Source organism: Pseudomonas sp. MOIL14HWK12:I2, from assembly GCF_000510745.1.
Lineage (GTDB): Bacteria > Pseudomonadota > Gammaproteobacteria > Pseudomonadales > Pseudomonadaceae > Chryseomonas > Chryseomonas oryzihabitans.
The window spans coordinates 109,913-220,647 of sequence record NZ_AZOA01000013.1 but is presented as its reverse complement, the minus strand read 5'-3'; the positions used below and the strand labels follow the sequence as shown (position 1 = coordinate 220,647).

The 110,735-nt window shown below is 66.0% G+C and carries 107 protein-coding genes and 2 pseudogenes (2 of these 109 running past the window's edge); 64 read left to right on the top strand and 45 right to left on the bottom strand.

The window, feature by feature from the left end; all coding sequences use genetic code 11:
• Positions 1–326 carry the start of a tryptophan synthase subunit alpha gene (gene trpA, locus PSK12I2_RS0113065; protein WP_007160173.1) on the bottom strand. The gene continues 481 nt to the left of window position 1, outside the view, so only the first 326 of its 807 coding nucleotides appear in the window; its start codon is at positions 324–326; the stop codon falls past the left edge of the window.
• Entirely contained in the window at positions 323–1,531 is a 1,209-nt protein-coding gene (gene trpB / locus PSK12I2_RS0113060; RefSeq protein WP_027598755.1) for a tryptophan synthase subunit beta, read from the bottom strand. Before trpB ends, trpA begins: the two co-directional genes overlap by 4 nt.
• A gap of 92 nt (positions 1,532–1,623) precedes the next feature.
• On the opposite strand from trpB, the gene PSK12I2_RS0113055 reads away from it, so the two are divergent.
• Complete coding sequence (locus PSK12I2_RS0113055; RefSeq protein ID WP_027598754.1) at positions 1,624–2,520, top strand: LysR family transcriptional regulator; 897 nt, start codon at positions 1,624–1,626, stop codon at positions 2,518–2,520.
• Between the two features lie 40 nt (positions 2,521–2,560).
• On the opposite strand, the gene PSK12I2_RS0113050 is transcribed toward PSK12I2_RS0113055, so the two are convergent.
• The gene (locus PSK12I2_RS0113050) at positions 2,561–2,884 is read right to left on the bottom strand and encodes a YqjD family protein (RefSeq protein WP_007160170.1); all 324 of its coding nucleotides are present in this window, start codon (positions 2,882–2,884) and stop codon (positions 2,561–2,563) included.
• Positions 2,885–3,102: 218 nt separating this feature from the next.
• Here PSK12I2_RS0113050 and PSK12I2_RS0113045 point away from each other — a divergent pair, with 218 nt between their 5' ends.
• Together PSK12I2_RS0113045 and PSK12I2_RS0113040 are read left to right on the top strand one after the other, a co-directional pair.
• The gene (locus PSK12I2_RS0113045) at positions 3,103–3,318 is read left to right on the top strand and encodes a dodecin (RefSeq protein WP_007160169.1); all 216 of its coding nucleotides are present in this window, start codon (positions 3,103–3,105) and stop codon (positions 3,316–3,318) included.
• Positions 3,319–3,361: 43 nt separating this feature from the next.
• Positions 3,362–3,589, top strand: a complete 228-nt coding sequence (locus tag PSK12I2_RS0113040) for a DUF1161 domain-containing protein (RefSeq protein WP_027598753.1) — start codon at positions 3,362–3,364, stop codon at positions 3,587–3,589.
• 88 nt (positions 3,590–3,677) lie between these two features.
• Here the strand turns inward: PSK12I2_RS0113040 and hmpA are convergent, their stop codons facing one another.
• Positions 3,678–4,847: an NO-inducible flavohemoprotein gene (gene hmpA / locus PSK12I2_RS0113035; RefSeq protein WP_027598752.1), complete on the bottom strand. Its 1,170-nt coding sequence runs from the start codon at positions 4,845–4,847 to the stop codon at positions 3,678–3,680.
• A 131-nt stretch (positions 4,848–4,978) separates the two neighbouring features.
• Between hmpA and norR the strand changes: the two genes are divergently transcribed.
• A complete protein-coding gene (gene norR, locus PSK12I2_RS0113030; RefSeq protein ID WP_027598751.1) occupies positions 4,979–6,517 on the top strand; it encodes a nitric oxide reductase transcriptional regulator NorR in 1,539 nt (512 codons plus the stop codon).
• A gap of 17 nt (positions 6,518–6,534) precedes the next feature.
• Here norR and PSK12I2_RS0113025 read toward each other — a convergent pair whose 3' ends face one another.
• The gene (locus tag PSK12I2_RS0113025; RefSeq protein ID WP_007160165.1) at positions 6,535–7,452 is read right to left on the bottom strand and encodes a choline ABC transporter substrate-binding protein; all 918 of its coding nucleotides are present in this window, start codon (positions 7,450–7,452) and stop codon (positions 6,535–6,537) included.
• Between the two features lie 21 nt (positions 7,453–7,473).
• Positions 7,474–8,973 carry a choline-sulfatase gene (gene betC, locus PSK12I2_RS0113020; RefSeq protein WP_027598750.1) on the bottom strand — a complete coding sequence of 500 codons (1,500 nt, stop codon included), beginning with the start codon at positions 8,971–8,973 and terminating at the stop codon, positions 7,474–7,476.
• Between the two features lie 117 nt (positions 8,974–9,090).
• On the opposite strand from betC, the gene PSK12I2_RS0113015 reads away from it, so the two are divergent.
• Positions 9,091–10,074: a LysR substrate-binding domain-containing protein gene (locus tag PSK12I2_RS0113015; RefSeq protein ID WP_051398723.1), complete on the top strand. Its 984-nt coding sequence runs from the start codon at positions 9,091–9,093 to the stop codon at positions 10,072–10,074.
• Positions 10,075–10,082: 8 nt separating this feature from the next.
• Here the strand turns inward: PSK12I2_RS0113015 and PSK12I2_RS0113010 are convergent, their stop codons facing one another.
• From PSK12I2_RS0113010 to prlC, 5 genes are all read right to left on the bottom strand, one after another.
• On the bottom strand, positions 10,083–10,472 hold the full coding sequence (locus PSK12I2_RS0113010) for a VOC family protein (RefSeq protein ID WP_027598748.1): 390 nt from the start codon (positions 10,470–10,472) through the stop codon (positions 10,083–10,085).
• Positions 10,472–11,638 carry a lactonase family protein gene (locus PSK12I2_RS0113005; protein ID WP_027598747.1) on the bottom strand — a complete coding sequence of 389 codons (1,167 nt, stop codon included), beginning with the start codon at positions 11,636–11,638 and terminating at the stop codon, positions 10,472–10,474. Before PSK12I2_RS0113005 ends, PSK12I2_RS0113010 begins: the two co-directional genes overlap by 1 nt.
• 262 nt (positions 11,639–11,900) lie before the next feature.
• Positions 11,901–12,359 (bottom strand): anti-virulence regulator CigR family protein, encoded by a 459-nt coding sequence (locus PSK12I2_RS0113000; RefSeq protein ID WP_027598746.1) that lies wholly within the window; start codon positions 12,357–12,359, stop codon positions 11,901–11,903.
• A gap of 367 nt (positions 12,360–12,726) precedes the next feature.
• Positions 12,727–12,999: a YheV family putative zinc ribbon protein gene (locus PSK12I2_RS0112995; protein ID WP_027598745.1), complete on the bottom strand. Its 273-nt coding sequence runs from the start codon at positions 12,997–12,999 to the stop codon at positions 12,727–12,729.
• Positions 12,996–15,092, bottom strand: coding sequence for an oligopeptidase A (gene prlC / locus PSK12I2_RS0112990; protein ID WP_156930145.1), 2,097 nt, complete (start codon positions 15,090–15,092; stop codon positions 12,996–12,998). The genes PSK12I2_RS0112995 and prlC overlap by 4 nt, the downstream gene beginning before the upstream one ends.
• A gap of 44 nt (positions 15,093–15,136) precedes the next feature.
• On the opposite strand from prlC, the gene PSK12I2_RS0112985 reads away from it, so the two are divergent.
• A complete protein-coding gene (locus PSK12I2_RS0112985) occupies positions 15,137–15,688 on the top strand; it encodes a gamma carbonic anhydrase family protein (protein WP_027598743.1) in 552 nt (183 codons plus the stop codon).
• A gap of 565 nt (positions 15,689–16,253) precedes the next feature.
• On the opposite strand, the gene PSK12I2_RS0112980 is transcribed toward PSK12I2_RS0112985, so the two are convergent.
• The gene (locus tag PSK12I2_RS0112980; RefSeq protein ID WP_027598742.1) at positions 16,254–16,604 is read right to left on the bottom strand and encodes a MerR family transcriptional regulator; all 351 of its coding nucleotides are present in this window, start codon (positions 16,602–16,604) and stop codon (positions 16,254–16,256) included.
• A 71-nt stretch (positions 16,605–16,675) separates the two neighbouring features.
• On the opposite strand from PSK12I2_RS0112980, the gene PSK12I2_RS0112975 reads away from it, so the two are divergent.
• Entirely contained in the window at positions 16,676–17,101 is a 426-nt protein-coding gene (locus PSK12I2_RS0112975) for a hypothetical protein (protein WP_027598741.1), read from the top strand.
• Positions 17,102–17,344: 243 nt separating this feature from the next.
• Here the strand turns inward: PSK12I2_RS0112975 and aroE are convergent, their stop codons facing one another.
• Positions 17,345–18,160: a shikimate dehydrogenase gene (aroE, locus tag PSK12I2_RS0112970; RefSeq protein WP_027598740.1), complete on the bottom strand. Its 816-nt coding sequence runs from the start codon at positions 18,158–18,160 to the stop codon at positions 17,345–17,347.
• 4 nt (positions 18,161–18,164) lie between these two features.
• Complete coding sequence (gene hemF, locus PSK12I2_RS0112965) at positions 18,165–19,094, bottom strand: oxygen-dependent coproporphyrinogen oxidase (protein WP_027598739.1); 930 nt, start codon at positions 19,092–19,094, stop codon at positions 18,165–18,167.
• A 143-nt stretch (positions 19,095–19,237) separates the two neighbouring features.
• On the opposite strand from hemF, the gene PSK12I2_RS0112960 reads away from it, so the two are divergent.
• The 4 genes and pseudogenes from PSK12I2_RS0112960 (at position 19,238) to PSK12I2_RS25510 (ending at position 23,756) form a co-directional block, all read left to right on the top strand.
• Entirely contained in the window at positions 19,238–20,215 is a 978-nt protein-coding gene (locus PSK12I2_RS0112960) for an NADPH:quinone reductase (protein ID WP_027598738.1), read from the top strand.
• Between the two features lie 157 nt (positions 20,216–20,372).
• Positions 20,373–22,856: pseudogene (locus tag PSK12I2_RS0112955) on the top strand (PAS domain S-box protein); the annotation flags it as partial.
• Positions 22,857–23,054: 198 nt separating this feature from the next.
• A pseudogene (locus tag PSK12I2_RS25515) lies at positions 23,055–23,297 on the top strand (ATP-binding protein); the annotation flags it as partial.
• The gene (locus PSK12I2_RS25510) at positions 23,298–23,756 is read left to right on the top strand and encodes a response regulator (RefSeq protein ID WP_371099477.1); all 459 of its coding nucleotides are present in this window, start codon (positions 23,298–23,300) and stop codon (positions 23,754–23,756) included.
• Between the two features lies 1 nt (position 23,757).
• Here PSK12I2_RS25510 and PSK12I2_RS0112950 read toward each other — a convergent pair whose 3' ends face one another.
• The 3 genes from PSK12I2_RS0112950 to PSK12I2_RS0112940 form a co-directional block, all read right to left on the bottom strand.
• Entirely contained in the window at positions 23,758–24,312 is a 555-nt protein-coding gene (locus PSK12I2_RS0112950) for an L-threonylcarbamoyladenylate synthase (RefSeq protein ID WP_027598736.1), read from the bottom strand.
• A gap of 64 nt (positions 24,313–24,376) precedes the next feature.
• Positions 24,377–25,462: a DNA-processing protein DprA gene (gene dprA, locus PSK12I2_RS0112945; protein WP_027598735.1), complete on the bottom strand. Its 1,086-nt coding sequence runs from the start codon at positions 25,460–25,462 to the stop codon at positions 24,377–24,379.
• Positions 25,463–25,513: 51 nt separating this feature from the next.
• Entirely contained in the window at positions 25,514–26,545 is a 1,032-nt protein-coding gene (locus PSK12I2_RS0112940; protein WP_027598734.1) for a LysM peptidoglycan-binding domain-containing protein, read from the bottom strand.
• A 231-nt stretch (positions 26,546–26,776) separates the two neighbouring features.
• Here PSK12I2_RS0112940 and def point away from each other — a divergent pair, with 231 nt between their 5' ends.
• Genes def through PSK12I2_RS0112920 form a run of 4 tightly spaced genes read left to right on the top strand, consistent with a single transcriptional unit; the run spans position 26,777 to position 29,913 of the window.
• Positions 26,777–27,283 carry a peptide deformylase gene (def, locus tag PSK12I2_RS0112935; RefSeq protein ID WP_007160149.1) on the top strand — a complete coding sequence of 169 codons (507 nt, stop codon included), beginning with the start codon at positions 26,777–26,779 and terminating at the stop codon, positions 27,281–27,283.
• A gap of 58 nt (positions 27,284–27,341) precedes the next feature.
• Positions 27,342–28,286, top strand: coding sequence for a methionyl-tRNA formyltransferase (fmt, locus tag PSK12I2_RS0112930; RefSeq protein ID WP_027598733.1), 945 nt, complete (start codon positions 27,342–27,344; stop codon positions 28,284–28,286).
• Positions 28,283–29,584, top strand: a complete 1,302-nt coding sequence (gene rsmB, locus PSK12I2_RS0112925) for a 16S rRNA (cytosine(967)-C(5))-methyltransferase RsmB (protein ID WP_027598732.1) — start codon at positions 28,283–28,285, stop codon at positions 29,582–29,584. The genes fmt and rsmB overlap by 4 nt, the downstream gene beginning before the upstream one ends.
• 11 nt (positions 29,585–29,595) lie before the next feature.
• Entirely contained in the window at positions 29,596–29,913 is a 318-nt protein-coding gene (locus PSK12I2_RS0112920) for a tetratricopeptide repeat protein (RefSeq protein ID WP_027598731.1), read from the top strand.
• On the opposite strand, the gene PSK12I2_RS0112915 is transcribed toward PSK12I2_RS0112920, so the two are convergent.
• The 3 genes from PSK12I2_RS0112915 to PSK12I2_RS0112905 form a co-directional block, all read right to left on the bottom strand.
• Positions 29,904–30,176 carry a PilZ domain-containing protein gene (locus PSK12I2_RS0112915; RefSeq protein WP_007160145.1) on the bottom strand — a complete coding sequence of 91 codons (273 nt, stop codon included), beginning with the start codon at positions 30,174–30,176 and terminating at the stop codon, positions 29,904–29,906. The genes PSK12I2_RS0112920 and PSK12I2_RS0112915 overlap by 10 nt on opposite strands.
• 168 nt (positions 30,177–30,344) lie before the next feature.
• A complete protein-coding gene (locus tag PSK12I2_RS0112910; RefSeq protein ID WP_027598730.1) occupies positions 30,345–31,232 on the bottom strand; it encodes a lysophospholipid acyltransferase in 888 nt (295 codons plus the stop codon).
• 90 nt (positions 31,233–31,322) lie between these two features.
• Entirely contained in the window at positions 31,323–31,907 is a 585-nt protein-coding gene (locus tag PSK12I2_RS0112905) for a DNA-3-methyladenine glycosylase I (protein WP_027598729.1), read from the bottom strand.
• Between the two features lie 343 nt (positions 31,908–32,250).
• Between PSK12I2_RS0112905 and glyQ the strand changes: the two genes are divergently transcribed.
• From glyQ to PSK12I2_RS0112885, 4 genes are read left to right on the top strand one after another with little or no spacing between them, the layout of a single operon-like run.
• Positions 32,251–33,216 (top strand): glycine--tRNA ligase subunit alpha, encoded by a 966-nt coding sequence (gene glyQ, locus PSK12I2_RS0112900; RefSeq protein WP_027598728.1) that lies wholly within the window; start codon positions 32,251–32,253, stop codon positions 33,214–33,216.
• Positions 33,216–35,273 (top strand): glycine--tRNA ligase subunit beta, encoded by a 2,058-nt coding sequence (glyS, locus tag PSK12I2_RS0112895; RefSeq protein ID WP_027598727.1) that lies wholly within the window; start codon positions 33,216–33,218, stop codon positions 35,271–35,273. Before glyQ ends, glyS begins: the two co-directional genes overlap by 1 nt.
• A 3-nt stretch (positions 35,274–35,276) precedes the next feature.
• Positions 35,277–35,819: a D-glycero-beta-D-manno-heptose 1,7-bisphosphate 7-phosphatase gene (gene gmhB, locus PSK12I2_RS0112890; protein ID WP_027598726.1), complete on the top strand. Its 543-nt coding sequence runs from the start codon at positions 35,277–35,279 to the stop codon at positions 35,817–35,819.
• Complete coding sequence (locus PSK12I2_RS0112885; protein WP_027598725.1) at positions 35,819–36,562, top strand: 1-acyl-sn-glycerol-3-phosphate acyltransferase; 744 nt, start codon at positions 35,819–35,821, stop codon at positions 36,560–36,562. Before gmhB ends, PSK12I2_RS0112885 begins: the two co-directional genes overlap by 1 nt.
• 389 nt (positions 36,563–36,951) lie before the next feature.
• Here the strand turns inward: PSK12I2_RS0112885 and gyrB are convergent, their stop codons facing one another.
• The 4 genes from gyrB to dnaA are packed head-to-tail and all read right to left on the bottom strand — an operon-like array spanning position 36,952 to position 43,090.
• Positions 36,952–39,372, bottom strand: coding sequence for a DNA topoisomerase (ATP-hydrolyzing) subunit B (gyrB, locus tag PSK12I2_RS0112880; protein ID WP_027598724.1), 2,421 nt, complete (start codon positions 39,370–39,372; stop codon positions 36,952–36,954).
• Entirely contained in the window at positions 39,369–40,478 is a 1,110-nt protein-coding gene (gene recF, locus PSK12I2_RS0112875; RefSeq protein ID WP_007160137.1) for a DNA replication/repair protein RecF, read from the bottom strand. The genes gyrB and recF overlap by 4 nt, the downstream gene beginning before the upstream one ends.
• Before the next feature lie 10 nt (positions 40,479–40,488).
• Entirely contained in the window at positions 40,489–41,592 is a 1,104-nt protein-coding gene (gene dnaN / locus PSK12I2_RS0112870; protein ID WP_007160136.1) for a DNA polymerase III subunit beta, read from the bottom strand.
• 28 nt (positions 41,593–41,620) lie between these two features.
• Positions 41,621–43,090, bottom strand: coding sequence for a chromosomal replication initiator protein DnaA (dnaA, locus tag PSK12I2_RS0112865; RefSeq protein ID WP_007160135.1), 1,470 nt, complete (start codon positions 43,088–43,090; stop codon positions 41,621–41,623).
• A 526-nt stretch (positions 43,091–43,616) separates the two neighbouring features.
• Here dnaA and rpmH point away from each other — a divergent pair.
• From rpmH to glmS, 21 genes are all read left to right on the top strand, one after another.
• Entirely contained in the window at positions 43,617–43,751 is a 135-nt protein-coding gene (gene rpmH, locus PSK12I2_RS0112860; RefSeq protein WP_007160134.1) for a 50S ribosomal protein L34, read from the top strand.
• A 12-nt stretch (positions 43,752–43,763) separates the two neighbouring features.
• On the top strand, positions 43,764–44,165 hold the full coding sequence (gene rnpA / locus PSK12I2_RS0112855; RefSeq protein ID WP_007160133.1) for a ribonuclease P protein component: 402 nt from the start codon (positions 43,764–43,766) through the stop codon (positions 44,163–44,165).
• Positions 44,158–44,406, top strand: a complete 249-nt coding sequence (gene yidD / locus PSK12I2_RS24605) for a membrane protein insertion efficiency factor YidD (protein ID WP_007160132.1) — start codon at positions 44,158–44,160, stop codon at positions 44,404–44,406. Before rnpA ends, yidD begins: the two co-directional genes overlap by 8 nt.
• Positions 44,407–44,408: 2 nt before the next feature.
• Positions 44,409–46,124 (top strand): membrane protein insertase YidC, encoded by a 1,716-nt coding sequence (gene yidC / locus PSK12I2_RS0112850; protein ID WP_027598723.1) that lies wholly within the window; start codon positions 44,409–44,411, stop codon positions 46,122–46,124.
• A 63-nt stretch (positions 46,125–46,187) separates the two neighbouring features.
• A complete protein-coding gene (gene mnmE, locus PSK12I2_RS0112845) occupies positions 46,188–47,549 on the top strand; it encodes a tRNA uridine-5-carboxymethylaminomethyl(34) synthesis GTPase MnmE (protein ID WP_027598722.1) in 1,362 nt (453 codons plus the stop codon).
• Positions 47,550–47,994: 445 nt separating this feature from the next.
• Positions 47,995–49,887 (top strand): tRNA uridine-5-carboxymethylaminomethyl(34) synthesis enzyme MnmG, encoded by a 1,893-nt coding sequence (gene mnmG, locus PSK12I2_RS0112840; protein ID WP_027598721.1) that lies wholly within the window; start codon positions 47,995–47,997, stop codon positions 49,885–49,887.
• Positions 49,887–50,531 (top strand): 16S rRNA (guanine(527)-N(7))-methyltransferase RsmG, encoded by a 645-nt coding sequence (gene rsmG, locus PSK12I2_RS0112835; protein WP_027598720.1) that lies wholly within the window; start codon positions 49,887–49,889, stop codon positions 50,529–50,531. Before mnmG ends, rsmG begins: the two co-directional genes overlap by 1 nt.
• An 8-nt stretch (positions 50,532–50,539) precedes the next feature.
• Complete coding sequence (locus PSK12I2_RS0112830) at positions 50,540–51,334, top strand: ParA family protein (RefSeq protein WP_007160127.1); 795 nt, start codon at positions 50,540–50,542, stop codon at positions 51,332–51,334.
• 9 nt (positions 51,335–51,343) lie between these two features.
• On the top strand, positions 51,344–52,216 hold the full coding sequence (locus tag PSK12I2_RS0112825; protein WP_027598719.1) for a ParB/RepB/Spo0J family partition protein: 873 nt from the start codon (positions 51,344–51,346) through the stop codon (positions 52,214–52,216).
• 146 nt (positions 52,217–52,362) lie between these two features.
• Positions 52,363–52,767, top strand: coding sequence for a F0F1 ATP synthase subunit I (locus PSK12I2_RS0112820; RefSeq protein ID WP_037006585.1), 405 nt, complete (start codon positions 52,363–52,365; stop codon positions 52,765–52,767).
• Between the two features lie 16 nt (positions 52,768–52,783).
• Complete coding sequence (atpB, locus tag PSK12I2_RS0112815) at positions 52,784–53,647, top strand: F0F1 ATP synthase subunit A (RefSeq protein ID WP_007160124.1); 864 nt, start codon at positions 52,784–52,786, stop codon at positions 53,645–53,647.
• 139 nt (positions 53,648–53,786) lie between these two features.
• Positions 53,787–54,044: a F0F1 ATP synthase subunit C gene (atpE, locus tag PSK12I2_RS0112810; protein ID WP_003097235.1), complete on the top strand. Its 258-nt coding sequence runs from the start codon at positions 53,787–53,789 to the stop codon at positions 54,042–54,044.
• Positions 54,045–54,099: 55 nt separating this feature from the next.
• Positions 54,100–54,570 (top strand): F0F1 ATP synthase subunit B, encoded by a 471-nt coding sequence (locus PSK12I2_RS0112805; protein WP_007160122.1) that lies wholly within the window; start codon positions 54,100–54,102, stop codon positions 54,568–54,570.
• A 12-nt stretch (positions 54,571–54,582) separates the two neighbouring features.
• Positions 54,583–55,119, top strand: coding sequence for a F0F1 ATP synthase subunit delta (locus PSK12I2_RS0112800; protein ID WP_027598717.1), 537 nt, complete (start codon positions 54,583–54,585; stop codon positions 55,117–55,119).
• An 18-nt stretch (positions 55,120–55,137) separates the two neighbouring features.
• On the top strand, positions 55,138–56,682 hold the full coding sequence (gene atpA, locus PSK12I2_RS0112795) for a F0F1 ATP synthase subunit alpha (RefSeq protein WP_007160120.1): 1,545 nt from the start codon (positions 55,138–55,140) through the stop codon (positions 56,680–56,682).
• 48 nt (positions 56,683–56,730) lie between these two features.
• Positions 56,731–57,594, top strand: coding sequence for a F0F1 ATP synthase subunit gamma (atpG, locus tag PSK12I2_RS0112790; protein WP_007160119.1), 864 nt, complete (start codon positions 56,731–56,733; stop codon positions 57,592–57,594).
• Positions 57,595–57,624: 30 nt separating this feature from the next.
• Positions 57,625–59,001 (top strand): F0F1 ATP synthase subunit beta, encoded by a 1,377-nt coding sequence (gene atpD / locus PSK12I2_RS0112785; RefSeq protein ID WP_007160118.1) that lies wholly within the window; start codon positions 57,625–57,627, stop codon positions 58,999–59,001.
• A 38-nt stretch (positions 59,002–59,039) separates the two neighbouring features.
• Entirely contained in the window at positions 59,040–59,465 is a 426-nt protein-coding gene (locus tag PSK12I2_RS0112780) for a F0F1 ATP synthase subunit epsilon (protein WP_007160117.1), read from the top strand.
• A gap of 154 nt (positions 59,466–59,619) precedes the next feature.
• Positions 59,620–60,987 (top strand): bifunctional UDP-N-acetylglucosamine diphosphorylase/glucosamine-1-phosphate N-acetyltransferase GlmU, encoded by a 1,368-nt coding sequence (glmU, locus tag PSK12I2_RS0112775; RefSeq protein ID WP_027598716.1) that lies wholly within the window; start codon positions 59,620–59,622, stop codon positions 60,985–60,987.
• 54 nt (positions 60,988–61,041) lie between these two features.
• Entirely contained in the window at positions 61,042–61,812 is a 771-nt protein-coding gene (locus tag PSK12I2_RS0112770; RefSeq protein ID WP_027598715.1) for a DeoR/GlpR family DNA-binding transcription regulator, read from the top strand.
• A gap of 67 nt (positions 61,813–61,879) precedes the next feature.
• Positions 61,880–63,715, top strand: coding sequence for a glutamine--fructose-6-phosphate transaminase (isomerizing) (gene glmS, locus PSK12I2_RS0112765; RefSeq protein WP_027598714.1), 1,836 nt, complete (start codon positions 61,880–61,882; stop codon positions 63,713–63,715).
• An 18-nt stretch (positions 63,716–63,733) separates the two neighbouring features.
• Here glmS and PSK12I2_RS0112760 read toward each other — a convergent pair whose 3' ends face one another.
• Complete coding sequence (locus tag PSK12I2_RS0112760) at positions 63,734–64,069, bottom strand: NADH:ubiquinone oxidoreductase (protein WP_223855391.1); 336 nt, start codon at positions 64,067–64,069, stop codon at positions 63,734–63,736.
• Positions 64,070–64,136: 67 nt separating this feature from the next.
• On the opposite strand from PSK12I2_RS0112760, the gene PSK12I2_RS0112755 reads away from it, so the two are divergent.
• Positions 64,137–65,093 (top strand): CobW-like GTP-binding protein, encoded by a 957-nt coding sequence (locus PSK12I2_RS0112755; protein WP_027598712.1) that lies wholly within the window; start codon positions 64,137–64,139, stop codon positions 65,091–65,093.
• A 176-nt stretch (positions 65,094–65,269) separates the two neighbouring features.
• Complete coding sequence (locus PSK12I2_RS0112750; RefSeq protein WP_027598711.1) at positions 65,270–66,187, top strand: energy transducer TonB; 918 nt, start codon at positions 65,270–65,272, stop codon at positions 66,185–66,187.
• A gap of 4 nt (positions 66,188–66,191) precedes the next feature.
• Here PSK12I2_RS0112750 and ybaL read toward each other — a convergent pair whose 3' ends face one another.
• From ybaL to PSK12I2_RS0112725, 5 genes are all read right to left on the bottom strand, one after another.
• Positions 66,192–67,910 (bottom strand): YbaL family putative K(+) efflux transporter, encoded by a 1,719-nt coding sequence (gene ybaL / locus PSK12I2_RS23955; protein ID WP_037007706.1) that lies wholly within the window; start codon positions 67,908–67,910, stop codon positions 66,192–66,194.
• A 74-nt stretch (positions 67,911–67,984) separates the two neighbouring features.
• Positions 67,985–68,467, bottom strand: coding sequence for an acyl-CoA thioesterase (locus tag PSK12I2_RS0112740; RefSeq protein ID WP_007160109.1), 483 nt, complete (start codon positions 68,465–68,467; stop codon positions 67,985–67,987).
• Positions 68,468–68,527: 60 nt separating this feature from the next.
• The gene (locus tag PSK12I2_RS0112735) at positions 68,528–69,286 is read right to left on the bottom strand and encodes an SDR family NAD(P)-dependent oxidoreductase (RefSeq protein WP_027598710.1); all 759 of its coding nucleotides are present in this window, start codon (positions 69,284–69,286) and stop codon (positions 68,528–68,530) included.
• A 69-nt stretch (positions 69,287–69,355) separates the two neighbouring features.
• Positions 69,356–69,757: an SMI1/KNR4 family protein gene (locus PSK12I2_RS0112730; protein ID WP_007160107.1), complete on the bottom strand. Its 402-nt coding sequence runs from the start codon at positions 69,755–69,757 to the stop codon at positions 69,356–69,358.
• 180 nt (positions 69,758–69,937) lie between these two features.
• Positions 69,938–70,795 carry a Tim44 domain-containing protein gene (locus PSK12I2_RS0112725; RefSeq protein WP_027598709.1) on the bottom strand — a complete coding sequence of 286 codons (858 nt, stop codon included), beginning with the start codon at positions 70,793–70,795 and terminating at the stop codon, positions 69,938–69,940.
• Positions 70,796–71,066: 271 nt separating this feature from the next.
• Between PSK12I2_RS0112725 and PSK12I2_RS0112720 the strand changes: the two genes are divergently transcribed.
• On the top strand, positions 71,067–72,827 hold the full coding sequence (locus PSK12I2_RS0112720) for a cation:proton antiporter (RefSeq protein WP_027598708.1): 1,761 nt from the start codon (positions 71,067–71,069) through the stop codon (positions 72,825–72,827).
• 180 nt (positions 72,828–73,007) lie between these two features.
• On the opposite strand, the gene PSK12I2_RS0112715 is transcribed toward PSK12I2_RS0112720, so the two are convergent.
• From PSK12I2_RS0112715 to PSK12I2_RS0112705, 3 genes are all read right to left on the bottom strand, one after another.
• Positions 73,008–73,436, bottom strand: a complete 429-nt coding sequence (locus PSK12I2_RS0112715) for an EamA family transporter (protein WP_027598707.1) — start codon at positions 73,434–73,436, stop codon at positions 73,008–73,010.
• Between the two features lie 2 nt (positions 73,437–73,438).
• A complete protein-coding gene (uvrD, locus tag PSK12I2_RS0112710) occupies positions 73,439–75,607 on the bottom strand; it encodes a DNA helicase II (protein ID WP_027598706.1) in 2,169 nt (722 codons plus the stop codon).
• A gap of 132 nt (positions 75,608–75,739) precedes the next feature.
• Complete coding sequence (locus PSK12I2_RS0112705; protein WP_017639168.1) at positions 75,740–76,258, bottom strand: Hcp family type VI secretion system effector; 519 nt, start codon at positions 76,256–76,258, stop codon at positions 75,740–75,742.
• A gap of 340 nt (positions 76,259–76,598) precedes the next feature.
• Between PSK12I2_RS0112705 and hexR the strand changes: the two genes are divergently transcribed.
• Together hexR and PSK12I2_RS24600 are read left to right on the top strand one after the other, a co-directional pair.
• The gene (gene hexR, locus PSK12I2_RS0112700; RefSeq protein ID WP_007160102.1) at positions 76,599–77,468 is read left to right on the top strand and encodes a transcriptional regulator HexR; all 870 of its coding nucleotides are present in this window, start codon (positions 76,599–76,601) and stop codon (positions 77,466–77,468) included.
• A gap of 74 nt (positions 77,469–77,542) precedes the next feature.
• Positions 77,543–77,764 carry a PA3496 family putative envelope integrity protein gene (locus tag PSK12I2_RS24600; protein WP_074583361.1) on the top strand — a complete coding sequence of 74 codons (222 nt, stop codon included), beginning with the start codon at positions 77,543–77,545 and terminating at the stop codon, positions 77,762–77,764.
• On the opposite strand, the gene PSK12I2_RS0112695 is transcribed toward PSK12I2_RS24600, so the two are convergent.
• Complete coding sequence (locus tag PSK12I2_RS0112695; RefSeq protein ID WP_027598705.1) at positions 77,694–78,668, bottom strand: LysR family transcriptional regulator; 975 nt, start codon at positions 78,666–78,668, stop codon at positions 77,694–77,696. The two genes, PSK12I2_RS24600 and PSK12I2_RS0112695, sit on opposite strands and share 71 nt — an antisense overlap.
• 138 nt (positions 78,669–78,806) lie before the next feature.
• On the opposite strand from PSK12I2_RS0112695, the gene PSK12I2_RS0112690 reads away from it, so the two are divergent.
• Both PSK12I2_RS0112690 and oadA read left to right on the top strand, forming a co-directional pair.
• A complete protein-coding gene (locus PSK12I2_RS0112690) occupies positions 78,807–80,222 on the top strand; it encodes an acetyl-CoA carboxylase biotin carboxylase subunit (protein ID WP_027598704.1) in 1,416 nt (471 codons plus the stop codon).
• 13 nt (positions 80,223–80,235) lie between these two features.
• The gene (oadA, locus tag PSK12I2_RS0112685) at positions 80,236–82,041 is read left to right on the top strand and encodes a sodium-extruding oxaloacetate decarboxylase subunit alpha (RefSeq protein ID WP_027598703.1); all 1,806 of its coding nucleotides are present in this window, start codon (positions 80,236–80,238) and stop codon (positions 82,039–82,041) included.
• A 56-nt stretch (positions 82,042–82,097) separates the two neighbouring features.
• Here the strand turns inward: oadA and PSK12I2_RS0112680 are convergent, their stop codons facing one another.
• Both PSK12I2_RS0112680 and PSK12I2_RS23950 read right to left on the bottom strand, forming a co-directional pair.
• Positions 82,098–82,964, bottom strand: coding sequence for an SDR family oxidoreductase (locus PSK12I2_RS0112680; RefSeq protein ID WP_027598702.1), 867 nt, complete (start codon positions 82,962–82,964; stop codon positions 82,098–82,100).
• Between the two features lie 12 nt (positions 82,965–82,976).
• Positions 82,977–84,365, bottom strand: coding sequence for an NAD(P)/FAD-dependent oxidoreductase (locus PSK12I2_RS23950; protein ID WP_051398722.1), 1,389 nt, complete (start codon positions 84,363–84,365; stop codon positions 82,977–82,979).
• A gap of 171 nt (positions 84,366–84,536) precedes the next feature.
• Here PSK12I2_RS23950 and PSK12I2_RS0112670 point away from each other — a divergent pair, with 171 nt between their 5' ends.
• The 8 genes from PSK12I2_RS0112670 to PSK12I2_RS0112635 all read left to right on the top strand — a co-directional run bounded on the left by PSK12I2_RS0112670 (position 84,537) and on the right by PSK12I2_RS0112635 (position 91,933).
• Positions 84,537–85,586: an AraC family transcriptional regulator gene (locus PSK12I2_RS0112670; protein ID WP_027598701.1), complete on the top strand. Its 1,050-nt coding sequence runs from the start codon at positions 84,537–84,539 to the stop codon at positions 85,584–85,586.
• A gap of 145 nt (positions 85,587–85,731) precedes the next feature.
• Positions 85,732–85,863: a hypothetical protein gene (locus PSK12I2_RS25245; RefSeq protein ID WP_256203978.1), complete on the top strand. Its 132-nt coding sequence runs from the start codon at positions 85,732–85,734 to the stop codon at positions 85,861–85,863.
• A gap of 195 nt (positions 85,864–86,058) precedes the next feature.
• Positions 86,059–86,952: a metal ABC transporter substrate-binding protein gene (locus tag PSK12I2_RS0112660; RefSeq protein ID WP_027598700.1), complete on the top strand. Its 894-nt coding sequence runs from the start codon at positions 86,059–86,061 to the stop codon at positions 86,950–86,952.
• A complete protein-coding gene (locus tag PSK12I2_RS0112655; RefSeq protein ID WP_027598699.1) occupies positions 86,949–87,710 on the top strand; it encodes a metal ABC transporter ATP-binding protein in 762 nt (253 codons plus the stop codon). Before PSK12I2_RS0112660 ends, PSK12I2_RS0112655 begins: the two co-directional genes overlap by 4 nt.
• Positions 87,710–88,564 carry a metal ABC transporter permease gene (locus PSK12I2_RS0112650; protein WP_037007704.1) on the top strand — a complete coding sequence of 285 codons (855 nt, stop codon included), beginning with the start codon at positions 87,710–87,712 and terminating at the stop codon, positions 88,562–88,564. The genes PSK12I2_RS0112655 and PSK12I2_RS0112650 overlap by 1 nt, the downstream gene beginning before the upstream one ends.
• Positions 88,564–89,409: a metal ABC transporter permease gene (locus tag PSK12I2_RS0112645; RefSeq protein WP_037007702.1), complete on the top strand. Its 846-nt coding sequence runs from the start codon at positions 88,564–88,566 to the stop codon at positions 89,407–89,409. The genes PSK12I2_RS0112650 and PSK12I2_RS0112645 overlap by 1 nt, the downstream gene beginning before the upstream one ends.
• A 66-nt stretch (positions 89,410–89,475) precedes the next feature.
• Positions 89,476–89,910, top strand: a complete 435-nt coding sequence (locus PSK12I2_RS0112640; protein WP_027598696.1) for a CBS domain-containing protein — start codon at positions 89,476–89,478, stop codon at positions 89,908–89,910.
• Positions 89,911–89,989: 79 nt separating this feature from the next.
• On the top strand, positions 89,990–91,933 hold the full coding sequence (locus PSK12I2_RS0112635; protein WP_027598695.1) for a TonB-dependent receptor domain-containing protein: 1,944 nt from the start codon (positions 89,990–89,992) through the stop codon (positions 91,931–91,933).
• 266 nt (positions 91,934–92,199) lie between these two features.
• On the opposite strand, the gene PSK12I2_RS0112630 is transcribed toward PSK12I2_RS0112635, so the two are convergent.
• The 5 genes from PSK12I2_RS0112630 to PSK12I2_RS0112610 all read right to left on the bottom strand — a co-directional run bounded on the left by PSK12I2_RS0112630 (position 92,200) and on the right by PSK12I2_RS0112610 (position 96,107).
• Positions 92,200–93,555, bottom strand: coding sequence for a HAMP domain-containing sensor histidine kinase (locus PSK12I2_RS0112630; RefSeq protein WP_027598694.1), 1,356 nt, complete (start codon positions 93,553–93,555; stop codon positions 92,200–92,202).
• Entirely contained in the window at positions 93,552–94,280 is a 729-nt protein-coding gene (locus PSK12I2_RS0112625; RefSeq protein WP_027598693.1) for a response regulator transcription factor, read from the bottom strand. The genes PSK12I2_RS0112630 and PSK12I2_RS0112625 overlap by 4 nt, the downstream gene beginning before the upstream one ends.
• Before the next feature lie 68 nt (positions 94,281–94,348).
• A complete protein-coding gene (locus tag PSK12I2_RS0112620; protein ID WP_027598692.1) occupies positions 94,349–95,014 on the bottom strand; it encodes a GNAT family N-acetyltransferase in 666 nt (221 codons plus the stop codon).
• Positions 95,011–95,460 carry a GNAT family N-acetyltransferase gene (locus PSK12I2_RS0112615; RefSeq protein ID WP_027598691.1) on the bottom strand — a complete coding sequence of 150 codons (450 nt, stop codon included), beginning with the start codon at positions 95,458–95,460 and terminating at the stop codon, positions 95,011–95,013. Before PSK12I2_RS0112615 ends, PSK12I2_RS0112620 begins: the two co-directional genes overlap by 4 nt.
• Before the next feature lie 14 nt (positions 95,461–95,474).
• On the bottom strand, positions 95,475–96,107 hold the full coding sequence (locus tag PSK12I2_RS0112610; RefSeq protein ID WP_027598690.1) for an FMN-binding negative transcriptional regulator: 633 nt from the start codon (positions 96,105–96,107) through the stop codon (positions 95,475–95,477).
• 90 nt (positions 96,108–96,197) lie between these two features.
• On the opposite strand from PSK12I2_RS0112610, the gene PSK12I2_RS0112605 reads away from it, so the two are divergent.
• From PSK12I2_RS0112605 to PSK12I2_RS0112590, 4 genes are all read left to right on the top strand, one after another.
• Positions 96,198–97,616, top strand: coding sequence for a PLP-dependent aminotransferase family protein (locus PSK12I2_RS0112605; RefSeq protein ID WP_027598689.1), 1,419 nt, complete (start codon positions 96,198–96,200; stop codon positions 97,614–97,616).
• A 231-nt stretch (positions 97,617–97,847) separates the two neighbouring features.
• Positions 97,848–99,317, top strand: a complete 1,470-nt coding sequence (locus PSK12I2_RS0112600) for an OmpA family protein (RefSeq protein WP_051398721.1) — start codon at positions 97,848–97,850, stop codon at positions 99,315–99,317.
• Between the two features lie 15 nt (positions 99,318–99,332).
• Positions 99,333–101,063, top strand: coding sequence for a hypothetical protein (locus PSK12I2_RS24875; RefSeq protein WP_027598687.1), 1,731 nt, complete (start codon positions 99,333–99,335; stop codon positions 101,061–101,063).
• Between the two features lies 1 nt (position 101,064).
• Entirely contained in the window at positions 101,065–101,898 is an 834-nt protein-coding gene (locus PSK12I2_RS0112590) for a hypothetical protein (RefSeq protein ID WP_027598686.1), read from the top strand.
• Between the two features lie 156 nt (positions 101,899–102,054).
• Here PSK12I2_RS0112590 and PSK12I2_RS24870 read toward each other — a convergent pair whose 3' ends face one another.
• From PSK12I2_RS24870 to PSK12I2_RS0112580, 3 genes are all read right to left on the bottom strand, one after another.
• Positions 102,055–102,330: a hypothetical protein gene (locus tag PSK12I2_RS24870; protein WP_144945470.1), complete on the bottom strand. Its 276-nt coding sequence runs from the start codon at positions 102,328–102,330 to the stop codon at positions 102,055–102,057.
• A 123-nt stretch (positions 102,331–102,453) separates the two neighbouring features.
• Entirely contained in the window at positions 102,454–103,260 is an 807-nt protein-coding gene (locus tag PSK12I2_RS0112585) for an amino acid ABC transporter permease (protein WP_027598685.1), read from the bottom strand.
• Positions 103,257–104,078, bottom strand: coding sequence for a transporter substrate-binding domain-containing protein (locus PSK12I2_RS0112580; protein WP_027598684.1), 822 nt, complete (start codon positions 104,076–104,078; stop codon positions 103,257–103,259). Before PSK12I2_RS0112580 ends, PSK12I2_RS0112585 begins: the two co-directional genes overlap by 4 nt.
• Positions 104,079–104,178: 100 nt before the next feature.
• Here PSK12I2_RS0112580 and PSK12I2_RS0112575 point away from each other — a divergent pair, with 100 nt between their 5' ends.
• Positions 104,179–105,081 (top strand): homocysteine S-methyltransferase family protein, encoded by a 903-nt coding sequence (locus PSK12I2_RS0112575; RefSeq protein WP_027598683.1) that lies wholly within the window; start codon positions 104,179–104,181, stop codon positions 105,079–105,081.
• Positions 105,082–105,157: 76 nt separating this feature from the next.
• Here the strand turns inward: PSK12I2_RS0112575 and PSK12I2_RS0112570 are convergent, their stop codons facing one another.
• Positions 105,158–105,910, bottom strand: a complete 753-nt coding sequence (locus PSK12I2_RS0112570) for an SDR family NAD(P)-dependent oxidoreductase (protein WP_027598682.1) — start codon at positions 105,908–105,910, stop codon at positions 105,158–105,160.
• Between the two features lie 99 nt (positions 105,911–106,009).
• On the opposite strand from PSK12I2_RS0112570, the gene PSK12I2_RS0112565 reads away from it, so the two are divergent.
• The 4 genes from PSK12I2_RS0112565 to PSK12I2_RS0112545 all read left to right on the top strand — a co-directional run.
• The gene (locus PSK12I2_RS0112565) at positions 106,010–106,951 is read left to right on the top strand and encodes a LysR family transcriptional regulator (protein WP_037007700.1); all 942 of its coding nucleotides are present in this window, start codon (positions 106,010–106,012) and stop codon (positions 106,949–106,951) included.
• Between the two features lie 241 nt (positions 106,952–107,192).
• A complete protein-coding gene (locus PSK12I2_RS0112555) occupies positions 107,193–108,527 on the top strand; it encodes a CitMHS family transporter (RefSeq protein WP_027598679.1) in 1,335 nt (444 codons plus the stop codon).
• 116 nt (positions 108,528–108,643) lie between these two features.
• A complete protein-coding gene (locus PSK12I2_RS0112550; protein ID WP_027598678.1) occupies positions 108,644–109,396 on the top strand; it encodes a TerC family protein in 753 nt (250 codons plus the stop codon).
• Between the two features lie 164 nt (positions 109,397–109,560).
• Positions 109,561–110,735, top strand: the 5' portion of a protein-coding gene (locus tag PSK12I2_RS0112545) for a Na/Pi cotransporter family protein (RefSeq protein ID WP_007160079.1). 496 nt of this gene lie beyond the right edge of the window; only the first 1,175 of its 1,671 coding nucleotides appear in the window; it begins with the start codon at positions 109,561–109,563; its stop codon lies beyond the right edge, outside the window.

The following is a 110,735-nucleotide window of genomic DNA, read 5'->3' as shown; positions in this document are numbered from 1 at the left end:
TAGCGATGGATGGGGTTGTAGTAGCCCATCAGCACCAGCGGCGTCTCGCCTTCCCCACGCCGGAAGTCGCGCACCATCTCCAGGGTCTTGGCCAGATTCTGACCCGCCTGCAGGGCGCGCAGGGCAGCGGCCTGGATGGCCGGGCCGTCGGCCATGGGATCGGTGAAGGGCATGCCCAGCTCGATGACGTCGGCACCGGCCGCCGGCAGGCCCTTGAGGATGGCCAGGGCGGTGTCATAGTCCGGATCGCCGGCGGTGGTGTAGGTGACCAGGGCCGCACGGCCCTCGGCCTTCAGCGCGGCGAAGCGGGTTTCCAGGCGGCTCATAGCTTGTCTCCCAGGTGACTCATCACGGTCTGCATGTCCTTGTCGCCGCGGCCCGAGAGGCAGATGACCATCAGGTGGTCCTTGGGCAGGTGCGGCGCGCGCTTGAAGGCCTCGGCCAAGGCGTGAGCCGTTTCCAGCGCCGGAATGATGCCTTCCAGGCGGCAGGTCTGGTGGAAGGCCTTGAGCGCCTCCTCGTCGTTGATCGGCACGTATTCCACGCGCTTCACGTCGTGCAGGTGGGCGTGCTCCGGGCCGATGCCGGGGTAGTCCAGGCCGGCGGAAATCGAGTGGGCGTCGATGATCTGGCCATCGTCGTCCTGCAGCAGGAAGGTGCGGTTGCCGTGCAGCACCCCGGGCATCCCGCCGTTGAGGCTGGAGGCGTGCTTGCTGGTGTCGACGCCGTGGCCGCCGGCTTCGACGCCGATGATGGCGACGTCAGTGTCATCGAGGAATTCGTGGAACAGGCCCATGGCGTTGGAGCCACCACCGACGCAGGCGATCAGGCTGTCGGGCAGGCGTCCTTCCTTCTCCAGGATCTGGACGCGGGTCTCGCGACCGATCACGGCCTGGAAATCGCGGACCATGGCCGGATAGGGATGCGGACCGGCCACGGTACCGATCAGGTAGAAGGTGTCGGCGACATTGGTCACCCAGTCGCGCAGCGCCTCGTTCATGGCGTCCTTGAGGGTGCCGGTACCGGAGGTGACCGGAATCACCTCGGCACCCAAGAGCTTCATGCGGAAAACGTTGGCCTGCTGGCGGTCGATGTCGGTGCTGCCCATGTAGATGACGCAGGGCAGGCCGAAACGCGCGGCCACGGTGGCGGTGGCCACGCCGTGCATGCCGGCGCCGGTCTCGGCGATGATGCGGGTCTTGCCCATGCGCTTGGCCAGCAGGATCTGGCCGATGCAGTTGTTGATCTTGTGCGCGCCGGTGTGATTCAGCTCTTCGCGCTTGAGATAGATCTTGGCGCCGCCGAAGTGCTCGGTCAGGCGCTCGGCGAAGTACAGCGGATTGGGCCGACCGACGTAGTCGCGCTGGAAGTAGGCCAGCTGCTCGAGAAACGCCGGATCCTCCATGGCGGTCTCGTATTCGCGCTGCAGATCGAGGATCAGCGGCATCAGGGTTTCGGCGACATAGCGGCCACCGAACTGGCCGAACATGCCTTGAGCGTCGGGGCCCTGGCGATAAGCGGTCTGGGTCATGGGATTCTCCTGCGAAGATGGATCTACCTTACCTGCTTGAGTGCCGCTGATAAATCGATAAGATCGCGATGACCCGTCAGGAAATCTCACAGATGAGCGATCCCCGCGACCTGCCTCCCCTGAATGCCCTGCGCGCCTTCGAAGCCACTGCTCGTCTGGGTGGCATGAGCCGTGCCGGGGACGAGCTGCACGTGACCCATGGCGCCGTAAGTCGCCAGATCCGTGCGCTGGAGGAACAACTGGGGGTGGCGCTGTTTCGCCGCGAAGGCCGTGGTCTGGCGTTGACCGAAGCCGGTCTGCGGCTGCGCGAGGTGAGTGGCGAGGTCTTCGAGCGCTTGCGTGAGGTGTGCGCCGAACTCAAGGCCGGCAGTCGCCAGGGGCCCTTCGTGCTGGGCTGCCCGGGCAGTCTGGTGGCGCGCTGGTTCATTCCGCGGCTGGATCGCCTCAATCGCGATCTGCCGGAGTTGCGCCTGCACCTTTCGACCCGTACCGACGACACCCCGCTGGCCGCCGCCGGCCTGGATGCCAGCCTGCTGTTCACCGAGACGGCGCCGCCACAGGACGTGATGCCCTATCACCTGGCGCCTGAGCGCATCGGTCCGGTGCTGAGCCCCTATTGCCCGGCCTATCTGAGATTGCGGGACGGCGACCTGCAGGCCTTGCTGGCGGAACGCCTGCTGCACACCCTGTCACGGCCCCAGGCCTGGCCACAGTGGTTCGCCACCCAGGGCCTGGAGGCACCGGAGCTGGAGTACGGGCAGGGCTTCGAGCACCTCTATTACCTGCTGGAGGCGGCGCTGTCGGGATTGGGCGTGGCGATCGCGCCGGAGCCACTGGTGGCGGCGGATCTGAAGGCGGGCCGGCTGGTGGCGCCCTGGGGTTTTGCGGCGACCGGTGCGGAGTTGGCGCTGTGGGCGCCGGGTCGGCTGGCGGATGAACGGGTGGAGCGATTGGCGGCCTGGCTCAGAACCGAGCTGGCCGAGCGCTAGCGCCCGAGGCACCCCTTGAGGATGCCTCGAACCGCCACGATCAGTGGTCGCCGCGCAGCAGCGCCCAGCCGACCAGGACGGTCACGCCGGCGGCGATGCCGACGGTGGCCCAGGGATGTTCGCGCGCCACGCCGCTGGCGGCGCGACCGTACTGACGGGTCAGGCGACGCACGTCGTCATAGACCTCTTCCAGCGAATCGCCCGAATGGTGCAGGGCTTCGCGAGCGGTGCTCTTGAAGGAATTCAGACTGCTGCGGGATTCGCGTGCAGCGTTCTTCTTCAGCGATGCCAGCGAGTCGAGCAGGCTGTTGATTTCGTTCTCGATGCTGGCGATGGACGCCTGGTAATCGGTGTTACGGGCCATGACAACCTCCTGGGATGGACGGATTCAGGAAATGTGACTACCGAGCCGTTGGAAAGTGCTGCAAAGCCGTGGGCGAGAGCCTGGGCAGTGAACTTATCGGGGCCTTTCGCGGCCTCAAATGGCAGAGGCACCCTTCCCGGCGAGTCGACCGCGACACCGGTCAACGCGTTGCCGGCTAACCGCTGCAGCGCCCGTCATTGCTGACCCAGGAGAGTTTCATGTCCGATCATCACACCTACAAGAAGCTGGAAATCGTTGGCTCTTCCACCACCAGTGTCGAGGACGCCATCAACAACGCCCTCGCCGAGACCGCCAAGTCGGTCAAGAACCTGGAATGGTTCGAGGTGGGTGAAATCCGCGGTCATATCCAGGACGCCAAGGTGGCCCATTATCAGGTCACCCTGAAGATCGGCTTCCGTATCGAAGCCAGCTGAGCATAGCTCCAGACCTCCCTCCCCCCGCAAAAGGACAGGCAAGATGCGTAGAGTCGTGATCACCCTCGGTTTGTTGGCCCTGAGCGGCGGCGCCTTTGCCGCCGGCACCTCGTGCGACACGGTCAAGGCCGATATCGATGCCAAGCTGCAGGCCAAGCAGGTGGCGAACTACAGCCTCGAGGTGGTGGACAAGGGCAGTGCCAGCGCCTCCGCCAAGGTGGTGGGCAGCTGCGAAGGCGGTAGCAAGGACATCGTCTACCAGCGTCGCTAGGTCCAGGACCGCAGGGCGCTACCCACAGGTGGCGCCTGGGTTCTCGCGAAGAGACGCCCACTGCCCAACGGCAGTGGGCGTCTTTTTTTCAGAGGTCCGTGGCAGGTCCGAAGAACTCGTGGCGGATCTGCTTTTCCGGCACGCCCAGCTCCAGCAGATCACGGCGCACCTGGGCCATGAACGGCTGCGGGCCGAGAAGATAGACGTCCAGGTCGCGATCCTTGGGCAGCCAACGCTGCAGGCGTACCCGATCAAGGCGCGAGGCATAGGCCTCTTCCGCCACCGGCTCGCTGTAGCAGAAATACAGCTGCAGTTGCGGATGGTGGGCGGCCTGCTCTTCCAGCCAGTGCCCGAAGGCCTGGACCCCGACATGGCGGGTGCAGTGGATCAGCTGGATCGGCCGCCCGCTCGGCAGCGCCGCCGACACCATGGGCAGCAGCGGCGTGATGCCGACGCCACCGGCGATCAGCAGCAGCGGCTTGGTCGATTCCTGCAGGACGAATTCGCCGGCCGGCGCGAAGACCTGCAGCACGGTGCCCTCATGGGCGTCGGTATGCAGGTAGCGCGAGACCACCCCACCCGGCTGATGCTTGACGCTGATGCGATAGCCACGGCCTTCGCTGGCGGCCGAGATCGAGTAGTTGCGGCGGTATTCGACCCCGTCCAGCGTCAGGCTCAGCCCCAGGTACTGGCCGGGCTGGGCGATGCTGGTTGGCAGACCGTCCACCGGCTCCAGGTAGAAGGAGCTGATCTCTTCGCTTTCCGGCTCGATCCGCGCGATGCGGAACGCCCGCCCGCCACGCCAGCCACCGGGCGCCCCGGCCTGGGCGGCGTAACGCTGCTCCTCGGCACCGATCAGCAGATTGGCCAGCTGGCCATAGGCGGCGGCCCAGGCGTCGATCACCGCATCGGTGGCCACCTCGGCGCCCAGCACCTCGCGGATGCTCTGCAGCAGGGCGATGCCCACCAGCGGATAGTGGTCCGGCTGCACCTGCAGCGAGACGTGCTTGTTGACGATCTGTTCCACCAGCGGCCCCAGGGTATCCAGGCGATCAATGTAGCGGGCGTACATCAGCACCGCGCGCGCCAGCGCCCGGGCCTGGGCTCCGCTGGCCTGGTGGGCACCGTTGAACAGCGGGCGGATCTCGGGGTTGTCGCCGAGCAATCTGTCGTAGAAATGCCGGGTCAGGATTTCCCCGCCGGTTTCCAGCAGGGGGATGGTGGCTTTGATGATGGCCTTTTGGTCTGATGACAGCATGGCAGGGATCTCCAAACAGGACTGCCCTGGCCGTATCACGAGTCGTGCCAACCAAAAAACTGCGCCAGATCAGGCTTTTATCTAGGGAGCTTGTCATAATGACCAGGTCCCTATGACTCGCCGAGGTCAAATTGACCCGTACCACCCTGCTCGAAGCCATGGTGCCCCTGGTGGCGGATCTGGCCCGCGACCTGCCCGATCAGCAGCGCTACGCCAGCCTGCTCGATGCCCTGCGCAAGGTCCTGCCCTTCGATGCGGTGGCCCTGTTGCGCCTGGATGGCGATGTCCTGGTGCCCCTGGCGGTAAGGGGTCTCGCGGCCGACACCCTGGGCCGCCGCTTCAAGGTCGGCGAGCACCCGCGCCTGGCGCTGCTGCTGGCGAGTCGCGCGCCGACCCGCTTCGCCGTCGATTGCGACCTGCCCGATCCCTACGATGGCCTGGTAGAGGGCGTGCAGGGGCATCTGGAGGTCCACGACTGCCTGGGCTGTCCGCTCTATGTGCAGGACCAGCTCTGGGGCCTGCTGACCCTGGATTCGCTGCAGGCGCAGAATGCCCAGCCTGAGGATCTCACCATCCTCGCCGCCTTCGCCGGGCTGGCGGCCGCCACCGTGGCCGCCGCCGAGCGCATCGGTCAGCTCTCCGCGCGCATCGTCAGCGAGCACGAGCTGACCGTGGCCTATCAGCAGTCGGTGGGGCACCAGCGACCCCGTGAACTCATCGGCCAGAGTCCGGCCAGCCTGCGCCTGCGGCAGGAGATCGAGACCGTGGCGGCCAGCGACCTGACGGTGCTCATCACCGGCGAGACCGGCGTCGGCAAGGAGCTGGTGGCCGAAGCCGTGCACGCGCGCTCCCTGCGCCAGCAGCGGCCGCTGATCAGCCTCAACTGCGCGGCCCTGCCCGAGGCCCTGGTGGAAAGCGAACTCTTCGGCCATGTGCGCGGGGCCTTTTCCGGCGCGGTGAGCGACCGCCGCGGGCGCTTCGAGCTGGCCGACGGAGGCACCCTGTTTCTCGACGAGGTCGGCGAATTGCCGCTGACGGTGCAGGCCAAGCTGCTGCGGGTGCTGCAGAGTGGCCAGTTGCAGCGGCTGGGCTCGGATCGCGATCTCAAGGTGGACGTGCGCATCATCGCCGCCACCAATCGCGACCTGGCCGAGTGCGTGCGCGCCGGGCGCTTTCGCGCCGACCTCTACCATCGCCTGAGCGTCTATCCGCTGGCCGTGCCGGCCATGCGTGAGCGCGGCCGCGACGTCCTGCTGCTGGCCGGTTTCTACCTGGAGCAGAATCGTGCCCGCCTGGGCCTGCGTGGCCTCCGGCTGACGCCTGCGGCGCAGCGCACCCTGCTGGCCTACGACTGGCCGGGCAATGTGCGCGAACTCTCCCACCTCATCAGCCGGGCGGCGCTCAAGGCCCATGCCGGCAGCGAGGAGCGCGGCGGCATCCTGACCCTGGACAGCGATCAGCTCGGCCTGCCACTGGGACCCGCGCCCGTGCCCGAGGAGGATGCCGCCCTGCCCCCCACCTCCCTGCGCGAGGCTGCCGATGCCTTCCAGCGCCAGACCATCACCCTGGCGCTGGAACAGCACGGTCAGAACTGGACCCTGGCCGCCGCCGCCCTCGATCTGGATCGCGCCAACCTCGCCCGCCTGGCGCGGCGGCTCGGTCTCAGGTAGCCCTCAGGCCATAGCGCTCACAGGGCTTTCTGTACCGCCGGCAGGCCCGGCTGGCCATCGCGGGTGGTGACGCCCTGCAGCCAGGGCTCCAGCACCTGGGGATGGGCCTTGAGCCAGGCCTTGGCGGCGGTGTCGTAGCTGCCGCCCTTGTCCCGCGCGGCGCTCATGACGGCGTTTTCCATGTCCAGGGTGAATTTCATGTTGCTCAGCAGGCGGGCCGGATTGGGGCACTGCTCGGCGTAGCCCTTGCGCGTCAGGGTGTTGACCGTGCCGGCGGTGCCGAAGTACTTGTCGCCGCCGGTCAGGTACTTGATGGGGTAGTCGACGTTCATGGGGTGCGGGGTCCAGCCGAGAAAGACCACCCACTTGTCGCGCTTCACCGCGCGCCCGACCTGGGACAGCATGGCCTGCTCGCTGGACTCCACCAGTTGCCAGCCACCCAGACCGAACTCGTTGTCCTGGATGATCTTCTGCAGCGACTGGTTGGCCGGCGCGCCGGCGCCGATGCCGTAGATCTTCTTGCCGAACTGGTCGGCATGCTTGGCCAGATCGTCGAAGCTCTTCACCCCGCCTTCCCAGACATAGGTGGGCACCGCCAGGGTGAATTCGGTCCCGACCAGATTCTGCGCCAGCTCGGTGACCTGCCCGGTCTTCACGAACTGGTCATAGTGCGCCTGCTGCGCCGGCATCCAGTTGCCGAGGAAGGCATCCACCTGCCCGTTGCGCATGCCGCCGTAGATGATTGGCACCGCCAGGGTCTCGACCTTGCCGGTGTAGCCCAGTGCACCCAGGATCGCGCCGGTGAGGGCGTTGGTGGCGGCGATGTCGCTCCAGCCCGGATCGGCCAGGCGAACCGTTGCGCAGGCCTGGTCCTCGGCCTGGGCCGACAGGCTGACCAGGGCCAGCGTGAAGGTAGCGATGATTCCGTGTTTCATGGCCGTGCTCCTGTTAGCGGTTCAGGGTTGAGGGTAGCGGGCGCGACGCTCCAGGTCGTCGAGGTCGATGTGATTGCGCATGTACTGCTGGCTGGCATCGACGAAGGGCTGGTGATCCCAGCTGGTCCGCTCGCCCTGCTCCAGGGCCGCCGCGACGAAGCGCCGCCGCCGCTGGCTGGCCAGCACCTCGGCGTGCAGGCGCGGCAGGTCCCAGCGCTGGCGGACCTCGGCCTGGAAGCTGGCGAGCAACTCGGCGTAGTCGGCGCTGGCGGCCAGATTCTCGCGCTCCAGCGGATCGTTCTGCAGATCGAACAGCAGCGGCGGATCCAGTTCGCAGTGGATGTACTTGTAGGCGCCGCGGCGGATCATCAGCAGCGGGCTGACGGTACCCTCGGCCAGGTATTCGCCGATCACCTCGTCGTGCCCGGCCCGGCCTTCCAGGTGCGGCAGCAGCGAGCGGCCATCCAGCGGCAGCTCGTCCGGCAGCTGACCGCCGGCCAGCTCGACGAAGGTCGGCAGCAGGTCCAGGGTCGACACCGAGGCCTGCACCCGCGCCGGGGCGAAGCGACCGGGCGCATGGATCAGCAGCGGTACCCGCGCGGCCATCTCGAACCAGTGCATCTTGTACCAGAGTCCGCGCTCACCGAGCATGTCGCCGTGGTCGCCGGAAAATACGATCACGGTGTCGTCGGCCAGACCGCATTCCTCCAGCGTCTTGAGCAGGTGGCCGACCTGGGCGTCGACGTAGCTGCAAGCACCGTAGTAGGCCTGGCGGGCGTCGCGGATCTTGGCCTCGGGCAGCGGCTTGTCCCAGAGGTCGATCACCTTGAGCAGGCGCTGGCTGTGGGGATCCTGCTCGGCCTGGGGGATGGCGCCTTGCGGCAGCGGGATGTCGACCTCGTCGTACAGGTCCCAGAACTCGCGGGGGATGGTGTAGGGATCGTGCGGATGGGTCAGGGACACGGTCAGGCAGAACGGCTGGTCATCGCCGCGACGCACGTGATCGTAGAGGTACTGGCGCGCCTTGAAGACCACCTCTTCGTCGAAATCCAGCTGGTTGGTGCGCACGCAGGGCCCGGCCTGCAGCACCGAGGACATGTTGTGGTACCAGCTCGGGCGCACGTCCGCCGCGTCCCAGTTCACCGCCCAGCCATAGTCGGCGGGATAGATGTCGCTGGTCAGGCGCTCTTCGTAGCCGTGCAGCTGATCCGGTCCGCAGAAATGCATCTTGCCCGACAGCGCCGTGCGATAGCCGAGGCGGCGCAGGTGGTGGGCATAGGTGGGAATGTCGGCGGCGAAATCGGCGGCGTTGTCGTAGGCGCCGATCTTCGACGGCAGCTGGCCGCTCACCAGGGTGAAGCGCGAGGGCGCGCACAGCGGGCTGTTGCAGTAGGCCGAGTCGAACACCACGGCCTGTTCGGCCAGGCGTTGCAGGTTCGGCAGCTTGATCGGCGAGGCGGCGTCGTACAGCGGCAGGATGGGCGCCGCCATCTGGTCGGCCATGAGAAAGAGGATGTTCATCGGCTTGGACAAGAGCGCCTCCGCTAGGATCAGGGTTGCTTATGGGTGACCCATCATCCAATGCTGAAAAATCTGCGTGAAGGCCACTGGGGATGATGTTTCGGATAAGCTGGGCTTATGACCAATCGCCATGGAAACATACTCTTGGACGCCGCCCCTGCCGACCGCCCTGCCCTGGCGCTGGACAGCCTGCGCACCTTCGAGGTGGTGGCGCGCCGCCTGAGCTTTACCGCGGCGGCGGGCGAACTGGGGACCACGCAGCCGGCCATCAGCCAGCAGATCAAGCGCCTGGAAGCCCAGTTGCAGGTGCGGCTGTTCGATCGCGTCCATCGCGGCATCCTGCTCACCGAAGCCGGACGGCTGCTGCAGGAATACGTCGAGGCCGGTCTCGCCACCCTGGACGAGGGGGTGCGGCTGGTTACCGCCCGCCCCGCCCACGAGGTGCTGCAGGTGGCCACCGATTTCGCCTTTGCCGCCTACTGGCTGTTGCCGCGTCTGCCACGTTTCCATGCCCGCCATCCGGAGCTGGACGTCAGCCTGGTGACCAGCGACAGGGTGCCCCTGCCCGGTCCGGAGATCGACATCACCCTGGGCTTTGGCGACGGCCGCTTCAAGCATGGCGAAGCCTGGCCACTGTTTCGCGAAGAGGTCTTTCCGGTGTGCAGTCCGCGGCTGCTCCAGGGTCGGCAGCCGCCGCTACCCGTCCTGGAGCTGGGTCAGTGGCCGTTGCTGCACCTCAAGGCGGCGCCCAACAGCCGCTGGTATGACTGGAAGACGCTGTTGCCGGCGCTGGACCTGGCACCCCTGCCCGCGGCGCCGTCCGGTGCGGTGCTGAGCTTCGACAACTACACCCTGGTGATCCAGGCGGCCATCGCCGGCCAGGGCCTGGCGATCGGCTGGCGCCACCTGGTGGACGATCTGCTGCAGCAGGAGCTGCTCTGTCGCCCCTTCGCCGGGCTGGCCACCTCGCGCTATGGCTATTACGCCATCCTGCCCGAGCGCAAGCGGCGCCAGCGACTGGTGCAGCGCTTTCTCGACTGGCTGCTGGAAGAACTGGAACTGCCGCGCGAGTCCCTGGCCGGCGCGCGGCTGGAGACCTGAGCGGCGCGCTAGCGCTCGTAGACTTCCAGCGGCAGATCGTCCGGATCGGCAAAGAAGGTGAATCTCTTGCCGGTCAGCTCGTCGGTGCGGATCGGCTCGGTGACCACGCCATGGCCCTGCAAGTGGGCGACGGTGGCATCCAGGTCGGCCACGGCAAAGGCCAGGTGGCGCAGGCCCTGGGCTTCCGGGCGCGAGGGCCGCGGCGGGGCATCAGGAAAGGAAAACAGCTCCAGCTGGGCATGCGCGCCCACCGCCAGATCGAGCTTCCAAGAGCGCCGGGCCTCGCGATAGGTTTCGGCGATCACCGGCAGCCCGAGGATCTCGGTGTAGAAGTGCCGGGAGCGTTGGTAGTCGGCGCAGATCAGCGCCACGTGGTGCAGACGATCGAAGTGGGTCATCAGGGTACCGCGACGAATTTGAGGTCGGCTGGCGCGCCAACGTCCAGGCTCTGGAGTTCGTCGCCGAGCTTGCCGCTGTCGGGATCCCGGGCGAAGACCTTGAGCTGATTGGATTTCTGGTTGGCCACCAGCAGGAAGCGTCCGGACGGATCGATGGCGAATTCCCGTGGCGACAGGCCGTTGACCGGATGGCGCTCGACAAAGGTCAGGGTGCCGTCGGGATTCACCGCGAATACCGCCAGCTGGTTGTCGGTGCCGCGACTGGCGACATAGAGGAAGCGCCCGTCGCCGGACAGGTGCAGGGCGCCGGCATCCCGCTCGCCGGTGAATTCCTGGGGCGTCAGGCTGTAACTCTGCAATTGCCGCAGCATGCCGTCCTGGTGGGCGAAGGCCATCACCTGGCCGGCCAGTTCCAGGGTTAGGTAGGCGTAGCGGCCATCGGCGCTGAACACCAGGTGGCGCGGCCCGCTGCCTTCCGGCACCGGCACGAAGGGTGTCTCGGCGGCCACCAGCGGCCGCTCCGGTTGCTGCGGCAGATAGCGATAGACGAAGACCTTGTCGGCGCCCAGATCCGGGGCGAAGACGAAGCGGCCGTCCGGGGTGGTCACCGCCGCATGCACATGGCTCGACTGCTGGCGCGGGTGCTGTTCGCTGGGCTGGTGGAATTCGATCTGCGCCACCGGACTGAGCACGCCGCCGTCCTGGATCGGCAGCACCGCCAGGGAGCCTTCCGGCAGGCTGGAGTAGTTGGCGACGAAGAGGAACTTGCCGTCGGTGCTGAGGCTGGAATGGGTCGGCTCGTCGCCCAGGCTCTTGACCTGGCTGACCTGCTGCAGACGGCCATTGCCCGGTTCGAAGCGATAGGAGGTGACCCGGCCAATGGTATCGCCGCTCGAACCCCGACCGTTCTCGTTGACGGCGAACAGGGTCCGGCCATCGCGAGACAGGGTCAGAAACGAGGGATTGGACGCCTTGACGATGCGCAGCGGGCCATCGATCTGACCATTGCGACTGTTGAAGCGATAGACATACAACCCCTGGCTGCTGCCCGCGGTGTAGCTGCCGACCAGCAGATTGAATAGACCGGGTTCGGCGCGGGCCGGGGCGTTGTGCCCCACGAGCAGGGCGAACAGGGCCAGCGGCAGCAGACGGGGCAGAGCTCTCATGGGAAATCCTTGGCGAGCGATGGGCGTTGAGACCGATGCGAAGCGGCCCGGTTTCCCTACCGTCTGGAGGCGGAAGGCGGCCGCGCGCGGCGGCTATTCTACTGAAATCCGGGCTGGCACTGTGCCAGAGGGATTTCGCCATTTATCGCCTGCGCCGGCGCGCCGGCGGGCCACGCCCGAGCGGCCGGCCCCGGGAGCCCGTGCCAGAGCCTGTGGTGAACTCGGCGGTGCCCGCGGGCTGCCGGCAAAAGAATTGCCCGGGCTAGTCCAGCACGCCCTGCAGGATGGCGTAGACGAGTCCGGTGCCCACGGCGACCAGCACCATGTCGGTACCCAGGCGTCGCCATTCGTAGCCGGGATAGTCAGGCAACTGGCGGGCGATGCCCGGGGGCAGGGGGCGGCCGTAGCCGGGTGGCAGAGGACGCCCACGCTCCAGACGCAGACCTGGCGGCAGATCACCCCCACGGCCGATCTGCCCTCGCAGCGCCTTGATGCGCTCCCGCGCCGGTCCCAGATCGGGCGGCCCGCCGGCGGCCGGTCCGGCACCCGGACGACCCTGGCCATGCGCCCTGGGACCGGGTCCCTGGCCCTTGGGATCACCCTGTTCCTGCCAGCCCGGCCCGTGCGGCCCCTTGGGCCCGCCAGGTTCGTGATCCGGCGGCGCGGCCAGGGCCAGGTTACCGGTCAGACAGAAGGCTGCAGCAGCGAGGAGGGTACGCATGGAGGGCTTTCCTCATGGGGGACGAGGGTATCGGTTATCCCCTTGGAGTCCGATCGCGGAAAAAGACTCCCGGGTCATTCACGGACGCGCAGCCTGTGGATAAATCGGGGATAAAATCGGTATAACTTCCTGAGAAATCCCTAATCTCAGCCAGGGTCCAAATAAAAAGCCTTTAGTATCAATGGATTAAAAAGATGATCGGCTGGCTATCGAATCCGCTTTTTGTGGATAAAGCTTGAGACCCCCTGCGCTGATGCCTGTTTTCATCGCTACAGAAGCCCTATACGGATCGATTTCACTCAACCCAAAAACAACAAGACCGCGCCCGGGTGATCCCGGGCGCGGTCTTGTCGAAGGTCACCGCTGCCTAATCCGGCTTCTTCAGCTTGGGATTGGGAAAGAACTGCACGGCCTGCACCTTGGGATCGGGCTTCTTGGGCTTGAGCGCACTGATATTGACTCGCGTCGGCAATTCCTTGGGGACCGAATTGCCGCGCTCGTCCAGGGTGTCGCTGTAGCCGCAGGAGACACACTCGCGATGAGGCGTGCCCTCCTGGGTCCACATCTTCAGGGTGTCCTGCGCCTGGCACGCCGGGCAGACCGCCCCGGCGATGAACCTCTTGCGGATCGGCTCGCTCACGCCGCCTCCTCGCTCAGCCCGGAATGGCGGAGCAGGGCGTCGATGCTGGGCTCGCGACCGCGGAAGTCGACGAACAGCACCATGGGGGCCTGGGAGCCGCCGCGGGCCAGGATGGCTTCGCGGAAGGCCCGCCCGGTTTCGGGGTTGAAGACGCCTTCTTCCTCGAACTTGGCGAAGGCATCGGCGGACAGCACCTCGGCCCACTTGTAGCTGTAGTAACCCGCCGCATAACCACCGGCAAAGATGTGCGCGAAGCTGTTGGGGAAGCGGTTGTAGGCCGGCGGACGCACCACCGAGATCTCGTCGCGGATGCCTTCCAGCACCTCGCGCACGCTGCGACCGTCGCCGTGGCTGGCGTGCAGCTCGAAGTCGAACAGCGAGAATTCCAGCTGGCGCAGCATCATCAGGCCGGACTGGAAGTTCTTGGCCGCCAGCATCTTGTCCAGCAGCTCCTGGGGCAGCGGCTCGCCGGTCTCGTAGTGACCGGAGATCAGCGCCAGGCCTTCGGGCTCCCAGCACCAGTTCTCCATGAACTGGCTGGGCAGCTCCACCGCATCCCAGGCCACGCCGTTGATGCCGGAGACGCTGGCATGCTCGACGCGGGTCAGCAGGTGGTGCAGGCCATGGCCGAATTCGTGGAAGAGGGTGGTCACCTCGTCATGGGTCAGCAGCGCCGGCTTGCCGGGGCTGGCCGGAGTGAAGTTGCAGACCAGGTAGGCCACCGGATCGATCAGCCGACCCTGGGCGTCGCGGCGCTTGTCACGGGCGCCGTCCATCCAGGCGCCGCCACGCTTGTTGGCGCGGGCATAGAGATCGAAATAGAAGCGACCGATGGAGGTGCCGTTTTCCTTGATCTCGAACAGGCGCACGTCCGGATGCCACTTCTCGAAGTCGCGCAACTCGGCGATCTCGATGCCATAGAGCTTCTGCACCGTGGCGAACAGGCCGGACAACACCTTGTCCACCGGGAACCAGGCACGGACCTCTTCCTGGGACAGGGAATAGCGCTGCTGGCGCAGCTTTTCGGCGAAGTAGCCGGTGTCCCAGCTCTGCAGATCCTGCACGCCCTGTTCGGCGGCGAAGGCGCGCAGTTCTTCCAGGTCGCGCTGGGCGAAGGGCTTGGAGCGCACGGCGAGGTCGCGCAGGAAACCCAGCACCTGGTCGCTGCTCTCGGCCATCTTGGTGGCCAGCGACAGCTCGGCGTAGTTGGCGTAGCCCAGCAGGCGCGCCAGTTCCTGGCGCAGGTCGAGCAATTCCTCCATCACCGGGCCGTTGTCGAACTGGCCGGCGTTGGGACCCTGTTCGGAGGCGCGGGTGGCATAGGCGGCGTAGACCTCTTCACGCAGGGCGCGGTCGTCGGCGTAGGTCATCACCGCGTAGTAGCTGGGGAATTCCAGGGTCACCAGCCAGCCGTCCAGCTCCTTGGCCTGGGCGGCGGCCTGCAGCTGAGCCTTGGCCGACTCGGGCAGGCCGGCGAGGGCGGCTTCGTCGGTGAGGTGCTTGGTCCAGGCCTGCGTCGCGTCGAGCAGCTGGTTGGAGAACTTGCTGCCCAGCTCGGACTTGCGCGCCTGGATGGCGGCATAGCGCTGCTGCTCGGCTGGCGGCAGGTCGATGCCGGACAGGCGGAAGTCGCGCAGGGCGTGTTCCAGGGTGGTCTTCTGACCGACGTCGAAGCCCTTGGCTTCCTCGCTCTCGGCCAGGCGGCTATAGGCCTGGAAGAGGTCCTTGTTCTGACCGATCTCGGTGGAATAGGCCGACAGCTTGGGCAGGCAGGCCTCGTAGGCGGCGCGCAGCTCGGTGCTGTTGCACACGGCGTTGAGGTGGCCAATGGGGCTCCAGGCCTGGCCCAGGCGATCGTTCAGCTCGTCCATCGCCAGCACCAGGCCAGCCCAGGTGGGGTGTTCCTTCTGGGTCTCCAGCAGCTTGGCCAGGGCGGCACGGTTCTCGGCCAGGATGGTATCGATGGCCGGCTCGACGTGCTCGGGCTTGATGGCGGAAAAGGGCGGCAGGTCATGGGACTGAAGCAGCGGATTGCTGGCGCTCACGGCGTTCCCCTCGGGGCGATGGCTTTGACAGTTATATATGGAGCCCATCCTAATAGGTCTCAAGACCCTTCCGACGAGAAAAGGTATCTATCGTGACCATAAGGACCTTCCAGGGTAAGACTCCGCAACTGGGCGAACGCGCCTTCGTCGACGCCACCGCGGTGGTGATCGGCGACGTGACCCTCGGTGCAGACAGCTCGATATGGCCGTTGACGGTGATCCGTGGCGACATGCACCTCATCCGCATCGGCGCCCGCACCAGTATCCAGGACGGCAGCGTGCTGCACATCACCCACGCCGGCCCCTTCAACCCGGACGGCTATCCCCTGCTGATCGGCAACGACGTCACCGTCGGCCATCAGGTGACCCTGCACGGCTGCACGATCGGCGACCGGGTGCTGGTGGGCATGGGCAGCATCGTCATGGACGGCGCGGTGGTGGAGGATGACGTGGTGATCGGTGCCGGCAGCCTGGTCCCGCCGGGCAAGCGGCTGGAAGGCGGCCATCTCTACGTCGGTCGCCCGGTCAAGCAGGTGCGACCGCTGGAGGAAAAGGAACGCGCCTTCTTCACCTACAGCGCCGGCAACTACGTGAAGCTCAAGGACCAGCACCTGGCCGAGGGGTATGGGGAGGAGGGGGCGTAAGCGTTGCGATAACTGGTCGGGTTGGGTTGAGTGCAGCACCGTAGCGTGAAAAACGGCGCAGCCTTTTCCACGGGTGCCTTCGTGGCGTACAGCGCGCCCTCACCCCAACCCTCTCCCAAGGGGAGAGGGGGCTATCAGAGCAGGCGGCCATCTCCAGCATCTCCGGCCCGATTACGATCAGCCGTTATACCCAGCCCGTAGGAACGGCACCTGGCGCAATAGCACCGTAGCGTGGAAAACGGCGCAGCCTTTTCCACGGGTGACTTCATTGCGCGGGTACGCCCTCACCCAACCCTTTCCCAAGGGGAGAGGGGGCTATCAGAGCAGGCGGCCATCTTCAGCATCGCCGGCCCGATTACGATCAGCCGTTATACCCAGCTCGTTGGAACGGCACCTGGCGCAATAGCACCGTAGCGTGAAAAACGGCGCAGCCTTTTCCACGGGTGACTTCATTGCGCGGGTACGCCCTCACCCAACCCTTTCCCAAGGGGAGAAGGGGCTGTCAGAGCAGGCGGCCATCTCCAGTTGGTAGGTTGGCTTGAGCGCAGCGAAGCCCAACGCTCGGCTACCCCCGCAGCGGACAGGCTTCACCCAAGCGCGAATACAGCACCCCACGCAACGCCTGCAATTCGTCGATGCGCGCCTCTATGACCCTGAGCTTGTCGCGCAGCAGTTCTTGCAGATAGGCATCCGGATCGGCGGCGCGCTCGACGTCCTTCAGGTTGGCGGCGATTTCCTGCAGGCTGAAACCCAGTCGCTGGGCGGTGCGGATATAGCCCAGCCATTCCACGGCTTCGGGCGGATAGTCGCGATAGCCGTTGGCCCGCCGCCGCGCCTGGAGCAGTCCCTGGCGCTCGTAGAATCTCAGGGTGTCGCGACTCAGGCCGGTGGCCTGGGCGAGGGTGCCGATACGCATCCGTTCTCCTTGACCCTGGACCTTGCTCCAGGGTCGACACTGGACTTCCTCTCGTTCAAGGAAGTCCGTCCATGTGGAAGCTTGCGCCCTATCTGCGACTGGTCCGTGCCAGCGCCCTCTATGATCTGCTGGTCACCGCGCCCTTCGCCACCCCCTGGAGTCTCGCCTGGCTGCTACGACAGCTCGACGAGCTCGGCCAGGCACTGGGCCTGGCGCCCCTGGCGGCATTCCCGCCGGAAGCCCTTTTGCTGGGCAATCTGCTCGGCTCCCTGGTGTGCGTCTGGGCGGTGCTGCGCCTGGCCAAGCCTTCGCTGCTGCTGGGACGCTACGATGCCGTCGCCAGGGGCCTGTTCGCCCTCTGGCAGGCCTGGGCGCTGTACCAAGGCGCCAGTCCCTTGCTGGCGGTGTTTCTGCTGGTCGAAATCGGCTTCGGTATAGCCCAAGCTTGGCCGGTGTCTCCTTTATCCCGCGGCGTTCAACCTCAGGTGTTGGGCTGACGCCTGTCCGTCGGGCTTCGCCATACCCCACACAGCAAGACTCTCAATCGCGGCCATGGCTGTCCGCCGATACGGCTGCTCCTAACTGCGTGCGCTGCTGTGCTGTCTCATCGCGGCCATGGGCCGCTCCTACAGCGGTTATATATCCCGTAGGAGCGGCCCATGGCCGCGATTTGAGCCCCTAGCAACGGCGGCCTTGGCATGTCCAGTATGGCCCTCGCCCAACAAGCCACGCCTTGCCCCTCACCCCAGCTGCCGCCTTAACTCCGCCAGCACCGGCGCGCTGTCGGGGCGCACGCCGCGCCAGAGTTCGAAGGCCTCGGCGGCCTGTTCCACCAGCATCCCCAGGCCGTCCAGGGTGTGGAAGGCACCCTCGTCCAGGGCCCAGCGGTTGAAGGGGGTGAGGTCCTTGCCGTACATCATGTCGTAGGTCACCGTCTGTGGACCGATCACCGCTTCCGACAGCGGTGGGCGACCGCCCCCGAGACTGGCCGAGGTGCCGTTGATGATGACGTCGAAGGGCGCTCTCAGGGTGGAGAAGGCCGCCACCTCGATCATCCCCAGTTCGGCGAATTCGCGCGCCAGTTGCACCGCCTTGAGTTCGGTGCGATTGGCCAGCACCAGTTGCCCGGGATTGCAGGCCAGCAAGGGCTCCAGCACGCCGCGCACGGCGCCGCCGGCGCCCAGCACCAGGACGCGCTGACCGGCCAGCTGCAGACCGGCGTTGACCGTGAGATCCCGCACCAGGCCGGCGCCGTCGGTGTTGTCGCCGAGCAGGCGACCGTTGGCCTGGCGCTTGAGGGTGTTCACCGCCCCGGCGCGGCGCGCACGGGGGGTGAGTTCATCGCACAGCTGGTAGGCCTCTTCCTTGAAGGGCACCGTGACATTGGCGCCCAGGCCGCTCTGGAAGAAGCTGCGGGCGCTTTCGCTGAAGCCGTCCAGCGGCGCCAGCAGCGTCCCGTAGTGCAGGCGCTGGCCGGTCTGGTCGGCGAACAGGCTGTGGATCAGCGGCGACTTGCTGTGGGCGATGGGATTGCCGAAGACGGCGTAGCGATCCATGGGTCTATCCTGCGGGCGTCGGGGCGAGCGCGAGCCAGTCGCGGTCGGTGAGAAAAAAGTCGGTCAGGCGCGCTTCCGGCGAGCCAGGCACGGGTTTCCAGTCATAGCCCCAGCGCACCTCGGGCGGCAGCGACATGAGGATGGACTCGGTGCGCCCGCCGGATTGCAGGCCGAACAGGGTACCGCGGTCATAGACCAGGTTGAATTCCACGTAGCGGCCACGGCGATAGGCCTGGAATTCCCGCTCGGCCTCGCTGTACGGCTGGTGGCGGCGACGCTGGACGATGGGCAGGTAGGCGTCGACGAAGGCATCGCCGATGGCACGCTGGAAGGCGAAGCAGGTCTCGAAGTCCCAGTCGTTCAGGTCATCGAAGAACAGGCCGCCGATGCCGCGCGGCTCGCCACGGTGCTTGAGGTGGAAATAGCGGTCGCACCAGGCCTTGTAGCGCGGATAGACGTCGGCGCCGAAGGGCGCGCAGGCGTCATGGCAGACCTGGTGCCAGTGCACGCAATCGGCCTCGTTGCCGTAGTAGGGGGTGAGGTCGAGACCGCCGCCGAACCACCAGACCGGCGCCTCGCCGGGCTTTTCGGCCAGGAAGAAGCGCACATTGGCATGGGCGGTGGGGATATGGGGATTGCGCGGGTGCATCACCAGGGAGACGCCCATGGCCTCGAAGCTGCGCCCGGCCAGTTCCGGGCGATGGGCGCTGGCCGAGGGCGGCAGGCTGTCGCCATGCACATGGGAGAAATTCACGCCGCCCTTTTCCAGCAGGGCGCCCTCGGCGATCACCCGGGTGCGGCCACCACCGCCGGTCGGCCGGGTCCAGGCGTCTTCGACGAAAGCGGCGGCGCCATCCTCGGCTTCCAGTGCGGCGCAGATGCGCTCCTGCAGATCGAGCAGATAGGCCTTGACGGCCTCCAGGGAGGGATTCATCGCAAGGATTTCCACAACAGGCGGGGAGGGCGGAGAGCATAACACCCGTATCCGACCGGTTGACGCGGCCCGCGGTTGCGGCTTGGATGAAGGCTCACCCCAAGAGAGCCCGGCCAAGGGCTCCAACCAGGAGATACTCAAGCATGGCCCAGCGCATCCAGTTCAGCCGCACCGGTGGTCCCGAAGTACTCGAACTTGTGGATTTCGAACCCGCCGCGCCCGGCCCCGACGAGGTGCAGGTGCGCAACCATGCCATCGGCCTCAACTTCATCGAGACCTACTACCGCAGCGGCCTCTATCCGCCGCCGTCGCTGCCCTCCGGCCTGGGCACCGAGGGCGCCGGGGTGGTGGAAGCGGTCGGCAGTGCGGTCACCCGCTTCAAGGCCGGCGACCGCGTGGCCTATGCCACCGGCCCGCTGGGCGCCTATGCCGAGGTCCATGTGCTGCCCGAGCGGCATCTGGTGCACCTGCCGGAAGCGGTGTCCTTCGAGCAGGGCGCCGCGGTCATGCTCAAGGGGCTGACGGTGCAGTACCTGCTGCGCCAGACCTATCCGCTGCAGGCCGGCGACACCGTGCTGTTCCATGCCGCGGCCGGCGGCGTCGGCTCCCTGGCCTGCCAGTGGGCCAAGGCCCTGGGCGTGCGCCTGATCGGTACCGCCGGCTCGCCGGAAAAGCTGGAAAAGGCCAAGGCGCTGGGCGCCTGGGCGGTGATCGACTATCGCCAAGAAGACGTCCCGGCACGGGTCCGCGAATTGACCGACGGGGCCAAGGTGCCGGTGGTCTACGACGGCGTCGGCAAGGACACCTGGGAGATGTCGCTGGACTGTCTGGCGCCCCGCGGCCTGATGGTCAGCTTCGGCAACGCCTCCGGCGCGGTCACCGGGGTCAACCTGGGGATCCTCTCGCAGAAAGGCTCGCTCTATGTCACCCGGCCGACCCTGGCCACCTACGCCGCCTCGCCCGAGGCCCTGCAGGACATGGCCGATCAGCTGTTCGAGCTGATCACCGATGGCCGTATCCAGGTGGACATCGGTCGGCGCTATCCACTGGCCGAGGTGCAGGAGGCGCATCGGGCGCTGTCGGGTCGCGAGACCAGCGGCTCGACCATCCTGCTGCCCTGAGGCAAAACGCCCGCACGCCTGGCCGGGAAATCGTGACGGCCATTAAGTTTCCCGCAGCCAGGCGGCACGACGGGGGTAAACGCCGGTCTATGTCGGACAGTCAGGTCGTCACGGCCTTGACGTTCTTTCAAGAATCGGCCGGATCGCTGCCCTTGTCATGCCTATCTCCAGCCCCCTCGCCAGCCTGCTCGACACCGCCACGGACACGGCGCTGATCACCCTGACCGCCGACGGGCGGATCGGGCAGTGGTGCCCGGCCGTCGCCCGGCTGCTGGGCTGGACGGCGCAGGACTGGCTCGGTGAATCCATCGTCGGCCTGCTGCTCCCCGAGCCGCCGGCCGACGGCTGGCTGACTGCCCTCGAACGCTGCCAGACCCAGGGCCTGCGCCACCGCGACGGTCACCTGGTACGCCTCGACCTGCACCTGGTGCCGCTGCGCCGGGCGGATGTCCCCGTGGGCTGGCTGCTGCACGTCTGGCAGGCCCCGGCGAGCCGGGCCCGGTTCGCCGCCCGGCGCAGCGCCGAGCGCGACCTGCCGCAACGCCTGCAGGCGCTCGGCGAATGGTCACGGCGTCTCAGCGGCACCACGGATCTCGCCGCCCTGCGGCTGTGCGCCACCCAGGCCCTGCGCGACCTGACCGACGATCCCCAGGCGCGGCTGCTGTCCGTGGCCGAGGCCGGCAGTCCGCCGGCGGGTCAGTTGCTCATCCCATTCGGCCCGGCCACTCAGCCCCTGGGCTATCTGCAGCTGGGCAGCGCCGTCGAGGCGGACACCCGGCTGCTGCTGGATCAGTTGGCCCTGCTGCTGGGTGCCCTGCTGGTGCGGCAGCAGACCCAGGATCAGGCCCGACACCTCGAACGGCGCCTGTCGCTGGAACAGGGCCTGTTGGCCAGCGTGCTGCAGCAGGCACCCCTGGGCATCTCCATCACCGAGGCCGGCAGCGAAGAAGCGGTGATGCTCAACGACCGGGTCGACATCCTCCTCGGCAAGCGTCCGGCCGGCGAGACGCTGGACGAGCGCTATGGCGCCATTGGCGCCCTGCACGCCAATGGCCAGCCCTATGCGGTGGACGACTATCCCACGGTACGGGTGCTGCGCAGCGGCCAGGCGGTGGCGCCCGAGTTGATGCGCTATCGGCGACCCGACGGCAGCATCCGGCTGCTGGAAGTATCCAGCGCACCGGTCCGCTCGGCCACCGGCGAGGTGATCGCCTCGGTCACCCTGTTCGATGACGTCCAGCAGCGAGTCGATGCGGAAACCGCCCTGCGCGAACACAGCGCGCGCCTGGCCAGCCTGATCAACCAGGCGGCGGTCGGCATCTGCCAGACCGACGCCCGCGGGCGCATCCTGCTCGTCAATCGACGCTATTGCGAATTGCTCGATCGCAACGAGGTGGGGGTGCTGGAGCAGACCCTGCAGGCCCAGACCCATCCCGAGGATCGGGCCGTCCTGGAGCGCCATCTCGACACCCTGCGCGAGCGCGGCGACAGCTTCAAGCTGGACCAGCGCTTCCTGCGCCCCGACGGTTCGGTGGTCTGGGTCAGTCTGCATGGCTCGCCGCTGCAATCGGAAATCGGCCAGGAACTGTCGGTAAGCCTGGTGGTGGTCGATCTCACCCAGCGCAAGCAGGCCGAAGCCGCGCTGCACCTGTCCAACCAGCGCTTCCGCAATGCCGTGGAGGCGGTGCAGGGGGTGGTCTGGACCACCAATGCCCAGGGCCATCTGCTCGGCGAACAACTCGCCTGGAGCACCCTGACCGGGCAGAGCTATGCCCAGTATCAGCAGGACGGCTGGGCCGATGCCCTGCATCCCGAAGACTCATCCCGCACCCTGCGTCGATGGCGCCTGGCGGTGCAGCAGCAGGTGGACTTCCACGACGAACACCGCCTGCGCTGTCGCGACGGCCAGTGGCGCACCTTCAGCGTGCGCGCCCTGCCGGTGCGGGAGAACGGCGTGGTCTGCGAATGGGTGGGCGTGCACACCGACGTCAGCGAGATCCGCATGGCCGAGCACCGCCTGCGGCGCCTGGCCGAATTGCTGGAACAGCGAGTCCACGAGCGCACCGTCGAGCGTGACCGCATGTGGCGCGTGGCCGACGACCTGCTCGGCGTCATCCAGGGACAACGCTGGCTCAGCCGCAATCCCGCCTGGGGCCGCACCCTGGGCTGGGACGACGAGGAATTGCGCCACCAGCCGCCGACCTCGCTGGAGCATCCGGACGATCCGCCGGTGTTTCCGCGCCTGGCCGCCCTGCGCCACGGCGAGGTGCTCAGCGATCTGCCCGGGCGCCTGCGCACCCGCGACGGCGCCTGGCGCCACATGATGTGGAAGGCCACCGCCGATCACGACGGACGCATCTATGTCTTCGGCCGCGACGTCACCGTCGAGCACGATGCCGCCCTGGCCCTGCAGAATGCCGAAGCGGCCCTGCGCCAGGCGCAGAAGATGGAAGCCATCGGCCATCTCACCGGTGGCATCGCCCACGACTTCAACAACCTGCTCACCGGTATCAGCGGTTCCCTGGAGTTGCTGCGCCGGCGTCTCGACCAGGGTCGTCACGACAACCTGCAACGCTACCTGGACACCGCCGAGCAATCCGCCACCCGCGCCGCGGCCCTGACCCATCGCCTGCTGGCCTTCGCGCGCCGGCAGACCCTCGACCCGCGGCCGGTGGACGTCAACGACCTGATCCTGTCCCTGGAAGAACTCTTCCAGCGCACCCTGGGCGAGCGCATCAGCCTGCGCAGCAGCCTCGCGCTGCAACTACCGCCGGCGCGTACCGACACCAACCAGCTGGAAAACGCCCTGCTGAATCTGGTGATCAACGCCCGCGACGCCATGCCCGAGGGCGGCCAGCTGACCCTGGAAACCGCCCTCGATCACCTCACCGACCTGGCCGCCGAACACGACCTGCCGCCGGGCGACTATGTGCGTCTGACCATCGCCGACACCGGCAGCGGCATGCCCGCCGAGGTGGTGGACCGCGCCTTCGATCCCTTCTTCACCACCAAGCCCATCGGCCAGGGCACCGGCCTGGGCCTGTCGATGCTCTATGGCTTCATCAAGCAGTCCGGTGGCCACGTGACCCTGGAGAGCGAATTGGGCAGTGGCACCCGGGTCAGTCTCTGGCTGCCCTGTGCCCAGCCCGAGCGGCCGGCGGCGAGCGCGACGCCCCAGGCGGCCATCGCCCAGAGTCGGGGCGAACGCCTGCTGCTGGTGGAAGACGATGTCTCGGTGCGGCTGCTGCTGCGCGAGATGCTCACCGAGCTGGGCTATCGCGTGCGCACCGCGGCCAGTGCCTCGGCGGCGCTCACCCTGGTCGACGGCGACCTGCCCTGTGACCTGCTGATCACCGATCTCGGCCTGCCGGATCTCGATGGCGCCGAGCTGGCAGGGCGCCTGCGCGAGCGCTGGCCGGAGCTGCCGGTGCTGTTCGTCAGCGGTCACGCCGAGCGCCCGACGCCGAACGGCGAGCCCTCGCTGGCCAAGCCGTTCCAGATCGATGCCCTGGCGCGGTTGCTGCGCCAGCTGCTGGACTGACCTAGGGTCGGAAGACCTTGCCGGTCACCAGGTCGCGAATCACGCTGGGATTTTTGCGCCCGCCCAGTTCACCCGTGAGGATGCCGTCGAGGCCCTTGGGAAAGTATTGCTGAACCCGCAACCGCGTGCGGGCGGCCGGGCGACCGGCGGGATTGGCCGAGGTGGAGATCAGCGGCCCGGTCAGGGCGCAGAGTTCGCCCACCAGGGGATGCTCGGAGACTCGCAATGCCACGGTGGCGTGGGCGCCGGTCACCCAGCCGGGCAGGCGATTGTGGTGCGGCACCAGCCAGGTGTTGGGCCCCGGCCAGGTGCTGGCCAGCTTGGCCAGGGACTCTTCCGGCAGATCGTGCAGCAGGAAGTCGAACTGGCGGATGTTGTCGGCCACCAGGATCAGACCCTTTTCCATGGGCCTCCGCTTGAGCATCAGCAGGCGATAGACCGCGGCCTGATCCCAGGGATCGCAGCCCAGGCCCCAGACGGCCTCGGTGGGGTAGGCCAGGACGCCCCCCTCGCGCACGATTCGCGCCGCCTGCCGCACTCGCCAGCTGTTGTGCATCGCCTTGCCTCCGCCAAATCCCTGAAGTCTACCCGAGCGCGCCGCCGATGCCAGTCATCCCCCGCTAGCCGAGGCGACACCAGCTGCCCTGCTGCGCCACGATCCGGCCTTCCAGCTCCAGCTCGGTCAGCTGGACCAGCACCTCCGGCAGCGACAGCTCGCAGAGCCGCGCCAGTTCTTCGCTGTTGAGCGGTCCGGCGGCCAGCTGGCGCAACAGGGGATGCTCCTCGACCGCCGCGGTGGTAGCGAGCGGGGCCAGGCTGCGCCAGCCCTGCAGGGCTTCGAGGATGTGTTCCACGCCTTCCACCAGCTGCGCGCCCTCGCGGATCAGCTGGTGACAGCCGCGAGCCCCGGGATGATGGATGGAGCCGGGCAGGGCGAACACCTCGCGGCCCTGCTCGGCGGCCAGGCGCGCGGTGATCAGCGAACCGCTGGAAGGACTGGCCTCCACCACCAGGGTACCCAGGCTGAGACCGCTGATGATCCGGTTGCGCCGTGGAAAGTTGGCGGCCTGGGGCGTGCAGTCCAGTGGCAACTCCGAGACCAGCACGCCGCCCTCGGCCAGCAGGCGCCGGGCGAGCCCCAGGTGCCGGCGCGGATAGAGCTGCCGCAGGCCGGTGCCGAGCACGGCGACCGTGCCGCCGCCGGCCTCCAGGGCGCCCTGGTGCGCCGCGCCATCGATGCCAAGCGCCAGGCCACTGGTGATGCAGAAGCCGGCCGCGGCCAGGCTGTGGGCGAAACGCCGGGCATTGTCCAGCCCCTGGGCGCTGGCCTGACGACTGCCGACCAGGGCCAGTTGCGGTCGTTCGAGCAACCCGACCCGTCCTTCGACGAACAGCAGCGGGGGTGGATCGGCGATCTCGGCGAGCAGCGCCGGATAGCGCTCGTCGCCCAGGCAGAGCAGGTGGCGTTCGGGGCCGTCCAGCCAGGCAAGGGCCTGGTCGACCCGTTCGCGGGTGGCGGGACTGCGGCGGGCCTCTGCGGCCACCGCCGGCAGGCGCAGGGCGCGCCAGGCGGAGGCCGGGGCACTGAGGGCGGCGCTGGCGCTGCCGAAGGCGTCCAGCAGCAGGCGCTGGCGCACGGCGCCGAGTTCGGGGAGTGCGTGCAGGCGCAGCCGAGCGTCCAGCTCGGCAGGGGAGAAGCTGGCCATGGTGTCGTCCTTGAGGGTGGCCGGTCGCCGTCCTGGCGACCCGGGAGGGGATTAGGGGTTGCGCACCTTGTCCATGATCGCCAGCTGGCGGGTGGCGGTCAGGATCAGGCCGTAGCTGATCTTGTCGTAGGTGCGAAAGACCATCAGCAGGCCGGCGCGCTCGTCGGGGATCTTCACCAGCTCGCCGGTGATGCGATCACGCACCGTCTCGCCGGTCTTGTAGACCGCCAGCACGTTGCCCTCGGCCAGGCCGTCACGAGCGCCCTTGTTGAGGGTCACCACATCGAACTGGCCGACCTGGGTGACGCCACGCGGCACATCGAGGATCAGGCCATTGATGTCACGGGCCGGGGCGCTGGGCATGAAGGTGGAGTTCACCAGCCGCTCCTCGGTGGGGAACAGCCGGTCGCCCAGGCGCACTTCCTGGGTGGTGCGCGTCAGGCGCAGGGTGGCGATGTCGCCCTCCTGGGCGACCAGATCGGCGCTGCCGATGAAGTCGCCATTGATGCCGAGGAAGGCGCCGGTCTTGGGATCGACATAGGTCTTGCCCTGGCGGTAGATGCCGTAGGCCGAGACCCCCGGCTGCAGCTTGCCGCGCACATAGATGCGATCGCCGGCGCCGCTCACCACCCGTTCGGCGTTGCCGGCCACCACATAGGGCGCCGCCTGGAACTGTTCGGCCGAATCGATGGCGCGATTCTGCAGGAGGAAGCTGTTGACCGCTTCCAGCGGAATGGCCGGGATGGCTTCGGCGATGGGGGTGCTGCGCACCGTGGGCGACAGCTTGACCGTGCCGCGCGAGGCGCCGCGGTTGAGCTGCAGGCGCGGCTGACCGTCGACATAGCTCAGCACCAGGGTGTCGCCGGGATAGATGAGATGGGGATTCTTGATCTGCGGATTGGCCTGCCAGATCTCCGGCCATTCCCAGGGTTTGCTGAGGAATCTGGCGGAGATGTCCCAGAGGGTATCGCCGCGAACCACGGTGTAGCTTTCCGGGTGATCCTGACGCAGGGTGACCGCTGCGTACGCCGACTGCAGGGCGCCCCCTGCAACCAGCAGCAGGGCGAACAAAGATTTCCTCATGCGTCGAATCCCTTTACACTCTTGGCCTTGAAGAACCGTCTTCACGCAAACGTCGGGGAATCGCCCCAGTCGTGCCCTGATCGCCACTTTTGTCGGCACCGGGCAGCGCAGGCGCTCATCCCCGTCGACCGACGTCATCCACCACTCGGGACCAGCCCGAGCCGGGTGGAAACAACGCTGCGGCATCTTAGCAGCGCCCCTTGACTGTATTCCACAAGTGCCCTCAACGCCATGGCGATCCTAGACATCCTCGAATTCCCCGATCCCCGCCTGCGCACCGTCGCCAAGCCCATCGACACGGTGGACGACGCCCTGCGCCAGACCATCGACGACATGTTCGAGACCATGTACGAAGCGCCCGGCATCGGTCTGGCCGCCACCCAGGTCAACGTGCATCGCCGCCTGGTGGTGATCGACGTCAGCGAAGACAAGAGCGAGCCGCTGGTCTTCATCAATCCCGAGGCCGAGCCGCTCACCCAGGAACTGGGCGAGTATCAGGAAGGCTGCCTGTCGATTCCCGGCTTCTACGAAAAGGTCTGCCGCCCCGAGCGCGTCCGGGTCAAGGCCCTGGATCGCGACGGCAAGCCCTTCGAGCTGGAATGCGACGGCCTGCTGGCGGTGTGCATCCAGCACGAGATCGATCACCTCGACGGCAAGCTGTTCGTCGACTACCTGTCGCCGCTCAAGCGCGATCGCATCAAGAAAAAGCTCGAAAAGCAGCAGCGCCACAAGGCCTGATCGCCCTGGCGGACGGCGTCTTCGGCGTCCGCCGCTCGCCCTTTCCGCCAGGTCCGCCATGTCCAGATCCCTTCGCCTCGTCTTCGCCGGAACCCCGGAATTCGCCGCCGTGCACCTGCAGGCGCTGATCGATGCCGGTTATCCCATCGCCGCTGTCTATACCCAGCCGGATCGCCCCGCCGGGCGTGGCCAGAAACTGGCCATGAGTCCGGTCAAGCAGCTGGCGCTGAGCCACGGCATTCCCGTGCAGCAGCCGCCGACCCTGCGCGATCCCGCGGCCCAGGCCACCCTGGCGGCGCTGGAACCCGATCTGCTGGTGGTGGTGGCCTACGGCCTGATCCTGCCCCAGGCGGTGCTCGACATCCCGCGCCTGGGCTGCATCAACAGCCATGCCTCGCTGCTGCCGCGCTGGCGCGGCGCGGCGCCCATCCAGCGCGCCCTGGAGGCCGGCGATGCCGAATCCGGGGTCACCGTGATGCGCATGGAAGCCGGTCTGGATACCGGTCCCATGCTGAGCAAGGTGAGCACACCGCTGACCGCCGACGATACCGGCGGCAGCCTGCACGATCGCCTGGCCAGCCTGGGCGCCGCCGCCGTGGTCCAGGCGCTGCCGGGTCTGGCCGACGGCAGCCTGGCGGGCGAGGTGCAGGACGATGACCTGGCCACCTATGCGCACAAGCTCAACAAGGACGAGGCCCGGCTGGACTGGGGCCGTCCGGCGGTGGAACTGGAGCGCCGTATCCGCGCCTTCGATCCCTGGCCGCTGTGCCACACCGCCCTGGCCGGCGAACCCCTCAAGGTCTGGGCCGCGGAGCTGGCCGCAGGCCAGGGCGTTCCCGGCATGGTGCTGGATGCCGATCGCTCCGGCCTGCTGGTCGCCTGCGGCGAAGGCGCCCTGCGCCTGACCCGGCTGCAGCTGCCCGGGGGCAAGCCGCTGGGCTTCGCCGATCTCTACAACGCCCGTCGCGAGCGCTTCGCCCCCGGTCAGGTGCTGGGTCTATGAATCCGCGGCTGGCAGCTACCCGCGCCCTGGCGGCGGTCCTCGCTGGCCGCGCCTCCCTCGGCAGCAGCCTGCCCGAGCAACTGGCCAAGGTCGATCCGCGTGACCGCGCCCTGGCCCAGGATCTGGCCTTCGGCACCGCCCGCTGGCAGCCGCGCCTGTCGCTGCTGGCGGAAAAGCTCATGGATAAACCCTTCAAGGCCGGCGACCGCGATCTAGAAGCCCTGCTGCTGATCGGGCTCTACCAGCTGTTCCACACGCGCATCCCCGCCCACGCCGCCATCGGCGAGACGGTGGGCTGCGTCGACAAGCTGAAGAAATCCTCGGCCAAGGGCCTGCTCAACGCCGTGCTGCGCCGCGCCCAGCGTGAATACGACAGCCTGCTGCCGGCCCTGGAGCATGACCCGGCGGCGCGCCTGGCCCATCCGCGCTGGTTGCAGAAAGCCCTCAAGGCGCGCTGGCCCGAGCACTGGGAGGCCATCGCCACGGCCAACAACCTGCACCCGCCGCTGATCCTCAGGGTCAATCGCCGCCAGGGCAGTCGCGATGCCTATCTGGCCGAGCTGGCCGCCGCCGGTATCAACGCCGTGCCCTGCGCCTTCAGCGCCGACGGCATCCGCCTGCTGCAGCCCCAGGACGTCACCGCCCTACCGGGCTTCGCCGCGGGTCGTTTGAGCGTGCAGGACGAAGCCGCGCAGCTGGCGGCCGAATTGCTGGAACTGGCGCCCGGCCAGCGGGTGCTGGACGCCTGCGCCGCGCCCGGGGGCAAGACCTGCCATCTGCTGGAACGTGAGCCGGGGCTGGCCGAGGTGGTGGCGCTGGACGCCGATGCCGGCCGCCTGCAGCGGGTCGAGCAGAATCTGGCGCGTCTGGGCCTCACCGCGCGCACCCTGGCTGCCGATGGCCGTGCCGTGGCCGACTGGTGGGACGGCACGCCCTTCCAGCGCATCCTGCTGGACGCCCCCTGCAGCGCCACCGGGGTGATCCGCCGCCATCCGGACATCAAGCTGACCCGCCAGGCCAGCGACATAGCGCCCCTGGTGCAGCTGCAGGGCGAATTGCTGGACGCCCTCTGGCCGACGCTGGAGGTGGGCGGCATCCTGGTCTATGCCACCTGTTCGGTGCTACCGGAAGAAAACAGCAGCAACCTCGCCGCCTTTCTCGCCCGCACCCCCGGCGCCCGCGAACTGGACATCCCCGCTACCTGGGGCCTTGCCCAGCCCCATGGTCGCCAGCTCCTGCCGCAGCCCGACGGCCATGACGGCTTCTATTACTGCAAGCTGATCAAGATAGCCAAGTAGGAGACCTCGCCATGCTCGAATCCCTGGAAAAGATGCTCGCCCGCGGCCAGGACAACGCCCTGCTCAGATTCGGTCTGGGCAAGGGCTATCTGGATGCCGGAGAGCCGGCGCGGGCGATCGAGCACCTGGCGCGCTGCGTCGAATTCGATCCGACCTATTCGGCGGCCTGGAAGCTGCTAGGCAAGGCCCATGAGGGGAGTGCCGACCTGGCCAGCGCCGAGGCGGCCTGGACCCAGGGCCTGCAGGCGGCGCAGGCCAGGGGCGACAAGCAGGCGGAAAAGGAGATGACGGTGTTTCTCAAGCGCCTGGCGCGCCGCGCTCAGTCCTGATCGCGCAGGAATCTGAGGCCCGCGCCGTCACCGTCGGTGCGCATGACTTCCATGGTCACCTTGGGCGCTTCGATCGGCAGATCGAGCACCTGGCCGACCACGCGGGTGCCCTGCGGCAGCCGGGTCAGCTCGGGGTGCACCACATAGACGCCGCCATCGGACAGGTCGCGGGTCTCGCCGACGATCTCGCCATCCGGATAGGCGATCCATAGCCGGCACTTGAGCGGGGTACGGGTATGCTGGCGCTGATCGCGCGAATTCATCGCCTGACTCCCTGGCTTAGGCGCTCCCTTGAGGTCCTGGCAGCTTCCGGCAAAGCCCGGCGCCTGTCAGCCGCGCACCGACCGAACGGTGCTGGCGAAGCGCCGAGCGATAGGTCATAGGACCACCGCCTGCCCCTCAGCGCCCGGGCAGGACCCGGGCGCTAGACCTCAGTACCACTTCTCCTCGCCATCCGGGCGATTCTTGAACCTCTTCATGCTCCACATGTACTGGGTCGGATAGCGCCGCACGTAGCCGGCCAGCACCTCGCTCATGGCGGCCACCGAGACCTCCGGATCCGGGTCGTACATGGCCGGCGGCGCCGCTTCCAGGATCACCTTGTAGCCGCTGCCGTCCGCCAGGCGCACGGCATGGAAGAACACCCCACGGGCCTTGCCGCGCGCCAGCAGCGAGGGCACGAACTTGCTGGTCAGGGCGGTGGTGCCGAGGAAGGGCACGAAGAGGCCGGCGCTGCGACTCGGCTCGGGATCCGCCGGAATGCCCACGGCGCCGCCGCGCCGGACTTCCTTGATCACGCTGATGATGCCTTCCGGGGTGGAGGGCGCCACCCGATTGCCCAGCTGTACCCGCTGGCGCTTGAGCAGCTCGTCCACCGCCTTGAGCTTCGGCGGCCGGTAGAAGATGATCGGCTTGGCGTGGGAGCAGTAGAAGTGGTTGAGCAACTCCCAGTTGCCCAGGTGGCTGGTGATGCCCACCACGCCATCGCCGGAGGCCAGGGCTTCCTGCAGGACGTCCATCCCTTCCACCTCGCGCACCAGGCGCAAGGAACGCTTCGGCGACCAGATCCAGGCGCAGGCGCTTTCGGTCAGGGTCTTGCCGATGCCGCGCAGGCACTCGCGCGACAGTCGCTCCAGACCGGCGGCATCGAGTTCGGGAAAACAGTGGGCGAGGTTGATGCGGGTGACCTTGCTGGCGCGGGTCGGCAGCTTCCACATGCACCAGCCGATGAATCCACCCAGGCGCTGCACCAGCGGCCAGGGCAGCAGGGCGAAAAGGCGCAGGAAGGCGATCATCAGCGCGCCTTTGAATCTTTCCAAAAGAGGGGCTCCTGTCTGAATGCCCCGACAGTTTACCGTCTACAGACCCCGGAAACGTTAAGAAAGCGTAAGGTTCGCGCCAACTGGCAGCTATACATTCGACTTTTCCTGCAGCTCTGCCGACGCAGACGCCAATTCGCCATGGCGGTCGCAGTCGAGGGTATGGTCCATGACCAGGCCCATGGCCTGCATGAAGGCATAGCAGATGGTCGGCCCGACAAAGGTGAAACCGGCCCGCTTGAGCGCCTTGCTCATGGCCTCGGCTTCCGGGGTGATCGCCGGCACCTCGCTACGATCACGGAAACGATTGATGCGCGGAGTACCGCCGACAAAGGACCACAGCCAGCCGGCAGGGTCTTCGAGGCGCAACCAGGCCTGGGCATTCTGACGAGCGGCGCGCAGCTTGGCGCCATTGCGGATGATGCCCGGGTCCTGCATCAGCACCGCGATCTCGGCATCGCTCAGTTGCGCCAGGCGCCTGGGATCGAAGCCATGCAGCACCTGACGATAGCGCTCGCGCTTCTTCAGCACGGTGATCCACGACAGTCCGGCCTGGAAGCCCTCCAGCAGGAGGAATTCGAAGAGCACCGCCGGATCGCGCTGGGGCACGCCCCACTCGTGGTCGTGATACTCGATGTACAACGGATCGGCGGTGCACCAGAAGCAACGCGGCATGGCGAAGACTCGGTCGAGGAGGGAAGGCCTCACCTTAGCGCAATTGCCCGACAGCGGAGGCGAGTCATAACCGCCTCTGGAATGGGTAGCATGGCGAATGCTCTGAACGCACGTTTCTAACAGGCCGCAGGCGCTGCTACCGTAGGAGCAGCTACCTTTATCGCGGCCATGGGCCGCTCCTACAGGCCAACCCGTATCTGTAGGAGCGGCCCATGGCCGCGATAAAGCGCGCAGCCGGCCATCCCCGCCAAATACCGCCGGGCAGCCCTACGAGCCCATGCGGTCCCTCCCGGCTTTCGGCTATACTCCCCGGCTTTTCGTCGCAGCCGAACGGGTATTTTTCGTGAGCCAGTCCAAGCCCACCGTGCGCACCTTCCAAGACTTGATCCTGGCCTTGCAGCAATACTGGGCCGAGCAGGGCTGCGTGGTACTCCAGCCCTATGACATGGAAGTCGGCGCCGGTACCTTCCACACCGCCACCTTCCTGCGCGCCATCGGTCCCGAGACCTGGAACGCCGCCTATGTGCAGCCCAGCCGCCGCCCCACCGACGGCCGCTACGGCGAGAACCCCAATCGCCTGCAGCACTACTACCAGTTCCAGGTGGTCTTGAAGCCCAATCCGGACAACTTCCAGGAGCTCTACCTCGGCTCCCTGGCCGCCATCGGCCTGGATCCGCTGGTGCACGACGTGCGCTTCGTCGAGGACAACTGGGAATCGCCCACCCTGGGCGCCTGGGGTCTGGGCTGGGAAGTCTGGCTCAACGGCATGGAAGTCACCCAGTTCACCTACTTCCAGCAGGCCGGCGGTCTCGAGTGCTATCCGGTGACCGGCGAGATCACCTATGGCCTGGAGCGCCTGGCCATGTACCTGCAGGGCGTGGATTCGGTCTATGACCTGATCTGGGCCGACGGCCCCTTCGGCACCGTGACCTACGGCGACGTCTTCCACCAGAACGAGGTGGAGCAGAGCACCTACAACTTCGAGCACGCCAATGTGCCCAAGCTGTTCGAACTGTTCGACTTCTACGAGTCCGAGGCCAATCGCCTGATCGCCCTGGACCTGCCGCTGCCCACCTACGAGATGGTGCTCAAGGCCTCCCACACCTTCAACCTGCTGGACGCCCGCCGGGCCATCTCGGTGACCGAGCGCCAGCGCTACATCCTGCGCGTGCGCACCCTGGCGCGCAGCGTCGCCCAGGGCTACTTCAAGGCCCGGGCCCGGCTGGGCTTCCCGCTGGCCAGCCCCGCGCTGCGTGACGAGGTCCTGGGTCGCGACGATGTCCAGGCGCTGCTCAAGGAGGGCGAATGATGAGCACCACTCTGGATTTCCTGGTCGAACTGGGTACCGAAGAACTGCCACCCAAGGCGCTCAAGACCCTTGGCGACAGCTTTCTCGCCGGCATCGAGAAGGGCCTCAAGCAGGCCGGTCTCGGCTATGCCGGCGCCCGCGCCTATGCCGCGCCGCGCCGTCTGGCGGTGCTGGTCGAAGCCCTGCAGACCCAGCAGCCCGAGCGTAGCGTCAACCTGGACGGCCCGCCGCTCCAGGCCGCCTTTGGCGCCGATGGCCAGCCGACCCAGGCGGCCCTGGGCTTCGCCCGCAAGTGTGGCGTCGACATCAGCGCCATCGACCGCAGCGGTCCCAAGCTGAGATTCTCCCAGAGCATTCCCGGTCAACCGGCGGCCAGCCTGCTGCCCGGCATCGTCGAAGCCTCCCTGGCCGAGCTGCCGATTCCCAAGCGCATGCGCTGGGCCGCCCGCCGCGAGGAATTCGTGCGTCCCACCCAGTGGCTGGTGATGCTGCTGGGTGACGAGGTCATCGACTGCGAGATCCTGACCCGCCGGGCCGGCCGTGAGTCCCGTGGCCATCGCTTCCACCATCCCGACGCCGTGCGCATCAGCGCGCCGGCCCACTATGCAGCCGACCTGCGCGCCGCCCATGTGCTGGCCGACTTCGCCGAGCGCCGCCAGCTGATCGAATCCCGCGTGGCCGAACTGGCCGCGGCGGAGCAGGGCAGTGCCGTGGTGCCGCCCGCGCTGCTGGACGAGGTGACCGCCCTGGTGGAATGGCCGGTGCCGCTGGTCTGCGCCTTCGAGGAACGCTTCCTCGAGGTCCCCCAGGAAGCCCTGATCACCACCATGCAGGACAACCAGAAGTACTTCTGCCTGCTGGACGCCCAGGGCAAGCTCCTGCCGCGCTTCATCACCGTGGCCAATCTGGAGAGCAAGGATCCGGCGCAGATCGTCAGCGGCAACGAGAAGGTGGTCCGCCCCCGTCTCACCGATGCCGAATTCTTCTTCAAGCAGGACCAGAAGCAGCCGCTGGAAAGCTTCAACGAGCGCCTCAAGAACGTGGTCTTCCAGGCCCAGCTCGGCACCGTCTACGACAAGGCCCAGCGCGTCGCCGCCCTGGCCGCCTTTATCGCCGAACGCATCGGCGGTGATGCCGAGCGCGCCCACCGCGCCGGTGTGCTCGCCAAGTGCGACCTGGCCACCGAGATGGTCGGCGAATTCCCGGAGATGCAGGGCATCGCCGGCTACTACTACGCCAAGAAGGGCGGCGAGGCCGACGATGTGGCCCTGGCGCTCAACGAGCAGTACATGCCGCGCGGCGCCGGCGCCGAATTGCCGCAGACCCTGACCGGTGCCGCCGTGGCCCTGGCCGACAAGCTCGACACCCTGGTCGGCATCTTTGGCATCGGCATGCTGCCCACCGGCAGCAAGGACCCCTTCGCCCTGCGGCGCCAGGCCCTGGGGGTGCTGCGCATCCTTATCGAGAAGGGCCTGGAGCTGGATCTGCCGGCCGCCGTCGCCTTCGCCATCGCCGGTTACGGCGAGCGGGTCAAGGCCGCGGGGCTGCAGGAGCAGGTGCTGGACTTCGTCTTCGACCGGCTGCGTGCCCGCTACGAGGACGAAGGCGTCGACACCGCCGCCTACCTGGCCGTGCGGGCCCTGCGCCCGGCTTCGGCGCTGGACTTCGATCAGCGCGTCCAGGCCGTGCAGGCCTTCCGCCGCCTGCCCGAGGCCGAAGCCCTGGCCGCCGCCAACAAGCGCGTCTCCAACCTGCTCGGCAAGTTCGAGGGCACGGTCGCCACCCAGGCCGATGCCGCCCTGTTCGAGACCGACGCCGAGCGCACCCTGGCCGCGGCCATCGCCGATGCCGAGCGGGAAGCCGCGCCCCTGGCCGAAGCCCGCCGTTATCGCGAAGCCCTGGAGCGCCTGGCCAGCCTGCGCGCTCCGGTGGATGCCTTCTTCGACGAGGTGCTGGTCAACGCCGAGGACGAGCGCGTCCGCGCCAATCGCTATGCGCTGCTCGCCCACCTGCGTGGCCTGTTCCTGGGCATCGCCGACATCTCGGTGCTGGGCTAGGGCATGAAGCTGATCGTGCTGGACCGCGATGGCGTCATCAATGTCGATTCCGATGACTACGTGCGCAGCGCCGAGCAGTGGCAACCGCTGCCCGGCAGCCTCGCCGCCATCGCTCGCCTGAACCGGGCCGGTTGGCAGGTGGCCGTGGCCACCAACCAGTCCGGCCTGGCCCGCGGCTACTTCACGGAAGACGACCTGACGGCCATGCACGAGAAACTGCAGCGGCTGCTGGCGGAGGAGGGCGGTCGGGTCGACCTGATCCTGCACTGCCCCCATGGCCCGGAAGCGGGCTGCGACTGCCGCAAGCCGCTGCCCGGCCTGTTTCGCGCCATCGCCCACCACTATGGCCGTGCCGACCTGAGCGGCGTGCCGGTGGTGGGCGACAGCCTGCGCGATCTGGAAGCCGGCGTGGCCCTTGGCTGCACGCCCTGTCTGGTGCGGACCGGCAAGGGTGAACGCACCCTGGCCAAGCCTTTGCCAGCCGGCACCCGGGTCTTCGTCGACCTGGCCGCGGTGGCTGATCACCTGCTCGAGGAAGCGCCCTGATGCGGCTCTTGCGTACCCTGTTGTTCTATGTGCTGCTGGGAACCAGCGGCATCCTCTGGTCCTGCGTCAGCCTGCTGATCGCGCCCTTCCTCGCCTATCGCGCCCGCTATCGGCTGGTGGTCAAGGCCTGGACCGGTTTCGCCGTCTGGCTGGCCAAGGTCATCTGCGGCATCCGTTACGAGATCGAAGGCCTGGAAAACGTCCCGGCGCAGCCCTGCGTGATCGTGGCCAATCACCAGAGCACCTGGGAAACCTTTTTTCTGTCCGCCCAGTTCGAGCCCACCTCCCAGGTGATCAAGCGCGAATTGCTGCGGATTCCCTTCTTTGGCTGGGCCTTCTCGCTGCTCAAGCCGATCGCCATCGACCGCGACAATGGCAAGCTGGCCCTGCAGCAGCTGACGGAGCAGGGCGGTCGCTACCTGGCCCAGGGTTGCTGGGTGCTGATCTTTCCCCAGGGCACCCGCATCGATCATGGCCAGATGGGCAAGTTCTCTCGCGGTGGCGCCGCCCTGGCCTGCAGCCTGAACGTGCCCATCCTGCCCATCGCCCATGACGCCGGTGCCTACTGGCCCAATCGCTCCTGGATCAAGTCGCCGGGGACCATCAAGGTCAGCATCGGTCCGCTGCTCCATCCCCAGGGTCAGGATCCGCGCGCCATCGTCGATCTCAATGCCCGCTGCTTCGCCTTCATCGAACAGGCTCTGGCGACCAAACCCGACGCCAGTCCCGCCCGCGCTGCGTAGCCTGACCGCCAGGCCGCGAGGCCTGGCTGTTTCCACCCCTTTTCCGCCCTTTTCCCACAGACTTATCCACAGGCCAGATCAAGCCTTTGGTGTGGGCGGATTTTGGCCCGCTACCTCGGATGAGTCTTCATCCACAAGTACCGACAAGCTTATTCCCAGGCTTATCCACAGGATCATCCGTTATAGCCTGTGTCTCTATGCCGCATGGCACGGCCTCTTTACGCAAATTTTCTGTGGTGATCAAAAGCGGCTGAGGAAAACTATCCACAAAACCTCTGGCTATAAGATGAACGGCGTTCGCTCCCGGGGAACGAAACGCTGCGGCTCTCTAGGCAGAATGTTTTCCACAAAAAAGCCCCGCATGGCGGGGCTTGTGCATAACCGCGGGATCAGACGTCGAGGTTCGACACGGCCAGGGCATTGCTCTCGATGAAGTCGCGGCGCGGCTCCACCTGGTCGCCCATCAGCGTATTGAAGATCTGATCGGCAGCAATGGCGTCCTCGATGGTCACCTGCAGCATGCGGCGCACGTTCGGGTCCATGGTGGTTTCCCACAGCTGATCCGGATTCATCTCGCCCAGGCCCTTGTAGCGCTGGATGTTGAATCTCTTGCTGGTCTCCACCATCAGCCATTCCCAGGCTTCCTTGAAGGTGCTGACTGGGCGCCGGCGTTCGCCGCGCTTGGCGTAGGCGCCTTCTTCCAGCAGGTTGTCCAGCTGGGCGGCCAGCTCGGTCACCAGGCGGTAATCGTTGCTGCCGAAGAAATCCCGGTTGAAGGTGACGTAGCTGGACAGACCGTGGGCACGGGTCTCGACCTCCGGCAGCCACAGGCTGCGCTCGCGGTCTTCGCGCAGGCTGAGGGTGTAGGTGGTGCCATTGCGCTCGGCAGCCTTGAGGCGCGTCTCCAGGCCGGCCAGCCACTGGCGCATGGCCGCCTCGTCACCCAGCTGCTCCACGCCCACGCGGGGCAGGTACAGCAGGTGCTCGCTGACATCGGCCGGATAGAGGCGCGACAGGCGCTTGAAGGTCTTCATCACCTGGCGATAGCTGTTCACCAGCTTCTCGAGTTCCACGCCGGACAGGCCCGGGGCGTTCTCGTTGACGTGCAGGCTGGCTTCCTCGAGGGCGGTCTGGGTCAGGTATTCCTCCATCGCCTCGTCGTCCTTGATGTACTGCTCCTGCTTGCCACGCTTCACCTTGTACAGCGGCGGCTGAGCGATGTAGATGTAGCCCCGCTCGATCAACAGCGGCATCTGGCGGAAGAAGAAGGTCAGCAGCAGGGTACGGATGTGCGAACCGTCGACGTCAGCATCGGTCATGATGATGATGTTGTGGTAGCGCAGCTTGTCGATATTGAACTCTTCGCGACCGATACCGCAGCCCAGCGCGGTGATCAGGGTGCCCACCTCCTGGGAGGAGAGCATCTTGTCGAAGCGGGCCTTCTCGACGTTGAGGATCTTGCCCTTGAGCGGCAGGATCGCCTGGGTGCGCCGGTTGCGGCCCTGCTTGGCCGAACCACCGGCGGAGTCACCCTCCACGATGTAGAGTTCGGACAGCGCCGGGTCCTTTTCCTGGCAGTCCGCCAGCTTGCCGGGCAGACCGGCGATGTCCAGGGCGCCCTTGCGGCGGGTCATCTCCCGCGCCTTGCGCGCCGCTTCCCGGGCCCGGGCCGCGTCGATCATCTTGCCGACCACCGCCTTGGCCTCGTTGGGATTCTCCAGCAGGAAGTCGGAGAAGTACTTGCCCATCTCCTGCTCCACAGCGGTCTTCACCTCGGAGGAGACCAGCTTGTCCTTGGTCTGGGAGGAGAACTTGGGATCCGGCACCTTGACCGAGATGATGGCGGTCAGGCCTTCGCGGGCGTCGTCACCGGTGGTGGCCACCTTGAACTTCTTGGCCAGGCCCTCGGCCTCGATGTAGTTGTTCAGGTTGCGCGTCAGTGCCGAGCGGAAGCCCGCCAGGTGGGTACCGCCATCGCGCTGGGGAATGTTGTTGGTGAAGCAGAGGATGTTCTCGTTGAAGCTGTCGTTCCACTGCAGGGCCACTTCCACGCCGACGCCATCGTCGTCGCGCTGCACCTGGAAATGGAACACCTCGTTCACCGCGGTCTTGTTGGTGTTGAGGTAGTCGACGAAGGCACGCAGGCCGCCTTCGTACTTGAACAGCTCTTCCTTGCCGCTGCGCTCGTCGCGCAGGACGATGCCGACACCGGAGTTGAGGAAGGACAGCTCGCGAATCCGCTTGGCCAGGATGTCCCAGCTGAACTGGATGTTGCTGAAGGTCTCGGCGGACGGCTTGAAGTGCACCTGGGTACCGGTGGTGTCGGTCTCGCCGATCACCGCCAGCGGCGCCTGGGGCACGCCATGCACATAGACCTGCTCCCACACCTGGCCGGCGCGGCGAATGGTCAGCCGCAGCTCCTCGGACAGGGCGTTCACCACCGAGACGCCCACGCCGTGCAGGCCGCCGGACACCTTGTAGGTGTTGTCGTCGAACTTACCGCCGGCGTGCAGCACGGTCATGATGACCTCGGCCGCGGAAACGCCTTCTTCCTTGTGGATATCCACCGGGATGCCGCGACCGTTGTCGCGCACGGTGATGGATTCGTCCATGTGGATGGTGATGCTGATCTCGCTGCAGAAGCCGGCCAGGGCCTCGTCGATGGAGTTGTCCACCACCTCGAAGACCATGTGGTGCAGGCCGGTGCCGTCATCGGTGTCGCCGATGTACATGCCGGGGCGCTTGCGCACGGCATCCAGTCCCTTCAGCACCTTGATGCTGGAAGAGTCGTAGGTATTGGTCTCGCTCATGCTTGGCTCCCGCTAGTGTGGGTCTGCTTGATATGGCCGTGTTCCACGTGGAACACGCTGACCTCTGTCTCCGGCCGCCAGGCGGCCTGTAGCGTCTCGCGCTCGACACAGGTGATGAAGACTTGGCACTCCAGTGCCTCCAGCAGCCGGCACAAGGCCAGCCGGTGTCCCTCGTCCAGTTCCGAGGGCAGGTCGTCGATGAGATAGACGCACTGGCCCCGCTTGACCTGGTTGACCAGCCGCCCCTGGGCGATGCGCAATGCGCACACCACCAGCTTCTGCTGGCCGCGCGACAGGATGTCCGCCGCGTTGTGATTGCCGATGCGGATCCGCAGGTCGGCGCGCTGGGGGCCGGCCTGGGTATGCCCCAGCTGCAGATCCCGCGGCAAGCTGTCCGCCAGCACCTCGCGCAGATCGCGCTCGCGGTCCCAGCCGCGGTAGTAACTCAGGGTCAGGCCGTCGAGCTGGATCAGCTCGGCCAGCACCGCGGTGAATTCCGGTTTCAGGCGCTGGATATAGGCCTGGCGAAAGCCATCGATCTCGGCACTGGCCAGGGCCAGTTCCTGATCCCAGGCGGCCTGCGCCGCAGGGTCGATTTTACCACGTCTGAGCCAGTGATTTCGCTGCCTGAGCGCCTTTTGCAGGCGTTGCCATAGGGGCAGAAAACGCTGTTCCTCGTGGAACACGCCCCAGTCGAGAAACTGCCGTCTGATCTTGGGACTGCCTTCGAGCAGCCGGAAGCCGTCGGGGTTGATCAGCTGCAGCGGCAGCACCTCGGCCAGCTGCGCTGCGCTGCGGGCATTCTCGCCATTGATGCGGATCTGGTAGTCGCCGCCGCGCTCGCGCTGGATGCCCAGGTTGCAGTCCTGGCCCCCCGGCAGCCGCACCTGGCCGAACACCGTGCAGCTGGCCTGCTCGTGCTGGATGACCGGCGCCAGCTTGGTGCTGCGAAAGGAGCGGGCCAGGCCCAGCAGGTGGATGGCTTCCAGCAGGCTGGTCTTGCCGCTGCCGTTGGCGCCGTGCAGCAGGTTGACCCGGGGCGAAGGCTGAAGCGCGACCGCCTGCAGATTGCGCAGGCGGTCGGCGTTGAAGCGGATCAGCGTCATCGAGCGGCGATCAGAGGCGCATCGGCATCACGACATAGGAAGAATCGTCGTTGCCCGCCTCCTGCAGCAGCGCACTGCTGCTGGAATCGGACAGGGTGATGCGCACCTGGTCGGTGGTCATCACGCCGAGCACGTCGAGCAGGTAGCTGACGTTGAAGCCGATCTCCAGGCTGCCACCGTCGTAGTCGACCTGCAGTTCTTCCTCGGCCTCTTCCTGCTCCGGGTTGTTGGCCTGGATCTTCATGAAGCCGTTTTCCAGCTGCAGGCGGATACCGCGGTACTTCTCGTTGGAGAGAATGGCGGTGCGGCTGAACGCCTCGCGCAGGTGCTGACGTTCGCCCAGCACCAGCTTGTCGCCATGCCGCGGCAGGACGCGCTCGTAGTCGGGGAACTTGCCGTCCACCAGCTTGGAGGTAAAGGTGAAGTCCCCGGTGGTGGCGCGGATATGGTGCTGGCCCAGCACCACGTTGACCGGCTCTTCCGGCTCGGTGAGCAGGCGCGACAGTTCCAGGATGCCCTTGCGCGGCACGATGACCTGGTGCTTCTCGGCCTGGTCGACGTCGGCTTCCAGCATGCACATGGCCAGGCGGTGACCATCGGTGGCCACGGCGCGCAGGCGCCCGGTGCTGGCCTCGAGCAGCATGCCGTTGAGGTAGTAGCGCACGTCCTGCTGGGCCATGGCGAAGCCGGTGCGCTCGATCAGGCGGCGCAGGCGCCCCTGGGGAATGCTGAACTTCAGCGAACCCGGACCTTCCTCCACGGTGGGGAAGTCGTTGGCCGGCAGGGTGGACAGGGTGAAACGGCTGCGTCCGGCACGGATCAGCAGCTTCTGCTCCTCGGTGCGGATGTCGATCAGCGCATCGGGCTGCAGGCTCTTGCAGATATCCATCAGCTTGCGCGCTGGCACGGTGATTTCGCCGGCTTCGGCGGCTTCTTCCAGATCGACCCGGCCAACCAGCTCGACTTCCAGGTCGGTACCGGTCAGCGACAGCCGCTGGCCTTCCACGACCAGGAGTACGTTGGACAGCACCGGCAGCGTTTGCCGACGTTCCACGACACCGGCCACCAGCTGCAGCGGTTTCAACAGGGCTTCGCGTTGAATGGTGAAATGCATGGTCAGGTCCTTGCCAGGGCCGCGTCCGTCAGGTCGTCAGGGTACGCAGCAGGTTCTTGTAATCCTCGCGGATATCCGCGTCGGATTCCCGAAGTTCGGCGATCTTGCGACAGGCGTGCAACACCGTCGTGTGATCGCGTCCGCCAAAGGCGTCGCCGATTTCCGGCAGGCTGTGGTTGGTCAGCTCCTTGGACAGCGCCATGGCGACCTGCCGCGGCCGGGCCACCGAACGCGAGCGGCGTTTGGACAGCAGATCGGCGATCTTGATCTTGTAGTACTCGGCCGCAGTGCGCTGGATGTTGTCGATGCTGACCAGCTTGTCCTGCAGTGCCAGGAGATCCTTGAGCGATTCGCGGATCAGCTCGATGGTGATGTCGCGGCCCATGAAGTGGGCATGGGCGATTACCCGCTTGAGCGCGCCTTCCAGTTCCCGCACGTTGGAGCGGATGCGCTGGGCGATAAAGAAGGCGGCGTCGTGGGGCAGGTCGACCTTGGCCTGGTCGGCCTTCTTCATCAGGATCGCCACCCGCGTTTCCAGCTCCGGGGGCTCCACCGCCACGGTGAGACCCCAGCCGAAGCGCGACTTGAGCCGCTCTTCCAGGCCGTCGATCTCCTTGGGATAGCGGTCGCTGGTGAGGATCACCTGTTGTCCACCCTCGAGCAGGGCATTGAAGGTGTGGAAAAACTCTTCCTGCGAACGCTCCTTGCGGGCGAAGAACTGGATGTCGTCGATCAGCAGCGCGTCCACCGAGCGGTAGAAGCGCTTGAATTCGTTGATGGCGTTGAGCTGCAGCGCCTTGACCATGTCGGCGACGAAGCGCTCCGAGTGCAGATAGACGATCTTGGCGTTCGGATTGCGCTTGAGCAGGTGGTTGCCCACCGCGTGCATCAGGTGGGTCTTACCCAGACCCACGCCCCCATAAAGGAAGAGCGGGTTGTACCCGTGCTTGGGATTGTCCGCCACCTGCCAGGCCGCGGCGCGGGCCAGCTGGTTGGACTTGCCCTCGACGAAGTTCTCGAAGGTGAAGGTACGGTTCAGGTAGCTGGTGTGCTTGAGCGCGCCCTCTACCTGCACGGTGCGTTCGGTCTTGACCGCCGGCTCGTCGGCCTCGGCCAGTTCCGCGGTCACGTCTTCCAGGGCGACGCCCGCGGTGACGATGTCCGACTGGATCGGCTGCGGAGCCTGCACGGGAGGAGGCAGCGGGGTGCTCTGGCTGCTTGGCGTCTGCGCCGGACGCGGCTTGTTGCTGCGCTTGCTGCCGATCAACAGGGACAGCACCGGGGCGATGCCGTCGTCGGCATGTTCCTCGAGCAATTCGAGGATGCGGCTCAGGTACTTCTCGTTGACCCAGTCGAGCACGAAGCGATTGGGCGCGAACACCCGCAGCTCATCCCCTTCCGCTTCCACCTGCAGTGGCCGGATCCAGGTATTGAATTGTTGCGAAGGCAGCTCGTCGCGCAGCACATCCACGCAACGTTGCCAGAGTTCGACCGACACAGCGTCTCCCAAGAACTGGAGCGGCCCGGACGGGCCATGAGCAAACGCCCATTGTATCCCTCCCCACCCGGGTTATCCACATGACCGCGCAGTTTCCCAACAGATAGCCGTCACGAAGGCAACGGGCGGACGCACGACCGTCAGCTCTGTGGATAACGCCGTCTGACCTCTCTGGACATCCCAGGGCTTTGCGCTGTGGATAATCCAGCTGTGCGTAACAGCCTTGCTTATCCACAGCCTCTCAGCAGGCAGAGCACCCGAACTGCACCTGTTGAAAACAGACTTTCCGTCCCCGCTCCGGTCAGTGCCCGTCTGGCCTGGCACGATCTATCCACAGAAATCCGCTGCACCATACATATTCACTTCAACAGTCTTTTAAAACCTTCTGACCTGTTGATTTTATTTGCCTGGTCTCCTGTCAGCCGGTGCTGGTTGGAAATTGACCTGTACCGAGGCTTTCTCTAGAATCGCCGGTCTCTTTGCGCGGGGCACTCATGCCTTGCCGCTTTCACCTAGGTAAAAGTCCATGAAACGCACCTTCCAACCCAGCACCCTGAAGCGCGCCCGTGTCCACGGTTTCCGTGCTCGTATGGCAACCAAGAACGGCCGTCAGGTTCTGTCCCGTCGCCGTGCCAAAGGCCGCAAGCGTCTGGCGATCTGATTGCCCGGTCAGGTGGTGAGTCAGGGTTTCGGTCGGGACAGGCGCTTACTGAGCTCCCAACAGTTCCAAGCGGTCTTTGACTCTCCCACCCACAAGGCATCCGGCAAGCACCTGCTGCTGCTCGCCCATGCCAATGGGCTCGACCATTCCCGCCTCGGGCTGGTCATCGGCAAGAAGAGCGTCAAGCTTTCTGTCGAGCGCAATCGCATCAAGCGGGTCATCCGGGATTCCTTCCGTCTGAATCAGGACCGCCTGGGCAGCTTCGATCTGGTCTTCGTCGCCCGCAAGGGACTTGGCGAAGTCGACAATCCCGAATTGCACGATCAGCTGCTGCAACTGTGGAAACGTCTCAATCGCCAGGCGAGCAAGACCGTTGCCCACCCAATCGACAGTCCCGACGGTGCTCATGCGTAAACCGGCCCTGCTGCTGATTCGCTTCTACCGTTACGCCATCAGCCCCATGATGGCCAGTCACTGTCGTTTCTATCCGACCTGTTCCGGTTACGCCCTCGAAGCCATCGAGCGCCACGGGCTGCTGCGTGGTGGCTGGCTGACCACACGGCGACTGTGCCGGTGCCATCCCTGGCACTCAGGCGGATATGATCCCGTTCCTCCCGCAAAGAACCCAGCCCCGACCTCTTCGATGGCCGAGTAAACATGGATATCAAGCGCCCGCTACTCATTGCCGCCTTGGCGATCGTGTCCTACACCCTGGTTTTCCAGTGGAACAAGGATTACGGCCAGGCCGATCTGCCCACGGCCAAGACGCAGACCAGCGTCCTGCCGGGCGATACCCCCAACGTGCCCACCGACGTACCGGCCGATGCCAAGGCCGCGGCGCCAGTGGACAACTCGGCCGCCCAACCGAGCACCGCGCTCATCAAGGTGCGTACCGACGTCCTGGATCTGGCCATCGATCCGCGCGGTGGTGACATCGTCCAGCTCGGACTGGTGCAGTACCCCCGTCGCCAGGACCACCCCGACGTTCCCTTCATGCTGTTCGACAACGGCAACGAGCGTCTCTACCTGGCCCAGAGCGGCCTGACCGGTGCCAACGGACCCGACGCCAACAGCGCCGGTCGTCCGCTGTACACCTCGGCGCAGTCCAGCTACGTGCTCGCCGATGGCCAGCCGCAACTGGTGGTGGATCTCAAGTACCAGGCCAATGGCGTGGACTACACCAAGAGATTCACCTTCCACCGGGGCCTGAAGGTCGATTGTTCGGACGCCGAGAAGGCGCAGAAGAAGATCACCTGCATCAATCCGGACGCCTACCAGATCCAGGTCAGCTACCTGATCGACAACCACAGCGCCAACGCCTGGAACGGCGTGCTCTACGCCCAGCTCAAGCGTGACAAGAGCGGCGATCCCTCGGCCACCACCGCCACCGGCGTGTCCACCTACCTGGGCGCCGCGGTCGGCACCCCGGCCGAGCCCTATCGCAAGGTGTCCATGAGCGACATGGACAAGAACCGCTTGCAGGAATCCGTGCAGGGCGGCTGGGTGGGTTGGCTGCAGCACTACTTCGTCACCGCCTGGGTGCCGAACAAGGATGAGCAGCACCAGATCACCACCCGCAAGGACGCCCAGGGCAACTACATCGTCGGCTTCACCGGTCCGCAGTTCAGCGTGCCGGCGGGTGGCAAGGGCGAGACCTCGCTGACCCTCTATGCCGGTCCGAAGATCCAGGAGCACCTCAAGACCCTGTCCCACGGCCTGGAACTGACCGTCGACTACGGCTTCCTGTGGTTCATCGCCCAGCCGATCTTCTGGCTGCTGCAGCATATCCACAGCATCCTGGGTAACTGGGGCTGGTCGATCATCGTCCTGACCATCATCATCAAGATGCTGTTCTTCCCGCTGTCCGCCGCCAGCTACCGTTCCATGGCGCGCATGCGTGCCGTCGGCCCGCGACTGCAGGCGCTGAAGGAACAGTATGGCGACGATCGCCAGAAGATGTCCCAGGCGATGATGGAGCTGTACCGCAAGGAGAAGATCAATCCCCTGGGTGGCTGCCTGCCCATCGTGGTGCAGATGCCGGTGTTCCTGGCGCTGTACTGGGTGCTGCTGGAAAGCGTCGAGATGCGCCAGTCGCCCTGGATGTTCTGGATCACCGACCTGTCGGCCAAGGATCCCTTCTTCATCCTGCCGATCATCATGGGCGGTACCATGCTGGTGCAGCAAATGCTGAACCCCGCACCGCCGGATCCCATGCAGGCCAAGGTCATGAAGATGATGCCGATCATCTTCACCTTCTTCTTCCTGTGGTTCCCGGCCGGTCTGGTGCTGTACTGGATCGTCAACAACTGCCTGTCGATCCTGCAGCAGTGGTACATTACCCGGAAGATCGAGGCGGCCAGCAAGAAGGCCTGACCCCGCTCATTCTGTCCACACGACGCCCCTTGATTGGGGCGTCGTGCTTTCTGGAGGATCGTCATGTCCCTGCCTTCCGACAGCATCGCCGCCATCGCCACCGCCACCGGACGCGGCGGCGTCGGCATCGTCCGCGTCTCCGGGCCCCTGGCCGCCCCGCTGGCACGGGCGATCTGCGGCCGCGAGCTGCCGCCTCGGCATGCCCACTACGGCAACTTCCTCGCCGCCGATGGCAGCGTGCTGGACGCCGGCATCGCGCTGTTCTTTCCCGGTCCCAACTCCTTCACCGGCGAAGACGTGCTGGAACTCCAGGGCCATGGCGGCCCGGTGATCCTCGATCTGCTGCTGCGCCGCACCCTGGAAGAAGGCGCGCGCCTGGCCCGCCCGGGTGAATTCAGCGAACGCGCCTTTCTCAACGACAAGCTCGACCTGGCCCAGGCCGAAGCCATCGCCGACCTCATCGAGGCGAGCACCGAACAGGCGGCGCGCAATGCCCTGCGTTCGCTGCAGGGCGAATTCTCACGCCGGGTGGAGAGCCTGGTCGAACAGCTGATCCGCCTGCGCATCTATGTCGAGGCGGCCATCGACTTTCCCGAGGAAGAGATCGACTTCCTCGCCGATGGTCGGGTCCAGGGCCTGCTGGAGGGCGTCCAGGCCGAACTGCACCAGGTCCAGCGCGAAGCCAACCGCGGCGCCCTGCTGCGCGACGGCATGACCGTGGTAATCGCCGGCCGCCCCAATGCCGGCAAGTCCAGCCTGCTCAACGCCCTGGCCGGGCGTGAGGCCGCCATCGTCACCGACATCGCCGGCACCACCCGGGATGTCCTGCGCGAACATATCCACATTGATGGCATGCCGCTGCATGTGGTCGATACCGCCGGCTTGCGCGACACCAGCGACCGGGTCGAGCAGATCGGGGTCCAGCGCGCCCTGGATGCCATTGCCGGCGCCGACCGGGTGCTGCTGGTGGTGGACGCCAGCGCTCCGGAAGCCCGGGATCCCCAGGCGCTCTGGCCGGAACTGCTGAGCACCCGGCCGCCGCTGGACAAGCTGACGGTGATCCGCAACAAGGCCGACCTCACCGGTGAGCCCACCGGGCTGCTGGCGACCGAGCCGGTCGAGATCAGTCTCAGCGCCACCGATGGCGCCGGTATCGAAGCCCTGCGCGAGCATCTCAAGGCCTGCATGGGCTTCGAACAGACCACCGAAGGCGGCTTCAGCGCCCGCCGCCGCCATCTGGATGCCCTGCAGCGGGCCGCCAGCGCCCTGGACCACGGCTATCGCCAACTCACCCTGGCCGGCTCCGGCGAGCTGCTGGCCGAAGACCTGCGCCAGGCCCAGCAGGTGCTTGGCGAGATCACCGGCGCCTTCAGCTCCGACGACCTGCTTGGCCGCATCTTCTCCAGCTTCTGCATCGGCAAATAGCCTCCCGCCCGCCGTTCCCGGCCTGTGCAACGCAGGCCTTGGCTGCCCTCATCTCCCCTTTCCAGAGCCCTGTTGATAACCCTGCCTGAGGTCTGCCCATAAATCGGTGCACGAACTGTCCATGACTGGCGTTGTGGATAAGCGGGCAAAGGGTCCACAGGATGCTGAGAGCTTGTATTCATCCACAGCACAAGACGTACACGGGGTTCAGGTTTTCCCCAGCCCAGCGCTGACGGGGTCTGCATAGGCTTATCCACAGCGAAGGGCCTGCATATACATAAGCTCTATATCAGTCCTTTTAAAACTTTCTTCCCTATTGTTTATATTGGGTGTCTGCCAGGCCGGCTGATCATTTTTTGGCCAGAGCCCCCTTCTGCAAGCGACGTCCAGGCCTTATACTTGCCGGCTTTCCTTTGAATTCCTGCCAACAGGCACGAGGTGCGTGGTGGACTTTCCTTCCCGTTTCGACGTCATCGTGATCGGCGGCGGCCATGCCGGTACCGAAGCGGCCCTGGCGGCCGCTCGCATGGGTGTGCGCACCCTGCTGCTCACGCATAATGTGGAAACTCTCGGCCAGATGAGCTGCAACCCCGCCATCGGCGGCATCGGCAAGAGCCATCTGGTCAAGGAGATCGATGCCCTGGGCGGCGCCATGGCCGCGGCCACGGATCTCGCCGGCATCCAGTTCCGCATTCTCAACAGCCGCAAGGGACCTGCCGTACGCGCCACTCGCGCCCAGGCTGATCGCGTGCTGTACAAGGCGGCCATCCGCTACACGTTGGAAAATCAGCCGAACCTGTGGATATTCCAGCAGGCCTGCGACGACCTCATCGTCGAAGGCGATCGCGTCGCCGGCGTGATCACCCAGATGGGCCTGAAATTCCATGCCGACAACGTGGTGCTGACCGCCGGGACCTTCCTCGGTGGTCTTATCCACATCGGTCTGCAGAACCACAGCGGTGGACGAGCCGGGGACCCGCCGGCCATCGCCCTGGCCCAGCGCCTGCGTGAACTGCCGCTGCGGGTATCGCGACTGAAGACCGGCACGCCGCCGCGCATCGACGGCCGCTCGGTGGACTTCTCGGTGATGACCGAGCAGCCTGGCGACACTCCCTTGCCGGTGATGTCCTTCCTCGGCAATCGCGAGCAGCATCCGGCGCAGGTCAGCTGCTGGATCACCCACACCAATGCCCGCACCCACGACATCATCCGCGCCAACCTGGATCGTTCGCCCATGTACTCCGGCGTGATCGAAGGGGTAGGGCCGCGCTACTGTCCGTCCATCGAAGACAAGATCCACCGCTTCGCCGACAAGGACAGCCATCAGGTCTTCCTCGAGCCCGAGGGTCTGACCACCCACGAGCTCTATCCCAACGGCATCTCCACCTCGCTGCCCTTCGATGTGCAGCTCGAGGTGGTGCGCTCCATGCGTGGCATGGAGAACGCCCACATCCTGCGGCCCGGCTACGCCATCGAATACGACTTCTTCGATCCGCGGGATCTCAAGTACAGCCTGGAAACCAAGGTCATCGCCGGCCTATTCTTCGCAGGCCAGATCAATGGCACCACCGGCTACGAAGAAGCCGGCGCCCAGGGGCTGCTCGCCGGTGCCAACGCCGCGCTGCGCGCCCAGGGCCGCGATGCCTGGTGTCCGCGCCGCGACGAGGCCTACCTCGGCGTGCTGGTGGACGACCTCATCACCCTGGGCACCCAGGAGCCCTATCGGATGTTTACCTCGCGCGCCGAATACCGGCTGATCCTGCGCGAAGACAACGCCGACCTGCGCCTGACCGAGAAGGGTCGCGAGCTGGGCCTGGTGGACGATCAGCGCTGGGCGCTGTTCGAAGCCAAGCGCGAGGGCATCGCCCTGGAAGAGCAGCGCCTCAAGGCGACCTGGATCCGTCCGGGCACGCCCCAGGGCACGGCGGTGGCCGAACGCTTCGGCACCCCGCTCAACCACGAATACAACCTGCAGAATCTGCTGGCCCGCCCGGAGATCGACTACGCCGGCCTGATGGCCGCGGTGGGCGAAACGCCGGCCGAGACCCAGGTCGCCGAGCAGATCGAGATCAAGACCAAGTACGCCGGCTACATCGATCGCCAGCAGGACGAGATCCAGCGGCTGCGCGCCAGCGACGCCGTGGCGCTGCCCGCCGAGCTGGACTACGCCAGCATCTCCGGCCTGTCCAAGGAGATTCAGCACAAGCTGGCCCAGGCCCGCCCCGAAACCCTCGGTCAGGCCTCGCGCATTCCCGGGGTCACCCCGGCGGCGGTCTCGCTGCTGCTGATCCACCTGAAGAAGCGCAGCGCCGGTCGCAGCCTGGAGCACAGCGCCTGATGGCCAGCGCGATTCAAGCCAACGAACTGCGCCAAGGCGCCGAGACGCTCGGCGTGGCGCTGCCCGTCGCCGTGGAAGAGCGCCTGCTGGGCTACCTGGACCTGCTGGTCAAGTGGAACAAGGCCTACAACCTCACCGCGGTACGCGACCCCAACGAGATGGTCTCGCGGCACCTGCTGGACAGCCTCAGCATCGTCCCCTACGTGGGCGCCGGGCACTGGCTGGACGTGGGCAGCGGCGGCGGCATGCCGGGCATTCCCCTGGCGATCCTCTTTCCGGAGTCGCGCTTCACCCTGCTCGACAGCAACGGCAAGAAGACGCGCTTCCTGACCCAGGCCAGGATCGAGCTGGGCCTGACCAATCTCGAGGTGGTGCATGCCCGCGTCGAGGCCTACCAGCCCGCCGCGCCCTTCACCGGCATCGTCTCGCGGGCGTTCAGCGCCATCGACGACTTCGCCACCTGGACGCGCCACCTGGGCGACAACCAAACACAGTGGCTGGCGATGAAGGGGCTGCACCCCGACGACGAGCTGGCCAAGCTACCAGCGGATTTCCGGGTTGCGGCGGCGCACGTCCTCGCGGTTCCCGGTTGCCAAGGCCAGCGGCACTTGCTGATACTGCGCCGCACGAACGGAGAGGGGTAAGGCGGTACATGGCCAAGGTTTACGCGATAGCCAACCAGAAGGGCGGGGTGGGCAAGACCACGACGTGCATCAATCTCGCCGCTTCTCTGGCCGCCACCAACCGGCGCAAGGTGCTGCTGATCGACCTCGATCCCCAGGGTAACGCCACCATGGGCAGCGGGGTGGACAAGCATGCCCTGGAGCATTCGGTGCTGGACGTCCTCACCGGCGCCTGCGGCCTGCTCGACGCCATGCACTTTTCCGAGCACGGCGGCTACCAGCTGCTGCCCTCGAACCGCGACGTCACCGCCGCGGAAGTCGAGCTGCTGGAGATGAGCGGGCGCGAGAGCCGCCTGCGCGATGCCCTGGCCCCGGTGCGGGACAACTACGACTACGTGCTCATCGACTGCCCGCCGTCGCTGTCCATGCTGACCATCAACGGCCTGGTGGCCGCCGATGGCGTGATCATTCCCATGCAGTGCGAATACTTCGCCCTGGAAGGCCTGACCGATCTGATCGGCAGCATCCAGCACATCGCCCAGCGGCTGAATCCGCAGCTGAAGATCGAAGGGCTGCTGCGCACCATGTTCGATCCGCGCATCGGCCTGGCCAACGACGTCGCCGCCCAGCTCAAGCAGCACTTCGGCGACGAGCTCTACGAAACCATCATTCCGCGCAACGTCCGCCTGGCCGAAGCCCCCAGCTACGGCATGCCCGCGCTGGTCTACGACAAGAGCTCCAAGGGGGCCGCGGCCTATCTGGAGCTGGCCAGCGAGCTGGTCAAACGTCAGCGCAAGGCGGCTCGCGTCGCCAAGACTGCCTAAGGAATCCCCATGGCTGTGAAGAAACGAGGTCTGGGCCGCGGTCTCGACGCCCTGCTCGGCGGTGCCAGCGTCAAGGTCCTGCAGGAGCAGGCCGCCGCCACCCCGGTCAGCGAACTGCAATCGCTGCCGGTGGACATCATCCAGCGCGGCAAGTACCAGCCGCGCCGGCACATGGATCCGACCGCTCTGGAAGAGCTGGCCAACTCCATTCGCGTCCAAGGGCTGATGCAGCCCATCGTGGTGCGTGCCATCGGCGAAGGCCGTTACGAGATCATCGCCGGTGAACGCCGCTGGCGCGCCAGCCAGCAGGCCGGCCTGGACCGCATCCCCGCGCTGGTGCGCGATGTGCCCGACCAGGTGGCTATCGCCTTGGCGCTGATCGAGAACATCCAGCGGCAGAACCTCAATCCGCTGGAAGAGGCCATGGCCCTGCAGCGGTTGCAGGACGAATTCGAGCTGACCCAGGCCCAGGTGGCCGAAGCCGTCGGCAAGTCGCGCTCGGGCGTGACCAACCTGCTGCGCCTGCTGGCTCTGGCCGAAGAGGCCAAGGACCTGCTGGCCAGGGGCGAGCTGGAAATGGGCCATGCCCGCGCCTTGCTCGGCCTGCCCAAGGCCCGCCAGGCCGAAGGGGCGCGGCACGTTGTCGCACGGGGTCTCACCGTCCGCCAGACCGAGGCCCTGGTGCGCCAGTGGCTCAGCGGAACGGAGCCGGTGGAGAAGGCGCCTGCGGTGGATCCGGACATCAGCCGGCTGGAGCAGCGTCTGGCCGAGCGTTTGGGCGCCAACGTGCAGATTCGCCATGGCGAGAAGGGCAAGGGTCAACTGGTGATCCGCTATACCTCTTTGGACGAACTTCAAGGCGTACTGGCGCACATTCGCTGACACAAATGCCTTCCGGCAAGAAAGGCAATCTGTCCGGGGTGGCTTGAACCACCCCTGGCGCGCCCCTATACTTTGCCCGCTTTTTGTCGGCACAAAGCATGCCAGTGAAAACAACTATTATGCCGACACCAGAGGACTTCGAGCCGATGGACCGCCGCACGCCCAAACGCCTGCCCTTCCATCACCAGCCTGCCTTTCGCCTGCTGCTCGTCCAACTGGCTGTCGCGTCGTGTGCCGCCGTTGTCTTGTCTTGCTTCGTCGGTAAGGTCGCCGGTTATTCCGGATTGTTGGGCGGGCTGATTGCCTGGCTGCCCAATCTGTATTTTTCGTTCAAGGCGTTCCGCTATCGCGGCGCCCATGCCGCCCGAGACATCGTCCGTTCTTTCTACTCGGGCGAGGCGGGCAAACTGATTCTCACGGCAGTGCTCTTTGCACTGACGTTTGCCGGGGTAAAACCGCTTTCGGCTCCTGCACTGTTCGGCGTCTACCTGTTGACGCTGATGGTCAATGCCGGCGCGCCCCTGCTACTGAAAAAACCGACTAGACCTTAAGGCATTCGAGGCACACATGGCAGCAGACTCCGCTTCGGGCTACATCCAGCACCACCTGCAGAACCTGACCTATGGTATGCATCCGGTGAACGGCTGGAGCTTCGCCCACACCCCCGCTGAAGCTAAGGAAATGGGCTTCTGGGCCTTCCACGTGGACACCCTCGGCTGGTCGGTCGCTCTCGGCCTGATCTTCCTGGTGCTGTTCCGCAGCATCGCCAAGAAGGCCACCAGCGGTCAGCCCGGCGGCCTGCAGAACTTCGTTGAAGTGCTGGTGGAATTCGTCGACGGCAGCGTCCGTGACACCTTCCATGGCAAGAACGCCCTGATCGCGCCCCTGGCCCTGACCATCTTCGTCTGGATCTTCCTGATGAACCTGATGGACCTGGTGCCGGTGGACTGGCTGCCGTCCGTGGCCGGCATGCTGTTCGGCGAGCACACCTACTTCCGCGTGGTGCCCACCACCGACCCGAACGCCACCTTGGGCATGGCCCTGTCGGTGTTTGGCCTGATCATCTTCTACAGCATCAAGATGAAGGGTCTCGGCGGCTTCTTCGGCGAGCTGACCCTGCATCCCTTCAGCAGCAAGAACCCGCTGCTGCAGATCATCCTGATTCCGATCAACTTCCTGCTCGAATTCGTCACCCTGATCGCCAAGCCGATCTCGCTGGCGCTGCGACTGTTCGGCAACATGTATGCGGGCGAGCTGATCTTCATCCTGATCGCCATCATGTTCGCCAACGGTCTGGCACTGGGCGGTCTGGGTATCGTGCTGCAGTGGGCGTGGGCGGTGTTCCACATCCTCATCATCACCCTGCAGGCCTTCATCTTCATGATGCTGACCATCGTCTACCTGTCGATGGCGCACGAAGAAAGTCACTAAGGAATGGCCCCCGGGCGCTGCTGACGGCGTCCGGAGGCGGTTCTGCCGTGAGTCCCGGCGGGCCCTGTCCGCCGGGTAACTTGGGAAAACTTTTTCGCTTCAACCTTAACCAAGACGACTAAAAAAGTCGGGAGGAAAGATGGAAACTGTAGTTGGTTTGACCGCGATCGCCGTTGCTCTGCTGATTGGCCTGGGCGCTCTGGGTACCGCCATTGGCTTCGGTCTGCTGGGTGGCAAGTTCCTCGAAGGCGCCGCTCGTCAGCCGGAAATGGTTCCGATGCTGCAAGTCAAGATGTTCATCGTCGCCGGTCTGCTCGACGCCGTGACCATGATCGGTGTTGGTATCGCCCTGTTCTTCACCTTCGCTAACCCCTTCGTTGGTCAGATCGCCGGCTGATCACCCTCGCGGGTGTAGGCAGGACTGATGGACAACGAACGAGCGAGGTGTTGGCGTGAACATTAATGCAACCCTGATAGGCCAGTCCGTTGCCTTCTTCATCTTCGTGCTCTTCTGCATGAAGTACGTGTGGCCGCCGATCATCTCGGCGCTGCGTGAGCGTGAGAAGAAGATTGCCGATGGCCTTGACGCTGCCAACCGCGCGGCTCGTGATCTGGAAGTGGCACAGCAGCAAGCCAACCAGAAAGTGAACGAAGCCAAGGGTCAAGCAGCCGAGATCATCGAGCAAGCCAACAAGCGTGCCGCTCAGATCGTCGAGGACGCACAGGCCAAGGCCCGTGCCGAAGGCGACCGGATCAAGGCGCAGGCTCAGGCGGAAATCGAGCAGGAAATCAACACCGCGAAGGACGCTCTGCGTGCTCGCGTCGGTGTGCTGGCCGTGGCCGGCGCCGAGAAGATCCTCGGATCGACCGTTGATGCCAATGCTCATGCCCAGTTGGTCGACCGACTGGCAGCGGAAATCTAAGCGAGGCCACCAATGGCAGAACTGAACACGCTGGCCCGGCCCTATGCCAAGGCGGCTTTCGAGTTCGCACAGTCCCAGCAGCAGTTGACCCAATGGTCGGCCGCGCTAGGGCTGCTCGCCGCGGTATCCCAAGATGGGACCGTGCGCCAGCTGCTTCAGCAGCCGCAGTTGACTGCGGACGCCAAGGCCGGATTGCTCATCGACGTATGTGGCGATCAGCTGGATGCACAGTCCCAGAACTTCGTTCGGACCGTGGCAGAAAACGACCGGATCGACCTGTTCCCGGCCATCGCCGAGATTTACGAGGCGTACAAGGCCGAGCAGGAAAAATCCATTGAGGCGGAAGTCACCAGTGCTTTCGCCTTGAGCGACGAACAGCAAGACAAACTCGCCAAGGCTCTCAGCGCAAGGCTAGGTCGACAAGTGCGACTAAATGCATCCGAGGATGCGAGCCTGATCGGTGGTGTGGTAATCCGCGCCGGCGACTTGGTAATCGATGGCTCCGTTCGCGGCAAGCTCGCGCAACTGGCCGAAGCGTTGAAACCTTGAGTTTGAAGGGGCAGTAGCATGCAGCAACTCAATCCTTCCGAAATTAGTGAAATCATCAAGGGTCGCATCGAGAAACTCGACGTGACCTCGCAAGCCCGCAACGAAGGCACCATCGTCAGCGTGTCTGACGGTATCGTGCGGATCTTCGGTCTGGCCGACGTCATGTACGGCGAAATGATCGAATTCCCCGGCGGCATCTACGGCATGGCGCTGAACCTGGAGCAGGACTCCGTCGGCGCCGTGGTCCTGGGTAGCTACCTGGGTCTGGCCGAAGGCATGAGCGCCAAGTGCACCGGCCGCATCCTGGAAGTCCCGGTTGGTCCGGAACTGCTGGGTCGCGTCGTCGACGCCCTGGGCAACCCCATCGATGGCAAGGGTCCGCTGAACGCCAGCGCTACCGACGCCGTCGAGAAGGTCGCACCGGGCGTGATCTGGCGTCAGTCGGTCGACCAGCCGGTGCAGACCGGCTACAAGGCCGTCGATGCCATGATCCCGGTAGGCCGCGGTCAGCGCGAGCTGATCATCGGTGACCGTCAGATCGGCAAGACCGCCATGGCGATCGATGCCATCATCAACCAGAAGAACAGCGGCATCCGCTGCGTCTACGTCGCCATTGGTCAGAAGCAGTCGACCATCGCCAACGTGGTGCGCAAGCTGGAAGAGAACGGCGCTCTGCACAACACCATCGTGGTGGCAGCCAGTGCGTCCGAATCGGCGGCCCTGCAGTTCCTGGCACCCTACTCGGGTTGCACCATGGGCGAATACTTCCGCGACCGCGGTGAAGACGCCCTGATCGTCTATGACGATCTGTCCAAGCAGGCCGTGGCCTATCGCCAGATCTCCCTGCTGCTGCGTCGTCCGCCGGGCCGTGAAGCCTATCCCGGCGACGTGTTCTATCTCCACAGCCGTCTGCTCGAGCGCGCCTCCCGCGTCTCCGCCGACTATGTCGAGAAGTTCACCAACGGCGCCGTGACCGGCAAGACCGGCTCGCTGACCGCACTGCCGATCATCGAGACCCAGGCCGGCGACGTGTCCGCCTTCGTTCCGACCAACGTGATCTCCATCACCGACGGCCAGATCTTCCTGGAAGCCGGCCTGTTCAACTCGGGCATCCGCCCGGCGGTCAACGCCGGTGTCTCGGTATCCCGTGTGGGTGGTGCGGCCCAGACCAAGATCATCAAGAAGCTGTCCGGCGGTATCCGTACCGCGCTGGCCCAGTACCGTGAACTGGCGGCCTTCGCCCAGTTCGCCTCGGATCTGGACGAAGCCACCCGCAAGCAGCTCGAGCATGGTCAGCGCGTCACCGAGCTGATGAAGCAGAAGCAGTACGCGCCCATGTCCATCGCTGAGATGTCCCTGAGCCTGTACGCCGCCGAGCGTGGTTTCCTGAGCGATGTGTCCCTGGACAAGATCGGTAGCTTCGAGCAGGCCCTGATCGCCTACTTCAACCGCGATCACGCCGACCTGATGGCCAAGATCAACGTGAAGGGCGACTTCAACGACGAGATCGACGCCGGCATCAAGGCGGGAATCGAGAAGTTCAAGGCCACGCAAACCTGGTAAGCCGCGACGGGGGCGCCAGCCCCCGTTTGCCAACCCGATAGGTGTCACATGGCAGGCGCAAAAGAGATTCGCGGCAAGATCGCGAGCATCAAAAGCACACAGAAGATCACCAGCGCCATGGAAAAGGTTGCGGTCAGCAAGATGCGTAAGGCTCAGGCCCGCATGGCTGCCAGCAAGCCTTATGCCGAGCGCATCCGCGCTGTGATCGGCCACCTGGCCAACGCCAACCCCGAGTACCGCCATGCCTTCATGGTGGAACGCGAGGTCAAGCGCGTCGGTTACATCGTGGTCAGCTCCGATCGGGGTCTGGCCGGTGGTCTGAACACCAACCTGTTCAAGGCTCTGGTCCGCGACATGAGCGACCAGCGCGGCAAGGGTGTGGAAATCGATCTGGCGGTGATCGGGGCCAAGGGTGCCTCCTTCTTCCGCAGCTTCGGCGGCAACGTGGTCGCGGCCATCAGCCACCTCGGCGAAGCCCCGGCGATCGGCGATCTGATCGGCAGCATCAAGGTGATGCTGGATGCCTACCTGAACGGCCGTATCGACCGTCTGTACGTGGTGTCCAACGTCTTCGTCAACACCATGACCCAGAAGCCGACCATCCAGCAGCTGGTGCCCCTGGTACCGGCCGAGGGCGGTGAGCTGCAAGGCAAGCATTGGGACTACCTCTACGAGCCCGACGCCAAGACCCTGCTCGACGGTCTGCTGGTGCGCTACGTGGAATCCCAGGTGTACCAGGCCGTGGTCGAGAACGCTGCCAGCGAACAGGCCGCGCGGATGATCGCGATGAAGAACGCCACCGACAACGCCGGCGATCTCATCAAGGAGCTGCAGCTGGTCTACAACAAGGCTCGCCAGGCTGCGATCACCCAAGAAATTTCGGAAATCGTCGGCGGCGCCGCCGCGGTCTGACGGACAGCTTAAACATTCGAGGAACGCGAAATGAGTAGCGGACGTATCGTACAAATCATCGGCGCCGTGATCGACGTGGAATTCCCGCGCGACGCGGTACCGCGCGTCTTTGACGCCCTCAAGGTGCAGGGTGCCGAAACCACCCTGGAAGTCCAGCAGCAGCTGGGCGACGGCGTGGTCCGTACCATCGCCATGGGTAGCACCGAAGGCCTCAAGCGCGGCCTGAACGTGGGCAACACCGGCGAGGCCATCAAGGTCCCGGTCGGCGTTAAGACCCTCGGCCGCATCATGGACGTCCTGGGCAACCCCATCGACGAAGCCGGCCCCATCGGCGAGGAAGAGCGCTGGGAAATCCACCGCAAGGCCCCGTCCTATGCAGAGCAGGCCGGTGGTAACGACCTGCTGGAAACCGGCATCAAGGTCATCGACTTGGTCTGCCCCTTCGCCAAGGGCGGCAAGGTCGGCCTGTTCGGCGGCGCCGGTGTGGGCAAGACCGTCAACATGATGGAGCTCATCCGTAACATCGCCATCGAGCACAGCGGTTATTCCGTGTTCGCCGGCGTGGGCGAGCGTACCCGTGAAGGGAACGACTTCTACCACGAGATGAAGGACTCCAACGTTCTGGACAAGGTCGCCCTGGTCTATGGCCAGATGAACGAGCCGCCGGGCAACCGTCTGCGCGTGGCCCTGACCGGTCTGACCATGGCCGAGAAATTCCGTGACGAAGGCCGTGACGTCCTGCTGTTCGTCGACAACATCTACCGCTACACCCTGGCCGGTACCGAAGTGTCCGCGCTGCTGGGTCGTATGCCGTCCGCGGTGGGCTACCAGCCGACCCTGGCCGAGGAGATGGGTGTCCTGCAGGAGCGCATCACCTCCACCAAGCTGGGTTCGATCACCTCCGTCCAGGCCGTCTACGTCCCTGCGGATGACTTGACCGACCCGTCCCCGGCGACCACCTTCGCCCACCTGGACGCCACCGTGGTTCTGTCCCGTGACATCGCCTCCCTGGGTATCTACCCGGCGGTCGATCCCCTGGACTCCACCTCGCGCCAGCTGGACCCGAACGTGATCGGCCAGGAGCACTACGACACCGCTCGCGGCGTCCAGTACGTGCTGCAGCGCTACAAGGAGCTGAAGGACATCATCGCGATCCTGGGCATGGACGAACTGTCCGAGTCCGACAAGCAGCTGGTTTCCCGCGCTCGTAAGATCCAGCGCTTCCTGTCCCAGCCGTTCTTCGTGGCCGAAGTCTTCACCGGTTCGCCCGGCAAGTACGTGTCCCTCAAGGACACCATCGCCGGCTTCTCCGGGATCCTGCGTGGCGACTACGATCACCTGCCCGAGCAGGCGTTCTACATGGTCGGCAGCATCGACGAAGCCATCGAGAAAGCCAAGAAACTGTAACTGCCGCGCCCGGCGACGGGCGCTCTTAGAGGCACGCTATGGCCAAGACAGTCCAATGCGACATCGTCAGCGCGGAAGGGGAAATCTTCTCCGGCGCGGTGGAGATGATCATCGCCCACGGCCACCTGGGTGATCTGGGTATCGCCCCGGGCCATGCGCCGCTGCTCACCGATCTGAAACCGGGCCCCATCCGCCTGGTCAAGGCCGGGGGCGCCGAGGAGGTGTTCTACATCTCCGGCGGTTTTCTGGAAGTGCAGCCGAATGTCGTCGAAGTGCTGGCCGATACCGCCAGCCGCGCCGGTGACATCGACGAAGCTGCCGCTCTGGAAGCCAAGCAGCGCGCCGAGGCAGCACTGAGCGACAAGGGCACGGAGTTCGACTACACCGCCGCCGCCACTCAGCTCGCCGAAGCCGCCGCCCAGCTGCGCACCATCCAGCAGCTCAAGCGGCAGGCCAAGCGCTAAGCGCAAGGTCAGGCTGTAACGACAAGGGTAGCTTCGGCTACCCTTTTCTTTTGTCGTCCGAAAAGTGGGCGAGAAATTTCGCGTGGTCGGACTTGGAAGGCGCCTGTCGCCTTCGGTCGCCGGCTCGTCTCTTCCTCCTGTCTCCGAGGTTCCGATGTCCCTGGAAATCGTCATCCTGGCTGCTGGCCAGGGCACCCGCATGAGATCCGCTCTACCCAAGGTGCTGCATCCCGTGGCCGGTCGCAGCATGCTGGGGCATGTCCTCGACCGTGCCCGTGAGCTGCAGCCGGCCGGCATCCACGTCGTCATCGGCCATGGCGCCGACCAGGTTCGCAGCCAGCTGGCCGCCGACGACGTCAGCTTCGTGGTCCAGGCCGAGCAGCTGGGCACCGGCCATGCCGTCGCCCAGGCGGCGCCGGCGCTGACGGCGGAGCGGGTGCTGATCCTCTATGGCGATGTACCCCTGATCCAGACCGAGACCCTGCAGCGCCTGCTGCAGCAGGTGGATGACAGCCATCTGGCGCTGCTGACCGTGGAGCTGGACGATCCCACCGGCTATGGCCGCATTCTGCGCGATGAGCAGGGGCGGGTAACCGCCATCGTCGAGCACAAGGACGCCAGCGACGCCCAGCGCGCCATCCGCGAAGGCAATACCGGCATCCTCGCGGTACCCGGTCGGCGGCTGGCGGACTGGCTGGGTCGCCTGTCCAACAGCAACGCCCAGGGCGAGTACTACCTGACCGACGTCATCGCCCTCGCGGTGGCGGACGGCCTGACCATCGCCACCAGCCAGCCGGCGGACGCCATGGAAGTGCAGGGCGCCAACGATCGTCGGCAACTGGCCCAGCTGGAGCGGCACTTCCAGCAGCGCGCCGCCGAGCGCCTGATGCTGCAGGGCGTGACCCTGCTGGATCCCCTGCGTTTCGATCAGCGTGGCCAGGTCGAGGCGGGTCGCGACGTCTCCATCGACGTCAACGTCATTCTCGAAGGTCGGGTGGTGCTGGAAGACGGCGTGAGCATCGGTCCGAATTGCGTGATCAAGGACAGCGTGCTCAAGCGCGGCGCCATCATCAAGGCCAACAGTCATCTGGACGGCGCCGTGGTCGGGGAGGGCGCCGACGTCGGTCCCTTCGCCCGTCTGCGCCCGGGCAGCGAACTGGGCAGCAAGGCCCATGTGGGCAACTTCGTCGAACTGAAGAACGCTCATCTGCAGGACGGCGCCAAGGCCGGTCACCTGACCTATCTGGGCGATGCCAGCATCGGTGCCGGCAGCAACATAGGTGCAGGCACCATCACCTGCAACTATGACGGCGCCAACAAGTTTCGAACCGAAATCGGCGCGGATGTCTTCGTGGGTTCCAACAGCTCGCTGGTGGCGCCGGTCAGCCTGGGCGCCGGCGCGACCACGGCGGCAGGCTCGGTCATCACGGCGGACGTGCCGGCTGATACCCTGGCGCTGGGGCGGGCGCGGCAGGTCAACAAGACCGGCTGGCAGCGACCGAAGAAGGCCCCCAAGGCTTGACGCCGGCCTGCTATTAGGTTTTGATTCGATCCATTATCTTTCGAATCGAAATCTATGACCCGTCGCAACACCGCCCAGCGTCGCCATGCCATCCTTGCCCAGCTCCAGGAGCAGGGCGAGGTCAGCGTGGACGAACTGGCCCGCCAGCTGGAGACCTCCGAGGTCACCATCCGCAAGGACCTGGCCGCCCTCGAGCGCAATGGGCTGCTGCTGCGCCGCTACGGCGGTGCGATGGCCATGCCCCAGGAGCTGCTGGCCGAGGCTCCGCCCCAGGCATCGCCCTTCAAGCAGGCCATCGCCCGGGCCGCGGCGCGGCGCCTGCGCGAACATGCACGGATCATCGTCGACTGCGGCAGCACCACGGCGGCGCTGATCCCGCAACTCGATCGTCGTCCCGGCCTGGTGGTGATGACCAATTCCCTGCAGGTGGCCACCGCCCTGCGTGAGCTGGAACAGGAACCCATGCTGCTGATGACCGGCGGCACCTGGGATCCGCACTCGGAATCCTTCCAGGGGCAGGTCGCCGAGCAGGTACTCAGATCCTATGACTTCGACCAGCTGTTCATCGGCGCCGACGGCCTCGATCCGGAGCGCGGCACCACCACCTTCAACGAACATCTGTCGCTGTCGCGGGTGATGGCGGAGGTGGCGCGCGAGGTGGTGGTCATGGCCGAGGCGAGCAAGCTGGGCAGGCGAATTCCCAATCTGGAACTACCTTGGGAAAGGGTGGACGTGCTCATCACCGATGAGCGACTGCCCGCCGAGGCGGCCCGGGCGATCGAAACCCAGGGGGTGCAGGTCATCTGCGCCCCGGTGGATAACTAGACAATCAGGTCATCCACAGCCGGCCCCGTCGGGTCGTTGTGGATAAGACAGGCAAGGGGAGGTAAGCATGTGTGGAATCGTCGGCGCCATTGCCGAGCGTAACATCACCGCCATTCTGGTCGAGGGTCTCAAGCGCCTGGAATACCGTGGCTACGACAGCGCCGGCCTGGCCCTGCTGGATGCCCAGGGCGAGTTGCAGCGCCTGCGCCGCATCGGCAAGGTCAGCGAACTGGAAGCGGCCCTGTTGGCCGATCCCCTGGCCGGTCGCCTGGGCATCGCCCACACCCGCTGGGCGACCCATGGTGCGCCCACCGAAGCCAATGCCCACCCGCATTTCTCCCAGGGTGACGTGGCGGTGGTGCACAACGGCATCATCGAGAACCACGAGGCCCTGCGCGCCCAGCTCAAGGCCCAGGGCTATGTCTTCACCTCCCAGACCGACACCGAGGTCATCGTCCATCTGCTGCACCTGAAGCTGCAGGACAGCGGCGACCTGACCACGGCGCTGAAGGCGGCGGTCAAGGAGTTGCACGGCGCCTATGGCCTGGCGGCGGTCTGGCGCCAGCAGCCGGATCGCCTGGTGGCGACCCGCAGCGGCAGTCCCCTGGTCATCGGCCTGGGTCTGGGCGAGAACTACCTGGCCTCCGACCAGCTGGCGCTGCGTCAGGTGACCGATCGCTTCGTCTACCTGGAAGAGGGTGACGTGGCCGAGATCCGCCTGGATCAGATCACGCTCTGGGACATGAGCGGCGCGCCGGTCCAGCGCGAGACGGTGCAGTACCACGAAGGCAGCGAGGCCGCCGACAAGGGCGCCTATCGCCACTTCATGCTCAAGGAGATCCACGAGCAGCCCAGTGTGGTCCAGCGCACCCTGGAAGGCCGTCTGGGTGACGGTCAGGTCTTGCCCGAGGCCTTCGGTCCGGCGGCATCCGAGTTGTTCGCCAAGGTCCGCCAGGTCCAGATCGTCGCCTGCGGCACCAGCTTCCATGCCGGTTCGGTGGCGCGCTACTGGATCGAGGAATACGTCGGCATCCCCTGCCAGGTGGAGGTGGCCAGCGAATTCCGCTATCGCCGCGTCGCCGTCAGCCCGGACACCCTGTTCGTCACCATCTCCCAGTCGGGCGAGACCGCCGATACCCTGGCCGCGCTGCGCATGGCCAAGCAATCCGGCTATCTGAGCAGCCTGGCCATCTGCAACGTGGCGACCAGCTCCCTGGTGCGCGAATCCCAGCTGAGCTTCCTGACCCAGGCCGGTCCCGAGATCGGTGTGGCCTCGACCAAGGCCTTTACCACCCAGCTGGTTTCGCTGCTCCTGCTGACCCTGAGTCTGGGTCGCTGCCAGCAGCGTCTGGCTGCCGCCGTCGAAGCCGAGCTGGTGGCCGAATTGCGCCGGCTGCCGGCACGGCTGGACGAAGCCCTGGCCATGGACAAGACCGTGGAAAAGCTGGCGGAATCCTTTGCCGAGAAGCACCACACCCTGTTCCTGGGGCGTGGCGAGCAGTACCCGGTGGCCATGGAGGGTGCGCTCAAGCTCAAGGAGATCTCCTACATCCACGCCGAGGCCTATCCGGCCGGTGAGCTCAAGCACGGTCCGCTGGCGCTGGTGGATGCCGACATGCCGGTGGTGACGGTGGCGCCCAACAACGAGCTGCTGGAAAAGCTCAAGTCCAACCTGCAGGAGGTGCGCGCCCGTGGCGGTCAGCTGATCGTCTTCGCCGACGAGCGTGCCGGCTTCGAGGAAGGCGAAGGCACCCGCATCGTGCCCATGCCGCACATCCACGATGCGCTGTCGCCGATCCTCTACACCATCCCGCTGCAGCTGCTGTCCTACCACGTCGCCGTGTTCAAGGGCACCGACGTGGACCAGCCACGCAACCTGGCCAAGTCGGTGACCGTGGAATAACGGGTTCCACGTGGAACCTCAGGGCACGCGCCAGCTGCCCTGATTCTGCTGCCGGCAGGCGACGGCCAGGAAGCGGCCGTCGCCGGGCTCGCCGTAGTAGTGGATATCCTGTCGATAGGGCACGCCCGGACTGCGGGCGCCCTGGCAGATGCCGATCTCGCCGACCGGACAGCGGTCGACGAAGCGGACCTCGGTCTGCTGGTCCTTGAGCTGCGGCTGGCAGAAGCCGTCGCGAAACAGCTGGGCGGGGATGTCGATATTGCTCTGGCAGACCTGCACGTCCACACTGCCCTGACGACTGCGGATCACGCAGGCATCGGCGAGCGCCAGTGACGGCAACAGCAGCAGAGGCATCAGCAATCGCCACATTCCAGCCCATCTCCCTGATGAAATCGCCACTCTAGCATTCGACCCTCCCGCCATGCGCCTCGCCGATATCAAGACCCATGTGATCGCCGGCCCTCTGGGCGCCGGCAAGACCACCCTGATCCGCCAGCTGTTCGCCCAGCGCCCCGCCCACGAGCGCTGGGCGATCCTGGTCAACGAATTCGGCCAGGTCGGACTCGACGCGGCGCTCATGACCCGGGACGACGATGGCCTGGCGATCGCCGAGGTCCCGGGTGGCTGCCTGTGCTGCGTCCAGGGCGTGCCCCTGCAGGTAGCCCTCACCCGACTGCTCAGACGGGCACGACCGCAGCGGCTGTTCATCGAGCCTTCCGGCCTCGGCCATCCCGCCAGTCTCTATCGGCAACTCCAGGCGCCGCCCTGGACCGGGGTGCTGAGTCTGCAACCGCTGATCTGGGTGGTGGATGCCAGGCAACTGCTGGAGGGCCAGCCCTTGCCGGACGCCCAGCAGCAGGCGCTGGGCCAGGCCGGCCTGATCGTGCTCAACAAGAGCGCGGGCCTGGAGCGGGCAGGCTTGCCGGCGCAGTTGGGCGATCGGCCGCTGTACTGGACCGAAGGCGGGCGGATCGCCCTGGCCGACCTGCCCCTGGCCGACGGTGAAACCTCGAGCGACGGCGAGTTGCCCGAGCCCGAGTCGGCGTCCGCTCCGCAGGCGCTGTTGCTGCCCGGACGCCCGCTGCGCTTCAGCCATACCCTGGAGGGCCACCACGCCGTCGGTTGGCGCTGGCATCCCAGCCAAAGCTTCGACGGCCCGGCATTGCTGGCGCTGCTGGGCGGTCTCCCCGGGCTGCTCAGGCTGAAGGCGGTGCTGCAGCTGGCGGAGGGCTGGCAGGCCTACAACGGTCTGGCCGGGCAGGGCGCCTGGGAGCCGACCCTGTGGCGACGCGACAACCGGCTGGAGTTGATCCTGGAGGAGAAGCCGGATCTAGAGGCCCTCGAAAAAGCGCTGGGCGGGACCATTCGCGACATTTGAGGTTGCCAAATTTGTTCAGCTAATGATAATGATTATTAAATTTACTTCCTCTGCGTATTGCTCCCATGGCTCCGACGTCTCTTGCCAAGCCTGAACCTCTCGTAGTCGCTGCGCATACCGATGGCGATGAGCTGGAATCCGTCCAGGGACCCGTCAGGGCCGCCCAGGCAAGCGATGTGGAGCCCGTTGCAGGGGTCAATGCCAAGCGTGGCGAACCCTCGGCCACCATCCTGTCGTTCCGCATGCCCGAGCGTAACGAAGAGATCCTGACCCCGGTACTGACCCCGGTCGGCGCTGCGGAACCGGGCGAGCAGCCACCCCGGGGTCGCGGCTGGGGGGCCGCCTCGGCGCTGTCGCTGATCATGCACGCCAGCATGGCCGCGGCGCTGTTCCTGGTGGTCCAGGCACCACCGGAGCTGAAGATCGCCAAGGGCGACGAACCCATGCAGGTCAGCTTCATCCAGTTGCCCAAGCCGGTACCCGAGCCGCCCGCGCCGACTCCCGCACCGCCCGCGCCACCGCCGCCGCAACCCGAACCGCCGCCACCGGAGCCGCCCAAGCCCGCGGAGCCGCCGAAACCGGTGGAGCCACCCAAACCGGTGGTGGAAAAGCCCAAACCCAAGCCGAAGCCCAAGCCGGTCGAGCACAGCCAGCAGAAGCCGCTGCCGAAAAAGGTCGAGCCCGCGCCGGAGCCGGTGGCTCAGGCCGCACCGGCGCCGGCCCCCGCGCCTGCGGCCACGGCTGCGCCCAGTCAGCCGGCGCCGGCCGCCGCACCGTCCGGTCCGCCGAAGACCGCCGGCCTGCCCACCGGCAGCATCGACGACGCCGACATCCGACCGATCAAGATGACGCCGCCGGAGTATCCGGAAATGCTGCGTCGTCGCGGTGTGGGTGGCGAGGTGCGGGTGATGTTCACCGTGACCGCCGACGGTCGACTGGCCGATATCCAGGTGCTGGAAGCCTCCAACAAGCAACTGGAGCGCGCGGTGCTCGAGGTGCTGGGCGAATGGCGCTTCGCCCCCCGGGTCTCCGGCGGCCAGATCGTCCCGCGCAAGGCCACCAAGACCTTCAACTTCAAGATCCAGCGCCGCTAGGTCGCTAGGCGGCGGAGCCCCTGGGCTCCGCCTCGGACTCCCCGGGCCGCTCCAGGCCCAGATAGCGGAACATGCCAAGGGCGATCTCGCGTTCGCCCATGATCACCTCGTCCACGCCATGACGCTCCAGATGGCGGATCTCGTCTTCGTGATGGGCGCGGGCGAGGATAGGCAGTTCCGGCGCCAGCTCGCGGGCCCGGCGCGCGATCTCGGCGGCCTCGAAGCCGTTGGGAATCGCCAGCAGCAGGGCCCGCGCCTCCTCGAGCTTGGCCCGTGCCAGCACCTTGTCCTGGGTCGCGTTGCCGAGGATCGCCTTGAATCCCTGCTGGCGTAGCGCCGTGACGTGTTCCGGTTCGTCCGAGATCACGATCAGCGGCGGATCCTCGCGATCCAGGCGATCGCAGAGATAGCGGCCCACCCGTCCATAGCCCACCAGCACCAGGTGACCCCGTTGCGCCACTGACTCGGGCTCGTCGTCCAGCTCTGGCGCATGCTTGCCCTTGGCATTGATCAGCCGGCGGCCTTCGCGACGCTCCATCCAGGGCTGCAGCAGGTCGATGCCGTGAAACAGCAGCGGATTGAGGATGATGGAGATGATGGCGGCGGCCAGGATGAGGTCGTGAGCGCCCTGGTCGAGCAGTTTCAGCGACAGGCCGAGGCTGGCGAGGATAAAGGAGAATTCGCCGATCTGCGCCAGGCTGGCGGCGATGGTCAGGGCCACGCTCAAGGGGCGGCGATAGGCCAGGACGATCAGGGTCGCGGCGATGGACTTGCCAAAGACGATCACCGCCACCGTGGCCAGCACCGCCAGGGGTTGTTCCAGCAGGATCTCCGGATCGAACAGGCAACCCACGGAAAAGAAGAACAGCACGGCGAAGGCTTCGCGCAGCGGTAGCGAATTCTCCGCCGCGTCGTGGCTGAGTTCCGATTCGTTGAGCACCACGCCGGCAAAGAAGGCGCCCAGGGCGAAGGACACCCCGAACAGCGACGCCGAGCCATAGGCGATGCCCATGGCGATGGCCAGGGTCGCCAGGGTGAAGAGTTCGCGCGAACCGGTACGGACCACCCGGGCCAGCAGCCAGGGGATGACGCGCCGGCCCACCAGCAGCATCAGCGCGATGAAGGCGCCGACCTTGAGCGCGGTGAGGCCCAGCTCCAGCCCCAGGCTCTGGCCCGATTCTTCGCCGCTGTCACCACCCAGCGGCCCGGCGAGTGCCGGCAGTACCACCAGGGCCAGCACCATCAGCAGGTCTTCCACGATCAGCCAGCCCACGGCGATGCGACCACGTCGGCTTTCCACCATCTGGCGTTCTTCCAGGGCCCGCAGCAATACCACGGTACTGGCCACCGACAGCGACAACCCGAACACCAGGCCGCTACCCAGCCCCCAGCCCAGGAAGTGGCTCACCCCCATGCCCATCAGGGTGGCGGCGGCGATCTGCACGATGGCGCCGGGGATGGCAATGCGTTTGACCGCCAGCAGATCCTTGATGGAAAAGTGCAGACCCACGCCGAACATCAGCAGGATGACGCCGATTTCGGTCAGCTCCTTGGACAGTTCGGGATCGGCGACGAAGCCGGGCGTGAAGGGGCCGGCCGCGACCCCGGCGAGCAGATAGCCGGCGATGGGCGGCAGGCGCAGACGGGTGGCGAGGATGCCGAAGGCAAAGGCCAGGACCAGGCCGATCGCCAGGGTGGATATCAGAGGGGTGTCATGGGACATGCTGGCTCCAAGGACTTGGATTGCCAGATCCTGGAGCCGCTGCCGTCGAACGACGGCGACCTAGCCGGCAAAACTCAAAAGGTTTCCTTGAGTGCCTGATAGCGCTCTTGAAGTTCCCGACGGATCTGCCGGCGCTGCTGGGCCTGCACACAGCGTCGCTTCTCGTCGGCGGTCACGGGTTCCAGCTGGGGCACGGGGCAGGATTTGCCGTTCTCGTCCACCGCCACCATGGTGAAGAAGCAACTGTTGGTGTGGCGCACCGAACGCTGCTGGATGTTCTCGGTGATGACCTTGACGCCGATTTCCATGGAGGTGGTCCCGGTGTAGTTCACCGAGGCGAGAAAGGTCACCAGTTCGCCGACATGCACCGGTTCGCGAAAGATCACCTGATCCACCGAGAGGGTCACCACATAGCGTCCGGCATAGCGGCTGGCGCAGGCGTAGGCCACTTCGTCGAGGTGCTTGAGCAGGGCGCCGCCGTGGACATTGCCGGAAAAGTTGGCCAGGTCCGGGGTCATCAGGATGGTCATGCTCAACTGGTGGTTGCCGGCTTCCATGGGCGAATCCTCGAGGGGGAAATCCTGTAGACGGCGCACCGGCGCCGTCTGTCACAGCCGTCAACGGCCGGCGGACAGCCCGAAGTCGATGGGCAGGTCGGCGCCAGAAATGGCCGCCGCCTGGGGCTGGCAGAGGAAGTAGACGAATTCGGCCACCTCTTCCGGCTGGATGAAGCGCGCGGTTTCGCCCTGGGGATAGCGATTGAGCAGGTTGCGGCGATAGCCGGCCGGATCGCCACTGCCATAGTGGGCGGCCTGGAAGTCCAGCATGGGGGTGTCGATGTCCCCTGGCGAGACGGCATTGACCCGCACCCCATCGCGCGCCAGTTCCACCGCCAGATTCTGGCTGAAGAAGCGCACCGCGGCCTTGGCCGCGCCATAGGCCGCCGCGCCGGCGATGGGCTGGCGTCCGGCGCCGCTGGCGACGTTGATGATGACGCCGCGATTTTCCTTGAGGAAGGGGATGGCCGCCGAGCACATGAAGAAGGTGGCCTTGAGATTGACCGCCATCACCAGGTCGTAGTCGTCCTCGGTAAAGGTCTCGACCTCGCCTTCGCGCCAGATGCCCGCCGCGTTGATCAGGGCATCCAGACGCCCGGTACGGGCCATGACCTTGCTGACCAGGGAACGGCAGCCCTCGGCGCTGGAGATATCGGCGGTCACGCTGGAATCCAGGCCGACGATGCCGTTGAGGCCATGCAGGCCCTCGGCATCGCGGTCGGCGGCGGCGACGCGCCAGCGACTCTGGGCGAAGCGTTGCGCCAGGGCGCGGCCGAGGCCGCCCGCGGCACCGGTGATCAGGACGACGGGAGTGCTCATGACGCATCCTCCGTAAGTGATGGCCTTATCCAGACCCATGCGCAGCGGGGTCGTTCAGTAGCGGGCCGGTCAGCTTTCCAGCCAGACGTCGCGCGCCCAGACCCAGACCGAATCCCAGGATTCGTCGGTCAGGTCGCCATCTTCCCACAACAGTACCTCGCCTTCCTGGCTGACGCAGTAGTAGCCGTCGTCGCTGGCGCAGAGGGGAATGTACTCGCGCGGCAGGCCTTCGTCCCAGGCGGTGGCGGCCACTTCCGGCAGGTAGGTATGGGACTGGGGATCGGTGACGGTCACCGGCTCGATGCGGCCATAGACCACGTCGCTGACGGTCAGCAGGAATTCGCGGAATTCCGGCGGCAGGCTGATGAGCAGCTCTTCCTCGATCTCGACCAGCAGGTCTTCGTCGGGCAGCTCCAGGGGTACGGGAACGGGTTCGTTTTCTTCACGCAGGCGTTCGATGACGTCTTCCATAGCAGGCCTCTCTCGAAATGCGCACCGGATAAAGGGAAAAGAGGCGCGCAAGGTTAGCAGTTCAGTCCGGGATAACGGCAGCTTCCGTACGGACTTGATAGCGGTTTCGAGAGATGTTCGGCAGGCGGCGCCCATGAAAAAGCCCGGCTTAGAGCCGGGCTTTTCGGTGACGCGCCCTTATCAGGCGTTCTGGCGGATACCGGCCAGCAGCCAGGGCTGGTTCTCGCCGGCCATGCGCTCCATGCGCCAGCTTTCGCTGAACGGCTGGCCCTGGTCGAAGCGCGATTCCTTGGATACACCGTTGAAGGTGATGGTGGCGATGGTCTTGCCCTGCAGATCCTCGACACCGTCGAGGGTGGCGTTCAGGTTCTCGATGTAGGTGGACTGGAAGCCCTCGCCCAGCGCGGCGCGCTCGTCACGCAGCCACTGCAGCATCTGCGGGGTGACGAACTCGGAGATCTTGTCCATCTCGTTGGCGTCCCAGTGCTGCTGCAGGTTCATGAAGTGCTCGCGACCGGCGGCCACGAAGCGCTCGGCATTGAACCAGCTCGGTGCGTTGATCACCGGCGCGGCGCCAGCGGCGGCACCGCCGAACAGACCGCCATTGTTGGGCTGGTTGGGCATCTCGCGCTGCATCGGCGCATGACCGGCGATGGCGGGCTGCGGACCGGCCTGCTGCTTGCGACGGGCGATCAGGCGGAAGATCACGAAGGCGATGAGCGCCAGGATCAGGAAGTCGAAGAACTGGAAGCCTTCGAAGCCGTCACCCATGAACATGGAGGCGAGCAGACCACCGGCGGCGATACCGGCCAGCGGGCCGAGCCAGCGCGAGGCGCCACTCGGACGGGCAGCGGCGGCGGCGCCAGCACCGGCGGCAGGCGAAGCCATGCCCGGCTGCTGGGTTGGCGCGGCCTGGCGGGTCTGGTGAATGGGCGCGGCGCCAGCGGACTTGCCGGCGCCCATGCGTTTGGCATTGGCATCCAGGCTGAGCGTGAGGCCCAGGCACAGGATCATGAAGAAGCTCATCAGGCGTTGCATGTGGTGTTCTCTCTGTGAAGAGTCTGGTGTTGGATACATCTTGCGCTGCCCGGTCAAGTACAGCCAGCGTGAATTGTTTCGGTATTTTGCCCTGTCGGCGTTACCTGGAAGCAGGCCGCCAAGTGCTTGCGACCGTTGAAAATTTCCAAGCACATCAATCTATTACAGATTTTTGCAAAATCCGTCACAAGAGTTTGCAGATGCTAGTCTTGGACTCCAGTCAGCGCAGGTGTCGGGAGAGTGCCCGGCCCGTCATAGGAGGGCCCGGCCGATGCATGCTCTAGCTTTTATCCAGGACATGGCCGTCATCATGCTGGTGGCCGGCGTGGTGACCATCCTCTTCCACCGCCTCAAGCAGCCCGTGGTCCTGGGCTACATCCTCGCCGGCTTCATCATCGGACCCCACACCCCGCCATTCGGTCTGATCCACGACGAAGAAAGCATCAAGACCCTCGCCGAGGTGGGGGTGATCTTCCTGATGTTCAGCCTCGGCCTGGAATTCTCGCTGCGCAAGCTGTTCCGGGTGGGTGCCACCGCCTTCATCGCCGCCTTCCTCGAGATCAGCCTGATGCTCTGGCTGGGTTACCAGGTGGGCCAGATGTTCGGCTGGTCGCATATGGATTCGCTGTTCCTCGGCGCCATCCTGGCCATTTCCTCGACCACCATCATCGTCAAGGCGCTCAACGAGCTGAAGATGAAGCACGAGCGCTTCGCCCAGCAGATCTTTGGCGTGCTGATCGTCGAGGACATTCTCGGCATCGGCATCATCGCCCTGCTGTCGGGCCTGGCGGTGAGCGGTTCGGTGGAACCGGGCGCGGTGGCCTCGACCCTGGGCAAGCTGAGTCTGTTCATGATCGTGGCGCTGGTGATCGGCATCCTGCTAGTGCCACGCCTGCTGGCCTACGTGGCCAAGTTCGACAGCAACGAGATGCTGCTGATCACGGTGCTGGGGCTGTGCTTCGGCTTCTGCCTGCTGGTGGCCAAGCTGGAATACAGCGTGGTGCTGGGTGCCTTCCTGATCGGCGCCATCATGGCCGAGTCGCGGCAGCTGCTTAAGATCGAGAAGCTGGTGGAACCGCTGCGCGACATGTTCAGCGCCATCTTCTTCGTCGCCATCGGCCTGCTGCTCGATCCCAAGGTGCTGGTGGAATACGCCTGGCCGATCACCGTGATCAGCGTCGCCGTGGTGCTGGGCAAGATCCTCGCCTGCAGCCTGGGGACCCTGATCGCCGGCAACGATGGCCGGACCTCGCTGCGGGTCGGCATGGGCCTGGCGCAGATCGGCGAGTTCTCCTTCATCATCGCCACCCTCGGGATCACCCTGGGCGTCACCAGTCATTTCCTCTATCCGGTGGCGGTGGCCGTGTCGGCGATCACCACGCTGCTGACACCCTATCTGATCAAGGCCGCCGATCCGCTGGCGCTGTGGATCGGCCGCTGGTTGCCACAGCCCATGCAGCGGGTGCTGGGCATCTATGGCGAATGGCTGCGCAGCATCCAGCCCCAGGGCGAGAAGGCGGTCCTGGCCGGCATGATGAGGCGCATCCTGCTGCAGGTCGGCATCAACCTGTCGCTGGTCATCGCCATCTTCCTTGGCGGCGCCTATTTCGCTGGTGGCCTGGCCGGCTGGCTCAGCACCTGGATCACCGATCCCGATCTGCAGAAGGCCTGCATCTGGGGCGGGGCCCTGCTGCTGTCGCTGCCCTGCCTGATCGCCGCCTATCGCAAGCTCAAGGCCCTGGCCATGCTGATGGCCGAACTCAGCGTGCGGCAGAACCAGGCTGGCCGTTATACGCAGCCGGTACGGCGACTGGTCAGCGAGCTGATCCCGCTGCTGTCGCTGGCCGGCATCCTGGTGCTGCTGGCCGCCTTGAGCAGCAGCATCCTGCCGCGTGGCGAGCTGCTGCTGCTGATCGGCCTGGTCGCGGTGGTGGTGATCGCGGTGCTGTGGCGCTGGTTCATCCGCGTCCATTCGCGGCTGCAGATCGCCTTCATCGAGACCCTGGAACAGGACAAGGGCGGACACCCTTAGGCCGCTTTTGCGGAATCCAGCCATTGCCCACCGGGGATCGACGCGGCAGAATCGCTCTAAGTCGGCCGTTTGAATAAGCGGATCGATGGCAAGGGAATGCGCAATGCAGGAAATGGGCTTGGCCGCTTTCTGCCGTCCGGCAATCTCCCACCGGCGGTCAGGCTCTTTTCCTGCGCCCCTTCAGGGCCGCCAGGCCAGCAGCAGCACGCCCCCGCCGATGGCGGCGATGCCGCACCACTGGCGCAGGTCCAGGCGCTCACCCAGCAGCGCCACGCCAAAGATCGCCACCAGCACCACGCTCAACTTGTCCACCGGCGCCACCAGCGAGGCGGGGCCCAGCTTGAGCGCCCGGTAGTAGCACAGCCATGACAGGCCGGTGGCCACGCCCGAAAGCAACAGGAACAGATAGCTGCGACCGGCGATGCTGGCCAGGGGTTGCGCCTGCCCGGTGGCCAGGACGATGACCGCCAGGACCACCACGACCACCAGGGTGCGCAGCAGGGTGGCGAAGTCCACGTTGACGTGTTCCACGCCCAGCTTGCCGAAGATGGCGGTGAGGGCGGCGAACGCCGCCGCCAGGAGCGCCCAGAACAGCCAGGAGGTGGTCATGGCTAGAGCGGTTCGAGCTTGGCGTAGCTCACCATCAGCCACTTGCTGCCTTCGGACTTGAAGTTGACCTGCACCCGGGCATGGGCGCCGGAGCCCTCGTAGTTGAGGATGACACCGTCGCCGAACAGGGCGTGGCGCACCGGCTGACCGAGACTGAAGGTGGTCTCCGGCACCGGGGCCTGGGCGAAGGGACTGGGTCGGCTGCCGGCGAAGGGCTGCTTGACCGCATTGGACAGCCGCACTTCCTGGATCAGGCCGTCCGGTACCTCGCGGACGAAGCGCGAGACCTTGTTGTAGGTCTCGCTGCCATAGAGCCGGCGGGTCTCCGCATAGCTCATCACCAGGCGGCGCATGGCGCGGGTGATGCCCACGTAGGCCAGGCGGCGTTCCTCTTCCAGGCGGCCGGGTTCTTCCAGGCTCATCTTGTGCGGGAACAGGCCTTCTTCCATACCGGCCAGGAACACCAGGGGGAATTCCAGGCCCTTGGCGCTGTGCAGGGTCATCAGCTGGACACTGTCTTCGTGGCTGTCGGCCTGGGTGTCACCGGATTCCAGGGCGGCGTGGTCGAGGAAGGCCGCCAGGGGCGTCATCTCCTCGTCACCGCTGAAATCGAAGGAGCGCGCGGCGCTGACCAGTTCTTCCAGGTTTTCCACCCGCGCCTGACCCTTCTCGCCCTTTTCTTCCTTGTGGAAGGTGACCAGGCCGGTCTGCTCGATGATCTGCTGCACCAGGCTGTGCAGGGACAGGTCCTCGGCCTTGAGCGCCAGGGTGTCGACCAGCTCGACGAAGGCATTGAGCGCCGAGGCGGCGCGACCCGACACCGCGCGGGCGCCGACCAGGTCGTGCAGCGCCTGCCACAGCGAGGTGTTCTGCGCGCGGGCGGCGCCGCGCAGCGCCTCCACGGTCTTTTCGCCGATGCCGCGCGGCGGCACGTTGATCACCCGCTCCAGGGCGGCATCGTCATGGCGATGCTGGATCAGCCGCAGGTAGGCCATGGCGTTCTTGATCTCGGCGCGCTCGAAGAATCTCAGACCGCCATAGATGCGATAGGGGATCTTTTCGCGCAGCAGCGCCTCTTCCAGCACCCGCGATTGGGCGTTGGAGCGGTAGAGGATGGCCATCTCGCTGCGCCGGGTGCCCTTCTTGAACTCGCTCTCGATGGTCTCGACGATGTAGCGCGCCTCGTCGTGCTCGTTGAAGCCGGCATAGAGGGTGATGGCCTCGCCTTCGCCGGTGTCGGTCCACAGCTCCTTGCCGAGGCGGCCGAAGTTGTGGGCGATCAGGCCGTTGGCGGCCTTGAGGATGGTGTCGGTGGAGCGGTAGTTCTGCTCCAGGCGGATGATCTCGGCCGAGAAGTCCTCGTTGAACTGCTGGATGTTCTCGATCTTGGCGCCGCGCCAGCCATAGATGGACTGGTCATCGTCGCCCACCACCATGAGGCTGGCGCCATTCTGCGCGAGGTGCTTGAGCCAGGCGTACTGGACGGCGTTGGTGTCCTGGAATTCGTCCACCAGCAGGTGCTGGAAGCGCCGCTGGTAGTGTTCCAGCAGGCTGGGATTGTTGCGCCACAGATCCAGGGCGCGCAGCAGCAGCTCGGAGAAGTCGATCACCCCGGCGCGCGCGCAGGCCGCCTCGTAGGCTTCGTAGATGCTGCGCATTGTGCTGAGGAAGAGATCGCCGACGGCCTGGATGTGCTGCGGTCGCAGGCCTTCGTCCTTCTGGCCGTTGATGAACCACTGCGCCTGGCGTGCCGGCCAGCGCTGCTCGTCGAGGCCCAGTTCGCGGATCACCCGCTTGACGATGCGCTGCTGGTCGTCGCTGTCGAGGATCTGGAAATTCTGCGACAGCCCCGCTTCCTGCCAGTGCGCCCGCAACAGGCGGTGGGCCAGGCCGTGGAAGGTGCCGACCCACATGCCTTGGGGACTCATGCCGAGCAATTGCTCGATGCGGTGGCGCATCTCCGCGGCGGCCTTGTTGGTGAAGGTCACCGAGAGGATGGAGTGCGGCGAGGCGCGCTCGACCTGGATCAGCCAGGCGATGCGGTGCACCAGCACCCGGGTCTTGCCCGAGCCGGCACCGGCCAGGACCAGTTGGCGACCCAGGGGCGCGGCCACGGCCTGACGCTGGGCATCGTTGAGGGAATTGAGCAGCAGGGAAATGTCGTCGTTCATCGCCGCATTCTACCGATGCGGCAGAAGGAGCGCCAAACCGGACGGATGGGAGGCGAGGCGGGTGGCGCAGGGCAGCGGACCCCCCGGCCAGCGGGGCTGGCGGGGGGCAGAGTAATGCTTGCAGTCGGCGCCTCAGGCGGCGATCGGCGAGCGCCAGTCGTCGGAACCGGAGGTGCCGGAGACCTCGTGGGTCCAGACGATCTTGCGGTAGGTGAAGTAGACGTCTTCCAGGTGGGTGAAGTGCGCCATGCTCGGGTCCTGGCAGTTGGGCATGCGGGACTGGACGTCGACGATGATGGCGTCCTCCAGTTCGATGGTGAAGTAGTGCTCCTGGGTGCCGGTGGCCGAGGTGCGGTACCACTCCAGGCGGCACTTGCCGAGGCGTTCGCCGGAGGTGAGGGCGTTGAAGATCAGCGGCGAGGCCTTGTCGAACACCTTGGTGATCATCAGCGGCTTGTGCACGCGCTGGCCGGTGGGCTGACCCGACTGGGGATCGCGGGGAATGATCACCTGATGGTTGAAGGCCTGGACCAGGATCTGGTCTTCGTGACCTTCCTGGAAGATGTTGCCGACCGAGTCTTCGGTAAAGGTGCCGGCGGTGATCAGGCCTTGCTTGGTGCCTTCGAGGGACAGGTACGCGGGGGTTGGCATGGTGCTCTCCTTGCCTGGTGATAGGCCTTCATGGCCCGGGTACCAGGAGCTAACAAGGGCTATGCCAGAACCGAAAATTCCTTTCTGATCAGTGGGTTGCAAAAGCACTACAGGGGCGGGGCAGAGCAACTGTGCGCCACCGCTCGGGAATCTGCGCAAGGCCTTGCGCAGAGCGGTTCAAAAGCTGCTCGGGCTCAGGTAGTCGGTCGTGCGGATGACTACCAAGTGCCGATACGGGCGCGAAAAAGACCGTGCTGAATCGTAATGACCAAGAGCCTTGGCGACCGTTATGTAGTATAAGTACGACGCACTACATCCGCCCGCTAGACGAGATACGCCTGTGAACCTCATGCAACACATTGCTCAATCCCGCCACCTGCTGCGCAAGTCGGAGCTCAAGGTCGCCGAGCAGGTCATGGTGGATCCGGCTGCCGTCATGCACAGCTCCATGGCCGACCTCGCCCACAACGTCGGCGTCAGCGAGCCCACCATCGTGCGTTTCTGCCGCGCCATCGGCTGCGACGGCTTCCAGGATCTCAAGCTGCGCCTGGCCCAGAGCCTGGCGGCGGGGGCCAGTTTCGGCCAGTTCGCCATCCACGAGAACGATGCGGTGGAAGACTTCAGCCTGAAGATCTTCGACACCACCCTGCATACCCTCATGGACGTGCGCGAGCGCCTGGACATGCGTGCGCTGGAAACGGCGATCGAGGCGATCGCCAAGGCCCAGCGGGTGATGTTCTACGGCTTCGGCGCCTCGGGTTCGGTGGCCAACGACGCCCAGCACAAGTTCTTTCGCCTGCAGCTCAGCGCCACCGCCTATTCCGATCCGCACATGCAGGCCATGTCGGCGGCGACCCTGACGGCCTCCGATGCGGCCATCTGCATCTCCCAGTCGGGCCGTTCCAAGGACCTGCTGATCACCGCCAACCTGGTGCGCGACAACGGCGCGGCCCTGATCACCATCTGCCCGGGGCAGACGCCGCTGGCCGATCTGTCGACGGTCAACATCGCCATCGACGTGCACGAAGACACCGATATCTATGTGCCCCTGACCTCGCGGATCGCCCACCTGGTGGTGATCGATGTGCTGGCCATGGGCGTGGCCATGTCCCGCGGTCCGGCCCTGGTCGAGCACCTCAAGGGCGTGAAGCGCAGCTTGCGCAGCCTGCGGTTGTCATCGAAATCGACCAAGCACAGCGACACCCAATAGTCGTCTTTTTGTCGCCAAATCGTCACCTGTTAGGGTGAAGCTGCCCATTCCGATCCCAGCCCGGAGGAATTGGCATGACCGCTCTCATCCAGGAATCCAGCGTTCGTCTCGACAGCAAGACCCGCAGAAAGCTACAGGATCAACGGCGGATGAAATTCCGCCGCGCCATCGAAGCCCGTGCCGAAGAGCAGCGACTCGCCGTGGAACTCGATGAATTGCTGTTTCTCAATCAGCTGCTGGACGAACGCCAGGCCCAGCGCCGGCAGCAGGCTCCAGGGCAATACCTAACGCATTGATCAGGCTGCGCTGGCTGCGCAGGTAGTCGACGAAGGCCTGGGCCACCGGCGACAGCGGCTTGCCACGTACCTGCACCACGCACCAGGAGCGCCGCAGCGGCAAGTCGGCGACGTCCAACTCGACCAGGCTGCCGGCGGCGAGATCACTGCGAATGGCCTGGCGCGGCAGCAGCGCCAGGCCGAGTCCGGCGCGGACCGCCTCGCGCTGCGCCTCGAAGGCGCCGATCTCCAGCTGTTCGGCGAAGTGCGCGCGCTTCTGCTTGAGATAGTCCTCGCAAGCCTGGCGCGTGCCGGAGCCGACCTCGCGCACCAGCAACGGATAGGCGGTCAGATCGCGCAGGCTCAGGCCATGGCGGCCGGCCAGGGTATGGCCCGGGCGCGCCACGGCGACGATGGCGTTGTCCAGCAAGGGCAGGAAATCCAGGTCCGAGCCACTGGGCACCCCGGACATCAGCGCCACGTCCTCGCGATTCTCCGTCAGCCGACGCAGCACCCGGGCATGGTTGCCCACGGTCAGCGCCAGATCGACCTGGGGATGGCTGCTGCGAAACTGGCTGAACAGGTGCGGCGCCAGGTACTGGGCGCTGCTCTCCACCCCCAGTCGCAGCTGGCCGTGCAGGGCGCCGCGCAGATCTGACAGCTGCATGTCCAGGCTGCCCAGCCGGGCGAAGAGATCGCGCCCGGTCTGGCGCAGGGCCTCGCCGGCCTCGGTGAGGTAGAGGGTGCGATTGACGTAGTTGAACAGCGGGGCGCCCACCACCTCTTCGAGCTGACGGACCTGCAGGCTCACCGCCGGCTGGGTCAGCGCCATGATATCGGCCGCGCGGCTGTAGGAGCGGGCCTCGCACACGGCCTCGAATACCTGCAATTGGCGAAAGGTGAGCCGCATCAGGGGCTTGCGCATGGGCATCTCAGAGATCCATAAGGGATGACTTATGGAGTATCCAACAATTATTTATTTTCCATAAGAGAGACCCTGGCGTAGCTTCAGGTCACCGGCAATAACAAGCGGCTGCAGGCTGCAGCAGACAAGGAGCCAGGTGTGATCAAGAAGATACTTATCGCCAATCGGGGCGAGATCGCCGTGCGCATCGTGCGTGCCTGTGCCGAGATGGGCATTCGCTCGGTGGCGGTCTACTCCGATGCGGATCGCCAAGCGCTCCACGTGAAACGTGCCGACGAAGCCCACGGCATCGGCAGCGATCCGCTGGAGGGTTATCTCAACCCGCGCAAGCTGGTGAACCTGGCCGTGGAGACCGGTTGCGACGCCCTGCATCCCGGCTATGGCTTCCTTTCGGAAAACGCCGAGCTGGCGGAAATCTGCGCCCAGCGCGGGATCCGCTTCATCGGGCCGTCCGCCGAGGTCATCCGCCGCATGGGTGACAAGACCGAGGCCCGGCGCAGCATGATCGCCGCTGGCGTGCCCTGCACCCCGGGCACCGAGGGCAACGTGGCGGACATCGCCGAGGCCCTGCGCGAAGGCGATCGCCTCGGTTATCCGGTGATGCTCAAGGCCACCTCCGGCGGCGGCGGTCGCGGTATCCGCCGCTGCAACTCCCGCGAGGAACTGGAGCAGGCCTATCCGCGGGTGATCTCCGAGGCGACCAAGGCCTTCGGCTCGGCCGAGGTGTTTCTCGAGAAGTGCATCGTCAATCCCAAGCACATCGAGGCGCAGATCCTCGCCGACAGCCACGGCAACACCGTGCACCTGTTCGAGCGCGACTGCTCCATCCAGCGGCGCAACCAGAAGCTGATCGAGATCGCGCCCAGCCCCCAGCTGACCCCCGAGCAGCGCGCCTATATCGGTGATCTCGCCGTGCGTGCGGCCAAGGCAGTGGGTTACGAGAACGCCGGCACCGTGGAATTCCTGCTCGCCGAGGGCGAGGTGTATTTCATGGAGATGAATACCCGGGTGCAGGTGGAGCACACCATCACCGAGGAAATCACCGGCATCGACATCGTTCGCGAGCAGATCCGCATCGCCTCGGGCCTGCCGCTGTCCTTTGCCCAGGAAGACGTCCAGCACCGCGGCTTCGCCCTGCAGTTCCGCATCAATGCCGAGGACCCGAAGAACAACTTCCTGCCGAGCTTCGGCAAGATCACCCGCTACTACGCGCCGGGCGGACCGGGGGTGCGCACCGACACCGCCATCTACACCGGCTACGTGATCCCGCCGTACTACGACTCCATGTGCCTCAAGCTGATCGTCTGGGCGCTGACCTGGGAAGAGGCCATGGATCGTGGCCTGCGCGCTCTGGACGACATGCGCGTGCAGGGGGTGAAGACCACCGCGCCCTATTACGGGGCCATCCTGCGCGATCCCGAATTCCGCAGCGGGCGCTTCAACACCAGCTTCGTGGAAAGCCATCCGGAGCTGACCCAGTACTCGATCAAGCGCAACCCGACGCACCTGGCCATCGCCATCGCCGCCGCCATCGCCGCCCACGCCGGTCTGTAAGGACGACAGAACAATGAAAAGCATCCAGATCACCGACACCATCCTGCGCGACGCCCACCAATCGCTGCTGGCGACCCGCATGCGCACCGAAGACATGCTGCCGATCTGCGCCAAGCTCGACCAGGTCGGCTACTGGTCGCTGGAAGTCTGGGGCGGCGCCACCTTCGACGCCTGCGTGCGCTTCCTCAAGGAAGACCCCTGGGAGCGTCTGCGCCAGCTGCGCAAGGCGCTGCCCAATACCCGGCTGCAGATGCTCCTGCGCGGCCAGAATCTGCTCGGCTACCGGCACTACAGCGATGACGTGGTGGAGGCCTTCGTCGAGCGCGCCGCCGCCAATGGCACCGACGTCTTCCGCATCTTCGATGCCATGAACGATGTGCGTAACCTGGAAACCGCCATCCGCGCGGTCAAGGCCAGCGGCAAGCATGCCCAGGGCACCCTCTGCTACACCACCAGCCCGGTGCACACCGTCGCGGCCTTCGTCGACCAGGCGCGGCGCATGGCCGACCTGGGCGTGGACTCCATCGCCATCAAGGACATGGCCGGCCTGCTGACGCCCTATGCCACCGGCGAGCTGGTCAAGGCGCTCAAGGAGGCCCTGACCCTGGACGTGGTGGTGCACTCCCACGACACCGCCGGGGTGGCCGCCATGTGCCAGCTCAAGGCGGTGGAGAATGGGGCCGATCGCATCGACACGGCGATCTCCAGCATGGCCTGGGGCACCAGCCACCCGGGGACCGAATCCATGGTCGCGGCCCTGCGCGACACGCCCTACGACACCGGCCTGGACCTGGAGCTGCTGCAGGAGATCGGCCTGTATTTCCATGCGGTGCGCAAGAAGTACCACCAGTTCGAGAGCGAATTCACCGGGGTCGACACCCGGGTACAGGTCAACCAGGTGCCGGGCGGCATGATCTCCAACCTGGCCAACCAGTTGCGCGAGCAGGGCGCCCTCAATCGCATGAACGAGGTGCTGGAAGAGATCCCGCGGGTACGCAAGGACCTGGGCTATCCGCCCCTGGTGACCCCGACCTCGCAGATCGTCGGCACCCAGGCGTTCTTCAACGTGCTGGCCGGCGAGCGCTACAAGACCATCACCAACGAGGTGAAGCTTTATCTGCAGGGCCGCTATGGCAAGGCGCCGGGCGCCATCTGCGAGCAGCTGCGCAAGCAGGCCATCGGCCAGGAGGAGGTCATCGAGGTGCGGCCGGCCGATCTGCTCAGTCCCGAGCTGACCCGGCTGCGCGCCGAGATCGGTGACCTGGCCAAGAGCGAAGAAGACGTGATGACCTTTGCCATGTTCCCCGACATCGGGCGCAAGTTCCTCGAGGAACGCGCCGCCGGGACCCTGGTGCCGGAAGCCCTGCTGCCCATGCCCTCGGCCGATGGCGTGGCCGCGGTGGGCGGCCAGGGCGTGCCGACTGCCTTCAGCGTCGACGTGCACGGCGAGACCTACCAGGTGGACATCACCGGCATCGGCCTCAAGAGCGAGGGCAAGCGGCACTTCTATCTGTCCATCGACGGGGTGCCGGAAGAGGTGGTGTTCGAGGCCAGTGGTGACTTCGTCGCCGAGGGCGGTCAGCGGCGGCGCCAGGCGGAGCGTCCGGGCGACGTCAGCACCACCATGCCGGGCAACATCGTCGAGGTGCTGGTCAAGGAGGGTGACCAGGTCAGGGCCGGGCAGGGCGTGCTGGTCACCGAAGCCATGAAGATGGAAACCGAGATCCAGGCGCCCATCGCCGGCACCGTCACCGCGGTGCGGGTGGCCAAGGGCGACCGGGTCAATCCGGGCGAGGTGTTGATCGAAATCGAAGGCTGAGATCACTTCGATTTCCCTTGGGGCCTGCGGGCCCCTTTTTTGTTTCCGAAAGAAGGCTAGTCGGGTCGGTCGTCCGGGCGCAGGCGCCAGGTGCCTTCGTGGCGTTCGGCCAGGCCGCGCTGCTCCAGGTCGCTGAGATAGCGGCGCAGGCCGCGTTCGCCACGAAGCTGAAAGAACGGCAACAGGCGCGGCAGCAGGTTGGGCACCAGCATCGCCAGCCGGCTCAGCCAGAGTTCGCCGGCGCGCGGCGCGCTTTCCAGGCGCGGTCGATCCAGCACCCGGACCAATAGTCGCGCCACCGTCTCGGGTGACTGGGGCGGATCCATGAATTGCAGGGCGTTGCCGCCGGCGATGGCCTCGTGGCGCAGCATCGGGGTGTCGGTGGCCGACGGCAGGACGCAGCAGACGCGGATGCCCTGGGGCGCGAGATCCTGCGCCAGGGCGAGCATGGCGCCGCGCAGGCCGAACTTGCTGGCGCAATAGATGGGGCTCTCCGGGGTGGGAAAGATGCCCGCCAGGGAGACGGTGGTGACCAGCCGGGCATTGGTCGAGCGCCGGAGCAGGGGAATGGCCAGCCGCGCGAGCAGCAGGGGCGCCAGCAGGTTGATGTCGAGCTCCTGGCGAATGCTGGCCGGAGAGCGTTCGGTGAGGGGGCCGACGCGGACGATGGCGGCGTTGTTGACCAGGGCATCGAGGCGACCGCAGCGCTGCTGGACGAAGTCGATCAGGGCGGCGAGCTGGTCTTCGTCGCAGAGATCGGCGGCGTAGGTCAGGGTGGTTTCGCCCAGCTCGGCGCGCAGGGCGGCCAGGCCTCTGGCGTCGCGATCCACCAGGACCAGCTGGACCGGTCGGCGGCTGAGTTGCCGCGCCAGGCATTGACCGATGCCGCCGGCGGCACCGGTGATCAGGATGACGTCGCTCATCGGCAGGCTCGCTCAGGACGGGGTGGGCAGGCTGGCCGGAAGCGGCTCGGGCGCCTGGCGCAGGGGATCGAAATAACCCGGGGTCAGGTCGCTCCAGCCCAGCCGGCGACGCAGCTGGCGCAGATGGTTCTGCAGGGCGTGCACCTCCAGGTAGACGGCGTGGCGGGGCGAGTCGACGAAGCGGATGCCGCCGGAGAGGTCCGGGTCGTCCTGCTGGATCAGCGTCTGGAATTCGCGGGCCTGGTGCGGGCGCTGGAGCTGGTCGGCCAGGTGGCAGGCGATCAGGTGGGCTTCCTGATCGAACAGCTTGTAGGCGCTGGAATTGGTCTCCAGATAGCCGATGCCGAACAGGTTGCGGTGTTCACGACTGAAGATGGACAGGTAGAGCTGCGGCCGGCCGTGCTGCCAGCTGAAGTAGTCGGCGGCGTAGCGGCAACTCCAGCGATAGCCGGTGGCATAGAGGACCAGGTCGAGAGTCTCCCGGCTGCCATCGCGAAACACCACCTGGTCGCCCTCGAAGTGCGAGACGTCCGGCCGTGCCTGGATGTTGCCGTGCTGCAGGTGGTGCAGCAGCTGGCTGTTGAGCAGCGGATGGCTCTCGAACAGGCGATGGTCCGGCTTCGGCAGGCCGAAGCGGGTCAGGTCGCCTTGCAGCAGGCGCAGCAGACCCTGGAACAGCGGCCGTTCCAGCCACAGCGGCAGGCGCGGACCGCGTTCGCCGAAGACGTCCGCCGGCACGCCGAAGAGGTGCTTGGGGATGAAGTGATAGCCGCGCCTCAGGCTGATGAAGGCGCGCTCGGCGTTGGCGGCGGCGTCGCAGGCGATGTCGGCCCCGGAATTGCCGGCGCCGACGATGAGCACCCGCTTGCCCTGGAATTCCGCCGCACGCCGGTAGCTGACCGCGTGGCGGATCTCGCCGCTGAAGTGCCCCGGGATCTCCGGCAGGTTGGGGTCCCAGTTGCAGCCGGTGGCGCAGATCAGCGCCCGATAACGGCGGCGTTCACCGCTGTCGAGGGTGACGATCCAGCGGCCATCCGCATCCTTGTCGACCCGTTCGACGGCGGTGTTGAAGCGGGCCTGGGCGTAGAGCCCGAAGGTGCGGGCGAAGGCGCGCAGGTAGTCGAGGATCTGGCGATTGCCGGGATAGTCGGGAAAGGCGCGGGGCATCGGATAGTCGAGAAAGCCCGAGAGGTCTCGCGACGAGATGAAGTGGGCGGATTCGTACATGGGCGTGCCGGGGTTATCCAGGTCCCAGACGCCGCCGAAGTCGCTGTGGCGCTCGAACTGTTCGTAATCCAGGCCGCGGCGCTTGAGGGCGCGGGCCATGCACAGGCCGCCGGGGCCGCCGCCGACGATGCAGATGCGCTCGCCGCAGTCCTGGTAGGAGAGGTCGTCGTTCATGCAGGTCTCCACGCGTGGGTGTCGAGGCAACCTTAGCGGCGGGTCGAGGGGCCACGGCAGGGTGGCGGCGGCCAGGGAAGGGGGCCGAAACGGACAGCCGTTGCCGAGGGATTTTCGCCCGGTCGCCACTGGGTTAACGTCCAGCCAGGTTCTCGCCCGAGGAGCGTCGTCATGCCGGACCCCGTCGATCCGCGCTTTTCCCGTGCCTCGGCGCCGCCCCAGGTGTCGCGGCTGCTGCTGCGCGTGGCGGCCGACCGCCACGTCGACGTGGAGCGACTCTGCCGCGGCCTGGGGTTCACGGCGGCCGACGTGCAGCGGCCGGGCTTTCGCCTGTCGCACCGGCAGGGCTATCTGCTGGTCAGGCGCTGCCTGGCGCAACTGGGCGACGACGGCCTGGGCCTGGCGGTCGGCGCCCGGCAGACCAGCGTCTCGCTCGGCCTGGTCGGTCTCGGCATGCAGGCCTGCGCCACCCTGGGCGCGGCCCTGGAGCTGGGGTTGCACTATCAGCGGCAGGCCGGTGCCATGCTCGACTATGGCCTGGAGCAGGGGGCGGCGGCGGTGCGGCTGGTGCTGACGCCACGCTTCCACGAGCCGGCGGTGACCGCCTTCTACATGGAGGAGGGGCTGGCCAGCGTGCTAGGCGTCGCCCGGCATCTCGCCGGGACACGGTTGCCGCCGCGGGCGCTGAGCCTGGACTATCCCGCTCCACCGCATGGCGAGCGCTATGCGGCCTTGTTCGAGTGCCCGGTGCGCTTCGCCGCGCCGGTGACCGCCATCGAATTCGACCCTGCCTGGCTGCACATGCCCCTCGCCACCCGCGATGACGCCGTGGCCGCCGAGGTGATCGAATTGCTGGGCGCGACGGCTGGCTACGATCCGCTGCGAACGGATCTGGTCGAGGGCCTGCAGCGCGAGATCCGCAAGCGGCTGGATGCGCCGCCGACCCTGGCGCAACTGGCCGCGCCGCTCAATCTCAGCGAACGGACCCTGCGGCGCCGTCTCGAGGCGGCGGGTACCCACTATCAGGCGCTGGTCGACGAAGCGCGTCGTGATCGCGCCCTGACGCTGCTCGGCCGGGCCGACCTGGCGCTGGCCGAGGTGGCCTTCCAGACCGGCTTTGGCGATCTGCGCAATTTCCGCCGGGCTTTCCGGCGCTGGACCGGCCTGGCGCCGCAGGAAGCCCGTCGCCGCCTGAGGACGCGGGTGGAGGAGGGTGACTAGGCATCGCTCCCGGTTTGTCCGATCGCTCTAGCCCGAGAGGTTTAGGGCGCCTCTATTTATCCGATTGATAAAAAGCACTAACACCTCTCGATAGGGTCTGCTATTTAATATAGCCAAGGCTATAACGATCCCGGGAGGATTCGCGATGCTGAAAGATCTCAAGAAACGCGCCCTGCGCGGTCTGCTGGACAAGCTGCTCGATGGTCACGCCGAACGGCGTCCGTTGGAGACCCAGCCCGAGCGCTCGCGCGGCATGACGGCCCACGCCGCGCACTGATCCCTGCAAATCAGGCCGGTCCCGCCGGCCTCTGCAGCCCTCATCAGCGCCTCCGCCCTGTCCTGAGCGAGGCGCCTTGCCCTGTTCGTCCCTGTCCCTTATCCCTCTCATCCCAGGTTACAAAGTCTTCCTGCACCTCTGATAGGTTGTGCTATCTAATTTAGCCAAGGCTATAACCACCGAGAGGCGGGCCGAATGCTGGAGAAGACGAGACGCTGGACCCTGGCGGGTCTGCTGGGATTGCTGCTGGGCAACGTCGCTCAGGCGGCGGAGCCGTTCAAGGTGGTCACCACCTTCACGGTGATCGCCGACATGGCGCGTAATGTGGCGGGCGACGCCGCGCGGGTGGAATCCATCACCAAGCCCGGCGCCGAGATCCACAACTACCAGCCCACTCCGGGCGATCTGCTGAAGACGCGCGATGCGCAGCTGGTGCTGTGGAACGGCCTCAATCTGGAGCTCTGGTTCGAGCGCTTCTTCAGCCGCATGAAGGACGTGCCCAGCGCGGTGGTTTCCCAGGGCGTCGCGCCCATCGCCATCGCCCAGGGCCCCTATGCCGGCAAGCCCAATCCCCATGCCTGGATGTCACCCCAGGCAGCGCTGATCTACGTCGACAACATCCGCGATGCCCTGGTGCAGCACGACCCGGCCCAGGCCGAGACCTATCGTCGCAACGCCGAAGCCTACAAGGCGCGCATCACCGCCACCCTCGAACCCCTGCGCCAGCAGCTGCAGGCGATTCCCGAACAGCGGCGCTGGCTGGTGTCCAGCGAGGGCGCCTTCAGCTACCTGGCGCGCGACCTGGGGCTCAGGGAGCTCTATCTCTGGCCGATCAACGCCGACGCCCAGGGCACGCCGCAGCAGGTCCGCCGGGTGATCGAGACGGTGCGCGCCGAGCGGATTCCGGCGGTGTTCAGCGAAAGCACGGTTTCCGCCGCACCGGCCGAGCAGGTGGCACGGGAGAGCGGCGCTCGCTACGGCGGGGTGCTCTATGTCGACTCCCTGAGCGCCGCCGACGGACCGGTGCCCACCTATCTCGATCTGCTGCGGGTCACCACCGAAACCCTGGTGAAGGGGCTGGCGCCATGATCGCGCTCGAGGGGGTCAGCGTGACCTATCGCAATGGCCATACCGCCCTGCGCGACGCCAGTCTGGTGGTACCCGGCGGCTCCATCACCGCCCTGGTGGGCGTCAATGGCAGCGGCAAGTCGACGCTGTTCAAGGCGATCATGGGCTTCGTGCCGGTCCGTTCCGGCCAGGTAAGGGTCGATGACCTGCCGGTGGCCCGGGCGCTCAAGCGCAACCTCGTCGCCTACGTCCCCCAGAGCGAAGACGTGGACTGGGACTTTCCGGTGCGGGTGGAGGACGTGGTGCTCATGGGCCGCTATGGGCGGATGAATTTCCTGCGCCTGGCCCGCGCCGCCGATCACCAGGCGGTGGACGCCGCCCTGGCCCGGGTGGGGCTGACCGCGTTGCGCAAGCGGCAGATCGGCGAACTCTCCGGCGGCCAGAAGAAGCGCGTCTTTCTCGCCCGCGCCCTGGCCCAGGACAGCCGGGTGATCCTCCTGGACGAACCCTTCACCGGGGTGGACGCCACCTCCGAGCGCGCCATCATCGAATTGCTCCAGGCGCTGCGCGCCGAAGGTCGCTCCATGCTGGTGTCGACCCACGATCTGGCCAGCATCGAACGCTTCTGCGACCGCACCGTGTTGCTCGATCGCACCGTGCTGGCCCAGGGGCCGACGGCCGAGGTCTTTACCCGGGAGAATCTGGAACGCACCTTTGGCGGCGCCCTGCGGCTGTTCGAGGCTGGCCAGGCGGAGCCGCGGCGGCGGGAGCGTGCCTGATGGAAGGGCTGCTGGAACCCCTGGCCTACGGCTACATGAGAAATGCCCTGGGTGCGGCGGCGCTGGTGGGCGGGCTGTGCGCCTTTCTTTCCGCCTACCTGATGCTCAAGGGCTGGTCGCTGATCGGCGATGCCCTGTCCCATGCCGTGGTGCCCGGCGTGGCCGGCGCCTATCTGCTGGGGCTGCCGCTGGCCCTAGGCGCCTTTCTCGCCGGCGGCGCGGCGGCTGGCGCCATGCTCGGGCTGCGGCACTACACCCGACTCAAGGAAGACGTCATCATCGGCCTGATCTTCAGCGCCTTCTTTGGTGGCGGGCTGTTCCTGGTCTCGCTGGCGCCGGTCGCGGTGGACATCCAGACCATCGTCTTCGGCAACATCCTGGCCATCACCCCCGAGGCCAGTCGCCAGTTGCTGACTATCGCCGCCGTCTCGCTGCTGGTGCTGCTGCTCAAGTGGCGCGACCTGCTGCTGGTATTCTTCGACGAGGGCCAGGCGCGCGCCTGCGGTCTCAATCCCACCCTGTACCGGCTGCTGTTCTTTACCCTGCTGGCGCTGAGCACCGTGACGGCGATGCAGACGGTGGGCGCCTTCCTGGTCATCGCCCTGGTGGTGACGCCGGGGGCGACGGCCTATCTGCTCAGTGATCGCTTCTCGCGGGTGGTGCTGATCAGCGTCGCCATCGGCGTTGGCAGCGGGCTGTTGGGCACCTATCTCAGCTACTTCCTCGACGGCGCCACCGGGGGCTGCGTGGTGGTCTTGCAGACCCTGATCTTTCTGCTGGCCTTCGTCCTGGCGCCGCGTCACGGCCTGCTGGCCAACCGGCGCCGGGCGCGGCAGACGGCGGAGGCGGGCTGATGGACTGGCTGCTGCTGACCCTCGAAGTCGACTTCCTGCGCCAGGCATTGCTGATGGCCGTGCTGGTGGCGGTGCCCACGGCGCTGCTGTCCTGTTTCCTGGTGCTCAAGGGCTGGGCGCTGCTGGGCGATGCCATCGCCCACGCGGTGTTTCCCGGCCTGGTGCTGGCCTCGGCGCTGGGCGCGCCGCTGGTGGCGGGCGCCTTCATCGCGGGGTTGGGTTGCGCCCTGGCCACCGGCTATCTCAAGCGCCACAGCCGGGTAAAGCAGGACACCCTGATGGGCGTGGTCTTTTCCGGCATGTTCGGCCTGGGCCTGGTGTTGCACGCCAGGCTGCCCACCGAGCTGCACCTGGACCACATCCTGCTCGGCGACCTGCTGGGGGTGTCCCCGGCGGCCTTCTGGCAGATGGCAGTGATCACCGGCCTGGTGGTGCTGGCGCTGGCCTGTCGCTGGCGCGACCTGCTGGTGCTGGCCTTCGACGCGGCCCAGGCCCGGGCCCTGGGCCTACGGGTAGGGCTGCTGCACTACGGCCTGCTCGGCCTGATCGCCCTGACCGTGGTCGGCGCCCTGCAGGCGGTGGGCATGGTGCCGGTGGTGGCGCTGCTGATCGCCCCCGGTGCCACGGCCTTTCTGCTGACCCGTTCCTTTGGCTGGATGCTGCTGCTGGCCACCACCCTGGCCGTGATGGCGGCCCTGGGCGGGGTGCTGCTGAGCCTGGTCTGGGACAGCGCCCCGGCGCCCACCCTGGTGATGCTGCTGACGGCCGGTTTCCTGCTGGCCCTGGCATGGCGCCTGTGGCGGGATCGACGTCGTTCGGGCGACAAGGGCGTTCAGGTGGCCTGATGTAATCGACTGACCGGCCCTGCCAGACACCTCCGGTCACGCTCGCCTCACCTCAGGAGAACCACAATGAAAACCGTCGCCCAGTTGCTTGCCCTGAAGACCCAGCAGGACGTCTACACCATCGCCCCCGACGCCTGGGTGCTCGACGCCCTGCGCCTGATGGCGGAAAAGAACGTCGGGGCGCTGCCGGTGATGCGCGACGGCGAACTGGTGGGCATCGTCAGCGAGCGCGACTATGCGCGCAAGGTGGCCCTACAGGGGCGCGCCTCCTATGCGACCCCGGTCAGCGAGATCATGACCGAGGCGGTCATCATCGTGCTGCCGCAGCAGACCGTGGGCGACTGCATGCAGATGATGACCGACCACCACCTGCGTCACCTGCCGGTGATGGGCAACGGCAAGCTGATCGGGCTGCTGTCCATCGGCGACCTGGTCAAGGCGACCACCGTCCAGCAGGCGGAGCTGATCCGCCATCTGGAAGGCTATATCCGCGGCGAGTGAATGCCGCTGTCTCAACCTGTCCCAATTTCCGTAACGTCAATCATTACCATCCATGCCCTTTCATCGGAGGGCATGGCTCATGGCCAGGTTGCAACGTTTCATCGCTACGCCGCTGGCGCTCGGCCTGGCCGCCGCCAGCCTGGCGGTCCAAGCCGAAGAGATCACCGATCTCGACACCACGGTGGTCACCGCCGCCGGCTTCGAACAGCGTCTGGAGGACGCACCCGCTTCAGTCACCGTGATCGACGCCGAGACCCTGCGCAAGCGCCCGATCCGCGATCTGGGCGACGCCCTGCGCGACGTCGAGGGCGTGGTGGTCAACGGTGCGGCCAATGAAACCGATATCTCCATCCGGGGCATGCCGGGGGACTACACCCTGATCCTGGTGGACGGTAAGCGGCAGAGCGCGCGGGAGTCGCGGGTCAACGGCAATCGCGGCTACGAGCAGAGCTTCATTCCGCCGGCGGCGGCCATCGAGCGGATCGAGGTGGTACGCGGGCCTATGTCCTCGCTGTATGGCTCCGACGCCATCGGCGGGGTGATCAACATCATCACCAAGAAGAACGCCGCCACCTGGCACGGCTCCCTGACCACCGACTACATCGCCCAGCAGCACCGCGACCAGGGCAATTCGCGCCAGGGCCAATTCTTTCTGAGCGGACCGCTGCACACCGACCTGCTCGGTCTGCAGCTCTGGGGCCGCTACCTGGATCGCCAGGCCGACGACGACATCGAGCGGACCCAGGGCTTCAGCAAGGCGCGTCATCGCGATCTGACCGGGCGCCTGGTCTTCACCCCGACCGAGAACCAAGAATTCCTGCTGGAAGCCGGGCAGACGCGCCTGCGCAACGGCGACGGCCTGAGCGACAACTGGGCGACTCGCCAGCAGGACAACGACCGCGATCACTGGTCGCTGAGTCATACCGGCCACTGGACCGGCGGGCTGCGCTCGGACGTGTCGCTGCTGCATGAGGAGACCTCTCGTGAAGGCCTTGCCAAGCCGGAGCAGACCGATGTCTATGGGCGCAAGCCGCAGGTCGAGAACACCGTGTTCGATGCCAAGCTGGTGACGCCCCTGGACGACCACCTGCTCACCACCGGTCTGCAATACAACCGTGGCGAGGTGCAGGATTGGAACCAGGGGCTGAACGATCGCCGCCAGTATTCCTTTGCGGTGACCCAGCAGGCGCTGTTCGCCGAGGACGAGTGGGCCATTACCGACAGCTTCGCGCTCACCGGCGGACTGCGCCTGGATCACCACGAGCTGTACGGCAATCACTGGAGTCCGCGGCTCTACGGGGTCTGGCATGCCACTCCCGAGTGGACCTTCAAGGGCGGCGTCTCACGCGGCTTCAAGGCGCCGGAAATTCGCGCCGTGGCGCCGGGTTACGCCTATCTGCGGCGCAACCGCTTCGTCATGCTCGGCAATCCGGATCTCAAGCCGGAGACCAGTACCAACTACGAGGTGGCGGCGCTCTGGTCCAACCGGCGCAATCTGGAAGCGGCGGCGACGCTGTTCTACAATGACTTTCAGGACAAGCTGTCCACGGTCACCACCACCGAGCGCTGGAATGGCTACATCCGCATGGACCGCATCAACGTCGACGAGGCGGTGATCCGCGGCGTGGAGCTCAGCGGTGGCTGGGACATCACCGAGGTCCTGCGGCTGGGTGGCAACTTCACCTATCTCGATTCGGAGCAGCGCAGCGGTCCCAACCAGGGTGCGCCCCTGGCCCTGACCCCGGAGCGCAAGGCCAACGTCCGCCTGGACTGGACCCTGTCGGACCGGCTCAATCTGTGGACGGCGCTGGATTACTACGGTGAGGAATACGACGCCACCCTGACCGGCGAAGCGGCGCCGGCCTATACCACCTGGGACGTGGGCGGCGGCTTCGTGGCGACGCGCAACCTGAGCTTCAATGCCGCTATCCGCAACCTGAACGATCGGCGCCTGGACGACGAGACCTATGGCACGGTGAACTACGGCCGGCATCTCTGGGTGAGTGCGACTCTGAGCTTCTAAGGGAGCCAGATGCTCCACGTGGAAACTCCACTGCGCTGGTGCTGGAACCGTAGCGTGGAAAACGGCGGAGCCTTTTCCACTTGGGACTTCGCTGTGAGGCGCGCCCCGGAGGGAGAGGGCGCTATTCGAGCAGGCGGTCATCTCCAGCATCAGCCAGATCCTGATCGATCAAGGTGGCGCTACCTTGGGAGCCATTGTTCTGGCGCGACAAGGTCTTTTATTTGGACGATCGCGGCCATGGGCCGCTCCTACGGGATATCTGGCTGCTAGGAGGTCGACGGCAGCAGGATCCGGGCGCAGAGGCCGCCTTGCGGGCGATTGCGCAGCTGCAGCTCGCCGCCGTGGGCGAGGATACAGGCCCGGGCGATGGCCAGGCCGAGACCGAGGCCACGAGCGCTGTCCTGGCCCGGAGGCCGGTAGAAGGGTTCGAAGACCCGTTCCAGCTGGTTTTCCGGCAGGCCGGGTCCGTCGTCGAGGATGTCCAGGCGGAGCAGCTGTGGCGCGGGGCACGACAGCTCCAGTGTGGCGCTGCTACCGTGCTGCAGGGCGTTGTCGAGCAGATTGCCCAGGGCGCGCTTGAGGGCCAATGGACGGCCGCGGAGCGGTGCCGCGCCAGTACCTGACCAGGATACCGTCTGGCCCAATGCCTGATAGCGATCCTGCAATGCCTGCAGCAGGGCAACGAGGTCGACATCCTGGTGGCTTTCGGTCCGGCGCTCGCCACGGATGAAGTCGAGGGTTTCCTGCACCATGGCGTCCAGTTCGGCCAGGCTTTCTTCCATGTCGTCGCGCTCGATCGAAGGCTCCAGCAGGGCCAATTGCACCCGCAGCGCAGCCAGTGGAGTGTTGAAGTCGTGGCTGATGGCGGCCAGCATGCGCACCCGATCATCCAGGTGGCGCAGCAGCCGTTCCTGCATCAGCTCGAAGGCCGCGGCCAGTTCCCTGGCCTCGCGTGGGCCCTGACGGACCTCCAGGCGACTGCGCTCGCCCCGGCTGAGTCCCTCCGCGGCGCGGGTGAGCCGTTGGAGCGGCCGTACCAGTTGGCCGATCAGCAGCCAGGCCAGCAGCAGCACCGGCAGAGCGCCCAGCAGCAGCGACCAGCCCAGGGCGGTCAGCCAGCCGTCGCTGCGTGCCGGATACTGCACGGCATTGAGCCAGCGACCGTCCGAAAGGCGCACGCTGCTGCGCAAGCGCAGGGGTGCCCAGCCGGCCGGGGTCAGCGGCGAGGCGCGGGCGGCGTCGCCGGCGAGGCCTTCCAGCTGCATCACCAGACCCTCTTCGGCCTGTCCAAGGCGCCGCGCCAGATCCCGGGTCAGGCGGCGTTCTTCCGCGAGCATGGGGAAGGGCGCCACCTCCGGCGTCGTGGCTATCCAGACCTGTGCCGGTGACTCGGCCAGCACCCGCAGCAGGGCTTGCGCCTGCGCCGTCGGCAGGCGCTCGACCGCAGTCCGGGCCACCGCCAGGCGCTCCAAGGCCTGGCCATAGGACAACGGATGGACCAGCGCGCCGGTCTGGTGCAGGACCAGCGCCGCGGCCGCGTGCGCCAGCAGCAAGGCCGCGCAGAACAGCAGGCAGAGGCGGGGGGTGATGCCCTGCAGCCAGCTACGCCAGGGCGCGATCATGGGCCGTCCAGGGCCTCCACCGGGCAGTCCAGCAGATAGCCGCGGCCCCAGACGGTCCGCAGCGGCGATTCGCCTGCCGGATCGGCCAACCGCAGGCGCAGGCGACTGACCTGGCGATCCAGGCTGCGGTCTTCCAGCGCGCGATCGGGCGGCTGTACCTGGTGCAGCAATAGATCACGATGCAGCACGGTCTGGGGCTGACACAGGAAGGCCAGCAGCAGGCGCGCCTCCGCCTGACCCAGGCGGCGGGTGCTGCCGTCCGGGTAGTGCAGGCGCTGACTGACGGCGGCGTAGTGCCAGCCCGCGAAACGATAGATCGCCGCCGGTACAGGCTCGCTCGGAGACGTCGGAGCGGTCGCCTGGTAGCGACGATGCAGGGTGCGAATCCGTGCCACCAGTTCGCGCGGTTCGAAGGGCTTGGTCAGGTAGTCGTCGGCGCCCTGTTCCAGGCCAAGCACCCGGTCATCCACCTCGCCCCGGGCGGTGAGCAGGATGATCGGCGTCGTGTCGCGCTGGCGCAGTTCACGGCAGAGACTGAAGCCGTCGCCATCCGGCAGCATCACGTCGAGGACGATGACATCGAAGCGCTGCTGCGCGAGCAGCGCCTTCATCCGCGTGGCATCGGCTGCGGTGGTGGCTTCGAGCCCCTGGCGACGCAGGTAGATCGCCAGGGGCTCACGCAGCTTGCGGTGGTCGTCGACGAGTAGGACGTGGATGGCGGTCACGGCAAAGGGAGATTGGTGGTAGCAACCCCTCTAGGATAACGCTTTGCCTGCTCCGTTGGTATTGCTTCTCATTTGCCGGGCGCGACAGCCAGGGTGCTGAGCTGGCGTCCTTCGGCATCGAAATTCTCCGCCGCCAGCCAGCGCCGGAAGCCGGCGTCCACGGCGGGCCACTCGTGATCCAGCAGGCTGAACCAGGCGGTGTCGCGGTTGCGACCCTTGACCACCCGGTGCTGGCGGAACAGCCCCTCAGGGCGCATGCCCAGCCGTTCGGCGGCGCGTTTCGAGCGGGCATTGGCGTTGTCGCACTTCCACTCCAGGCGCCGATAGCCGAGGGCGAAGGCTTCCTGCATCAGCAGATAAAAGGCTTCGGTGGCCAGGGGCGTGCGCTGCAGGCGCCCGCCAAAGGCGACATGGCCGATCTCGATGCTGCCGTGTTCGGGGACGATGCTCATCAGGCTGAGTTGCCCCAGGGCGCGACCGTCGCGGGGGTCCACTACCGCATAGAAAAGCGGATCGCGCCCCTGGGCCAGGCCGGCCAGCCAGCTGTCGAAGGCGGCCCGCTCGGTGAAGGGGCCATAGGGCAGATAGTCCCACAGGGCCGGGTCCCGGTCGTGCAGGGCTTCCCAGAGATCGTCGCCATGACGCGGCGGGTCCAGGGGTTCCAGGCGTACATGGTGACCCTGCAGCAAGCGGGGCTGGGGCACATGGGCCGGGGTCCAGTCGAGCGGGGTCATGATCTGTCTCCCAGCAGGTGACGGTACTGGATGAAGCCGGAGCGGGTTGCGATGCGATCGTAGAGCTGGCGTCCCGGGTAGTTGGTCTCCTGGGTCAGCCAGTGCACCCGGTCGCAGCCGTCCGCTTCGGCGCGGGCATAGACGTGCTCGATCAGGGCGCGGCCCAGGCCGCCGCCGCGGTGGTCCTGGGCGACATAGAGATCCTGCAGGTAGCAGTAATCGCTCTCGGTCCAGCAGGACGGGTGATAGATGAAGTGCACCAGGCCCAGGGGCCGCTCGCCGTCCCAGGCCAGGGCGCCATGCAGGGGCTGGGCGGGATCGAGCAGGCGTTGCCAGGTGCGGGCATAGGTGCTTTCCGGCAGGACGGTCTCGTAGAAGGCCAGGTAGGCCTGCCAGAGGTCGTGCCAGACGGCGTGATCGGCTTCGCTCAGGGGGCGGATGGTCATGGGTGGCTCCAGGGTCAGGCGGGAGAGGGGATCAGGGCGGCCAGGGCCTGGTCGCCGGGTACCGGGCTGGCGGCCAGACCCTGGCGGACGCCTTCGCGATCGGCGGCGTTGCGATTCTGGCTGAGCTTGGCGAGGCCCTGGAGGCTGTCGAGGGGCAGGCGCAGGCCGCGGATGGCGCACAGCATGCCCTGGACATAATCCGCGGGCGCATCCGCGACCTGCCAGGGCCGGGCACGCCCGGCTTCGTGCTGGTCGGTGAGGCGCTCCAGCAGCTGCAGCAGGCGCTCGGGGTCATCGAACACCTCGACGCTGCCGCGGGCATGCACGGCCTGGTAGTTCCAGGTCGGCACCACCCGCCCATGTTCGGCCTTGCCGGGATAGAAGGCCGGGCTGACATAGGCCTGGGGACCCTGGAACACCGCCAGCGCGACAGGGGCCTCGACCAGTGTCTGCGCCTGGGGATTGCTGCGTGCCAGATGGCCATAGAGGGTGCCATAGGGACCCTCGTCGGGCGCCAGCCAGAGCGGCAGATGACTCACCAGCGGACCGGCCTCGGTCTGGCTGACCAGCAGCGCCAGGGCGTGATCGCGCAGGTGCTGGTGCAGCCTGGGCAGGTCGTCGAGACAGAAGGCGGGATTGGGATACATGGGCAGTAACTCCAGCGATGTCCGACCATGCTAAGGTCGCCTTTGGCTCCCTGTAAGAGCCAATTTCCATGACTTTCAGGGTGCCAATCCATGCTGGGATTCGAGCCGTCGGGGCTGTTGCTGGAGCCGGGTCAGGGGCTGGCGCGCCAGCTCTACCAGGGCCTGCGCGAGCGCATCCTGGCCGGTGAGCTGGCCGCCGGGGTACGGCTGCCGGCCAGTCGCGAACTGGCGCGGCTGCTGGGGATCTCGCGCAATACCGTGACCGCCGCCTACGAGCAGCTGCTGGCCGAGGGTTTTCTCGACAGCCGCCCGGGCGACGGCACCTATGTCGCGCCCGTGACCCGAGCGCTGGCCGCTCCCGAAGTCACGACCAGGGCGGCCCCCGTGCCCCTGGCCAGCGTGCCGCCCGGCGCGCCGTGCGCCTTTCGGGTCGGCCTGCCGGCGGTGGATCTGTTTCCCTTCGCCACCTGGGCGCGGCTGCAGCAGCGTTTCTGGCGCCAGCCGGAGCCGGCGCTGCTGGGCTATCGCGAACCCGGCGGCGAACCGCGACTGCGCCGCCTGCTCTGCGCCTATCTGCGCCAGGCGCGGGGCCTGGTCTGCGCACCCGAGCAGATCCTCATCACCAGCGGCGCCCAGCAGGCCATCGAACTCTGCGCCCGGCTGCTGCTGGCGCCCAGCGCCCTGGCGGCCATGGAGGATCCCGGCTATCGCGCCGCGGGCCTGGCCTTGCAGAGTGGCGGGGCGCGGCTGCAGGGAATCCCGGTGGATACGGCAGGGCTGGTGGTGGAGCAACTGGCTGGCCAGCGGGACTGCCGACTGGTCTATGTCACCCCTTCGCACCAGTATCCCACCGGCGCCGTGCTGTCCCTGCCGCGCCGCCTGGCGCTCTTGGACTGGGCACGGCAGACGGACGCCTGGATCGTCGAGGACGACTACGACGGCGAATACCGCTACCAGGGTGCGCCGCTGGCGCCCCTGGCCGCGCTGGATCGCCACGGTCGGGTGCTCTATGTCGGCACCTTTTCCAAGATCGCCTTTCCCGGCCTGCGCCTGGGCTATCTGGTGGCCCCGCCCGCGCTGGTGCCGGCGCTGCTGGAGCTGCAAAGGGCCGGCATCCGCCATCTCGACAGCGCCACCCAGACGGTCATGGCCGATTTCATCGAGCAGGGTCATTTCCAGCGCCATATCCGGCGCATGCGTCGGGCCGCGCGCAGTCGCCGTGATGCCCTGCTGGCCGGCTGGCCAGAGGTCGCCGGCTGCGCCCCGCCGGGTGTGCCAGTGGCCGGTCTGCATCTGTGCCTGCCGGTCACCCAGCTGGCCCGCGAAGCCGAGCTGGTAGCGCGGGCGGCCGCGGTCGGGGTGGAACTCAACGCGCTATCGCGCTACTGGCTGCCCGAGGGCCCGACCCCGCCCGACGCCCGCGCCGGATTGGTGCTGGGCTTCGCGGCGGTGCCGGAGGCGCGGATCAAGGAGGCGCTGGCCAGGCTGCGGGAGGCCTGGAGTGAGTAGTTATGAAGGCAATAACGTTAGTTATGATATTGCCTTGAGATTATTAGGCTGACGCTAGTTTGGCTGTCATTGCAATTGAACCTACTTGTGCTTCACTTGCCATCCCCGATATCGGGATATAATCCAGGCTTCTATCCTGCTAGATAGAGCACCCGCCGTTTTCATGGATGAAACATCATAGGTCGTTTCATCCTGGTTATCCGTTATCTCCAGTAACCAGGAGTCACTTACGTGAGTCAGGCTTCTTTGCTTCCTTCCCGGCCAGTTCGCCTTGCTGCGCTGGCCGTAGCCATTTCCCTGGGCGTTACCGGCTGCGCCACCGTCGATAATTTTTCCAGCGGCCAAAGTCGTACCGTCAACTGTCTGGCTGGCGGTTTCCTCGGCGCCGCTACAGGCGTAGCCGCGGCTGCGCTGGCCAAGGGCGATGGTGCGACGCTGATCGCCGGGGCCGTGGTCGGCGCCTCGGTTGGCTGTGGCGCCGCCCTGGCCTACAAGAATCGTCTCGAGCGACTCAAGCAGATCGCTGAGCAGGAGAAGATCCCGCTTCAGGTGGAAACGTTGCAGACTGCCGCCGCTACGCCTTCGGCTGCGCCCCAAGAAGCGGGGCTGGTGGCTCAGATCGCCGATGAAGGCATGTTCCCGACAGGGAGTGCCCAGCTCAACGACGAAGGTCGCCGCAAGCTCGCCAAGCTTGCCAGTGCCTATGTTGGCAAGGAAGCCACACCCATTCTTATCGTTGGCCATACCGACGCTACCGGCACACCGGCCATCAACCAGGCGATGTCGGAACAGCGCGCACGGGCGGTAGCAAGCATTCTGGTCGAGCAGGGCATTTCGCGAGATCGCATGTACTTCCAGGGTGCCGGCGCCTCACGCCCCATCGCCGACAACAGCGATCCGCTCGAGCGTGGCAAGAACCGTCGCGTCGAGATCGTCGAGTTGAACGACAAGGCGATGCTGGTCAAGCGTATCAACGCGGAAAAGAACAACGCCAAGTATCTGGCCCATGGCACCGCCACGGAGTCCGTGGCCAAGCCCGAGAGTAAAAAACCGGCTGTTGCCACGGCTTCGTCGAAAACCGTCAAGACGGCTGATGCCGAGGCGCCTCGGCAGACGAAGCCGAGCGTGGCGAAAATCGATTTCGGCGGTCAGCCGGTTGCCAGCGGTGCCTGGAAGCTGGGTCAGGCCTTGCGTCCGAAAAGCGGTGGATTCACGCTGATCTCCACTGCCTACGCCCAGGTGCCCATGAGCAGCTGTCAGCAGGACGCCCCGCGCGTCAGTGGCGAGGTCAAAAGCTTCGCCACCGGCGCTGCGCTATCTGACCATGCCACACGCGAATACCTGCCAGGCATGAACGGACGCGCCTGGGCCGGCTTGGTCAATGGCCATCTGGTGACCCTGTCGCCGGTTGCCGTGCTGCGTGATAACGCTGCGCTGGTGAAGGACCCGAAAGTCTTCATCACCCAGAACTATGAAAAAAACAAAGGCGGACCCAGCGATGCCTATACGGCCGTCGCCAATACCTATGAAGGTGAAGACGCCATTCTCTATCGGGTCTTCTTGGAACAACCCGAGCAGGCACCGGTAAGTTGTATTGATGTAGTAATTAAAAAGACCGGCGACAAAAGTATCGACGGCGACCTGTTTTACGACAATGGCACCAAGCCTTACATAGCGACTTACGCGCCTGTGCGCGGCTGATTCCGGGGACGAAACATGGAACTTTTCGAGACGTTGACGACAGCGCTGGCGGCTTATCGCTACGTGATATGGCCGCTGATCAGTCTGTTGGTGCTGGTCGTGGTAATTATCCGCTGGTGGGAGGAGGTCAAGTACTTCTTCCTCAATCTGGGCGTCAGCTTTCCGGTCGTAGGCTTCATCGCCAAGGCGTCCAAGCGCGATCTCATGCAGGATCGCGAAGAAGGAGGGACGGCCTGGTACAAGGCTGAGCGCGAACTGTGCGCGAAATACCATCGCTATTACGAGCGCGTGAACAAGGACGCAGCCTTCTACGACAAATGCGCAAACTATCTGAACAAGGTGGAAGAGCGCGGCCGCAAACCCACGGGATTGCCACTGTGGATTGGCAGCATCTTTCTAGTGATCCTCGAGGCGTTCATCTTCGCCCTGGTACTGGCGCCTTTCATTGCCAACAACATTTCCGCCAACCAGGCGGAATTCTCGGCCATCGTCATCTCCCTGCTGATCGGTACGATTCTGGTTCCTGCTACCCACCTCATGGGCGCCGAGATTCACCGCAACGGCCTTATCAGCAAGGCTCGCGAATGGCATCGGCAGGCTCGGCGCAACAACAATGCCAAGGATCTTCAGGCCGATGCCAACGTCGATCTGGACCGTACCGGTCTCGATGATAAAGAGCCCAAGTACCTGCATATCATCAATCGGGTAAAGCACAACGCCACGGTCTCCCCGACCTGGTGGACCACCCTCATTGCTACGGCGCTTATCCTGACGCTGGCCATTGGTGCCTACTTCATCCGAGCCTCCACCATCAACGAACTGGAGACCCAGCAGGTAAACGGTTCGCCCTATGCTTCGGGTAGCGGTTCGGCGCTCACGCCAGACGCCTCGCCTTTCCAACTGCCCAGCGAAGCCACTGCCGATGGGCAGGCGGCTGACCAGCGTGCGGCCAGTGAGGTCGCGGGCGATCGGATCTTCGCCTACAAACTCACCTTCTTCATCCTGTCGGTCATTTTCATCGGCGTGCAGATCATCGGCATCCTGATCGGCGTTTTCCGTTCGTTCGCAGGCACCCAGTCACGGGAAGCAGCGGGCTATATCTCCGGCTTCAGCAGTGCCAGTGAATTCGCGGCCTATCAGCAGAGTCAGCGTGATCGAGTCGCCCGAGATGCCGAGGCCAAGCTCAGCAGCCTGCAAGAGCGGATCGAGCATCGTCATTCTCTAGGCGGTAGTGCTGACCGTGGTCCGCGTCGGAGCTTTGCGCTCTATGCCAACGAGAAGGAGCGGCAGAACAGCGAAAATCAGCAGCAGAAAAAAGCGCGTGCGGCCGCCAACGAGTTGGAAGAAATGCGTAAGGCGCTCGATACCGCCAGGGAAAAGCAGGCCTTGCAACGTGAATTGGCTGCGCTCAACAACGCGGCGGCTATTACTGAAGTCTCAGCTCCTGAGCGCTCGTCGAGCGCGACCGTTGAAGCACCAGCACCAGCACCAGCACCAGCACCAGCACCAGCACCAGCACCAGCACCAGCACCAGCACCAGTATCTGTACCAGCACCGGTATCGGCACCGGAGCCCACGGCTGCCTTGGACCAGAACGCCTTGATCGCCAATCTGGGCGATCTCACGGTCTATTCGCCCGAAGAACTGACCGCTATTGGCGAAGAGTTGGGTATCGACAACGCCGCGCTGCTGAGCAAGCAGAAAGTGCAGGTGGCGATAAAACGCGCCAAGAAAGAGGGTGCCTGAAATGCGTCTGACCGTAACCCTGGCAATCGCGGGTCTGCTATTGGCGCCTGCGGCAATGGCGGCTGAACGTAACGACCTGCCGAGCTGCTACAGCTATGCGCAATTGGCCAGCGAACAGCCAGCCGCGTCGGGGCGAGCGTTGACGGTGGTCATCGATGAAACGGTCAATATGCCCCAGGCGCTGAAAAGCAGTGCCTGGGAGCACACCCTGAGATACCTGCAGCCCGGCGACAGCATCAAGCTCTATCAATTTTCGGCGCTGTTGCAGAACAACTACATGAAGTTGCAGTTCGCCGGCATCCTGGAAAAACCGTTGGTTGGCAAGGTGCGTAACCATATCGGCAATGCCAGTCTCAAGAAACTCGATACCTGTCTGCAACAGCAGGCCGCCTTTTTCCAGAAGACATTCGGCAAGCAATTCGTCGAGAGTTTCGGCAAGCCGAACGAGGAGATATCGCGCAGCGAAATCTTCGCCAGCCTCAAGAAAATTGGTGAAGACCTAGGCCAGGAGCCGAGCGCGGATCAGGTCATTCTGCTGGTATCCGACATGCTGGAAAACAGCGACTTCGGCAGCTTCTATCAAGCTAACCGCATTCGTGGAATCGACCCTGCAGCCGAGCTGGCCAAGGTAGAGAAGAAGGAGCTGTTCGCCCAACTGCACGGCGCCCGGGTTTATGTGATGGGCGCGGGGCTGATCGATGACGATGCCAAAGGCGCCTATCGTTCAGGCAAGGTACTGCAGAGTCTCGAACGTTTCTGGCAGGGCTATTTCGAACGTTCCAATGCCACGCTCGTCAGCTTCGGTACGCCAGAGCTGACCACCGATCTCAAGTAACCGCTGGATCCTGGTGCCTTAACTGCAATTTCAAAGGATCACTCCGCCTGTAGTGGGTGTGATCCTTTGAAGAGCAGCCTTTTCGACGCTGGCTTCAGCAAACTCGGTCGGCATTCATCCCGTTTAGCGTCCAGTCGATCCGCTTGCACCAAGATCCTATCTCTCTGCCTGCTGCATAACGGCTTTTGCCTGGGGACCATAGGTGGCTATGGCGTCCTCGATCTGTCTTCGATTGTCGAAGTCCAGACCGTTACGAAGTCTGCGGTATTCGCGCCGCCTGGCCCTCAGCTGATCGACACATGCCTGATCCGGCTCTGGTTTTGCCTCTTCTGCATAGATCAGCCGAGAACAGTTGGTCATCAGTGATTCAAGTGCAAAGCGCGCCGTTTCAAAGCGGGCCAGCTTTTGAGTAGTGGTTTCTGTCTCAGTCATATGGCCTCCGGTTCTGCTCATAACAGCAAGGACCAGCCAGTAGTTGGTGGCAAGAAGACTTTATCAAGCGCGCTGCCGACGTCGATCGGGCATCGTCCTTTGCCTCCGCCCGACCAAGCGACTCTAACGCCCCCAATACGCCTTCCCGTAGTGCCGCTCCAGGCGCGACTGCAGGAACTCCATGGCCAGGGACATCAGCCAGTAGAGCACCGCCGCGGTGGTCAGCATTTCCAGATAGCGATAGCTGGAGCGGCCATAGGACTGGGCGAGGAACATCACTTCCCAGACACCCATCACCGAGACCAGGGAGGAGTCCTTGAGCATGGAGATGAACTGGCTGGTGGTGGGCGGGATGATGCTGCGCATGGCCTGGGGCAGGGTGACGCGCCAGAAGATCACCCGCGGCGCCAGGCCCAGGGCCAGGGCCGCCTCGCGCTGACCGGCGGGGACGCCGAGCAGGCCGGCGCGAAAGATCTCGCTGAGGTAGGCGCCATAGTTCAGCGACAGGGCGAGGATGCCGGCGCTGATGGCGCCGGGCACCACGCCGATCTGCGGCAGGCCCAGGTAGATCAGCAGGATCTGGATCAGCAGCGGGGTGCCGCGAAAGAAGGAGGCGTAGAAGGTCGCCACGCCATAGGCCAGGGCGCTGGACGACAGCCGGCCCAGGGCCGCGGCGAAGCCCAGCAGCACCGACACCAGGATGGAGCTGAGGCTGAGGAACAGCGTCAGGGCCGCGCCCTGCAGGAAGCCGTTGGGGCCCAGGCGCCAACCCACCAGGTTGGGCAGGCGCGGCCAGACGCTGGCGAACTTGAGGTCGAAGCCGAGCACGAAGACCACGCCCCCGGCCAGCAGCGCCAGCCAGGTCAGCCAGACACGGGTGCGAAAACTCAGCAGGGGGCGGCGCTGGTCTGGGGGCGGTAGCGGACTCATTGGCTGATGTCGGCACCGATCCACTTGTCGGAGATCCGCTTCAGGGTGCCGTCCTGGCGTAGCCCTTCGATGATCTCGCGCAGCGTGGCGGCGAATTCCGGATCACCCTTCTCGATGGCCACGGCGTTGGGCTCGGCATAGAGCGGCGCGCCGGCCAGTTTGAACTTGCTGTCCTGGGCCAGGCGCGGCTGGGCCGTCACCAGGTTGGTCAGCACCGCGTCCAGGCGCTTGCCGGCGCCCAGGCCGAGGTCCTGGAAGGCGACGTTGTCGTCGGGGAAGGGCACCACCTGGACGTCGTCGAAGGGATAGCTCAGCGGCTTGTCCTCCTGGCCCTCGATGGTCAGGTCCTTGTTCAGGTAGCTCTCGTAGGAAGAGGCGCTGGTGACGCCGACCTTCTTGCCAGAGAGGTCCTTGGCGCCGTGGATGCGGTCGTCACCGGCGTTGACCACGATCACCGCCGGCGAGGCGTAGTAGTTGACCGGGAAATCGAACACCTGGGCGCGCGCCTGGCTCGGCGTCATGGAGCAGATGCAGACGTCGTAGCGACCGCTCCAGCGACCGGCGGCGATCACGTCCCAGGAAGGGGTTTCCAGGCGCAGCTTGACGCCGAGCTTGTCGGCCACCGCCTTGGCCACGTCCACGTCGAAGCCTTCCAGCTGGTTCTGGGCATTGAGCTGGGAGAAGGGCGGATAGCTCTCCATGAGCACGTTGACCAGCTCGCCCTTGGCCTTGACGCGGTCCAGGGTGGCCCCGGCCGAGGCCGAGGTGGCGACCAGCGCCAGGGTCAGGCCGAGGGCCGATAGCAGAGCGGTTCTCATGGAGGCGTCCTTTGCAAAGGGTAAGAGGGCCTGGTATTAGAGAGATATGAGAACCGATATTGAACTCCGTTTTGGTTATAAGGAAAAGTGAAATAGCTATATGGCCAACATGAATCTTGTGCTTCTCGACGGTGGCATGGGCCGCGAGCTACAGCGCCGCGGCGCGCCCTTCCGTCAGCCGGAATGGTCGGCCCTGGCCCTGAGCGAGGCGCCGGAGCAGGTGGAGGCGGTGCACCGCGCCTATATCGAGGCCGGCGCCCAGGTGATCACCAGCAACAGCTATGCGGTGGTGCCCTTCCATATCGGCGAGGCGCGCTTCGCCGCCGAAGGCGAGGCCCTGGCCGCGCGGGCCGGCCAGCTGGCACGGCAGGCGGTGGTGGCCAGCGGTCAGCCGGTGCGGGTGGCGGGGTCGCTGCCGCCGCTGTTCGGCTCCTATCGCCCCGATCTGTTCGAGCCAGCGCGGGTGGACGACGTGCTGCAGCCGCTGATCCGCGGCCTGGCGCCCCATGTAGATCTCTGGCTGGCGGAAACCCAGAGCTCCCTGGCCGAGGTGCGCGCCATCGCCGCCGGGCTGCCAGGGGACGGCAAGCCGCTGTGGCTGTCCTTCACCCTCAAGGACGAAGACGTCGACGAGACCCCACGGCTGAGATCCGGCGAGCCGGTGGCTGCGGCCGCGCAGCTGGCGGTGGAGCTGGGCGCTGGTGCCCTGCTGTTCAATTGCAGCCAGCCCGAGGTGATGGCCGCGGCGCTGGATACCGCGCGGGCGACCTTTGCCGCGGCGGGTGTCGAAATTCCCTTTGGCGCCTATGCCAACGCCTTCCCGCCCCAGCCGGAAGAGGCCACCGCCAATGATGGCCTCGACCCCCTGCGTCCGGACCTGGATCCGCCCGGCTACCTGAGCTTCGCCCAGGACTGGCAGGCGCGTGGTGCGAGTCTGATCGGCGGCTGCTGCGGCATCGGCCCGGAGCATATCGCCGTACTCAACACGCGATTGCGCGGCTGACGCCCGCATTCAGTTGGTAAAAAAAGCGGACAGCGCCCCGGGCGCTGTCCGCTTTTTTCTGGCCGCCAGACGCCGTTCAGACCTGCGCCTGGCCACCATCGGCGAAGAGTTCGGCGCCGTTGACGAAGCTGGAATCGCTGGAGGCCAGGAACAGGGCGACCCTGGCGATCTCCTCGGGCTCACCGACGCGACCCAGGGGGATCTGGCTGGCCAGATGGTCCAGCAGACCCTGCTGCTGAGCGGCCTCCGGACCGGCCAGCTCCACCAGGCCCGGGGTGCGGGTGGCGCCCGGACTTAGGGTGTTGATGCGGATGCCGCGGCCCTGCAGCTCCAGGATCCAGTTGCGGGCGAAGGCGCGCACGGCGGCCTTGGAGGCGCCATAAACGCTGAAGGCCGGGGTGCCGGTACTGGCGGCGGTGGAGCCGGCGAGGATCACCGAGGCATGGTCCGCCAGCAGCGGCAGAGCCTTCTGCACGGTGAACAGCACCCCCTTCACGTTGCGATCGAAGGTGTCGTCGTAGTGGGCCTCGGTCACCTCGGCGAGGGGCAGCATGCTGCCGCCCCCGGCGTTGACGTAGAGCACATCGAGGCGTCCGTGCTCGCGGCGGATGCGCTCATAGAGGGCATCGAGCTGGTCCAGGCGGGACGAGTCCACGGCGATGCCGGTGGCGTTGCCGACCTGGGCGACCGCGGCGTCCAGTTCCGCCTGCCGCCGACCGGTGAGGATGACGTGGGCGCCCTGCTGGGCGAAGAGTTTGGCAGCGGCCAGGCCGATGCCGCTGGTGGCGCCGGTGACGAGGGCGATCTTGTCTGCGAGCTTGAGGGTCATGGCGGGAACTCCGAGGGTTGTGATCAGGTGGAGTCAGCCTATCGACCCTGGCTTCCTTGCAAAATAGAATGATTGGCAAGTCATCGTTGCAGAAATGAAATGAGCAGATTGCCGGATTTCGAAGGGTTGGCGATGTTCGCCAAGGTCGCCGAAGAGGGCTCCTTCGCCGCCGCGGCGCGGGTGCTGGGCGTGTCGGTGGCCACCGTCTCGCGGGCGGTGACGCGCCTGGAGGAACGCCTTGGCGGGCGGCTGTTCAATCGCACCTCGCGGCAGCTGGCGCTGACCGAATTCGGCCGCGAGCTGGCCGCGCAGGCCGGTGATCTCTATCGCCAGGCGGAGGCGACCGAAAGCGCCGCCCAGGCCCGCGCCGTGCAGCCCCGTGGCCAGGTGCGGCTGGCGGTGCCCATGGCCTTCGGCCTGCGCTGGGTGGCGCCGCTGCTGCCCGAGCTGCTGCGCCGCTATCCCCAGCTGTCGGTGGATCTGCACCTGTCCGATGCCACCGTGGATCTGGTGGCGGAGGGTTTCGACGCCGCCCTGCGCATCGCCGCCTTGCCGGACTCCTCGCTGGTCGCCCGGCGGCTCTGCGCGGTGAGCCAGCTGCTGGTGGCGGCGCCGGCCTATGTCGAGCGCCACGGCTGGCCAAGCCATCCGCAGGAACTGACCGACCATGCCTGCCTGAGCTATGCCTATCGGGCACGCAGCCAGGTGTGGCGCTTCAGCGGGGACGACGGTCGCGAGGCAAGCGTGCTACCGCGTGGCCCACTACGCGTCACCAATTCCGAAGCCCTGCTGCCGGTGTTGCTGGAAGGCCTCGCCATCGCCGAGTTGCCGGACTTCATCGCCGCCGACTACCTGGCCGATGGCCGGCTGGTGCAGCTGCTGCCGGACTGGCAGCTGACCCGTGGCGGCCTCTACTTCGTGACCCCCTCGGCGCGCAGCCGACCCACCAAGATCCAGGTGCTGCTCGATTTCTTCGTCGAGCACCTGAGTGCTCCCGTCTGGCAGCGAGGCGAACAGCACCTGTCCCTGTCGGCTTCGTGACATCCGGCAACATCCACTCGCCACCACGCAAGGCTGGCGAAAGGTTGACCTCTTAGGATCCCCTCAAGACCCGCCCCCGTGAGCGGGCGACGTGCCTACAAAAATAACCAGGATTCTTGCCATGTCGTATCTGTCCTTCCAGGCGTCCCCGCGCGCCCCTCTCCCCTGGATTTTCGCCCTCCCCGCGCCGCTGCGCCGCGGCTGATCTTCCTTCTCTTCGCGAAAATTCAGAGGTATTCCCATGCTGACTTTCCTCGGCTTCGCCATGGTCATGACCTTCATGTACCTGATCATGACCAAGCGCCTGTCTCCGCTGATCGCCCTGACCATGGTGCCGATCGCCTTCGCCGTGCTGGCCTGGGCGCTGTCCAGCGAATTCGCCAGCCTCGGCCACGTCAAGCTCGACGCCCTCGGCCCGATGATGCTCGACGGCATCCGCAAACTGGCGCCCACCGGCGTGATGCTGTTGTTCGCGATCCTCTACTTCGCGGTGATGATCGACACCGGCCTGTTCGATCCGGCGGTGCGCTGGATCCTCAAGCTGGTCAAGGGCGATCCGCTCAAGGTGGCCATGGGCACCGTCTTCCTGACCCTGGTGGTCTCCCTGGACGGTGACGGCTCGACCACCTACATGATCTGCGTGGCGGCCATGTTCCCGCTGTACCGGCGCCTGGGCATGAATCCGCTGATCATGACCTGCCTGATGCTGCTCTCCAGTGGCGTGATGAACCTGACCCCCTGGGGTGGTCCGACCGCGCGCGCCGCCAGTGCCCTGCACGTGGATCCGGCCGACGTCTTCGTGCCCATGATCGCGCCCATGCTGCTGGCCATCGCCTGGCTGTTCTTCCTGGCCTACCTCTATGGCCGCAGCGAGCGCGCGCGCCTGGGCATCCTGCAGATCGGCGAGACCGAAGGCGCCGACGTCACTGTCTCCCAGTGCGCCGAGGCCCGCCGCCCGCACCTGCGCTGGTTCAACGGCCTGCTGACCCTGGCGCTGATGGCCGCGCTGATCATGGGCGTGCTGCCGATGCCGGTGCTGTTCATGATCGCCTTCGGCATCGCCATGACCGTCAACTACCGTTGCCTGAACATGCAGAAGCAGCGCATCGCCGCCCATGCCGAAAACGTCCTGGCGGTGGTCTCGCTGATCTTCGCCGCGGGCATCTTCACCGGCATCCTCTCGGGTACCGGCATGGTCGACGCCATGTCCAAGGGCCTGCTGGCGGTGATCCCGGACGCCCTGGGCCCGTACATGGCGGTGATCACCGCCCTGGTCAGCCTGCCGTTCACCTTCTTCATCTCCAACGACGCCTTCTACTTCGGCGTGCTGCCGGTGCTGGCCGAGGCCGCCGCGGCCTATGGCATCAGCCCGGTGGAGATCGCCCGGGCCTCCATCGTCGGTCAGCCCGTGCACCTGCTCAGCCCGCTGGTGCCCTCGACCTACCTGCTGGTGGGCCTGGCCAAGGTGGAATTCGGCGACCATCAGCGCTTCACCCTGAAGTGGGCCACCGTGACCTGCATGTTCCTGCTGGTCGGCGCTTTGTTACTGGGTGTGTTTCCGCTGTACAGCCGCTAGAGTTTTGCCAGAGCTACGACTAGCCTTGCCGGCTGTTCGAAAACGGCGCGTCGCCCGATGCGCCTTTTCCATTAGAGCGCGCGCCCGAGCGCGCCTTAGCTACGAGAGGATTTGCAATGGACTGGTTGACCAACCCGGAAATCTGGGTCGCCTTCTTTACCCTGACGGCCCTGGAGATCGTCCTCGGCATCGACAACATCATCATGATCTCCATCCTGGTCAGCCGCATGCCCAAGCACATGCAGGCGCGGACCCGGTTCTTCGGCCTGGCCCTGGCCATGGTCACCCGCATCCTGCTGCTGCTGTCCATCACCTGGGTGATGCGCCTCACCGCCGACCTGTTCTTCGTCTTCGGCCAGGGCATCTCCGGCCGTGATCTCATCCTCTTCTTCGGTGGCCTGTTCCTCCTGTGGAAGAGCAGCGCCGAGATCTACCACGGCCTGGAAGGCGAGGAAGAGCAGGACGAAGACGCGCCCACGAAGAAGGGCAGCGGCTTCATCGGCACCATCATCCAGATCGCCATCATCGACATCGTCTTCTCGCTGGACTCGGTGATCACCGCGGTCGGCATGGTCAGCCACGTGCCGGTCATGGTCGCGGCGATCATCGTCGCGGTGCTGGTGATGATGCTGGCGGCCGGCGCCATCAGCACTTTCATCGACAAGCACCCGAGTCTGAAGATGCTGGCGCTGTCCTTCCTGATCGTGGTCGGCACCGTGCTCATCGCCGAGGCCTTCGAGGTCCACGTGCCCAAGGGCTACGTCTACTTCGCCATGGCCTTCTCGCTGGCGGTGGAAGCCATCAACATCCGCCTGCGCGGCAAGGCCAAGGCCCGCGAAGCGGTCAAGCTGCGCAAAGAGCAGATCTGAGCCCAGCGGCGGAACCCACCCGGCTCTCCGCCGCCTAATCCAGCAAGTCCCCACGAGCCCGAAGGTGCCCTGCCTTCGGGCTCGTGCGTCTGTGCAGAACGGTCATTACGATTTTGTGACAAGCTCGCCAGGAGCTCTTGGACACGCGCCGGGAGGGCGCCACGATGCTGACACTGCTCAATCTGCTATCCGCTGTGGCCCTGCTGGTGTGGGGCACCCATATCGTGCGCACCGGCATCCTGCGGGTATACGGTGCCAGTCTGCGCCGGGTGCTCAGCCGCAGCATGCAGCGCATGCCGCTGGCCTTTCTTTCCGGTATCGCCGTCACCGCCCTGGTGCAGAGCAGCAACGCCACGGCGCTGCTGGTGACCTCCTTCGTCGCCCAGGGCCTGGTACCGCTCACCCCGGCGCTGGCCATCATGCTCGGCGCCGACGTGGGCACCGCGCTGATGGCGCGGGTGCTGACCTTCGACCTGTCCTGGCTGTCGCCGCTGCTGATCTTTCTGGGCGTGGTGTTCTTTCTCGGTCGCAAGCAGACCCGCGCCGGCCAGCTCGGCCGGGTCGCCATCGGCCTGGGGCTGATCATCCTGGCGCTGCAGCTGATCGTCGAAGCCGCCTCGCCGATGACCCACGCGGCCGGGGTCAAGGTGCTGTTCTCTTCGCTGACCGGCGACCAGCTGCTCGACGCCCTGACCGGCGCGGTCTTCGCCATGGTCTCCTATTCCAGCCTGGCGGCGGTGCTGCTGACCGCCACCCTGGCCGGCTCCGGGGTCATCTCGCTCAAGGTGGCGCTGTGCCTGGTGGTGGGCGCCAACCTGGGCAGCGGCGTGCTGGCGCTAATGGGCGCGGCCAAGCAGGGCGTTGAGGCACGGCGGGTGGCGGTGGGCAGCCTGCTGTTCAAGCTCGCCGGCTGCATCCTGGTGCTGCCCTGGATCGGCCTCTTGGCCGACTGGCTGCAGGGCTACGACTTCAACGACGCCGAGGTGGTGATCGGCTTCCACGTCGCCTACAACCTGGTGCGCTGCCTGCTGTTCCTGCCGCTGACCGGGCCCCTGGCGCGCTTCTGCACCGCCATGCTGCCGGCCAAGGACAGCGCCGAGACGATCCTGCGGCCGCGGCACCTGGACACCGCCGCCCTCGACACCCCGGCCCTGGCGCTGACCAACGCCTCCCGCGAGCTCCTGCGCATGGGCGACGTCATCGAGCAGATGCTGCAGCACCTGCTGGTGCTGATCAACGCCGGCGACAAGCAGCTGGCGCGCGAAGTGCGCCGTCTCGACGACGACGTCGACGCCCTCTACACGGCGATCAAGCTGTATCTGGCGCGCATGCCGCGCGA

Coding starts and splice junctions, on each gene's coding strand:
- trpB (WP_027598755.1), bottom strand. CDS start 1,531: ATGACCCAGACCGCTTATCGCCAGGGCCCCGACGCTCAAGGCATGTTC.
- PSK12I2_RS0113055 (WP_027598754.1), top strand. CDS start 1,624: ATGAGCGATCCCCGCGACCTGCCTCCCCTGAATGCCCTGCGCGCCTTC.
- PSK12I2_RS0113050 (WP_007160170.1), bottom strand. CDS start 2,884: ATGGCCCGTAACACCGATTACCAGGCGTCCATCGCCAGCATCGAGAAC.
- PSK12I2_RS0113045 (WP_007160169.1), top strand. CDS start 3,103: ATGTCCGATCATCACACCTACAAGAAGCTGGAAATCGTTGGCTCTTCC.
- PSK12I2_RS0113040 (WP_027598753.1), top strand. CDS start 3,362: ATGCGTAGAGTCGTGATCACCCTCGGTTTGTTGGCCCTGAGCGGCGGC.
- hmpA (WP_027598752.1), bottom strand. CDS start 4,847: ATGCTGTCATCAGACCAAAAGGCCATCATCAAAGCCACCATCCCCCTG.
- PSK12I2_RS0113025 (WP_007160165.1), bottom strand. CDS start 7,452: ATGAAACACGGAATCATCGCTACCTTCACGCTGGCCCTGGTCAGCCTG.
- betC (WP_027598750.1), bottom strand. CDS start 8,973: ATGAACATCCTCTTTCTCATGGCCGACCAGATGGCGGCGCCCATCCTG.
- PSK12I2_RS0113015 (WP_051398723.1), top strand. CDS start 9,091: ATGACCAATCGCCATGGAAACATACTCTTGGACGCCGCCCCTGCCGAC.
- PSK12I2_RS0113010 (WP_027598748.1), bottom strand. CDS start 10,472: ATGACCCACTTCGATCGTCTGCACCACGTGGCGCTGATCTGCGCCGAC.
- PSK12I2_RS0113005 (WP_027598747.1), bottom strand. CDS start 11,638: ATGAGAGCTCTGCCCCGTCTGCTGCCGCTGGCCCTGTTCGCCCTGCTC.
- PSK12I2_RS0113000 (WP_027598746.1), bottom strand. CDS start 12,359: ATGCGTACCCTCCTCGCTGCTGCAGCCTTCTGTCTGACCGGTAACCTG.
- prlC (WP_156930145.1), bottom strand. CDS start 15,092: ATGGGCTCCATATATAACTGTCAAAGCCATCGCCCCGAGGGGAACGCC.
- PSK12I2_RS0112980 (WP_027598742.1), bottom strand. CDS start 16,604: ATGCGTATCGGCACCCTCGCCCAGGCCACCGGCCTGAGTCGCGACACC.
- PSK12I2_RS0112975 (WP_027598741.1), top strand. CDS start 16,676: ATGTGGAAGCTTGCGCCCTATCTGCGACTGGTCCGTGCCAGCGCCCTC.
- aroE (WP_027598740.1), bottom strand. CDS start 18,160: ATGGATCGCTACGCCGTCTTCGGCAATCCCATCGCCCACAGCAAGTCG.
- hemF (WP_027598739.1), bottom strand. CDS start 19,094: ATGAATCCCTCCCTGGAGGCCGTCAAGGCCTATCTGCTCGATCTGCAG.
- PSK12I2_RS0112960 (WP_027598738.1), top strand. CDS start 19,238: ATGGCCCAGCGCATCCAGTTCAGCCGCACCGGTGGTCCCGAAGTACTC.
- PSK12I2_RS0112950 (WP_027598736.1), bottom strand. CDS start 24,312: ATGCACAACAGCTGGCGAGTGCGGCAGGCGGCGCGAATCGTGCGCGAG.
- dprA (WP_027598735.1), bottom strand. CDS start 25,462: ATGGCCAGCTTCTCCCCTGCCGAGCTGGACGCTCGGCTGCGCCTGCAC.
- PSK12I2_RS0112940 (WP_027598734.1), bottom strand. CDS start 26,545: ATGAGGAAATCTTTGTTCGCCCTGCTGCTGGTTGCAGGGGGCGCCCTG.
- def (WP_007160149.1), top strand. CDS start 26,777: ATGGCGATCCTAGACATCCTCGAATTCCCCGATCCCCGCCTGCGCACC.
- fmt (WP_027598733.1), top strand. CDS start 27,342: ATGTCCAGATCCCTTCGCCTCGTCTTCGCCGGAACCCCGGAATTCGCC.
- rsmB (WP_027598732.1), top strand. CDS start 28,283: ATGAATCCGCGGCTGGCAGCTACCCGCGCCCTGGCGGCGGTCCTCGCT.
- PSK12I2_RS0112920 (WP_027598731.1), top strand. CDS start 29,596: ATGCTCGAATCCCTGGAAAAGATGCTCGCCCGCGGCCAGGACAACGCC.
- PSK12I2_RS0112915 (WP_007160145.1), bottom strand. CDS start 30,176: ATGAATTCGCGCGATCAGCGCCAGCATACCCGTACCCCGCTCAAGTGC.
- PSK12I2_RS0112905 (WP_027598729.1), bottom strand. CDS start 31,907: ATGCCGCGTTGCTTCTGGTGCACCGCCGATCCGTTGTACATCGAGTAT.
- glyS (WP_027598727.1), top strand. CDS start 33,216: ATGAGCACCACTCTGGATTTCCTGGTCGAACTGGGTACCGAAGAACTG.
- gmhB (WP_027598726.1), top strand. CDS start 35,277: ATGAAGCTGATCGTGCTGGACCGCGATGGCGTCATCAATGTCGATTCC.
- PSK12I2_RS0112885 (WP_027598725.1), top strand. CDS start 35,819: ATGCGGCTCTTGCGTACCCTGTTGTTCTATGTGCTGCTGGGAACCAGC.
- gyrB (WP_027598724.1), bottom strand. CDS start 39,372: ATGAGCGAGACCAATACCTACGACTCTTCCAGCATCAAGGTGCTGAAG.
- recF (WP_007160137.1), bottom strand. CDS start 40,478: ATGACGCTGATCCGCTTCAACGCCGACCGCCTGCGCAATCTGCAGGCG.
- dnaN (WP_007160136.1), bottom strand. CDS start 41,592: ATGCATTTCACCATTCAACGCGAAGCCCTGTTGAAACCGCTGCAGCTG.
- rpmH (WP_007160134.1), top strand. CDS start 43,617: ATGAAACGCACCTTCCAACCCAGCACCCTGAAGCGCGCCCGTGTCCAC.
- yidD (WP_007160132.1), top strand. CDS start 44,158: ATGCGTAAACCGGCCCTGCTGCTGATTCGCTTCTACCGTTACGCCATC.
- yidC (WP_027598723.1), top strand. CDS start 44,409: ATGGATATCAAGCGCCCGCTACTCATTGCCGCCTTGGCGATCGTGTCC.
- mnmE (WP_027598722.1), top strand. CDS start 46,188: ATGTCCCTGCCTTCCGACAGCATCGCCGCCATCGCCACCGCCACCGGA.
- rsmG (WP_027598720.1), top strand. CDS start 49,887: ATGGCCAGCGCGATTCAAGCCAACGAACTGCGCCAAGGCGCCGAGACG.
- PSK12I2_RS0112830 (WP_007160127.1), top strand. CDS start 50,540: ATGGCCAAGGTTTACGCGATAGCCAACCAGAAGGGCGGGGTGGGCAAG.
- PSK12I2_RS0112825 (WP_027598719.1), top strand. CDS start 51,344: ATGGCTGTGAAGAAACGAGGTCTGGGCCGCGGTCTCGACGCCCTGCTC.
- PSK12I2_RS0112820 (WP_037006585.1), top strand. CDS start 52,363: ATGGACCGCCGCACGCCCAAACGCCTGCCCTTCCATCACCAGCCTGCC.
- atpB (WP_007160124.1), top strand. CDS start 52,784: ATGGCAGCAGACTCCGCTTCGGGCTACATCCAGCACCACCTGCAGAAC.
- atpE (WP_003097235.1), top strand. CDS start 53,787: ATGGAAACTGTAGTTGGTTTGACCGCGATCGCCGTTGCTCTGCTGATT.
- PSK12I2_RS0112800 (WP_027598717.1), top strand. CDS start 54,583: ATGGCAGAACTGAACACGCTGGCCCGGCCCTATGCCAAGGCGGCTTTC.
- atpA (WP_007160120.1), top strand. CDS start 55,138: ATGCAGCAACTCAATCCTTCCGAAATTAGTGAAATCATCAAGGGTCGC.
- atpG (WP_007160119.1), top strand. CDS start 56,731: ATGGCAGGCGCAAAAGAGATTCGCGGCAAGATCGCGAGCATCAAAAGC.
- atpD (WP_007160118.1), top strand. CDS start 57,625: ATGAGTAGCGGACGTATCGTACAAATCATCGGCGCCGTGATCGACGTG.
- PSK12I2_RS0112780 (WP_007160117.1), top strand. CDS start 59,040: ATGGCCAAGACAGTCCAATGCGACATCGTCAGCGCGGAAGGGGAAATC.
- glmU (WP_027598716.1), top strand. CDS start 59,620: ATGTCCCTGGAAATCGTCATCCTGGCTGCTGGCCAGGGCACCCGCATG.
- PSK12I2_RS0112770 (WP_027598715.1), top strand. CDS start 61,042: ATGACCCGTCGCAACACCGCCCAGCGTCGCCATGCCATCCTTGCCCAG.
- glmS (WP_027598714.1), top strand. CDS start 61,880: ATGTGTGGAATCGTCGGCGCCATTGCCGAGCGTAACATCACCGCCATT.
- PSK12I2_RS0112760 (WP_223855391.1), bottom strand. CDS start 64,069: ATGCCTCTGCTGCTGTTGCCGTCACTGGCGCTCGCCGATGCCTGCGTG.
- PSK12I2_RS0112755 (WP_027598712.1), top strand. CDS start 64,137: ATGCGCCTCGCCGATATCAAGACCCATGTGATCGCCGGCCCTCTGGGC.
- ybaL (WP_037007706.1), bottom strand. CDS start 67,910: ATGTCCCATGACACCCCTCTGATATCCACCCTGGCGATCGGCCTGGTC.
- PSK12I2_RS0112740 (WP_007160109.1), bottom strand. CDS start 68,467: ATGGAAGCCGGCAACCACCAGTTGAGCATGACCATCCTGATGACCCCG.
- PSK12I2_RS0112735 (WP_027598710.1), bottom strand. CDS start 69,286: ATGAGCACTCCCGTCGTCCTGATCACCGGTGCCGCGGGCGGCCTCGGC.
- PSK12I2_RS0112730 (WP_007160107.1), bottom strand. CDS start 69,757: ATGGAAGACGTCATCGAACGCCTGCGTGAAGAAAACGAACCCGTTCCC.
- PSK12I2_RS0112725 (WP_027598709.1), bottom strand. CDS start 70,795: ATGCAACGCCTGATGAGCTTCTTCATGATCCTGTGCCTGGGCCTCACG.
- PSK12I2_RS0112720 (WP_027598708.1), top strand. CDS start 71,067: ATGCATGCTCTAGCTTTTATCCAGGACATGGCCGTCATCATGCTGGTG.
- PSK12I2_RS0112715 (WP_027598707.1), bottom strand. CDS start 73,436: ATGACCACCTCCTGGCTGTTCTGGGCGCTCCTGGCGGCGGCGTTCGCC.
- uvrD (WP_027598706.1), bottom strand. CDS start 75,607: ATGAACGACGACATTTCCCTGCTGCTCAATTCCCTCAACGATGCCCAG.
- PSK12I2_RS0112705 (WP_017639168.1), bottom strand. CDS start 76,258: ATGCCAACCCCCGCGTACCTGTCCCTCGAAGGCACCAAGCAAGGCCTG.
- PSK12I2_RS24600 (WP_074583361.1), top strand. CDS start 77,543: ATGACCGCTCTCATCCAGGAATCCAGCGTTCGTCTCGACAGCAAGACC.
- PSK12I2_RS0112695 (WP_027598705.1), bottom strand. CDS start 78,668: ATGCGCAAGCCCCTGATGCGGCTCACCTTTCGCCAATTGCAGGTATTC.
- oadA (WP_027598703.1), top strand. CDS start 80,236: ATGAAAAGCATCCAGATCACCGACACCATCCTGCGCGACGCCCACCAA.
- PSK12I2_RS0112680 (WP_027598702.1), bottom strand. CDS start 82,964: ATGAGCGACGTCATCCTGATCACCGGTGCCGCCGGCGGCATCGGTCAA.
- PSK12I2_RS23950 (WP_051398722.1), bottom strand. CDS start 84,365: ATGAACGACGACCTCTCCTACCAGGACTGCGGCGAGCGCATCTGCATC.
- PSK12I2_RS0112670 (WP_027598701.1), top strand. CDS start 84,537: ATGCCGGACCCCGTCGATCCGCGCTTTTCCCGTGCCTCGGCGCCGCCC.
- PSK12I2_RS25245 (WP_256203978.1), top strand. CDS start 85,732: ATGCTGAAAGATCTCAAGAAACGCGCCCTGCGCGGTCTGCTGGACAAG.
- PSK12I2_RS0112660 (WP_027598700.1), top strand. CDS start 86,059: ATGCTGGAGAAGACGAGACGCTGGACCCTGGCGGGTCTGCTGGGATTG.
- PSK12I2_RS0112655 (WP_027598699.1), top strand. CDS start 86,949: ATGATCGCGCTCGAGGGGGTCAGCGTGACCTATCGCAATGGCCATACC.
- PSK12I2_RS0112650 (WP_037007704.1), top strand. CDS start 87,710: ATGGAAGGGCTGCTGGAACCCCTGGCCTACGGCTACATGAGAAATGCC.
- PSK12I2_RS0112645 (WP_037007702.1), top strand. CDS start 88,564: ATGGACTGGCTGCTGCTGACCCTCGAAGTCGACTTCCTGCGCCAGGCA.
- PSK12I2_RS0112640 (WP_027598696.1), top strand. CDS start 89,476: ATGAAAACCGTCGCCCAGTTGCTTGCCCTGAAGACCCAGCAGGACGTC.
- PSK12I2_RS0112635 (WP_027598695.1), top strand. CDS start 89,990: ATGGCCAGGTTGCAACGTTTCATCGCTACGCCGCTGGCGCTCGGCCTG.
- PSK12I2_RS0112630 (WP_027598694.1), bottom strand. CDS start 93,555: ATGATCGCGCCCTGGCGTAGCTGGCTGCAGGGCATCACCCCCCGCCTC.
- PSK12I2_RS0112620 (WP_027598692.1), bottom strand. CDS start 95,014: ATGACCCCGCTCGACTGGACCCCGGCCCATGTGCCCCAGCCCCGCTTG.
- PSK12I2_RS0112615 (WP_027598691.1), bottom strand. CDS start 95,460: ATGACCATCCGCCCCCTGAGCGAAGCCGATCACGCCGTCTGGCACGAC.
- PSK12I2_RS0112610 (WP_027598690.1), bottom strand. CDS start 96,107: ATGTATCCCAATCCCGCCTTCTGTCTCGACGACCTGCCCAGGCTGCAC.
- PSK12I2_RS0112605 (WP_027598689.1), top strand. CDS start 96,198: ATGCTGGGATTCGAGCCGTCGGGGCTGTTGCTGGAGCCGGGTCAGGGG.
- PSK12I2_RS24875 (WP_027598687.1), top strand. CDS start 99,333: ATGGAACTTTTCGAGACGTTGACGACAGCGCTGGCGGCTTATCGCTAC.
- PSK12I2_RS0112590 (WP_027598686.1), top strand. CDS start 101,065: ATGCGTCTGACCGTAACCCTGGCAATCGCGGGTCTGCTATTGGCGCCT.
- PSK12I2_RS24870 (WP_144945470.1), bottom strand. CDS start 102,330: ATGACTGAGACAGAAACCACTACTCAAAAGCTGGCCCGCTTTGAAACG.
- PSK12I2_RS0112585 (WP_027598685.1), bottom strand. CDS start 103,260: ATGAGTCCGCTACCGCCCCCAGACCAGCGCCGCCCCCTGCTGAGTTTT.
- PSK12I2_RS0112580 (WP_027598684.1), bottom strand. CDS start 104,078: ATGAGAACCGCTCTGCTATCGGCCCTCGGCCTGACCCTGGCGCTGGTC.
- PSK12I2_RS0112575 (WP_027598683.1), top strand. CDS start 104,179: ATGGCCAACATGAATCTTGTGCTTCTCGACGGTGGCATGGGCCGCGAG.
- PSK12I2_RS0112570 (WP_027598682.1), bottom strand. CDS start 105,910: ATGACCCTCAAGCTCGCAGACAAGATCGCCCTCGTCACCGGCGCCACC.
- PSK12I2_RS0112565 (WP_037007700.1), top strand. CDS start 106,010: ATGAGCAGATTGCCGGATTTCGAAGGGTTGGCGATGTTCGCCAAGGTC.
- PSK12I2_RS0112555 (WP_027598679.1), top strand. CDS start 107,193: ATGCTGACTTTCCTCGGCTTCGCCATGGTCATGACCTTCATGTACCTG.
- PSK12I2_RS0112550 (WP_027598678.1), top strand. CDS start 108,644: ATGGACTGGTTGACCAACCCGGAAATCTGGGTCGCCTTCTTTACCCTG.